This is a genomic window from Bacteroidales bacterium (assembly GCA_022647615.1).
GTDB lineage: Bacteria > Bacteroidota > Bacteroidia > Bacteroidales > UBA932 > Egerieousia.
This window is the reverse complement of sequence record JALCKZ010000001.1, coordinates 1,960,831-2,076,173: the sequence shown is the minus strand read 5'-3', so window position 1 is coordinate 2,076,173 and position 115,343 is coordinate 1,960,831. Positions and strand designations below refer to the sequence as shown.

91 protein-coding genes, 3 rRNA genes and 1 other RNA gene (2 of these 95 only partly in view) are annotated in these 115,343 nt (G+C 41.0%); 53 read left to right on the top strand and 42 right to left on the bottom strand.

Features of this window, described 5'->3' with window-relative positions; genetic code table 11:
• Window positions 1-5: a transfer-messenger RNA gene (gene ssrA, locus LKM37_09000) on the bottom strand (it extends 395 nt beyond the left edge of the window).
• Between the two features lie 180 nt (window positions 6-185).
• Here ssrA and LKM37_08995 point away from each other — a divergent pair.
• From LKM37_08995 to LKM37_08985, 3 genes are read left to right on the top strand one after another with little or no spacing between them, the layout of a single operon-like run.
• A complete protein-coding gene (locus tag LKM37_08995) occupies window positions 186-1,505 on the top strand; it encodes a UDP-glucose/GDP-mannose dehydrogenase family protein (protein MCI1721119.1) in 1,320 nt (439 codons plus the stop codon).
• A gap of 33 nt (window positions 1,506-1,538) precedes the next feature.
• On the top strand, window positions 1,539-2,480 hold the full coding sequence (locus tag LKM37_08990) for a hypothetical protein (protein ID MCI1721118.1): 942 nt from the start codon (window positions 1,539-1,541) through the stop codon (window positions 2,478-2,480).
• Between the two features lie 5 nt (window positions 2,481-2,485).
• Window positions 2,486-4,360 (top strand): M6 family metalloprotease domain-containing protein, encoded by a 1,875-nt coding sequence (locus tag LKM37_08985; protein ID MCI1721117.1) that lies wholly within the window; start codon window positions 2,486-2,488, stop codon window positions 4,358-4,360.
• Window positions 4,361-4,463: 103 nt separating this feature from the next.
• Here the strand turns inward: LKM37_08985 and LKM37_08980 are convergent, their stop codons facing one another.
• The 7 genes from LKM37_08980 to LKM37_08950 form a co-directional block, all read right to left on the bottom strand.
• Window positions 4,464-7,757 carry an FAD-dependent oxidoreductase gene (locus LKM37_08980; protein ID MCI1721116.1) on the bottom strand — a complete coding sequence of 1,098 codons (3,294 nt, stop codon included), beginning with the start codon at window positions 7,755-7,757 and terminating at the stop codon, window positions 4,464-4,466.
• A 17-nt stretch (window positions 7,758-7,774) separates the two neighbouring features.
• Complete coding sequence (locus LKM37_08975; protein ID MCI1721115.1) at window positions 7,775-10,636, bottom strand: FAD-binding oxidoreductase; 2,862 nt, start codon at window positions 10,634-10,636, stop codon at window positions 7,775-7,777.
• Window positions 10,637-10,647: 11 nt separating this feature from the next.
• Window positions 10,648-12,927 (bottom strand): TlpA family protein disulfide reductase, encoded by a 2,280-nt coding sequence (locus tag LKM37_08970; GenBank protein ID MCI1721114.1) that lies wholly within the window; start codon window positions 12,925-12,927, stop codon window positions 10,648-10,650.
• 53 nt (window positions 12,928-12,980) lie between these two features.
• Window positions 12,981-13,496 (bottom strand): pantetheine-phosphate adenylyltransferase, encoded by a 516-nt coding sequence (gene coaD, locus LKM37_08965; GenBank protein MCI1721113.1) that lies wholly within the window; start codon window positions 13,494-13,496, stop codon window positions 12,981-12,983.
• 80 nt (window positions 13,497-13,576) lie between these two features.
• Window positions 13,577-14,248 carry a uracil-DNA glycosylase gene (gene ung, locus LKM37_08960; GenBank protein MCI1721112.1) on the bottom strand — a complete coding sequence of 224 codons (672 nt, stop codon included), beginning with the start codon at window positions 14,246-14,248 and terminating at the stop codon, window positions 13,577-13,579.
• Between the two features lie 66 nt (window positions 14,249-14,314).
• Window positions 14,315-16,720: an endopeptidase La gene (lon, locus tag LKM37_08955; GenBank protein MCI1721111.1), complete on the bottom strand. Its 2,406-nt coding sequence runs from the start codon at window positions 16,718-16,720 to the stop codon at window positions 14,315-14,317.
• A 198-nt stretch (window positions 16,721-16,918) separates the two neighbouring features.
• Window positions 16,919-18,409, bottom strand: coding sequence for a BamA/TamA family outer membrane protein (locus LKM37_08950; protein MCI1721110.1), 1,491 nt, complete (start codon window positions 18,407-18,409; stop codon window positions 16,919-16,921).
• A 158-nt stretch (window positions 18,410-18,567) separates the two neighbouring features.
• On the opposite strand from LKM37_08950, the gene LKM37_08945 reads away from it, so the two are divergent.
• Together LKM37_08945 and LKM37_08940 are read left to right on the top strand one after the other, a co-directional pair.
• Window positions 18,568-18,852, top strand: coding sequence for an integration host factor subunit beta (locus tag LKM37_08945; protein MCI1721109.1), 285 nt, complete (start codon window positions 18,568-18,570; stop codon window positions 18,850-18,852).
• Window positions 18,853-19,020: 168 nt separating this feature from the next.
• Window positions 19,021-20,586 (top strand): Rne/Rng family ribonuclease, encoded by a 1,566-nt coding sequence (locus tag LKM37_08940; GenBank protein ID MCI1721108.1) that lies wholly within the window; start codon window positions 19,021-19,023, stop codon window positions 20,584-20,586.
• A gap of 53 nt (window positions 20,587-20,639) precedes the next feature.
• Here LKM37_08940 and argH read toward each other — a convergent pair whose 3' ends face one another.
• The 7 genes from argH to LKM37_08905 all read right to left on the bottom strand — a co-directional run bounded on the left by argH (window position 20,640) and on the right by LKM37_08905 (window position 27,954).
• Window positions 20,640-21,959 carry an argininosuccinate lyase gene (gene argH / locus LKM37_08935; GenBank protein MCI1721107.1) on the bottom strand — a complete coding sequence of 440 codons (1,320 nt, stop codon included), beginning with the start codon at window positions 21,957-21,959 and terminating at the stop codon, window positions 20,640-20,642.
• 46 nt (window positions 21,960-22,005) lie between these two features.
• On the bottom strand, window positions 22,006-23,145 hold the full coding sequence (locus LKM37_08930) for a M20/M25/M40 family metallo-hydrolase (GenBank protein ID MCI1721106.1): 1,140 nt from the start codon (window positions 23,143-23,145) through the stop codon (window positions 22,006-22,008).
• Window positions 23,138-23,929, bottom strand: a complete 792-nt coding sequence (gene argB / locus LKM37_08925) for an acetylglutamate kinase (GenBank protein MCI1721105.1) — start codon at window positions 23,927-23,929, stop codon at window positions 23,138-23,140. The genes LKM37_08930 and argB overlap by 8 nt, the downstream gene beginning before the upstream one ends.
• A 93-nt stretch (window positions 23,930-24,022) precedes the next feature.
• Window positions 24,023-24,997 carry an acetylornithine carbamoyltransferase gene (locus LKM37_08920; protein MCI1721104.1) on the bottom strand — a complete coding sequence of 325 codons (975 nt, stop codon included), beginning with the start codon at window positions 24,995-24,997 and terminating at the stop codon, window positions 24,023-24,025.
• Between the two features lie 62 nt (window positions 24,998-25,059).
• The gene (gene argC, locus LKM37_08915; protein ID MCI1721103.1) at window positions 25,060-26,118 is read right to left on the bottom strand and encodes an N-acetyl-gamma-glutamyl-phosphate reductase; all 1,059 of its coding nucleotides are present in this window, start codon (window positions 26,116-26,118) and stop codon (window positions 25,060-25,062) included.
• Window position 26,119: 1 nt separating this feature from the next.
• Window positions 26,120-27,307, bottom strand: coding sequence for an argininosuccinate synthase (gene argG, locus LKM37_08910; protein MCI1721102.1), 1,188 nt, complete (start codon window positions 27,305-27,307; stop codon window positions 26,120-26,122).
• A gap of 38 nt (window positions 27,308-27,345) precedes the next feature.
• Complete coding sequence (locus LKM37_08905) at window positions 27,346-27,954, bottom strand: GNAT family N-acetyltransferase (GenBank protein MCI1721101.1); 609 nt, start codon at window positions 27,952-27,954, stop codon at window positions 27,346-27,348.
• 614 nt (window positions 27,955-28,568) lie between these two features.
• Here LKM37_08905 and LKM37_08900 point away from each other — a divergent pair.
• The 3 genes from LKM37_08900 to rrf all read left to right on the top strand — a co-directional run bounded on the left by LKM37_08900 (window position 28,569) and on the right by rrf (window position 33,494).
• Window positions 28,569-30,100: ribosomal RNA gene (locus LKM37_08900) — 16S ribosomal RNA — on the top strand.
• Window positions 30,101-30,402: 302 nt separating this feature from the next.
• A 23S ribosomal RNA gene (locus LKM37_08895) occupies window positions 30,403-33,295 on the top strand.
• 86 nt (window positions 33,296-33,381) lie between these two features.
• A 5S ribosomal RNA gene (gene rrf / locus LKM37_08890) occupies window positions 33,382-33,494 on the top strand.
• The 16S, 23S and 5S rRNA genes sit together here, the layout of an rRNA operon.
• A 374-nt stretch (window positions 33,495-33,868) precedes the next feature.
• Here the strand turns inward: rrf and trmD are convergent.
• Complete coding sequence (trmD, locus tag LKM37_08885; protein MCI1721100.1) at window positions 33,869-34,585, bottom strand: tRNA (guanosine(37)-N1)-methyltransferase TrmD; 717 nt, start codon at window positions 34,583-34,585, stop codon at window positions 33,869-33,871.
• Between the two features lie 106 nt (window positions 34,586-34,691).
• Between trmD and LKM37_08880 the strand changes: the two genes are divergently transcribed.
• The 3 genes from LKM37_08880 (at window position 34,692) to LKM37_08870 (ending at window position 39,309) form a co-directional block, all read left to right on the top strand.
• Window positions 34,692-36,599 carry a DUF349 domain-containing protein gene (locus LKM37_08880; protein ID MCI1721099.1) on the top strand — a complete coding sequence of 636 codons (1,908 nt, stop codon included), beginning with the start codon at window positions 34,692-34,694 and terminating at the stop codon, window positions 36,597-36,599.
• A gap of 45 nt (window positions 36,600-36,644) precedes the next feature.
• Window positions 36,645-38,576 (top strand): membrane protein insertase YidC, encoded by a 1,932-nt coding sequence (gene yidC / locus LKM37_08875; protein MCI1721098.1) that lies wholly within the window; start codon window positions 36,645-36,647, stop codon window positions 38,574-38,576.
• Window positions 38,577-38,640: 64 nt separating this feature from the next.
• A complete protein-coding gene (locus LKM37_08870; GenBank protein MCI1721097.1) occupies window positions 38,641-39,309 on the top strand; it encodes a YggS family pyridoxal phosphate-dependent enzyme in 669 nt (222 codons plus the stop codon).
• Window positions 39,310-39,362: 53 nt separating this feature from the next.
• Here LKM37_08870 and LKM37_08865 read toward each other — a convergent pair whose 3' ends face one another.
• From LKM37_08865 to surE, 4 genes are all read right to left on the bottom strand, one after another.
• Entirely contained in the window at window positions 39,363-40,025 is a 663-nt protein-coding gene (locus LKM37_08865; GenBank protein MCI1721096.1) for a nitroreductase family protein, read from the bottom strand.
• A gap of 78 nt (window positions 40,026-40,103) precedes the next feature.
• The gene (dapF, locus tag LKM37_08860; protein ID MCI1721095.1) at window positions 40,104-41,030 is read right to left on the bottom strand and encodes a diaminopimelate epimerase; all 927 of its coding nucleotides are present in this window, start codon (window positions 41,028-41,030) and stop codon (window positions 40,104-40,106) included.
• Between the two features lies 1 nt (window position 41,031).
• The gene (locus tag LKM37_08855; protein MCI1721094.1) at window positions 41,032-42,291 is read right to left on the bottom strand and encodes a lipid-A-disaccharide synthase; all 1,260 of its coding nucleotides are present in this window, start codon (window positions 42,289-42,291) and stop codon (window positions 41,032-41,034) included.
• A gap of 63 nt (window positions 42,292-42,354) precedes the next feature.
• Window positions 42,355-43,149: a 5'/3'-nucleotidase SurE gene (gene surE / locus LKM37_08850; protein ID MCI1721093.1), complete on the bottom strand. Its 795-nt coding sequence runs from the start codon at window positions 43,147-43,149 to the stop codon at window positions 42,355-42,357.
• A gap of 155 nt (window positions 43,150-43,304) precedes the next feature.
• On the opposite strand from surE, the gene gap reads away from it, so the two are divergent.
• The 5 genes from gap (at window position 43,305) to LKM37_08825 (ending at window position 50,304) form a co-directional block, all read left to right on the top strand.
• A complete protein-coding gene (gene gap, locus LKM37_08845; protein ID MCI1721092.1) occupies window positions 43,305-44,309 on the top strand; it encodes a type I glyceraldehyde-3-phosphate dehydrogenase in 1,005 nt (334 codons plus the stop codon).
• A 75-nt stretch (window positions 44,310-44,384) separates the two neighbouring features.
• Window positions 44,385-45,188 carry a hypothetical protein gene (locus tag LKM37_08840; protein ID MCI1721091.1) on the top strand — a complete coding sequence of 268 codons (804 nt, stop codon included), beginning with the start codon at window positions 44,385-44,387 and terminating at the stop codon, window positions 45,186-45,188.
• Window positions 45,185-46,636, top strand: a complete 1,452-nt coding sequence (locus LKM37_08835; protein ID MCI1721090.1) for a TrkH family potassium uptake protein — start codon at window positions 45,185-45,187, stop codon at window positions 46,634-46,636. Before LKM37_08840 ends, LKM37_08835 begins: the two co-directional genes overlap by 4 nt.
• Window positions 46,636-48,057: an AAA family ATPase gene (locus tag LKM37_08830; protein ID MCI1721089.1), complete on the top strand. Its 1,422-nt coding sequence runs from the start codon at window positions 46,636-46,638 to the stop codon at window positions 48,055-48,057. The genes LKM37_08835 and LKM37_08830 overlap by 1 nt, the downstream gene beginning before the upstream one ends.
• Window positions 48,058-48,096: 39 nt before the next feature.
• Window positions 48,097-50,304: a S9 family peptidase gene (locus LKM37_08825; GenBank protein ID MCI1721088.1), complete on the top strand. Its 2,208-nt coding sequence runs from the start codon at window positions 48,097-48,099 to the stop codon at window positions 50,302-50,304.
• Here LKM37_08825 and LKM37_08820 read toward each other — a convergent pair whose 3' ends face one another.
• On the bottom strand, window positions 50,305-51,609 hold the full coding sequence (locus LKM37_08820; GenBank protein ID MCI1721087.1) for a ComEC/Rec2 family competence protein: 1,305 nt from the start codon (window positions 51,607-51,609) through the stop codon (window positions 50,305-50,307).
• A gap of 53 nt (window positions 51,610-51,662) precedes the next feature.
• Between LKM37_08820 and LKM37_08815 the strand changes: the two genes are divergently transcribed.
• From LKM37_08815 to LKM37_08785, 7 genes are all read left to right on the top strand, one after another.
• Window positions 51,663-52,538, top strand: coding sequence for a YegS/Rv2252/BmrU family lipid kinase (locus LKM37_08815; protein ID MCI1721086.1), 876 nt, complete (start codon window positions 51,663-51,665; stop codon window positions 52,536-52,538).
• Between the two features lie 77 nt (window positions 52,539-52,615).
• Window positions 52,616-53,845, top strand: coding sequence for an acetate kinase (locus tag LKM37_08810; GenBank protein ID MCI1721085.1), 1,230 nt, complete (start codon window positions 52,616-52,618; stop codon window positions 53,843-53,845).
• An 81-nt stretch (window positions 53,846-53,926) separates the two neighbouring features.
• Complete coding sequence (locus LKM37_08805) at window positions 53,927-54,829, top strand: phosphate butyryltransferase (GenBank protein ID MCI1721084.1); 903 nt, start codon at window positions 53,927-53,929, stop codon at window positions 54,827-54,829.
• Between the two features lie 99 nt (window positions 54,830-54,928).
• The gene (gene buk, locus LKM37_08800; protein ID MCI1721083.1) at window positions 54,929-56,008 is read left to right on the top strand and encodes a butyrate kinase; all 1,080 of its coding nucleotides are present in this window, start codon (window positions 54,929-54,931) and stop codon (window positions 56,006-56,008) included.
• 27 nt (window positions 56,009-56,035) lie between these two features.
• Entirely contained in the window at window positions 56,036-56,434 is a 399-nt protein-coding gene (locus tag LKM37_08795) for a hypothetical protein (protein ID MCI1721082.1), read from the top strand.
• On the top strand, window positions 56,431-57,240 hold the full coding sequence (locus tag LKM37_08790; protein ID MCI1721081.1) for an ABC transporter substrate-binding protein: 810 nt from the start codon (window positions 56,431-56,433) through the stop codon (window positions 57,238-57,240). The genes LKM37_08795 and LKM37_08790 overlap by 4 nt, the downstream gene beginning before the upstream one ends.
• A gap of 66 nt (window positions 57,241-57,306) precedes the next feature.
• A complete protein-coding gene (locus LKM37_08785; protein ID MCI1721080.1) occupies window positions 57,307-58,680 on the top strand; it encodes an aminoacetone oxidase family FAD-binding enzyme in 1,374 nt (457 codons plus the stop codon).
• On the opposite strand, the gene LKM37_08780 is transcribed toward LKM37_08785, so the two are convergent.
• Genes LKM37_08780 through LKM37_08760 form a run of 5 tightly spaced genes read right to left on the bottom strand, consistent with a single transcriptional unit; the run spans window position 58,677 to window position 64,448 of the window.
• Complete coding sequence (locus tag LKM37_08780; GenBank protein MCI1721079.1) at window positions 58,677-58,934, bottom strand: hypothetical protein; 258 nt, start codon at window positions 58,932-58,934, stop codon at window positions 58,677-58,679. The genes LKM37_08785 and LKM37_08780 overlap by 4 nt on opposite strands.
• Window positions 58,935-58,950: 16 nt before the next feature.
• On the bottom strand, window positions 58,951-59,214 hold the full coding sequence (locus tag LKM37_08775; GenBank protein ID MCI1721078.1) for a hypothetical protein: 264 nt from the start codon (window positions 59,212-59,214) through the stop codon (window positions 58,951-58,953).
• A gap of 21 nt (window positions 59,215-59,235) precedes the next feature.
• The gene (locus LKM37_08770) at window positions 59,236-60,009 is read right to left on the bottom strand and encodes a 3'-5' exonuclease (protein MCI1721077.1); all 774 of its coding nucleotides are present in this window, start codon (window positions 60,007-60,009) and stop codon (window positions 59,236-59,238) included.
• Between the two features lies 1 nt (window position 60,010).
• Window positions 60,011-61,141 carry a DNA polymerase III subunit beta gene (gene dnaN / locus LKM37_08765; protein ID MCI1721076.1) on the bottom strand — a complete coding sequence of 377 codons (1,131 nt, stop codon included), beginning with the start codon at window positions 61,139-61,141 and terminating at the stop codon, window positions 60,011-60,013.
• Window positions 61,142-61,187: 46 nt separating this feature from the next.
• A complete protein-coding gene (locus tag LKM37_08760; GenBank protein MCI1721075.1) occupies window positions 61,188-64,448 on the bottom strand; it encodes an ATP-binding protein in 3,261 nt (1,086 codons plus the stop codon).
• Between the two features lie 194 nt (window positions 64,449-64,642).
• On the opposite strand from LKM37_08760, the gene LKM37_08755 reads away from it, so the two are divergent.
• From LKM37_08755 to LKM37_08725, 7 genes are all read left to right on the top strand, one after another.
• Window positions 64,643-65,503: an RNA polymerase sigma factor RpoD/SigA gene (locus LKM37_08755; GenBank protein ID MCI1721074.1), complete on the top strand. Its 861-nt coding sequence runs from the start codon at window positions 64,643-64,645 to the stop codon at window positions 65,501-65,503.
• A 132-nt stretch (window positions 65,504-65,635) separates the two neighbouring features.
• The gene (locus LKM37_08750) at window positions 65,636-67,057 is read left to right on the top strand and encodes an alanine:cation symporter family protein (GenBank protein ID MCI1721073.1); all 1,422 of its coding nucleotides are present in this window, start codon (window positions 65,636-65,638) and stop codon (window positions 67,055-67,057) included.
• A gap of 100 nt (window positions 67,058-67,157) precedes the next feature.
• Window positions 67,158-68,966, top strand: coding sequence for an arginine--tRNA ligase (gene argS, locus LKM37_08745; GenBank protein ID MCI1721072.1), 1,809 nt, complete (start codon window positions 67,158-67,160; stop codon window positions 68,964-68,966).
• Window positions 68,967-68,983: 17 nt separating this feature from the next.
• On the top strand, window positions 68,984-70,777 hold the full coding sequence (locus tag LKM37_08740) for a YgiQ family radical SAM protein (GenBank protein MCI1721071.1): 1,794 nt from the start codon (window positions 68,984-68,986) through the stop codon (window positions 70,775-70,777).
• 69 nt (window positions 70,778-70,846) lie between these two features.
• Window positions 70,847-71,752, top strand: coding sequence for a hypothetical protein (locus tag LKM37_08735; protein ID MCI1721070.1), 906 nt, complete (start codon window positions 70,847-70,849; stop codon window positions 71,750-71,752).
• Between the two features lie 75 nt (window positions 71,753-71,827).
• A complete protein-coding gene (locus tag LKM37_08730; protein ID MCI1721069.1) occupies window positions 71,828-73,549 on the top strand; it encodes a chloride channel protein in 1,722 nt (573 codons plus the stop codon).
• Window positions 73,550-73,673: 124 nt separating this feature from the next.
• Window positions 73,674-75,809, top strand: a complete 2,136-nt coding sequence (locus LKM37_08725; protein MCI1721068.1) for an RNA-binding transcriptional accessory protein — start codon at window positions 73,674-73,676, stop codon at window positions 75,807-75,809.
• A 331-nt stretch (window positions 75,810-76,140) separates the two neighbouring features.
• Here LKM37_08725 and LKM37_08720 read toward each other — a convergent pair whose 3' ends face one another.
• Both LKM37_08720 and LKM37_08715 read right to left on the bottom strand, forming a co-directional pair.
• Entirely contained in the window at window positions 76,141-76,806 is a 666-nt protein-coding gene (locus LKM37_08720) for a response regulator transcription factor (GenBank protein ID MCI1721067.1), read from the bottom strand.
• Between the two features lie 4 nt (window positions 76,807-76,810).
• Window positions 76,811-78,115, bottom strand: coding sequence for a HAMP domain-containing histidine kinase (locus LKM37_08715; GenBank protein MCI1721066.1), 1,305 nt, complete (start codon window positions 78,113-78,115; stop codon window positions 76,811-76,813).
• A gap of 180 nt (window positions 78,116-78,295) precedes the next feature.
• On the opposite strand from LKM37_08715, the gene LKM37_08710 reads away from it, so the two are divergent.
• The 11 genes from LKM37_08710 (at window position 78,296) to LKM37_08660 (ending at window position 86,280) form a co-directional block, all read left to right on the top strand.
• Complete coding sequence (locus LKM37_08710) at window positions 78,296-79,453, top strand: hypothetical protein (protein MCI1721065.1); 1,158 nt, start codon at window positions 78,296-78,298, stop codon at window positions 79,451-79,453.
• A 40-nt stretch (window positions 79,454-79,493) separates the two neighbouring features.
• Window positions 79,494-81,005: a hypothetical protein gene (locus LKM37_08705; GenBank protein ID MCI1721064.1), complete on the top strand. Its 1,512-nt coding sequence runs from the start codon at window positions 79,494-79,496 to the stop codon at window positions 81,003-81,005.
• Window positions 81,006-81,070: 65 nt separating this feature from the next.
• Window positions 81,071-81,406, top strand: coding sequence for a helix-turn-helix domain-containing protein (locus LKM37_08700; protein ID MCI1721063.1), 336 nt, complete (start codon window positions 81,071-81,073; stop codon window positions 81,404-81,406).
• Window positions 81,407-81,417: 11 nt separating this feature from the next.
• A complete protein-coding gene (locus tag LKM37_08695; protein ID MCI1721062.1) occupies window positions 81,418-82,572 on the top strand; it encodes a type II toxin-antitoxin system HipA family toxin in 1,155 nt (384 codons plus the stop codon).
• Window positions 82,569-83,132, top strand: a complete 564-nt coding sequence (locus LKM37_08690) for a hypothetical protein (protein ID MCI1721061.1) — start codon at window positions 82,569-82,571, stop codon at window positions 83,130-83,132. Before LKM37_08695 ends, LKM37_08690 begins: the two co-directional genes overlap by 4 nt.
• A gap of 46 nt (window positions 83,133-83,178) precedes the next feature.
• Window positions 83,179-83,901 (top strand): polyprenol monophosphomannose synthase, encoded by a 723-nt coding sequence (locus LKM37_08685; protein MCI1721060.1) that lies wholly within the window; start codon window positions 83,179-83,181, stop codon window positions 83,899-83,901.
• A gap of 20 nt (window positions 83,902-83,921) precedes the next feature.
• A complete protein-coding gene (locus LKM37_08680) occupies window positions 83,922-84,347 on the top strand; it encodes an amidohydrolase family protein (protein MCI1721059.1) in 426 nt (141 codons plus the stop codon).
• Complete coding sequence (locus tag LKM37_08675) at window positions 84,331-84,720, top strand: hypothetical protein (GenBank protein ID MCI1721058.1); 390 nt, start codon at window positions 84,331-84,333, stop codon at window positions 84,718-84,720. Before LKM37_08680 ends, LKM37_08675 begins: the two co-directional genes overlap by 17 nt.
• A 30-nt stretch (window positions 84,721-84,750) precedes the next feature.
• Complete coding sequence (locus LKM37_08670; GenBank protein MCI1721057.1) at window positions 84,751-85,179, top strand: amidohydrolase family protein; 429 nt, start codon at window positions 84,751-84,753, stop codon at window positions 85,177-85,179.
• A 20-nt stretch (window positions 85,180-85,199) separates the two neighbouring features.
• Window positions 85,200-85,337, top strand: coding sequence for a hypothetical protein (locus LKM37_08665; protein ID MCI1721056.1), 138 nt, complete (start codon window positions 85,200-85,202; stop codon window positions 85,335-85,337).
• A gap of 31 nt (window positions 85,338-85,368) precedes the next feature.
• Window positions 85,369-86,280: a DMT family transporter gene (locus tag LKM37_08660; protein ID MCI1721055.1), complete on the top strand. Its 912-nt coding sequence runs from the start codon at window positions 85,369-85,371 to the stop codon at window positions 86,278-86,280.
• 15 nt (window positions 86,281-86,295) lie between these two features.
• Here the strand turns inward: LKM37_08660 and amrS are convergent, their stop codons facing one another.
• From amrS to LKM37_08625, 7 genes are all read right to left on the bottom strand, one after another.
• Complete coding sequence (amrS, locus tag LKM37_08655) at window positions 86,296-87,174, bottom strand: AmmeMemoRadiSam system radical SAM enzyme (GenBank protein MCI1721054.1); 879 nt, start codon at window positions 87,172-87,174, stop codon at window positions 86,296-86,298.
• Between the two features lie 26 nt (window positions 87,175-87,200).
• Window positions 87,201-88,679 (bottom strand): AmmeMemoRadiSam system protein A, encoded by a 1,479-nt coding sequence (gene amrA / locus LKM37_08650; GenBank protein ID MCI1721053.1) that lies wholly within the window; start codon window positions 88,677-88,679, stop codon window positions 87,201-87,203.
• A 186-nt stretch (window positions 88,680-88,865) separates the two neighbouring features.
• On the bottom strand, window positions 88,866-90,983 hold the full coding sequence (gene htpG / locus LKM37_08645) for a molecular chaperone HtpG (protein MCI1721052.1): 2,118 nt from the start codon (window positions 90,981-90,983) through the stop codon (window positions 88,866-88,868).
• Between the two features lie 119 nt (window positions 90,984-91,102).
• Window positions 91,103-91,522, bottom strand: coding sequence for a VanZ family protein (locus LKM37_08640; GenBank protein ID MCI1721051.1), 420 nt, complete (start codon window positions 91,520-91,522; stop codon window positions 91,103-91,105).
• 184 nt (window positions 91,523-91,706) lie between these two features.
• Entirely contained in the window at window positions 91,707-92,603 is an 897-nt protein-coding gene (locus LKM37_08635) for a DUF2807 domain-containing protein (GenBank protein MCI1721050.1), read from the bottom strand.
• Window positions 92,604-92,704: 101 nt separating this feature from the next.
• Window positions 92,705-93,355, bottom strand: coding sequence for a hypothetical protein (locus LKM37_08630; GenBank protein MCI1721049.1), 651 nt, complete (start codon window positions 93,353-93,355; stop codon window positions 92,705-92,707).
• Window positions 93,356-93,368: 13 nt separating this feature from the next.
• Complete coding sequence (locus LKM37_08625; protein ID MCI1721048.1) at window positions 93,369-93,929, bottom strand: RNA polymerase sigma factor; 561 nt, start codon at window positions 93,927-93,929, stop codon at window positions 93,369-93,371.
• A 140-nt stretch (window positions 93,930-94,069) separates the two neighbouring features.
• Between LKM37_08625 and pruA the strand changes: the two genes are divergently transcribed.
• Window positions 94,070-95,686, top strand: coding sequence for an L-glutamate gamma-semialdehyde dehydrogenase (gene pruA, locus LKM37_08620; GenBank protein ID MCI1721047.1), 1,617 nt, complete (start codon window positions 94,070-94,072; stop codon window positions 95,684-95,686).
• Between the two features lie 49 nt (window positions 95,687-95,735).
• Window positions 95,736-96,860 (top strand): dipeptidase, encoded by a 1,125-nt coding sequence (locus LKM37_08615; GenBank protein ID MCI1721046.1) that lies wholly within the window; start codon window positions 95,736-95,738, stop codon window positions 96,858-96,860.
• Between the two features lie 79 nt (window positions 96,861-96,939).
• Here LKM37_08615 and LKM37_08610 read toward each other — a convergent pair whose 3' ends face one another.
• From LKM37_08610 to LKM37_08595, 4 genes are read right to left on the bottom strand one after another with little or no spacing between them, the layout of a single operon-like run.
• A complete protein-coding gene (locus LKM37_08610) occupies window positions 96,940-98,256 on the bottom strand; it encodes a beta-lactamase family protein (protein ID MCI1721045.1) in 1,317 nt (438 codons plus the stop codon).
• Window positions 98,232-99,545 carry a CinA family nicotinamide mononucleotide deamidase-related protein gene (locus LKM37_08605; protein MCI1721044.1) on the bottom strand — a complete coding sequence of 438 codons (1,314 nt, stop codon included), beginning with the start codon at window positions 99,543-99,545 and terminating at the stop codon, window positions 98,232-98,234. The genes LKM37_08610 and LKM37_08605 overlap by 25 nt, the downstream gene beginning before the upstream one ends.
• Window positions 99,546-100,580: a quinone-dependent dihydroorotate dehydrogenase gene (locus LKM37_08600; protein MCI1721043.1), complete on the bottom strand. Its 1,035-nt coding sequence runs from the start codon at window positions 100,578-100,580 to the stop codon at window positions 99,546-99,548.
• A 33-nt stretch (window positions 100,581-100,613) separates the two neighbouring features.
• Window positions 100,614-101,372 (bottom strand): helix-turn-helix domain-containing protein, encoded by a 759-nt coding sequence (locus tag LKM37_08595; GenBank protein ID MCI1721042.1) that lies wholly within the window; start codon window positions 101,370-101,372, stop codon window positions 100,614-100,616.
• Between the two features lie 535 nt (window positions 101,373-101,907).
• Here LKM37_08595 and LKM37_08590 point away from each other — a divergent pair.
• Both LKM37_08590 and LKM37_08585 read left to right on the top strand, forming a co-directional pair.
• Window positions 101,908-103,158, top strand: coding sequence for an S-adenosylmethionine:tRNA ribosyltransferase-isomerase (locus LKM37_08590; protein MCI1721041.1), 1,251 nt, complete (start codon window positions 101,908-101,910; stop codon window positions 103,156-103,158).
• Window positions 103,159-103,264: 106 nt separating this feature from the next.
• A complete protein-coding gene (locus LKM37_08585; protein MCI1721040.1) occupies window positions 103,265-104,422 on the top strand; it encodes a 1-acyl-sn-glycerol-3-phosphate acyltransferase in 1,158 nt (385 codons plus the stop codon).
• A gap of 96 nt (window positions 104,423-104,518) precedes the next feature.
• Here the strand turns inward: LKM37_08585 and LKM37_08580 are convergent, their stop codons facing one another.
• From LKM37_08580 to LKM37_08570, 3 genes are all read right to left on the bottom strand, one after another.
• Window positions 104,519-105,364, bottom strand: coding sequence for a 3-hydroxybutyryl-CoA dehydrogenase (locus LKM37_08580; GenBank protein MCI1721039.1), 846 nt, complete (start codon window positions 105,362-105,364; stop codon window positions 104,519-104,521).
• A gap of 98 nt (window positions 105,365-105,462) precedes the next feature.
• Window positions 105,463-106,242 (bottom strand): short-chain-enoyl-CoA hydratase, encoded by a 780-nt coding sequence (locus tag LKM37_08575; protein ID MCI1721038.1) that lies wholly within the window; start codon window positions 106,240-106,242, stop codon window positions 105,463-105,465.
• 11 nt (window positions 106,243-106,253) lie between these two features.
• The gene (locus tag LKM37_08570) at window positions 106,254-107,273 is read right to left on the bottom strand and encodes a mechanosensitive ion channel (GenBank protein ID MCI1721037.1); all 1,020 of its coding nucleotides are present in this window, start codon (window positions 107,271-107,273) and stop codon (window positions 106,254-106,256) included.
• Between the two features lie 294 nt (window positions 107,274-107,567).
• On the opposite strand from LKM37_08570, the gene LKM37_08565 reads away from it, so the two are divergent.
• The 8 genes from LKM37_08565 to LKM37_08530 all read left to right on the top strand — a co-directional run.
• Window positions 107,568-108,260, top strand: a complete 693-nt coding sequence (locus LKM37_08565; GenBank protein MCI1721036.1) for a CoA transferase subunit A — start codon at window positions 107,568-107,570, stop codon at window positions 108,258-108,260.
• A gap of 35 nt (window positions 108,261-108,295) precedes the next feature.
• The gene (locus LKM37_08560) at window positions 108,296-108,691 is read left to right on the top strand and encodes a 3-aminobutyryl-CoA ammonia lyase (protein MCI1721035.1); all 396 of its coding nucleotides are present in this window, start codon (window positions 108,296-108,298) and stop codon (window positions 108,689-108,691) included.
• A gap of 42 nt (window positions 108,692-108,733) precedes the next feature.
• Entirely contained in the window at window positions 108,734-109,564 is an 831-nt protein-coding gene (locus LKM37_08555) for a 3-keto-5-aminohexanoate cleavage protein (protein ID MCI1721034.1), read from the top strand.
• 72 nt (window positions 109,565-109,636) lie between these two features.
• The gene (locus LKM37_08550; protein ID MCI1721033.1) at window positions 109,637-110,680 is read left to right on the top strand and encodes a zinc-binding dehydrogenase; all 1,044 of its coding nucleotides are present in this window, start codon (window positions 109,637-109,639) and stop codon (window positions 110,678-110,680) included.
• Between the two features lie 13 nt (window positions 110,681-110,693).
• Window positions 110,694-111,974: a lysine 2,3-aminomutase gene (ablA, locus tag LKM37_08545; GenBank protein MCI1721032.1), complete on the top strand. Its 1,281-nt coding sequence runs from the start codon at window positions 110,694-110,696 to the stop codon at window positions 111,972-111,974.
• Between the two features lie 12 nt (window positions 111,975-111,986).
• Window positions 111,987-113,003 carry a hypothetical protein gene (locus tag LKM37_08540; protein ID MCI1721031.1) on the top strand — a complete coding sequence of 339 codons (1,017 nt, stop codon included), beginning with the start codon at window positions 111,987-111,989 and terminating at the stop codon, window positions 113,001-113,003.
• 41 nt (window positions 113,004-113,044) lie between these two features.
• Complete coding sequence (locus LKM37_08535; GenBank protein ID MCI1721030.1) at window positions 113,045-114,463, top strand: hypothetical protein; 1,419 nt, start codon at window positions 113,045-113,047, stop codon at window positions 114,461-114,463.
• Window positions 114,464-114,549: 86 nt separating this feature from the next.
• Window positions 114,550-115,343: the 5' portion of a lysine 5,6-aminomutase subunit alpha gene (locus tag LKM37_08530; GenBank protein MCI1721029.1), read on the top strand. Its footprint extends 766 nt past the window's final position; only the first 794 of its 1,560 coding nucleotides appear in the window; the start codon lies at window positions 114,550-114,552; the stop codon falls past the right edge of the window.

The window sequence follows — 115,343 nt, the reverse complement described above, 5'->3', positions numbered from 1 at the left end:
CCCCCAATTGGTTGTACAAATATAGAAAGAAGATGCCAACTCCAAAGATTTGTTGCGTAGTCTGCATTTTTTCGTAGTTTATAATAATTCTTATCTGAAATTCTTAAAATTGAGCTTTATTTATTAAATTTGTCAAATAATGAAGGCGGTATTTGCCGCAAAATGAACAATTTTACCCATTTGATATGAATATTGGAATAGTTGGAACCGGATATGTTGGACTTGTTTCTGGAACTTGTTTCTCAGAGATGGGCATTAACGTAACGTGCATTGATATTGATAAAAAGAAGATTGACGGGCTAAATAATGGCATAGTCCCAATTTATGAGCCCGGTTTGGAAGCTCTTGTTAAGAAGAACGTTGCAGACGGCCGTTTGCATTTTACAACGTCATTGCCTGACTGTATTGCAGACCAGGATGCCGTTTTTATTGCAGTAGGGACGCCTCCTGGAGAGGATGGAAGCGCTGATTTACATTATGTTCTGGATGTTGCTTCTACATTTGGCAAGTATATTAAAAAATACACGCTCCTTATTACAAAGAGTACAGTGCCTGTCGGGACCTCTATAAAGGTCAGGGCGGCAGTTGAAAAAGAGCTTAAGAAAAGAAAAGCAAATATACCTTTTGACGTTGCTTCTAACCCTGAATTTTTGAAGGAAGGGGCTGCAATTAAGGATTTTATGTCTCCCGATAGAGTAGTTGTAGGGGTCGAGTCTCTTAAGGCGCGCAAGATTATGGAGAAGATTTACAGGCCTTTCCAGCTCTCCAATTATAGAATTATATGGATGGATATTATGTCCGCGGAAATGACCAAATACGCCGCAAACTCCATGCTTGCAACAAGAATCAGTTTTATGAACGAGATTGCAAGGCTATGCGAGATTACAGGAGCTGACGTAGAGAATGTTAGAGCGGGAATGGCTTCTGATACCAGGATAGGGAACAAGTTTTTATTCCCGGGCTGCGGTTACGGTGGTTCATGTTTTCCAAAAGATGTTAAGGCTTTGATAAGAACAGGAGCGGAGAATGGCTATAAAATGCAAGTAATTCAGGCAGTTGAAGATGTTAATGCAGAGCAGAAGAAGATTGTTTTCCAAAAATTGCAGAAGGCATTTAAGAACAAATTGAAGGGGAAAACCATAGCAATGTGGGGATTGGCATTTAAGCCGGAGACCGATGATATGAGAGAGGCTCCTTCTATAGTGACTGCTAATCTGCTGGTTAAGGCCGGCGCTAAGGTTAAGGTCTATGACCCTATAGCAATGCCTGAGAGCAAAAGAGTTTATCTGAAAGATATTGTAACGTATTGCGACAATATGTTTGATGCGGTAAAAGGTGCTGATGCATTGGCTCTTGTGACAGAATGGAAAGAGTTCAGACTGCCTAATTTGGACAAAGTTAAGAAGCTGATGAAAGGTAAAATTGTAGTTGACGGAAGGGATATCTTTGTTCCTGAAGAGATGCGTGCCGCAGGTTTTGATTATTATGCAATTGGTAGAAAATAAATAAATTAATTAATAAATAACGGGGAAAAGATTATGAAAAAAATTTTAACTCTTTGCACATGTATTGCCGGGGTAATTCTCTTGGCATCATGCGGCAAATCGGGCGAAAAGAAATACTTGACGGTGTCCCCTGCTACTGTCACGGTATCTTCCGCAGCAACAGATATCTCTATAAATGTGAGTGCGAATGTAAGTTATGTGTCATCAGTTGTAGAGGGCGGGTCATGGATTACTAAGACTACGTCAACATCTTCTACATCAACTACGGAGGTGTTCCATATCGCAGCAGGTCTTACGGAAGGCAGCAGAACTGGTAAAATTGTTTATGTCGGCGCAGGAATCAACGATACTGTTAAGATAACTCAATCTCAAAAGGATTTGATACAGCTTTCCGGCTCCACTGCATTGGATTATATTGGAGGCACTTACACAGTTACGCTAATGTCCAATGTGGATTATGATTTAAGCATCCTTAACACTCCTAGCTGGTTGAGATTTTCTGATTCAAAGGCTGTTACAACAACCAAGAAGTCTTTGGTAATTGATAAAAATCTGTCGGGAGCTGACAGAACAGCTTATATAATTTGCAAGGATAAAAATTCTACGCTTGCTGATACCCTTGACATTATGCAGGAGACAGTTCCTTTCTTAAAGCAGTCTCTTGCAGGTGTTTACAGTAGTAATACAGCAGTTGCAAGCATACAGTATACTCAATTCTCTGATCAGTACGCAGAAACAATTTCCGGGTCTGTTTACTCTTTCAGATTGCAGAACGTTTTTAATGACACATTCTGCTGCTTTGACGGCATTCCTTTGGATTTATCTAACGCTGCAACTTTTGATTTGACTGTTACTCAAAATTATTTGACTACTGGAAATACAAGTACATATTCAGTTCAAGTTTTAAAGAATGAGAATGGAAATGTTTGGTTGTATAATGATGCCAATAATATAGGGTTTATTATTAAAAAGTAATTGCGATGAAAAAGATTTTAATTTCAATATTTGCATTTGCACTTATAATGTGCTGCATGCCTGGTGTTTCACGTGCAATACCGGCTTATCCTTTCCCTATAACTGTGAGACAACCAGATGGTTCTACAATAACAATACAAGTGCACGGAGATGAATTTCTGCACTGGACAACATGCGGAGGAAAGCTTGTTGCTAAAGGCGGAGACGGGTTTTATCATAATGCGACTTTCACTGCCGACGGCAAAATCTCAATAGGTTCTACAAAGGCCGGCGCCGCTTCATTTACCGGAAGCTCATCCGTCACTCCTCCTGCTGCGGCTGTTCAAAGAGCGCTGAGAATGAGGCAAGAAAATTATGCATCAAACAGCAATATGAAGATGGCGGCTGAGAATCTTCAAAGGGTGGCTAGCGGCCAGCCTGCAAAGTCAATATCTCAGGGGAGCAAAAAGTTTTTGGTAATATTGGTGCAGTACAGCGATGTATCATTTACTGTTTCAAATCCTCAGTCTACATTCTCTAATTTGCTTAATCAGAGCGGCTATTCTTATAATGGCGCAACTGGCTCAGTGAAAGATTATTATAAGGACAACTCCAATTCGCAATTTGTTCCAACGTTTGATGTTGCCGGACCTGTCACATTAACAAATACACAAGCTTATTATGGAGGCAACGATTCTGATGGAAATGATTTGCGTGCAAGACAGATGGTAGCTGAGGCTTGTAATTTATTGGACAGTTCAGTTGATTTTTCTCAATATGATAATGATGGTGATGGCTATGTAGATAATGTATACTGTTACTATGCAGGATATAATGAGGCAGAGGGCGGCGGAGATAATACTATTTGGCCTCACTCTTGGAGTTTGGGTACATATGCCGTAACTCTTGATGGCGTTACAGTTAGCCACTATGCTTGCGGTTCTGAGTTTAAAGGTGCTTCAGGTGCTACAATCGCCGGAATAGGGACTTTCTCCCACGAATTCGGACACGTACTTGGATTGCCTGATTTTTACGATGTTGACTATGCAAATTCAGGCGGCCAGGCATTTGGCTTGCAGTATTTTTCACTGATGTCTTCCGGAAATTATCTGAATAACGGCAATACGCCTCCTTGCCTTACGGCAATTGAGCGCAATATGCTTGGCTGGATGAGTTTTACACAGCTAACGACGTCAGGAGATTACACCCTTGAGCCTGTTCAAAATAATAAAGCTTATACTTCTGCCACAAAAACAAACGGAGAATATTATGTATATGAGAACAGACAAAAGACAGGGTGGGATACGTATCTTTATGGTCATGGCATGCTAATCTATCATGTTGACCAATCAAGCAATATTGTAGGAACGGTTACTGCGGCTAGCCGCTGGAACTCAAATACTATCAATGCTTACCCTTCTCACCAATGCTGTGACCTTGTAGAAGCTATTCCGGAATCACAGCTGACAATTAGCAGTATAAGCAGCATGGGCAAAATGCCTTTCCCTGGTACGGAAGGTATCACTTCATTTACATCTGCTACTTCTCCTGCTGCAAAGGATTGGGCAGGTAATGCAACCGGATATAATTTAACATCAATTGCAGAGACGGGTTCCAATATTACTTTCACTTTAAGCGTGGGAGCTGTAACTAATCTTGCTTTGAAAGGTTACAATGCAATTGCAGATCCAAAGAAATCATACAGCGCAGGGGAAGCGTTTACATTGGCATTAATGCCTTGCAGCAATACTCCTTCTTCTGTTGCGTGGTATTTTGACGGAGCATCAAAGAATGCGGGAGATGCAATTACTTTAACTTCCGGAAATCATGTGGTTAAAGCTGAATTGACTTTTGCCAATGGCAGCAAGGAGACTCTTATTCAGGAAATTACGGCAAAATAATTTTTGTCGCGACAGATAATTAATATTAAAAAAGTCCGGTCAATTTTGATCGGACTTTTTTAATTTTATGTGTGGTATCTACATTTTCATCTGTCGGCGACTACTATGCAAATGCATTCTCTGCAAGCCCGTCTCCGTTGATTCCCAGGCGTTTGAAATAGTCAGGCACCTTCTTGCCCTGAAGCGCATCAACATAAAGTTTGCCAATGTACTGAGATAACATAAAGCCGTGTCCTCTCATTCCAACAAACAAACCAAGCTGAGGATCAATGATATAGCGTGGCTCTGTGTAATAACCGCACCATGTTGCCTGGACGCTCATTCCCTTAAGCTTCGGAATCCAATCTGTAAATACTTCAGAGACAATCTCAATGAATTCCTGAGTATTAACCTTAAGATTCTTTCCTCCTTCAGTGGCATTGTTCTCAGGTGATGCGCAGCCGATTATCTGGCCGGTATGTGCAAATTGCTGTCCGTAAACAGCGGAGAAACCTTTGTAATTTCTTCTGTCAATAAGCATATCCAAAGAGTCTCCGTCTTTTCCGATAAGAGGCAGTCTCTTTGTGATAAATGCCTGGTGTCTAACAGGGTATAGGTGCGTCTCAATTCCAAGCTGTCTTGCGAATTTTTCTGCGCCAGGCCCTAATGAGTTTACAAAAATTTCACTCTCATACTTCTGATATTTTCCGTCAGGCATCTTAACCAAAATATGGTACATGCCTCCGACTTTTCTAACTTCCACAAGCTCAGTATCTTCATATACAACGCCGCCTTTCTTGATACCAATTTGTCTCACAAGGTCTATTGTGCGTCCCGGGGTTGCCTGCCAGCAATCCTCTGATATTAAGGCATGTGTGTAGATGTTCAGATTTGGATTGAAGTATTCTGAAATCTCTTTCTGGAAATCTTTTTTCTCAACCATGTACGCCTTTGACCATGCGCGCGATGCATCAAGGTCTTTATAAGTTTTCTCATCATGGGCAAAACTTATATATCTGGTCATCTTTAAATCTATATTGCCTTTTTTCTGCAACTCTCTGAAAATTTGAAGATTGCCATTTGCAATATCTGCAAGCGCAGGAACTGAGAATGCAGGACGTCCTCCGCCGATGCATCTCCATGAGCTGCCGGTTTCCTTGTTAATCAGCACCGGCTTAAATCCTGCCTCTGCAAGGTATCTGAATGTTGCCGTTCCGGCCATTCCTCCGCCAGCTACAAAAGCTCCAACTTTGATAGGTTTTGCTGCGGTAAATTTATCTGTCGTGATGACAATATCATCCTTCTTTACATTGCATAGATTTCCAATTTCCACAAGATTTGCCATAGGTCCTCTTGGAGTAAACTCTCCGGTAACCTCTATGCCATAGCCTTTTAGAACTTGCTTTGCTCTAGGCAGGCATCTGCTTCCGCGGCAAACTCCCATTCCAATTCTGGTGATGTGCTTAAGCTCTCTTGCGGTAATACTCTTGCGCCCTTTCAAAGTTTCCAGCAGGTCTTTCAATTTTACATCCTCGCAGAAGCAAACGTAAGTATCTGCATTATCGGACTTTGCAGGGGTTAACTTTAATTGTTCAGGATAATTCTCCTTAACAATAAATCCTCTTGCTCTTAGCAAATCTTCATCTTTTGCATCCCGACAGATTTTGCCATCCTTGCCATAAATAGCTGTGGCAGTGACCGTTGCCATATTGGTCTTGTTTGGCTTTTTAATGATTTTGTCCAAAGTTCCTTCACCAACTTTCTTTCCGTTGTCGTCTACAAGAAATACTTTGCTTCCCTCTTTGACATCAAATTCAACAGGCAGGAATAGTTGTTTCTTTGCAAGACGATATCCAAATATTGCAAGACCCGGACACTGAGTTACGCACTCCATGCAGCCGATGCACTTGTCATAATTAATTACGGGAACAGCTGATGTTGAGCTCTTTGTAATGGCTCCCTGTTTGCATGAGAAAGAGCAAGGGTTACAAGCAAAACCGTAAAGACAATCTGCAACAACAAATCCTTTTTCTGCCATTCTCTTTGCGGAAGGCTTGTTGGGCTCATCCAATACGCGTACAGGATGCTGCTGAGAATCAATATATTCCTTTGACACGGCAAGATATTCGTCATAGTTAAATCTTGTCCCAAGGTCTTGCATAATCTCATAAGCGCACTGCTTTCCTCTTAAAACTGCAGAAGTTCCTTCTCCAATTCTTACGGCGTCTCCTACACCTCTGCAAGCGCGACCGAATACTTCATTGCCTTTCCTAAGAAGCTGGTTGTCAGGCAGCAAACCTGTACAAATATTTATACAATCTATTCCGTCAATCCTCTTTTCTGTCCCTGCGATAGGCTTAAAGTTCTTACATTCTGCTATGATAGCTCCGGTAATTCCGGTCATGTCTTTGTTAGGTATTGCCTCCAAAATAACGCGGGATGTCATAATAGGAATTCCCAATCTGCGGACCCTGTTTGCCTGAACCGGGAAACCGCCTTCATGGTCCATTCCTTCTACTATAGCCTTGACATGCGCTCCGGCCTGAACAGCCTGATATGATGTTAGATATCCAATATTTCCTGCGCCGACCGTAAGGATGTTCTTACCTAGCAATGTGAACTCCGTATTCATCATCTTTTGAACTACCGCTGCGGTATAAACACCAGGAAGGTCATCATTTTTAAATGCCGGCATAAATGGAAGGGCTCCCGCTGCAACAACCAGCTGGTCAGCATCTACGTAAAATACCTCTTGCGTTTCTATGTTCTTTATCGCAAGTCTCTTGCCTTGCAGAATATCCCATACTACAGAGTTTAGAATTATTCCGTCTGCTGAATCTCCGGCCAGTGTTTTTGCAATGTCAAATCCTCTCATTCCTCCAAATTTCTTCTCCTTCTCAAAGAAGAAGAACTGGTGAGTCTGCATCTTAAACTGACCGCCAATCTTTGCATTATTGTCAATCACCAAATTATCAACTCCGGCTTTATTCAGCTGCTCTCTAACTGCCAGACCTGCAGGGCCCGCGCCAATTATCGCGACAGTAGTTTTGTATATTTTTTTCTGCTTTGCAGCAATCTTGTCATCACTTTGCGCAAGCTTGAACATGTTTCCGTTTTCAGGCTTTGAGTTTGCGTCTCCAAGTCTCTCAACTTTTTTAACACCGTCAACTTTTGTGATGCAAATTCTGCGTACGTGCCCATCTACAAGCATCTCGCAGGCGCCGCACTTTCCAATGCCGCACTCCAATGTTCTATTTCTCTCTTTAAGGCTGTGATTATGAACCGGATAACCGGCTTGATGAAGGGCTGCGGCAATGGTATGCCCCTTAATTCCCTTCACTTTATGCCCTTCAAATAAAAATTCGACGAGCTCCTCCTTTGGAATTTCCAAAATCGGGTGTGTTGTTATTTTGTACATGATTTAATTTTTATAGTTTAGTTCTTTGATGCTTCATCAATTAGGTACAGTATAGATTTGAAAGTCAGGTCACTGTGGCTGGATAAGCCAATCTCGCAAGTTCTGCTTGTGGCATAACCTTCTTTGCAGTCTGCTACCTGGGCTTTTAAAGTTCTAAGTCCGTTGTCATTAAGTTCAGGCAAGAAAAATCCTTTATCTCCGGCAAAACCGCAGCAATTCTCATCCACAACCACTACTTTTTTGACACAGGCTTTTGCTATGTCGTATAGCATCTGGTCAACTCCAAGTTTTTTAGCTGTGCACACCGCAAATACCGCAACGGTTTTATTTAACTTTCTAATTCTCAATCTTGGCATAAGATACTTTTTGCTAAACTCTACAGGCTCATAGATGTCAAGTTCTTTACCAAAATTTTCCTTCATGGTGTAAAGGCATGGAGACATATCGCATAGAATAGGGTATTTGCCTTTAAATGAGGCAATTGCAAGTTCTTTCTTAAGATTGTCGCTTAAGAATTTTCCCGCTTTTACATAACCTTTGCTGGAGAAAGCCATTCCGCAGCACAAATGTTTCAAATTGTATGGATACACAACTTCATAGCCGGCCTTTCTTATAAGTTTGTCAGTAAGCTGAGTAAGAGTTAAGGCATCCCGGTACTCTTTAGAATTGCCCATGGTTCTTGTAATGCAAGATGGGAAATAGACAACTTTAGGTTTGTGGTTAATTATTCCATAGCGTCTATCTACTTTATCCGCCTCATTTTTATACTCCGGCAATTTTAATCCGCTAATTCTCCCTCCTCCGGCAGGATAATATTTATTCCACGCAGGTATAAGTCCGCCTGTCATTTCCCTTGCAAACCACGCAATGGCGCCAAACATTTTCTTGCCCATCATGACTCTCATAAAGTAGGCAAAATTCCATCCTGCCCTTGTAAACCATACAAGGATTCCCATGTGCTTGGCTATTCTAACAGCCTTGTTTTCAGCTTTTTCTGAGTGAGACGCATGGCGCAGCTCCTTTGTAAGTTTTCCCGTATCAACGTGCACCGGACAAGTTATTGCGCATAAGCTGTCAGTAGCGCAGGAGCCGGTTCCCCATGACTCATATTTTTTGCGCATCTCTGCTAGTATATGAGGTTGAGTTCCATCCTTTTCCAGCCTGTGCATCTCTCTGTATCCGGCAACTCTTTGTCTCGGCGATAGTGTGTAACCCTCTGCTACACAGCTTCTTTCACAAAATCCGCATTCCATGCATTTATCAATGGTTTCAGAAGTTGCCGGACAAGGCTTAAGATTCTTTATGTGTGCCTGAGCATCTGTATTTAGAATAACGCCCGGATTAAGAATGCCCTTAGGGTCAAATAAATCCTTAACCCGTTTCATAAGAGCATACGCTTGTTCTCCCCATTCCTTCTCAACAAATGGAGCCATGTTTCTTCCGGTTCCGTGTTCCGCCTTTAGAGAACCGTCATATTTTGATACCACCATGGTTGTGATATCATCCATGAATTTTGCATACTTGTCAATCTCTTCCTGTGTGTTAAATGCCTGATTGAACATGAAATGCAAGTTCCCTGCAAGCGCATGTCCAAATATAACAGCTTCTGAATATCCGTCCTTGTCAAATATCTCCCTTAAGTCCATAACTGCATCTGCAAGCTTAGGGACAGGGAAGCAGATGTCCTCAATAATTGCAGTAGTTCCGGGGCGTCTCATTCCTGCAACTGTCGGGAGTGTCTCCTTTCTTACCTTCCACAATATCGCCTGCTCCTTTGCATCCTTTGTGAATGAGATAGGCAGGAGCGTCTTGAAATCTTTTATGCTTGCCGTTATTTTCTCTATATGTTCATCAACTCTGCTGCTGAACTCTCCTGTTGTTTCAACAAGAAGTCCGCATGCTCCATCGGGCAAAGTCTTAAGATATTCCGGAATTCCTGGGGCTTGGTCAACAGATTTTATTGCGGCGCGGTCGATTAGCTCTACTGCAGAAACAGGCTGTTCCTTAAGGACTTGTACTGCACTGCAAGCCTCTTTAATATTTGGATAAATTATTAAGGCAAGGGCTTTATCGGGATTATCAGGTACGGTCAAATAGGTGATGGTGGAGATAAATGCAAGCGTCCCCTCTGAACCTATTATCATGTGCTTAAGAATATCTATTCCATTTTTGTAATCTACAAATGCATTTAAACTGTATCCTGTTGTGTTTTTAATTTTATATTTTCTCTTAATTCTCTCCCTCAAAACTTCATTCTCATTAATCTCCTTTGCAATATTTTCCAGCCCCTCAATAAGCTGTTTATGAGTCTTTTTGAAGTAACTGCAGCTCTCCGGAATTGCAGTATTCAATTCTGTTCCGTCGCTTAAAACGACGTCAATGTCAGCAATTGTTTTATATGAATTTTGGCTTGTGCCGCAGCACATGCCGCTAGCATTATTTGCCGCAATTCCTCCAATCATTGCGGCATCAATTGATGCAGGGTCGGGACCAATTTTTTTACCGTAGCGGGCAAGAAGTCTGTTTGCAACAGCTCCTCTAATTCCAGGCTCAAGCAATATTTTCTCTCCCCTGGCAAAAACTTTGTAATGTGTAAAACCATGAGATACAAGAACTAGCACAGAATCTGAAATGGCCTGTCCGCTTAAAGAAGTGCCGGCGGCGCGGAAAGTAACCGGAATGTTCATTTGGTTTGCGACAATCAAAATGAACCTGATTTCAAAAGTTGAGTTTGCTCTGATAACGAGTTTTGGAATCAGCCTGTAGAAAGATGCGTCTGTTCCAAACGCAAGAGTGCTGAGGGCGTCATGAAACATCCTCTCGGCAGGAATTTTTTCAGATATTCTGTTGTAAAATTCCAGATATTTGCCGCTAATCATTTATTTAGTTTTTATAGTTTGTTCAGAAGCTCCTGTAGAGTGTCAGGGGTTATATCTTTGGCAATCACTATGTTATCTTTATCCAGAAGATAGATGCCGGGGACAGTTTCAGTATCATACAAATCTCTCAAATCTCCCTCTCCGTTTTTGTCCCATAAGTTTTTCCACTCAAATCCGCTCTTTGCAACATACTTCACCCATGCAGAGTAATCCGTTCCAGTGTATATCCCAAGAAACTCTACTCCAAATTTACTCTTTTTTGTCCTTACGTTATCTCTTAATTTTGAATAAATTTCTTTCATTTTCTTAGAAGTCTCCTGGCAAATACCGCAAGTTGGATTGAAAAAGTAGAGAACTTTGTAATCTTTTTTAACATCGTAAAGGCTTATGGGGGACCCTGAAATATCTCTCAGCTTTACATCTGCCGCCTTTTCTCCAAGTCTATTTTTATTAAATGACTTGATAGCTCTTTCCACTGATTCTACAAAACATGTATCCTCCCACAAATATTTTTTCCCGCAAATGTATTTTTCTCCCGCGTAAACAGCACCCTCCTGCAGGGCGTAACTGTCTGAATCTTTGAAGTCTACATAAAGTTCTCTAAACATCTCACAGTACAATTCTTTGCGCTTATCGTTCATTTTTGCGGCGGGGGCTCCAATACCGTCTGCCGTTGTATCTCTCTCTCCTGTAAGCTGTTTATACAGCTCATCTATCATATCTTTAACGTTTTTGCTATCTGCCGGCTGCATCTGTTTTATCAGCTTTTCAAAGAATGCGTCGTATTCATCTCTTTTCTTTTTTTCTCCCGACAGAATCTCTTTTATGTTATCTGTTTTAACATCCCTTCCGATGAATCTTCCCTCTCTGTTGAGCAAATACATCGTAGGTGTAGAGATAACCCCGTAAACAAGCGGAAAATTGCCTTCTCTTGCCAAATCTGCAACATGTGTCCATGTGACAAATGGATTATATGAGGAAAATTTAGGAAGGTATTTTTTCCATGCCTCTGCATTTGTCCCTGTATAGACGGCATAAATATTTAACGGCGTATCTGTATACAGATTTATAAAGTTAACCAACTTTGGAGTCTCAAGTTTGCAGTACGCACAATCATCTGAGTAGAAGTAGATTATAGTGTATTCGCCGACAGTGTTTCTAATGCTTTTTACAATTCCGGAAGTATCCTTGAGCTCCAGAGCAGGCGCCTTCATACCCAGCAACGTATTCTCATTCAGCTTGGTATAGTATTGTATCTCATAAAATAAGCTGTCGGGAACTTCAACTTTTTTGTTGAGAATATAATTATTGGCCACATAAATTGCTCCGGACTCCGCCCCCATGACATCTGCATTTTTAAAGAAATCAAAACATGAAAGGGCAATGCTGCTTTTGAGCGGATCTGATGTAAGAAATCTGTTATTCAGTAGTTTATCTATCCTTGCGCAAATTGTATCCTGCGGATTGTACTGCACTCCGTGGAGATAATTCTTTAAGATTTTCTCTCCGTAATTTGCATATATCATCCTGTCATCCGCAAACGGCAGCGGACCTGTCCCGTCAAAATTATCCGGCAGTTTGCCAATACCATATTCCAGCAGAATATTTACGAGAGAATTTGGACAATATTTTTTTGCTCTAAACTTTAGATTTGGAATTACGTGCATCATGGAATCTGCACCAATTTTTTTAAACTCATTATCTGCCGCATTTGCTATTGCGGAATAATTTGCGGAGAACATAAACATTAGATTGGAGTAGTTCTGCAGTTTAAAATAAATGTCATTTTCCGGACCTCCCTTGACCTCTGTAACATATTGCAGCCAAGCGTTTTTCCTCCTCTCAACCTTATAAGTCTCGGTGAATTTCATGTCATTCCCCGTGGAGTAAAAGAAAGAGAAAATTTTATTGCCTCCGGCTCTGATTATATTGTAGCAACCTTGTGTAAAAGAATTTTTTTTGCCTCCCGGCAGCTGATAAATTCCGCCAATAAAAGTTATAGAATTTCTCTTGGAAACAACAGCGGAATCAACTACAACGGACGTATTATCTCCCCATGTTTGTTTGTACAAATAGAACTTATCTCCGCTGTTAACTTTACCCGAAAGAAGTGTGTCAGGTAGAATCGTGATAATCTTGTATCTTCCTGAAGGTTTGAATGTTGCGTTGGCAGTGTTTTCCGCCTTGGATTTGGCGGAAGCCAAAGATTTTGTCTGGGCTTCAGATGGCTCTTTTGCCAGCAGGACTGCGGCCAGCAATAAAATTGCTGCTGTTAAAATATTTTTACGCATATATCAGCTATGCTCCAAAAATTAAGCCCTGCTTTTTTGTCTTTGCAGGTCAGTTATTTTTTGGGATGTTTAATCTTGTGTCTCTCTTTAAGATACTTATCTATATCCACACCTTTTGGCAGAAATTTGGAGGCGTCTCCGTGGTGTATTAGAATATCTCTTACAACTGTGGAAGATATGAAAGAGTACTCATGGCTTGCGGGAATATAAACTGTCGTGACCTTAGGATCCAAAACTCTGTTGGCCTGTGCTACAACTCCCTCAAATTCAAAGTCGGTAGTGGTACGCAAACCCCTGACAATATAATGTACGTCCAATCTTGTACATAGATTGATAGTCAGCTCTTTGTAAGTACACAGACTAACTCTGTCACCATAACATTTTATGGCATCTTCTATGATTTTAACTCTTGTGGCAACAGGGAAAAAACCTGCAGCTTCTTTAGTGCTATTGTACCCCACAGCAACCGTCACATGGTCAAATAGTTTTAATGCTGAATCCAAGACATCCATGTGTCCCAGAGTAAACGGGTCAAAAGAACCGGGAAAAATTGCTTTGCGCTCCTTCATAAAGAATGTAAATTTTTCACAAAGTTAGGCAAATGCCAAACCAAGTGCAAACGGGCGCTTTTGTTTCATTTGTAAAAAAATTATTTGCTCCAGTCAATAGGGGAGAGACCCTCTGAAACAAGGACGTTATTACACTTTGAAAAATGGCGGCATCCAAAGAATGCTCCGCCTGCCAAAGGTGACGGATGAGCAGCTTCAAGCACTGTGTGCTTAGTGCTGTCTATCAGCGCTTTCTTGCTGCGGGCAAAGTTTCCCCACAACATGAATACCAATCCGGTTTTTCTATCAGATAGAGTTTGAATCACTGCATCTGTAAATTTTTCCCATCCAATTCTGCTGTGGCTTGCGGCAACTCCTGCGCGTACGGTCAAAATTGCATTTAGCAAGAAGACTCCCTGTTTTGCCCATCCCTCCAAATTTCCGTTCTTTCCTTGCAATGAAATTCCAACATCATTTTCTATCTCTTTGTAAATGTTTTTTAAAGATGGAGGTGCCATAACTCCCTCAGGCACAGAGAAGCTCAAGCCATGAGCCTGGCCGGGATTGTGATACGGGTCCTGTCCCAGAATTACAACTTTGACCTGGCTGAAAGGGGTAAGATTAAAGGCATTAAAAATAAGAGAGCCGGGGGGATAAATTACCTTCCCGCTCTCTTTTTCTTTATGCAGAAATTCAACCAGATTTTTGAAATAGTCCTTGCTAAATTCCTCCTCAAGAACATCTTTCCACTCCTGTTGAATTTTTACGTCCATTTCATCTAAGATTAGTTCTGCAAAAATACATTAATTGCAGAACTATCTGAAAAAATTGACTCTATATCAGAAAATAAATTTCAGAACTTCATCCATTGTTTTAACATAATGGAACTTAAGCCCCTTTACGTAAACAGCATTTATCTCCTTTATATCTCTTTCATTTTCAGCACTTAATACGATAGTGTCAATGCCGGCCCGCTTTGCTGCAAGGATTTTTTCTTTGATTCCTCCCACCGGCAAAACTCTTCCCCTAAGTGTCATCTCACCTGTCATTGCGATGCCGCTTTTTATCTTCTTGCCCATAAGAGCGGAAGCCATTGCGCTAACCATCGTGATACCGGCAGAAGGTCCGTCTTTTGGAATCGCTCCTTCCGGAACATGAACGTGCAAATCTTTCTTTTTAATGTCTGCTATTTTCATTCCAAGCAGTTGAGGATGTGCCTTCAAATATTGATATGCAATAGTGGCGGACTCCTTCATTACATCTCCCAAATTGCCTGTGGTTGTGAGATTTCCCTTGCCTTCGCTTTTGCTGCACTCAACAAAAAGAATTTCTCCTCCCATTTCCGTCCAGGCAAGTCCGGTAACAACTCCGGGCGCCTCATTTCCCTTTTGCAAATCATGCATATTTGTAGGAAGTCCAAGAATTTCTTTCACATCCTTAACTTCAATCGGATCCGTAGGCTTCTCATCCATAGCAATTTTCATTGCATTGTGCCTTGCAACTTTTGCTATCTGCTTATCCAGCTGCCTTACACCGCTTTCCCTTGTATATTCATCAATAATCTCCTCAATAGCGCCATCTCCAAATTTAAGCTGTTCTTCTTTAAGTCCGTGAGCCTCAATTTGTTTAGGAATCAGATAATCCTTTGCGATATGGTATTTTTCCTCCGCAAGATAACCTGAAAGCTGTATCATTTCCATTCTATCTTTTAACGCAGAATGGATGGTGCTGATATTATTTGCTGTCGTGATAAAAAGTACTCTGGACAGGTCATAATCAATATCAAGATAGTTATCATGGAATGTTGCATTCTGCTCCGGGTCAAGAACTTCCAGCAGAGCGGAAGCAGGGTCTCCGTGATAATCGCTGCTTACCTTGTCAATCTCATCCAGCACAATTACGGGATTGGAAGAACCGGACCTGTTAATTGCCTGCATTATTCTTCCCGGCATTGCGCCAATATAAGTTTTGCGGTGACCTCTTATTTCAGATTCATCATGCAGACCTCCCAAAGAAATCCTCTGATATTTTCTGCCAAGCGCTTTTGCGACAGATTTTCCCAAAGAAGTTTTGCCTGTCCCCGGAGGGCCGTAAAGACAAATAATAGGGGACTTCATATTTCCTCTAAGCTTAAGAACTGCAAGGAATTCCAAGATTCTCTCTTTAACTTTCTCCAATCCGTAGTGGTCATCATCCAGAACTTTTTGGGCATGCTTCAAATCCAAATTATCCGTAGTTGTTTCATTCCACGGAAGATTAACCAAAAATTCCAGATAATTTAATTCAACATTATAATCGGGGGAACTGGGATTTACCTTCTCCAGCCTTGCCGCACTCTTATCAAATTCCTTCTTTGCATAATCAGGCCACTTCTTCTCCGCAGCCTTTTTCTTCAGCTCGGAAAGGTCCTTGTTGTTGTTATCCATTCCAAGTTCTTCCTGGATTGTTTTCAGCTGATTATTAAGGTAATACTCTCTCTGCTGCTGGTCAATTTCAGTCTTGACCTTTTGCTGAATATCGTTCTTAATCTTAAGAATTTCTATTTGTTTGTTTAGCAGCGCCAGAAGTTTATAAGCTCTCTGCTTAACATCGCCTTCCGCCAGCATTCCCATCTTGTCAATAACCGTCTGATCCTCCAGGCTGACTGAAATAAAATTAACCAGAAATTCAAATGATTCAATATTTTTGATTGCAAACTCCGCTTCCTGAGGCAGTTGCGGGCTCATCTTCAAAATATACAGCGCGGACTCTTTTATAGAGTCTGACAAAGCCTCCGCATCCTTATCGGATTTATCAGGAACAGTATCTATTAAGTTCTCGACAGTTCCCAGCAAGTACGGGTCAGTTGCAATTATCTGGTTCAGCTTGAATCTTCTTATACCTTGGAGTACCGCAGTAACTGCTCCGTCAGGCATCTCTATGATTTTCAATATTTTAGCAGAAGTGCCAATCTCATACAAATCTATTTGGGTTGGGTCTTCTTTCTTAACATCAATCTGCGTAACTGTCCCGATAATTTTTGTCGTCTTGTATAATGCGCGGACGAGTTTCATGGATTTATCTCTTCCAACGGTAATTGGCAATACTGTTCCGGGAAAAAGCACTGCATCTCTCAATGCCAAGATAGGCAACGTATTAGGAAGTTCCAGCTTATCAAGTTTGGAACTCCCGTCTATGTTCATAACGGGAAGTATATTAATGTCTCCGCTCTCCAATTGATTGAGTAGTGATTCAGAAAATTTCATTTTTATCTCCTTATTTTTTACTTACCTAAAAATATTCTGCGCAAATGCGCTTAATGTCAATTTGTCAGAAAATACCTTCTTTGTTTGCCTCCTTGTGCGTAAAGCTCTATATTTCCGACTATTGTATAGTAGAAAGTCAATCTCTGTGCCATAAAATGCGCGGCAGAATTGTATGACTAATTTTCCTGTTAATCCGGGTTAATAGATAGGGGCTTTAAACCCAAAAGTGAATCCGCCTGTCCCTTTGCGGTTGATTGCGTACCCAACATTAACAACGATATCGTAGTAAGTCAGTATATCAATCCCCACTCCCGTACCAAAAAGAAATGTATTTGATAATGAGTTATTCTCCCTGTGGTGGTCTTGCCAAACATATCCTGTGTCAAACTTAACCGTTCCATATATTGTGAAGTGCGGCTTGTTTATCTTTTTCCATCCTTTGAGAATATGCAGCTGGACAATTTTTGTTGGCAAAATGCAATATCTGATTGTATTATTGTGTGTGAAATAGTGCTGGCCGTCAATAACATAGAGGTCATATCCGGTCAGGCTTACGTTTTCATATCCTATTGCCTGGTCATTAATATATGATGCATTGCTCATCATTGAGGTGGAGAGCTTTAGCGTGGACCCCCAGAACCACCTGTCAGATATTTGTTTGTAGTACTGCAAATCCGCACTCACATTCCAATGAACAAAATCAAAATTATTGCTCTCTGTAAGTGTTGCGGAAGTCCCTATGTAATAACCAGTTGTAGGATAGAAAATATAGTTTCTCTGGTCCAGGCTATAAGAATATGTTAGTATAAATTTTCTGTTATACCTGCTGTCGACTCCCCAGTATTGAGGATTTGCAATTAAGACGGAATCTCTAATATATGAAAATCCGTATTCAAGTGATAAAGAGTGTCTTGTCCTAATTCCCGGGCGGTATATATAGGTTGCCTTCAAACCTTCTGATTTTTGCATAAGATGGTCGCTCTTAAGCCTTTGCTGCTTATCCCCCTCGGTTTTATAATCAATGTTTTTATAAAACAGGGCATATCCGTAAAAATTCAAATAAGACGTCCTGCTTTTGTTAAGCGCTAGATTACTGTAATATGCGGAGATTCCTTTTTCATATCCAATTGAGCCTTGTACGGTGACTTTGTGCCCAAGGCCCCAAAGATTGTCCATTTTGGCTCCAAAGTCATAAGTTATCCTTTTTGTGTCCATTTTTTTGACCCATGAACTCAAATTTCTATCCTCCAATTTTACGTCAAAAAGCGGCCACAGATACCATCTCTCTTCTACGGAAATCATTATAGTATAGGATGTTGCGCCATCGGATGGTGCGGCTGAAACACTAACGGAATCCTTAGTTTGCAGAGAAGATGTCTCTTTTGGAAGGTTCTTTAAGGTGGAAGTACTGTCGGGATTAGTAATAAAATTACTCCCTGCTGGCTGGTATGTTATAGTAACATAGTTAAATAGAGAGATGTTGAGCAGGTTTTGCTTTGCCTTTTCTATCTGGTCCTCCAGTTCCTGCTGGCTAAGCGTCATACCCCTCTTAAAAGGTAATTCCCTTAGGATTATCTTGTCTCTGGTTAGCTTGTTGCCGCTTATGTAAATATCTGATATGTAGATGTTTTGAGCTGCAATTGCGGCGGAAAAGGCTAGAAACAGCATCAAAAAAATAATCTTCTTCACCCGTAAAATTCTCACAATCAAAGGTAGCCATAAATATGGAATGTTCACAAATTGTTAAAAAAAAGAAAAAAATTTTGGCTTATTGTTTTGTTAATCAAGAAAATTACTCTACTTTTGTGCCACAAAAATTTTAACTAATCAATTAATTTTTATCAATTATGACAAAAGCTGATATCATTAATGAAGTTGCAAAGGAAACCGGAATGGAGAAGGTTGCCGTTCAACGTGTAATTCAAGAATTTATGGGAAGCGTTAAAGATTCCCTAGCAAAAGGAAAACCAGTTTATCTTCGCGGATTCGGTTCTTTCGTTGTTAAGAAACGCGCAAAGAAAACTGCTAGAAACATTTCAAAGAATACTACATTAATCATTCCTGCTCACAACATTCCTGCTTTCAAGCCTGCTAAAGTTTTCATGAGCAAGGTTAAAGGCGGAAGAAAGTAATATGCCAAGCGGAAAGAAAAGAAAGGGGCATAAGATGGCCACTCACAAACGCAAGAAGCGTCTGCGTAAGAACAGACATAAGAAGCGTAAGTAGCAGGTATCTTATGTGTCTGTAGATAGAAATTTAATCTAAAGCAGATTGGCTCTGCTTTAGATTATTTTTTTGGTATGGAGAAGGATTTAATCATAGATGTTAGCCCTGCGGAGATAACCATTGCTCTGCTGGAGGATCATAGGCTAATAGAACTCAATAAAGAGCAGAATAACGGCTCTTCTTATCAGGTTGGAGATGTCTATCTGGGAAGAGTTAAAAAGGTGATGCCGGCTCTTAATGCCGCCTTTGTAGATATAGGTGACAATAAGGATGCTTTTATTCACTATCTGGATCTTGGGTTGAATTTTAAAGCCTTTGATTACTTTGCTAAACAGGTTAATCCCAACAGGGATTTGAAATCCCTTTACTCTAGTGTTAGAATAGGACCCATCCTGGAGAAGGAGGGGAAGATAGAAGATGTATTAACGCCGGGGCAATCTGTTATTGTCCAGATAGTTAAAGAGCCCATTTCTACAAAAGGCTCCAGACTTACGGCGGAAATTTCAATTGCCGGGAGAAATATTGTGCTGTTCCCTTTTGGACAAAAGGTGAGCATATCCCAAAAAATTTCTTCCAAGGAGGAAAAGAACCGCTTGGAGCGTCTGGTAAAGAGCATTCTTCCAAAGAATTATGGCGTTATCATCAGAACTGCCGCAGAAGGTAAAACATCGGCAATTCTTGATCCGGAGATTCATGCTCTAGTTCAGAAATGGGAAAGCGGCTGTAAAAAACTGTCGGGAGCTAAGCCTCCCAAGCTGCTGTTTTCAGAGAACAGCAAGACCACCACAATTTTAAGAGACCTTTTAAATGACTCATTCTCAAGCGTTGAGGTTAACGATGAGACTGTTTACAATGAGGTCCGCTCTTATGTAGATACAATTGCTCCGCAACAGGATAAAATTGTAAGGCTATATACCGGAGATGAGCCAATAATGGACGCTTTTGATGTCACAAGACAAATCAAAGGTGCGTTCGGCAAAGTTGTTCCTATTAAGCAAGGTGCATATCTTGTTATAGAACATACTGAGGCTCTGAATGTTGTGGATGTTAATAGCGGTATCAGGGCTAAGAAGGGCATTGACCAGGAGGAGAATACTTTTGAGGTCAACATGCACGCGGCCGATGAGATTGCCAGGCAAATGAGGCTTAGAGATTTGGGCGGCATTGTTATTATTGACTTCATAGATATGGAGGATAATAATAATAAAATGAAGCTGTTCAAGCACATGCAAGACTTAATGCAGAGTGACAGAGCAAAGCATAACGTCCTGCCTCTGACCAAGTTTGGCCTAATGCAGATTACAAGACAGCGTGTAAGGCCGGCAACTGAAATTAGCGTTAACGAGAAGTGTCCTATGTGTCACGGAACCGGAGAAATTGCGCCAAGCATTTTGGTTGATGAAGCTCTGGAGAGACAATTGGCATATTACGTTAAAGAGAGAAAAATCAAATCTTTTATTCTTAAAGTTAACCCAATCCTGGAGGCATACCTTTCTAAGCGTAAGGGTCTGTTCCATAGCATTGTAAAAGACTGGTGCAAAAAATATTCCTGCAACATAAAGCTGCAGATTGATAATGATTTCACCCTTTTGCAATCTGAATGGTACAAAGAAAATGGCCAGATGATTTACGACGAGTAAAGATTTTTTGCAGATTTATATCTGAAAAAAGCGTAGAATTTAAAATGCAGCGGCTAAAACAAAGCTTGCTGCATTTTCTTTTTTATCTCTTTATTGCACAGATTTCCAATGCTTCCGGAGTGCGAGTGTTTTAGAGAGCTTACAGTGATGCGGCCGTCTTTATCTCTTTTGCCGTCAAATTTATAATTGCCCTTATTCACTTTTATCCCGACAGTTTTATACGCATCTCTGAATGGTATTCCGGAGGCGGCAAGGCGGTTCACTTCCTCTACGGTAAACATTACTTCATATTTTTTATCCTTCAGAATATCCTCATTTACAGAGATATTGTCAAGCATATATTTTGTCATCTTTAGGCATGAATGCATTTTTTCCAGTGACGGAAATATTACTTCTTTGAGCAGCTGGTAGTCCCTGTGGTATCCGTGAGGAAGATTTGTGGTCATCATAGAGATCTCATTTTGAGCAGCTTGTATCATGTTGCAATTGCCGCGCAAAATCTCCCATACGTCAGGATTTTTTTTGTGCGGCATTATGCTGCTGCCTGTTGTCAGCTCGTCGGGAAATTTAATGAATCCAAAATTCGGGCACATGTAGATGCAGCAATCCTCTGCAAGTTTATTTATTGTCCCTGCAATCTGACCTATCGCCGAGGCTACCGCTTTTTCTGTTTTACCTCTTCCTAGTTGTGCCGCTATAGAATTATAACTCAGCGTTTTAAAGCCAAGAAGTTTTGTGGTCATTTCTCTGTCCAGAGGAAATGAACTTCCATATCCTGCCGCACTTCCTAGAGGATTCTGATTAGCTATTGAGTATGCTGCCTTAAGCATAATCATGTCATCTGCAAGTGTTTCTGCGTATGCTCCAAACCAAAGACCGAATGACGATGGCATAGCAATCTGAAAATGAGTGTATCCGGGGAGTATAACGTTTTTATATTTTTCACTAAGATTTTGCAAAGTGTTAAAAAGTTCCAGCACTTCATCCCTGACAATTTCACACTCATCCTTAAAGAAAAGTTTAAGGTCAACAAGCACCTGGTCATTGCGTGAACGTCCGGAATGTATTTTTTTCCCGATAGTTCCAAGTCTCTTGGTAAGAAGCAGTTCCACTTGTGAGTGTATGTCCTCAACATCTGGGGCAAGTTTGAACTTTCCGGAGGATATTTCTTTTAAAATTTCATCTAGCCCTCCTTGAAGTTTTTTCTCTTCTTCTGCCTTTAGCAATCCTATTTTTTGCAACATTTTTATGTGGGCCTTTGAACCAATCACATCAAATTTTGCAAGGCGCAAGTCCAGTTCTCTATCTTTTCCTGTGGTAAAATCTTCTACAGCTTTTGTTGCGCTAATCCCTTTGTTCCAGAGTGTTGCCATGATATATCAAATTTGAAAAATCCTAAATAATTTTATTAAACGCTTTTTACAATGCTCTAATAAATTCTATATATTTTTTTACCCCTTCTTTTATCTCTCTCTTGTAAATAAATTCATCTGCCCTGTGACTTCTTGCAGAATCTCCCGGGCCCATTTTAATTGCCGGAATATCCATTCTGGTCCAATCTGATGAAGTAGGGGAAACAAATGGCTTAAGTCCCTGTTTCTTAATGCATTTAAGTAATATGTGATTTGCAGGAGTTGATGATACTTTGTGTTCCAGGCTGCGCGGAGTCAGCTTGCTTTTCACCCTTTTTTGCAACATTTTCCATATCTCCTCATTCCCATATTTTTCAGTAGGGCGGATATCAATTACAAATGAGCAACTGTCGGGAACTACATTATGAGCCGTTCCTGCATTTATCTGAGTCACAGTTAATTTTACATCTCCCATCAGCGCGGAATGTCTCTTAAATTTGTAGTTGCGCAAAGTTTGAATATCATCAGCAGCAATGTACAGAGCGTTAATGCCTTCATTTCTTGCAGCATGTCCGCTCTTGCCTGTTGCCTTTCCGTCAAGAACCAGGAGGCCTCTTTCAGCTATTGCCGGATTCATTTGGGTAGGTTCACCGACAATTGCAAAATTGGGTTTAATATTTTTATTTGCAGATTTACGTAACTCCTTGATAATAGCGGTCATGCCGCCTTTTCCGCTCCGCTCTTCTTCCGTGGAAAGGGCAAGAAGAATATTCACATTTGAATTGCGGTTGCAGAAATAGAAAAAAGTCTCCGTTAGAGAGACCAAACCGGCTCCGTCATCATTGCTCCCAAGTCCTATTATTTTATCTCCTTTTTCTGTTGCGCCGTAAGGATCAACAGTATAGCTGTCAGCCGCTTTAACTGTATCAATATGAGCCGATAACATAAGCGTCTTCTTCTCTTTGGAGAAATCATTTCTGTATGCGATTATGTTTTTGCCAATACGTTTTACGGTAACTGCATTTGCATTTTTGTTAATCGCTTTCGCCTCTTCTGATATGTACTTAAACAGGTAATCGCTCTTTTGCTTCTCATCAAAGGAGCATGCCGGAATCTTGATAATTTCCTTTAGCAGGCAAATGGCTTTGTCTGATAATTCATTTATTTCCAATGTGTTATTCGGCGTGCTATTTAGTGTGTTATTCATCAAAATTCTTAAGGATTATATCTGTTTTCTTTCCCTCAAGCAAATTATCCGCGTGTTTTATGACAACTCTCCTTACGCCATTTTCCAGAGCTTTAAATGCATTATCTAGTTTTGGAATCATGCCTCCGGAAACTTGTCCGCTCTCTTTCATCTTGGAAAAACTCTCTTTTGTTATTAGCGGAATAACACTTTCATCATCATTGGGATTGCTTAGAACTCCTTGTTTGTCAAAACAATATATAAGTTCAACATTATAGATTGATGACATTGCGGCTGCAATTTCTCTTGCCATTGTATCCGCATTAGTATTGAGAAGAGAACCACCGCAATCGTGAGTAATTGCACAAAATACAGGGACCATATTGCTCCCGATGAAAGTGTCTATTAGTCTGGTATTTATGTCAGAAGATTCAACATCTCCAACAAAGCCCCAGTCAATTTTATCGTCTTTGCGCTTATACGCAGGAACTGCGTTTCCATCTGCTCCGGAAAGGCCAATAGCATCACATCCCCGTTTTTGCAGAGATGCAACTAACTGCTTGTTAATCAAGCCAGCATAGACCATTGTTACCAGCTTGAGCATAGAACTGCCGGTGACCCTTCTGCCCTCTATCATTTTAACTTCTATGCCAAGCTTCTTTGCCAGTTCAGTTGCAACAGCGCCTCCTCCGTGAACCAAAATTTTAGGTCCGGCAACGCAGCAAAAATTATCCAGAAATTTCTCCAGCGCTTCCTGCTTATCTATTACGTTGCCGCCAATCTTTATTACTTTCAGACTTTCCATTTTTCTCCCGACAGCTTTTAACCTGCTTGTGTTTTTTTTAAGAATTCCTTAAGCTATTGATATAGTAATATATTAAGCAAAATGCCCGTTTTTTTAATAATCTAACTGTTCAAGTATTTGCTCTATAACCGTTTGTGCAGATACAACTCTGTTTGCCGCCTCCGGAATTACAAGAGAGTTTTTGCCTTCAATAACGTCATCTGTCACAATCATGTTCCTTCTTACCGGAAGACAGTGCATGAAATACGCGTTGTTGGTCAGAGCCATCTTCCGGGAATCTATAGTCCAATCTCTGTCCGTGCAAATTACTTTTCCATAATTTGGCTCTTCGTATGCAGACCAATTTTTACCGTAAATGAAATCAGCTCCTTTAAAAGCCTTCTCTTGGTCGTATTCTATTTTAGCACCTTTTGTTATTGCAGGATCTAGCTCATAACCACGTGGTTGTGTAATTACAAGCTCATAACCTGCGGCCAAAATCCACTCTGCAAAAGAATTAGGAACAGCCTGCGGCAGGGCCTTTGGATGGGGAGCCCAGCTCATTACAATTTTAGGATGTTCTGTTTTTTTGTACTCATTGATTGTTATCAAGTCAGCAAAGGCCTGCATCGGGTGGCGGGTTGCAGATTCCATGCTAATCACCGGACGTCCGCTGTATTTAATAAACTGATTAAGAATCTTCTCCGAATAGTCATCCTCTCTTTTTTGCAAACCTGCAAAAGAGCGGACTCCGATAATATCACAATATGAGCCCATTACAGGAATTGCCTCCAAAATGTGCTCGCTCTTATCTCCGTCCATTACAACGCCTCTTTCCGTCTCCAGCTTCCATGCCCCTTGATTAATATCCAAAACCATAACATTCATTCCAAGATTAAGCGCAGCCCTCTGCGTGCTCAATCTAGTCCTTAAACTTGAATTAAAAAACACCAGAAGTATAGTCTTGTCCTCTCCAAATATCTTATAATCAAATGGATGATTTTTCATTTTCTTGGCCTTTTTCAATGCCTTATTCAAATTACCAACATCACTTACTGTAACTATTTTTTCAATTTTATTTTTTGCCATCTCTTTTAGTTTTAGTTGTGTTAAAATTATTCCGCAAATTTCACAATACTTTTTTTATGAATCTAAAATGCGCTCGGCTTAAATTTCAAACCTTCGGTTTCAGGCAGCCCAAACATCAGATTCATGTTCTCAACAGCTTGTCCGGCAGCACCTTTCACAAGATTATCTATGACCGATGCAATGTGGATATATCCATTGTGAAGTTCAATGTGTAATAATGCTTTATTGGTGTTGACAACATCTTTAAGTGAAATATCTTCTTCACTTATAAATGTGAACGGCGACTCTTTGTAAAACTCTTTGTAAATTTTTACGGCCTCTGCAAGTGCTTGCTCTGCAGGAATATCTGCCGGCATTCCTTTGCCATCAGCTCCGTTCCACCTGGTATATATGCTTGCAAAAATTCCGCGGGTAAAATCTCCGCGCATCGGGACAAAATTAATTTGAGGTACGGCGCCTTCAGAATTTTGTTTAGTTCCATCTATTTTTTTCTGATGAGCATTCTCTTCAAATATTCTTTCAAGATTACTTTTTATCTCTCCAAGATGCTGATGAGTAAATAATTTGTAAATGGAAATATTATTGTCTCTCCAGCTGAAATGACTTGTAGATGAGGGCTTTTTGCCTGCTCCCGTAGAGCCGGTTATGCCAGTAGCGTGCACCTCTCCGCACAAAAGTCCCGCCTTAGCAAGTGGCACAATTGCATTCTGGATTGCAGTTGCAAAACAGCCGGGGTTTGCAATATTATTTGCTTTTTTTATCAAATTCCTGTTTTGGTCTGTTAATCCGTAGATAAAATCTCTCCCCTTATAAGATGGGTCAATTCTAAAATCATTGCCTAAATCAATGATTTTACAACTATCGGGAATATTATGAGTATCAATGAATTCTCTTGACAGTCCATGACCCAGGCAGAGAAAAAGCACATCCGGATCATTTAATTGGTCCGTGAATTTTATATCTGTTTCTCCAAGCAGGTCTCTGTGAACGGAGGTCACGGTCTCGCCGACGCTTGTCGTGCTTAAGACGGAAACAACCTTTACATCAGGATGATACAACAATATTCTCATTGTTTCTCCTGCGGTGTATCCTGTTCCTCCGGCTATTGCAGCCCTTATCATTTTATTTTTCATTATGTAGGCTGTAATAAATCTTCAGCGGGTTGGACATGACTTTTGTAAAGCCGATAACATCCTGGCCTGTATAGGATTTATTAAGTTCCCCGTATGCGCCAAAATGAGAATTCATCAAATCATATTTGCTCTTGCATCCAAGCACAAAGAAGCAATATGGTCTTAGCAAAACCTCAACAGTACCTGTAACATTCCTTTGAGCGCTCTCTAGAAAAGCTTCCATGTCTCTTGCCGTAGGATCCAGATACTGAGCCTCATGCATAAGCTGTCCATAATAAATTGAGATATGGTCTTTCCAATTCAGCTGACCTTTTACAAGTACATGTTTTTCCAAAAGATGATGTGCTTTTATAATGACAAGCGGTGCTGCGGCTTCAAATCCGACTCTTCCTTTTATTCCAATAATAGTGTCGCCGATATGAATGTCACGTCCTATGCCATAGGCATTTGCGCGTTTTGCAACTTCCCTTATCGCACTAACAGGGTTCATCTTTTTCCCGTTAACTCCTACAATTTCTCCTTTTAGAAATTCAATAGAAAGTTTCTCCGTACCTTGCTTTGTGACATGATGAAGATAGGCCTCCTCAGGCAGATAGCCATCAGAAGAAAGTGTCTCCACTCCTCCTATGCTGCTTCCCCAAATACCCTGATTAATAGAGTATTTGCTCTTTGACCATGAAAAATCAAATCCATGCTTAACAAGATAGTCAATTTCATATTTCCTTTGGAAAGAATGCTCTCTGATAGGGGCGATGATTTTTACGTTAGGGGCAAGAACATTAAAAACGACGTCAAATCTTACCTGGTCATTGCCGGCACCTGTGCTGCCGTGCGCTACATATTCAGCTTTAAGCTTTTTTACCAATTTAAGAACTTCAAGAGCCTGAAAGATTCTCTCAGAACTAACACTTAAAGGATAAGTGTCATTTTTAAGTACATTACCAAAAATCAGATACTTAATACCCTTCTTGTAGTATGTGTCAACAGCATCAACGGTTGTATGGCTTGCCGCCCCTAAATCTTTTGCTCTCTTTTCAATCTTCGCAACTTCCTTGCTGTCAAAGCCTCCGGTATTAACCATTACTGTGTGAACTTCATATCCTTGCTCTTTTAAATAGGGAACGCAGAAGGAAGTATCCAAACCTCCGCTAAATGCTAAAACTACTTTTTTGCTCATTTTTTTTCAGATATTATTTATTGTTAAATTATTTCTAGTTATTTATTGCTGCTTATTCTGAATTTTTGTGCAACCTTGGACATAAATCCTGCAGGCGCGGCATCTTTTTTCTCCTGTTTTACAGGATCATACAGGAGCGCTGTGCATAAGCACATTTTAAAGTTGTTGCGTTGCAGAATATCAAAATTTCTGCACCCCTGGCAGCCCATCCAAAACTCCTTATCATCTGTAAGTTCAGAGAACGGAACCGGGTGGTATCCCATCTCGGTGTTTATCTTCATAACAGCAAGTCCGGTTGTGATGCTGAAGATTTTTGCAAATGGGTACATCGTCCTTGAAAGTTCAAAAATCTTACTCTTGATTTTTTTTGCAAGACCGGTCTTTCTAAACTGATGAGCTACTATAAGACCGGAATTCGCCACAAACTTTGTATGGCTCCAAGTCTCTATATATGAGAAACCTGCAAAGGTTCCGTCTTCTGTAAGTGCAATAACTGCCTTGCCGTCTCTCATTTTCTCTTTTACATATTCGGGAGACCTTTTTGCTATTCCGGTTCCGCGTTCTTGTGCGGAGATGAACATCAGATTTACAATTTCCTCTGCATACTTCTGATGGCTCTCATTAGCAACATAGATGTTAATTTTCATTTTTTGAGTTTAATTACAAACTATAAGTTATGATACAATAGTTCCCCTCAATGGAACTTTTAATTGTTTGATTATTAAAGTGATAACCCTGAAATTAAATAATCAGGAATAGAAAAATGCCAGTCTGCGCCCCGCTACTTTAAAGCGGCTGCGAGGGCATTCAGGATCGGACGCGTCTGACCGGAGTGTTAGATTGTAATTGTTTTTCCGTATTTTTCATCCGCGACAAAGGTATTAATTTTTTAATACCGTGTACATGCAATGTTTAAAAACTTAACATTAATAACTTTTTTAGTGTCCGCCGTACGTATACTAGATGTATATAATGTGACTTCTAGATGTGCTTGGGATCGATTGTTGCCAGATTTTGGTCTGATCTGAAAAAAAATCAACTTTTTTTCCAAAAAAATTTGCAGGAAAAGAAAAGATGTTTACCTTTGCAGCCCGTTTCGCTGAAAGCGGATCGGAAAAGTTCGTTGAAACATAGAAACAAGCAGCAAACTTTAAACAGTTTGGTAGGTGGAGTCTTTGACGAGATCCACTTAATTTTCGAGCGTCAAATTTCTTATAATAAGAAAGGAGCTACAGATCAACTTAGAAAAATAGAAACATATACAATGAAGAGTTTGATCCTGGCTCAGGATGAACGCTAGCGGCAGGCTTAACACATGCAAGTCGAGGGGCAGCGGTCTGTAGCAATACGGATGTCGGCGACCGGCGGAAGGGTGCGTAACGCGTGAACAACATTCCCGTCACAGGGAGATAATCCATGGAAACGTGGTCTAATATCGCATAGATTGCGGGTGGGACATCCCATCTTCAAGAAAGCAGCGATGCGGTGACGGATTGGTTCGCGTAACATTAGTCAGATGGTGAGGTAACGGCCCACCATAACCACGATGTTTAGGGGTCCTGAGAGGGAGGTCCCCCACACTGGAACTGAGACACGGTCCAGACTCCTACGGGAGGCAGCAGTGAGGAATATTGGACAATGGATGGAAATCTGATCCAGCCATGCCGCGTGCGGGAAGAAGGTCCTATGGATTGTAAACCGCTTTTGTACGGGAACAATAAGGGTTACGTGTAGCCCGATGAGTGTACCGTACGAATAAGCATCGGCTAACTCCGTGCCAGCAGCCGCGGTAATACGGAGGATGCAAGCGTTATCCGGATTTATTGGGTTTAAAGGGTGCGTAGGTGGGCTGTCAAGTCCGTGGTGAAAAGTTCGCGCTCAACGCGGATCGTGCCATGGAAACTGGCGGCCTTGAATAGGGGTGCCGTTGGCGGAATGTGAAGTGTAGCGGTGAAATGCATAGATATTACACAGAACACCGATTGCGAAAGCAGCTGACGAACCCTCGATTGACACTGAGGCACGAAAGTGCGGGGATCGAACAGGATTAGATACCCTGGTAGTCCGCACAGTAAACGATGACAACTGGCTGTCGGCGATATACCGATCGGTAGCGAAGCGAAAGCGTTAAGTTGTCCACCTGGGGAGTACGACCGCAAGGTTGAAACTCAAAGGAATTGACGGGGGCCCGCACAAGCGGAGGAACATGTGGTTTAATTCGATGATACGCGAGGAACCTTACCCGGGCTCGAACGGTGCAGGAATGCAGGAGAGATTCTGCAGCATAGCAATATGTCTGTACCGAGGTGCTGCATGGTTGTCGTCAGCTCGTGCCGTGAGGTGTAGGCTTAAGTGCCATAACGAGCGCAACCCTTGTCGTCAGTTGCCATCACGCAGTGGTGGGCACTCTGGCGAGACTGCCGCCGTAAGGTGTGAGGAAGGGGGGGATGACGTCAAATCAGCACGGCCCTTACGTCCGGGGCGACACACGTGTTACAATGGCAGGTACAGAGGGGAGCGAGGCGGCGACGCCGAGCCAATCTCGAAAGCCTGTCTCAGTTCGGACTGGAGTCTGCAACCCGACTCCACGAAGCTGGATTCGCTAGTAATCGCGCATCAGCCATGGCGCGGTGAATACGTTCCCGGGCCTTGTACACACCGCCCGTCAAGCCATGGAAGCTGGGAGTGCCTGAAGTTCGAGACCGCAAGGATCGACCTAAGGCAAAACCGGTAACTGGGGCTAAGTCGTAACAAGGTAGCCGTACCGGAAGGTGTGGCTGGAACACCTCCTTTTTGGAGTTGAGAAGTAGCTGTAGGCGCTTGACTGCTTGTTTTTAGATATAATCCGGAGGGACGCTCGCCGCAAGAGGCCCGCGCTCCGCACACATCCGGACCACCGGGGGGACCCGGGAAGTTCATTGAAGTAATGAGAGAGAAACAAAGAGGTAAAGAAATTTATTAGTCTGATATTAATTAAGAGAGTATGTACGACCAAGAGTTATATGTACAGGGTCGGCGTCCAGGGATGGGCGCTGTCCGTTGATATGGGACTACGATTTCACAAGTAGAGAATCAGAGAATGATTCACTAGGTAAGAAGAAGTTACAAAGAGCGAATGGAGGATGCCTAGGCTACCATCAGCGAAGAAGGACGCGGTAAGCTGCGAAAATCTGCGGGGATCTGCAAACAGGAATTGATCCGCAGGCTTCCGAATGGGACAACCCATGATGTTGAAGACATCATACACCCGCGAGGGTGGGCGCACGCGGAGAACTGAAACATCTCAGTATCCGCAGGAAAAGAAAGAAACATCGATTTCCCGAGTAGTGGCGAGCGAAAAGGAAAGAGCCCAAACCCAGGACGTCTAGGCGTTCATGGGGGTAGAAGGACCGCGATACGACGAAGGCAGAGCGAGAGGAAGCGTCTGGAAAGGCGCGCCGCAGCGGGTGACAGCCCCGTACTCGAAGCCAGGCCGGAGTCCAGCGGAATCCTGAGTAAGGCGGGACACGAGGAATCCTGTCTGAAGCAGCGGGGACCACTCCGCAAGGCTAAACATGGATGGCAGACCGATAGGGAACCAGTACTGCGAAGGAAAGGTGAAAAGCACCGCGAACAGCGGGGTGAAAGAGAACCTGAAACCGTTCGCTTACAAGCGGTCGGAGCCACTTAGGTGGTGACGGCGTGCCTTTTGGATAATGAGCCTACGAGTTGCTTCTCGGCAGCGAGGTTAAGTACTGTGAGGTACGGAGCCGAAGCGAAAGCGAGTCAGCATATGGCGAGCGAGTTGCCGGGAGCAGACGCGAAACCTTGTGATCTACCCTTGACCAGGTTGAAGTTTCCGTAACAGGGGATGGAGGACCGGACTGATTTCCGTTGAAAAGGGATCGGATGAGTTGAGGGTAGGAGTGAAAGGCCAATCAAACTGGGAGATAGCTCGTACTCCCCGAAATGTTTTTAGGAACAGTCTTGCAGCAGTCTGCATGAGGTAGAGCCACTGATAGGATGCGAGGGCTTCAACGCCTGTCAAGTTCTGACAAACTCCGAATGCGTGGAGACGATCTGCGGGAATGAGTCGTCGGGTGCTAATGTCCGGCGGCAAAAGGGAAATAGCCCAGACCAACAGTTAAGGCCCCCAAACGTGTGTTAAGTTAATAGAACGAAGTGCGGTCGCATAGACAGCTAGGATGTTAGCTTGGAAGCAGCTAATCATTTAAAGAGTGCGTAACAGCTCACTAGTCGAGGGACTGTGCGTGGATGATGATCGGGTATCAAACACACTGCCGAAACTATGGGCTTCGCCAGCAATGGCGGAGCGGTAGGGGAGCATTCCGGTCGGCCGTGAAGGAAAGCCGCGAGACTTTCTGGAGCGTCCGGAAAAGAAGATGTAGGCATAAGTAACGATAATGCGGGCGCAAACCCCGCACACCGAAAACCCAAGGGTTCCTGATCAACGTTAATCGGATCAGGGTAAGTCGGGACCTAAGGCTAAGCCGAGAGGCGACGCCGATGGAGAAATGGTTAATAATCCATTACCTGTGACAGACACAAAGGAGGGACGGAGTAGTGACACGCTCGCCGGCTGACGGAATAGCCGGTTGAAGGCCGTAGGCACAGCAGAGGTTAAGAGCTACTGCCGCTGAAAGCCGACAGTACGGAGAGTCTTCGGACGATCCGACAGAAGCGGTAATCAGACTCCCGAGAAAATCTTCGGCGATACAATCTGTCAGAGCCCGTACCGTAAACCGACACAGGTGGGAGAGGAGAGAATCCTCAGGTGCTCGAGTGAATCATGGCTAAGGAATTCGGCAAATTAACCCCGTAACTTCGGGATAAGGGGACCCTCGTAAGAGGGCGCAGAGAAATGGTCCAGGCGACTGTTTACCAAAAACACATGGCTTTGCAAAATTTAAAGATGAAGCATAAGGCCTGACACCTGCCCGGTGCCGGAAGGTTAAGAGGGGGCGTAAGCACGGAAAGCAATGGAAGTGCGAGGCGCTGAATTGAAGCCCCGGTAAACGGCGGCCGTAACTATAACGGTCCTAAGGTAGCGAAATTCCTTGTCGGGTAAGTTCCGACCTGCACGAACGGTGTAACGATCTGGACACTGTCTCAGCCATGAGCTCGGTGAAATTGTAGTAGCGGTGAAGATGCCGCTTACCCGCAACGGGACGGAAAGACCCCGTGAACCTTTACTGCAGCTTAACGCTGATTTTGGATAACCGATGTGTAGGATAGGTGGGAGACCGTGAGACGAGTACGCCAGTATTCGTGGAGTCGCCGTTGAAATACCACCCTTTGGTTATCCGGGATCTAACCTGGCGACAGGGACACCGTTTGGTGGGTAGTTTGACTGGGGTGGTCGCCTCCAAAAGAGTAACGGAGGCTTCCCAAGGTCCGCTCAGCACGAATGGTAACCGTGCGCAGAGTGCAGTGGCAAAAGCGGGCTTGACTGTGAGACCGACAAGTCGAACAGGTACGAAAGTAGGGCAAAGTGATCCGGTGGTTCCGCGTGGGTGGGCCATCGCTCAAAGGATAAAAGGTACTCCGGGGATAACAGGCTGATCGCTCCCAAGAGCTCAAATCGACGGAGCGGTTTGGCACCTCGATGTCGGCTCGTCACATCCTGGGGCTGGAGCAGGTTCCAAGGGTTCGGCTGTTCGCCGATTAAAGTGGCACGCGAGCTGGGTTCAGAACGTCGTGAGACAGTTCGGTCCCTATCTGTTGTGGGCGTTGGAAATTTGAGGAGGCCTGTCCTTAGTACGAGAGGACCGGGATGGACGCACCTCCAGTGTACCGGTTGTGGCGCCAGCTGCATTGCCGGGTAGCTATGTGCGGTTTAGATAAGCACTGAAAGCATCTAAGTGCGAAGCTAGCTTCGAGATGAGATTTCCAAACAGGGCCGTGGGAGACTACCACGTTGATAGGCCGCAGGTGTAAAGGCAGCAATGCCAAAGCCGAGCGGTACTAATAGCCCGAGAGCTTCAAATACAAACAGTGAAACGAGACTTTACCAGGGAGTTTCTCTCTCAGCAACATACGCCCTGCCGGCGGAGACAAAGGCCGGGCGAAGATATTGTGGTGGCAATAGCAGCGGGGATCCACCTCTTCCCATTCCGAACAGAGAAGTTAAGCCCGCGCGCGCCTATGATACTGCTATACCAAGTGGGAAAGTGGGTAGCCGCCAATTTTTAAGACCGTCAGGATCATCCGATTCTGGCGGTCTTTTTTTTGTTCTCCGCAAGCGGACAAAAAGCCCCCCTCGTGTCAACGCACTATCTTGCCGCACAAGGCGCGGCAAAATCTTGGGAATTAACGCGGCTTGCGCCGCGGAGATGCACACGCTCTGCGTGGGCCTAACGGCCTTATTATCACTACATGACAGATTATTAATTCCTTGATTATTGCAAGGTCATTTGAAAAAGGTTGAGCGAGTCCGTTTCGTACGAGCAATGATTTTCTTCAGAAAATCATTAGCGAGAAGTAAGGCAGAGCGAAACTTTTCAAATGACTTGCAAAACAAGATTGTGACGCAAAATAAAGCGAGGGCTTGCAGGAAGGGTATTACTTCAACAGATCCGGACGTAGCTTCTTGGTACGCGCAAGAGCCTGTTCATCATTCCATTGCGCAATCTTGTCATGATCTCCGGACAACAGAATATCGGGAACTTTCCATCCTTTAAAATTTGCCGGTCTTGTATAGATTGGGGCTGATAAAAGATTATCCTGGAAACTATCGGAAAGGGCTGATGTCTCGTCAGATAGAGCGCCTGGCAGCAGTCTGATTATTGTATCTGCAATTGCTGCCGCCGCAATTTCTCCTCCGCTAAGGACGTAGTCTCCTATTGATATCTCTTTGGTTATCAGATGCTCACGTATGCGATGATCTATGCCTTTATAGTGTCCGCAAAGCAGGATGATATTTTTTGCAAGTGATAACTTATTGGCTATCTGCTGATTAAAGACTTCACCGTCGGGAGTAAGATAAATTATTTCATCATATTTGCGCTGCTTCTTAAGTTTTGTGATAAGCGTGTAAATAGGCTCTACCATCATTACCATGCCGGCATCTCCGCCATAACTATAGTCATCTACTTTTTTGTATTTGCCTTTGGCATAGTCTCTTATGTTATGGATAAAGATTTTTACCAATCCTTTTTTCTTTGCGCGCTCTACTATTGAAAAATTTAATGGGCTTTCAAGTAGTTCTGGCACAGCGGTTAATATGTCAATTCTAAGAGAACTTTTTTTATTCCCGACAGTTGTTTTTCTCAGTGCCATTTTTGTGAATTTTTAATCCTCTACAAAGATATTAAAAACAACTTTTTATAACTCTTTTTTAATTATATTTGTAGGATATAAATGAACTAATAAAAAAATCAATTTCATGGAAGAGAAAACTACCGCTTTAAATGCGCAGGAGAATTTGGGAGTAAAGGAGGCAGAGACTAAAACAGCTGATGTACAGCCTGTTAAAGAAGCCGATGCTGAGAAGAAACCGAGTGCTAATGCACATGAGATTCTAGATGGATCAGTTGTTGACTATTCAACAAAAAGTTTAAGTGAAATATTGCGTCTTTTTGAGGAGATGGTTGAGAGAGGAGATCAGCAGGAGCTTTATAAGAATGCCGATATAATAAAGGCTTCTTTTTACAAAGTGCTTAAGAAAGAGAAGATTGCGTCTGGCATGTTTATGCAGCCAGGGAGCGAGGATGCTGCTACTGCCGGAGAAGTTAAAAAGACTGAAGAAGGAGAAGAGACTGTTTCCAATAATCCTTTTGCAGAGGTTGAGAGAGGGTTTAAGGAACTGTATGCCAAATATAAACTAGAGAGAGCAAGTTATACTAAGGAGCAGGAGAAAGGCAAAGAAGAGAATCTTAAATTGAAGCTTGGTATTATTGATGAGATAAATAAGTTGCTTGAGAAAGCGGAGGATGTTAATCATACTTTCCCTGCTTTCAGAGATTTGCAGGCAAAGTGGAAGGCACTTGGCGCTGTTCCTCAGGAGAAAGCAAAAGACTTGTGGGAGAACTACAATCATACAATAGAAAAGTTCTATGATTATATTAAAATCAATAATGAGTTCAGGGATATAGACTTTAAGAAAAATCTTGAGGCCAAGACTGAACTTTGCAAAAAGGCTGAGTATCTGGTAAATGCAAAGAACGTAGTTAATGCTTTTAACGAACTGCAAAAATTGCATGAAGAGTGGAAAGACCTTGGGCCAGTTGCAAAAGATCAAAGGGAACCGATATGGGAAAGATTTAAGGCTGCTACATCTCAAATAAACAAAAAGCATCAGGAGTACTTTGAAAATCTAAAAGAGCAGCAGAAGAAAAATCTGGCTGGCAAGAGTGAGCTTTGCGAGAGTGCTGAGAAGATTGCGGAAGAAAAACCGGAAGAATCTAATCAGTGGAATATGCTCTCCAAGAAAATGGAGGAGCTGCAGGCAAAGTGGAAAACAATAGGTTTTGCTTCTAAGAAAGATAATCAGAAAATATACGACAGGTTTAGAGCTGCATGCGATAAATTCTACAATGCAAAGCGTGATTATTATGCTAAGTTTAAGGATGTTATGCAGGAGAATCTGAAGAAGAAAGAGGAGCTTTGCGCAGAGGCGGAGAAGCTGATGGAGAGCGAGGATTGGAAGAAGACTACAGACCAGCTTATTAATTTGCAAAAAGTTTGGAAGTCAGTAGGACCGGTTGCAAGAAAACAGTCTGATGTTGTATGGAAAAGATTTAGGGCTGCTTGCGATGAATTTTTTGATAAAAAGGCAAAACATTTTGGAGGGGAAGATGAAAAGTTTGGGGAGAATTTAACTGCTAAACGTGCTCTGATAGAGGAGATTAAAGCATACGCTCCAAAGGAGTCCAAAGATGAGAACATAGCTGCTTTGAGGGGTTTCCAGGAAAGATGGAATAGCATTGGCTTTGTACCTTTTAAAGAGAAAGAAGAGATTGTAAAAGAATATGATGATGCTCTGAATCTGCATTTTAAAGATTTGAGAGATCCTGATGAGGAGAAAAAGATGAACCGTCTGAAGAGACTTATTACGGATGCTAAATCTTCCGGCAAGGGTGATAGGGGAATTAGATTTGAGAGAGAGAAACTTCTTGCTAAATTCCGCAAGGTTGAATCTGATATTTCCACTTTGGAAAACAATATGGGATTTTTTGCCAAATCCAAAAATGCTGACTTGATAAAAGAGGACATTAAGAAGAAGATAGCTGCTGGCAAAGAGGAACTTAAGCAGCTGGAGGAGAAGATTAAAATGATTGATAAAAACTTTTAATCCCTCGCTGAAATTTTATTTATAAGCCATTCTAGAATATTCTAAATGCAAAAAAATACAGTAATCGGCTTTGTTCTTATTGGAGCTATTCTTATAGGATTTAGCTGGTATAATTCATGGACATACAAGAAGCAGGTGAAAGAGGCTGCGCAGAAGGATTCTCTTGCAAGAATTGAGGCGCGCACTAATCCCCGAATTGCTGATTCTTTGAGGGTTGCGGACTCTCTTAAAAATTCAATGTATGCGCAGACATCCAAAGATACATCTGCAATTGCTTCTGTTTCAAAAGATTCTGCAGGCGTAGCACCAAAAGTTGCAGAAGGGCCTGCATACACGGATACCTTGCTGGAGAGAGCATCAAAGGGTGTTGAGCAGGTATATACATTGGAAAACAATAAGTTAAAGATAGACTTCACAACAAAGGGTGCTCAGGTCCAAAAGGTTTTGGTAAAGAAATATGTTACCTATGACAGTTCCGCGCTCTATCTTGTAAAGGAGAAATATTCTCACATGTCTTTGGTATTCTTTGCTGATCAGAGAATTAGCACGGAGAATTTTAATTTCACAAAGATTGCCCAAACAGATACTTCAGTAACTTTCCGTCTGCCTTTTAGAGACGGAGCCTATCTGGATTATGTTTATTCTTTGCCTCACGATAGTTATCTTGTTGGTTACAAGATTGTTGCGCACGGCATGAATAAAATTGTACCGCGCAATGAAAGCCAGCTGGAGCTGGACTGGAATTTAAAAGTGTCCAGGTTTGAGCGCGGATATGATAATGAAAAGAATTATTCTACGGTCAATTACAAGTTTCCAAATGATAAATCCGTTGAGGATTTGGGAATGAGAAAAGGGGATAGCGAGAAGAAAATTCCTACAAAAGTTCAATGGATTGCATTTCATCAGCAGTTCTTCTCCGCTATTATGATGGCGGACAACAGCTTTGCTTCAGGAAACCTTGCATACAAGTTCTTCCCTAAGGAGGATCCTCAGAAAAACCTGTTTGACTGTAGCGCTCACATGCAGATGGAGTACGCAGGAGGAGAGGATGTTACAATACCTCTTCATATCTATTTTGGTCCAAACTTGTACAAAGAGCTTAAGAGCTACGGCTATGGATTTGAGAAAGTTATTTTCCTTGGCAAAAATATTATAGGATGGATTAACAGGGTGGTAATCATTAACTTCTTTGATTTCTTAAGGAGGTTCATTTCCAGCTATGGTATTATCATTTTGATAATGACCATTTTATTGAAGCTGATTTTATATCCTCTTACTTTTAAATCTTATATGTCTTCTGCAAAGATGAGGGTTCTTAAACCGGAGATAGATAAGATTAACAAGAAGTATCCAAAGAAAGAGGATGCCATGAAGAAGCAGCAGGAGACTATGGCTCTTTACCATAAGACGGGAGTGAGCATGATGGGCGGATGTCTTCCTATGTTGTTGCAGATTCCTATTTTGTTTGCAATGTTCCGTTTCTTCCCCGTATCATTTGAGTTGCGTCAGCACTCATTCCTATGGGCCTCTGACTTAAGCGGTTATGACTCAATTTGGAACTTTGGGACAACAATTCCTTTGTACGGAAACCATGTAAGTTTGTTTGCGCTTTTGATGGCCGTTTCCATGTATTTCTACTCAAAGATGAACATGGACCAAATGCCGGACAGCAGTCAGATGCCTGGAATGAAGGGAATGCAGCTTTACTTTATGCCAGTTTTCATGTTGGTTTTGTGTAATAATTTCTCTGCAGGATTGAGCTATTATTACATGTTAACTAACTTAATCACAATACTTCAAACGTGGATTATCCGCAAGTATTTTGTTGATGAGAAGAAACTTTACGAGCAGTTAAAATCAAAGGCGGCATCTTCTAGTTCTAAGCCGGAAAAGAAATCTAAGTTCCGCGAGCGTCTGGACCAGATGATTAAAGAGCAGGAAAGAGCTCAGAGAGAACAAGCTAAGAGGAGAAAATAGAGCGCATTGCCGGTTGATTTAACAGTTAGAAAATAATGTAGCGTTGGAGCGCGGAGAAGGATTTATGAGTATAGCATCAGAGATATTAGAATTAAGAAAAGAATTGCCGCAAGCAACAAGGCTTGTGGCAATTTCTAAATTCCACACTTCCGATAAAATTATGGAGGCCTATAATGCGGGCCAGAGAGTTTTTGGAGAGAGCAGGCCGCAGGAACTTGCTGAAAAAGTAAAGGAGCTCCCGACAGATATTGAATGGCATTTTATAGGGCACCTGCAGAGCAACAAAATCAAAATGGTTGTTCCGTACGTAAAGCTTATCCACTCTGTGGATACAGAGAAATTGCTTTATGAGATAGACAGTTACGCTGAGCGCAATAATCTTGCTGCTAATTGTCTCTTGGAAATATTTATTGCAAAAGAACAGACTAAGCAGGGTTTTTCCGATGAGGAAGTTTCCGCTTTGCTGGATAAAATAAAAGCTGCCCCATTGAAAAGCACGATCATTTGCGGAGTGATGGGAATGGCTACTTTTACTGATGACCAGGAGGAAATCAAACGTGAATTTACCCACCTTTCAACGTTCTTTCATCAAATGCAACAATCTCATCCTGAGCTTGCTCCAAACTTCAGGGAGATATCAATGGGCATGACGGAAGATTACAAGATTGCAATTGCCAACGGCAGCACGCTCGTCCGCATCGGTACCAAAATTTTTGGTCCCAGAGAGTATTAATCAGAGAGTATTAATCAAAGAATACTTGAGTATTAAAATCAGGGAGTATTATACTATACTATTAAATCTGAAAGCTTTACTTTGGGGATAAAGTGTACTCCATTCTCCCGGAAATAATTGTGATTTTCTTCTTCTGATATTGGCAGCAGCTGAAATTTTTCAATGCTCTTGCCAATTGCTATAACCATCAGAGGCGTAAGGTTTTCCTTGACCTTAAAATGTTCAGATATGGCCTCCTTATTAAATGCTCCGATGCAGATGCCATTAAGTCCCATATCAACTGCCTTTAGCAACATGCTCTGCGCAGAAATTCCTAAATCTACATATACCCATTTGCCCTCAGGAACAGTGGAATAAACTATAATGTAGGCATTTGGTTCAGTCCCCTTAAATGGCAGATGGAGTTCCGGAAGTGCGCCTGCAAGTTTTATGTTGTTTGTAATGAAGTCCACATCATTTGATGTCTGTGCGTTGAGCTTGGTTGCAATTTTAAATCTTAGTATCTGCTGATTACGGGCGGATGGAATTTTTGTGTTAATATCAATTATGTTTAGCAGCTCATTATCAGATACTTTGTAACTGGAATCGTATCCGCGGCAGCTGCGATTTTTTAGCAGCAAAGAATCTAACGAGATATGCGTTTTCTTTGCGGCGCTTTTTTTCTTTTTGCCGCTTTGCATCTCTTCAAATTTTTTCTCTAGATAATTGTCTGCCATTACGATAAAAAATATGCTTGTTAAAAATGATGTATAAAGATGTTTATATCAAATGATGTATAAAGATGTTTATATCAATTATATCTCAACTTCACATTCAAATACAAATGTGGCTGGACCTGTCAGATAAACTTCCGTAAATTTTCCATTCTTCTCCAGAAATTCAACGGATAATTTTCCGCCAAGAGCCTCTGCGTTAAATTTAACATTGTTGCCGGAAGGAGTCTTCTTGCAAAATACATATCTTTTGCATCCGTCTGTGTAAGCGGCTATGCAGCTGGCTGTTATGCCTGTACCGCACGCGTATGTCTCAGCCTCTACGCCTCTTTCATAAGTCCTTACAAACAATCCGCTTGCAGTTCCTGAGACAAAATTAGCATTTGTGCCACCCTTAAAATCTTTATGCCACCTCCAATATTTTCCTTTCTCGGCGACAGGGTAGTTTTTAACATCTTTTACAAACTCTACATAGTGAGCGGAACCAGTATCCAGGAAATATGCGGATGATGAGTATTTTTTGCATTCATCCACGTCTTTCATTTTAAGTTTTACAATGCACTCTTTAGAAGTCTTTTCTGTTTTTTTTGCGGAAGCGGATTTTCTCTTTTGTGCAAACGCATTCTTTAAAATCTGAGATTTGTGATATCCGTCAATAGCCTCAAACTCAAATGATTGAATATTGCGGTCATAAACATTCTTTTCTCCCATGCACGCAGTGTTTTTTACCATCTTGCCCTTCACTCCAACCTGAGCCGCAAAGGCGCTCAAGCATCTTCCGCCGTTCCCGCACATAGTTCCCTCTTTGCCGTCAGCATTAAAATAACGCATGGAAAAATCATATTTTTTGCTTTTGCCAAGCAGCATCAGACCATCTGCTCCTATTCCAAAACGTCTGTCGCACAATAGGTTAATTTGTCTGGCAGTAAGCTTATATTTTCCGGAGCGGTTATCTAAAATTACAAAATCATTGCCAGCTCCCTGGTATTTATATGCATCAATTTTCATTCTAATTTTTATTTAAAATCTGTTTTGCATTCTCTATAATAGCCTCTGCAACAGCCTTTGAGGCACCTCCTCCTCCCAGAACTCTGCGGACTTCCGCATAGTCTCTCTTCATTTGTTCTATATAATTTGCATCATTCAGCAGCTTGTCCAATTCTTTTGAAATCAGCTCAGGCGTGCATGTATGCTGAATTAGCTCTTTGAAAATTTGCTTGTCCAAAATAAGATTTGCCAAACTTATGTAATGAAGTTTAACAAGATGTTTTGCTATTTGATATGTAATCTCGCTGGACCCGTAGCATACAACTTGGGGAGTTCCAATTATTGCTGTTTCCAAACTTGCTGTACCTGAATTGATTATAGCGGCATCAGAATGTTTGAGTATGGAGTATGTTTCTCCTGATAGGATAATCATTCTCTCTTTTGTAACGGCCCTGTCGGGATGCTTAAGATTAAATTTATCTATTATTGAATTGTAAAAATCCATTGATGTTGATGGTGCCGCAGCAAGCAAAAATTTGCAGGAGGGGTATCTCCCAATCACTTCCAGCATTCTCGGAAGCAGGTATGCAATCTCAATTTTGCGGCTGCCGGCCAAAAGTGCAATGTACTTGCAAGATGCTGATAACAAAAGAGGTGCAGTTATATCTTCATTATCGTATGTTTGTGCATTTTTACGTATGGCTTCAGATTTCGCAATGGATGAATCGTTTATGCGCTTGCAGAAATCCTCTTTGCTTTCATTTATGAAGCGGTAATTATCAATGCTGTCCAGCAGAGGATTGCCGCGGTATACGGCATCAATGTTCCATCTCTTTTTAAAGTATTCTATCTCAAACGGGAAGATGATAAAAAGCTTATCTACATAGCGCTGCAGGTGTTTCCCGCGACTCTCTTTCCATGCCCATATCTTTGGAGCAATATAATAGAAGACTGTAAAACCATGATTATGAGCAAATTTTGCGATTTTAAAATTAAAGCCGGGATAGTCTATTAGTATAACAACATCCGGATTCCATTTTAGAATGTCCTCCTTGCAGAAGGCTATGTTGCGTAAAATTTTGCGCAGGTTTAACAAAACTTCCAGGAATCCCATAATTGCAGTATCCTTATAATGCCTTACCAATGAACCTCCTGCAGCTTGCATTAAGTCTCCGCCCCAGCATCTGATTTCACAATCCGGCTCCGCCTGCTTTAATCCTTTTATCAGATTTGAGCCGTGCAAATCGCCTGATGCTTCTCCTGCTATGATGTAATATTTCACAATATATGGTTTATGACTATCCTGTTTATTCTAAGCAATTCCGGTTAGATTTGCCGGAAACTTTTATAATTTCCATTTAGACATTAATCTCTTTCTCTCCTCATAATCAGTGTCATTCACCTTGTGAGGCACAATGGCAATGTATCCCTCCTCCACAATCGTATGGTCTCCAATTTTGGAAGTGTCTTTGTCAAAGAACTCCCCTGAAATCCAGAAATACTCTTTTCCCTGCGGTGTCTTGTAAGAATTCAATTCATCCAGCCACATTCCGTTTCCGCTCTCGGCAAATTTTATTCCCTTTATTTTCCCGACAGGTATGTCAGGAAAGTTGATGTTCAGATAAATACCAGGTTTGGGCGGACATGCAAAGAAATTCTTCATAATCACGCCTATGTACTTTTTCACCGGTGCAAAATTGGCATCAGCTTTATGAGTATTGATGGATAATCCTATTGATGGAATTCCGTATATCGTTCCCTCTTTTGTCGCTCCCAGTGTACCTGAATAAACAGCTGCTACGGAGGCATTAGAACCGTGATTTATGCCGGAAATCAAAATATCCGGCAGATGTTTAACATCAAAAAATCTGTTCATCGCCATCTTAATGCAATCAACCGGAGCACCTGTGAATGAGTAGATTTGTATTGTGTTTCCGTTACTAGCTTTTTTCTCTGCAATCTTTTTCAGCCAAAGAGGCACGTCCATTGTCAAAGCGGCAGATTTTCCGCTCTGAACGTCACGTGGTGCAATAGCTGTCACATTGCCATATTTTGAGAAAATTTCTATTGCGGTTTTAAATCCCTTTGAACGGTATCCGTCGTCGTTAGTTATCAGTATCTCAAGCTTTTTGCTCTTCATTTTTGTTCCCTTGTTCTTTTTAGTTCCCAAAGGTAGTGAAATTGTGTAAAAAAGTTGTAAGTTTGCACGGTTTTTGAGGGGGTAGGGGCGATGGTTCTGAAGGTTATTCTATCGGGAAATTAAAAGAAATTTATTTAATTAAAACACAAATATTTATGAGTAAAATTAAAGTAGGTATTAACGGTTTTGGACGTATTGGTCGCTTGGTGTTCAGAGCCGCACAGGAAAGAGATGACATTCAGATTGTAGGTATCAATGATTTGCTGGATGTAGATTACATGGCTTACATGCTTAAGTATGATACAATGCATGGCCATTTTAATGGAACAGTTGAGGTTAAGGATGGCAAATTAATTGTTAATGGAAATTCTATCAGAGTTACTTCAGAAATGGATCCTGCTAACCTTAAATGGAATGAGGTTGGTGCTGAATATGTTGTTGAGTCTACAGGTCTTTTCTTGACTAAAGAGAAGGCAGAGGCTCATATCAAAGCCGGTGCAAAGAGAGTTGTTATGTCAGCTCCGTCTAAGGATGATACCCCAATGTTTGTTTGCGGTGTAAACGCAGATAAATATGCAGGTCAGCCAATTGTATCCAATGCTTCTTGTACTACAAACTGTCTTGCTCCTATTACCAAGGTTCTTAATGATAAGTTTGGAGTAGTAAACGGTTTGATGACAACTGTTCACTCAAGCACTGCAACTCAGAAGACTGTTGATGGTCCTTCTAAGAAAGACTGGAGAGGCGGACGTGCTGCTGCCGGCAACATAATCCCTTCATCTACAGGTGCTGCAAAGGCTGTTGGAAAAGTTATTCCTGAGCTTAACGGCAAACTTACAGGTATGTCAATGAGAGTTCCAACCTTGGATGTTTCTGTTGTTGATCTTACAGTAAACTTGGCTAAGCCAACCACTTATGATGAGATTTGCAAGGCCATGAAGGATGCTTCAGAGGGAGAGTTGAAAGGTATTCTAGGATATACGGAAGATGCAGTTGTTTCTTCTGACTTCCTGGGTGATGCAAGAACTTCTATCTTTGATGCAAAAGCAGGCATTCAGATTGCCCCAACATTTGTGAAAGTTGTTTCTTGGTATGACAATGAGTGGGGATATTCAAACAAAGTTCTGGACCTTATCAAGGCTATGAGCAAGGTCAAGTAATTTTTCGTTAGTCGGTTATTAATAAACAAAGGGGTCATGATGAAAGTCAGCCCCTTTTTTGTACATTTGCGACGTTTGACGCATATTGAAATGCTTGTTAAGAGGAAAATATATCTTGGTTTTGTAGTGCTGGGTTTTATATTGTTGCTGTCCAGCGTAATTGCGATATTTGAGTTTGTATCCATGAGAAAGTCCGTTTCCAAACTGGTGACGGATAATATTGCCAGCATCAACACTTCCAGAATGCTGCTGGAGGTCACCGATGAATATAATTTTAAACTGCTTGAAGAAATGGGGGCTGATTCCCTAGCTGTTTTACCGGAAATGCCTGATATACAGAAAGATGAAAGATTTGTAAGTTTTTTGTCAGAAATAAGAAGTCAGTTTACAACTAAGGAAGAGAAGGCGATGACAGATTCAGTAAAATATGCATATGTTGCTTATGCTCATATAATTAGGGAGGCTCCTCAGGTTTGGCATACTGGTTATCAACAAAGAGGGAATTGGTACTTTGGCAAATTGTATCCTGTTTACATGCAACTGAGAATCTATATAGGGCATCTCAGTAAGCTTTCCCAGAGAGCTCTTGTTGAAAATTCCAAAAATCTTAGCGAGGGCTTTTACAGGAGTGTCATGCCGTGCGTGGTAGCAGTTGCCATAGGGATAATCCTTCTGTTGCTTTTCAATTATTATCTTAACTTTTATTTTATAAATCCTCTTGAGAGAATAACAAAGGGGATCATGCATTATAGGCAGACTAGAAAAAGTTATACCGTAAATTTGGAGAGTGATGATGAAATGCAGGAGTTGAATGACAACGTAAAAGATATTATCATAGAGAATAAGCAATTGAATAAGAAGAATAATTCAATTTTATGAGGCTTGGCGTTATTTCCAGAAACATTGGGGTTGCTTTGGTATTCAACTCATTGATGATGTTCGTCAGCGCGTTTGTCTCTGCGTGCTACGGATTTGACACATCATTTTCTCCGCTTTTTTTGAGCGGAGTTATTACGCTGGCTGCCGGAATGTTTCCCCTGATTTTTGTTAGGAGACAGGGTGATATAGGGATAAAAGAGGGGTTTGTGGTTGTGGTTTTTGCGTGGATTCTTTCTTGTTTGTTTGGGATGTTGCCATATGTTCTATGGGGTGGCGAATTTTCCCTTATAAATGCGTGGTTTGAGAGTGTGAGCGGGTACACTACAACTGGTTCCTCTATCCTGGTAAATGTAGAGGCCTTACCTCACGGGTTATTGTTTTGGAGAAGTGCAACACATTTTATAGGCGGATTGGGGGTAGTGGCCTTTATGTTACTAGTACTTCCTACGGCAAAGGATGCGTATAGCGTAAAACTTTCAAAAGTTGAAATGAGCGCTTTGTCGAAGGAAAACTACAAGTTTAAACTATTTAAAACAGCGCGGGTTATAACGATTGTTTATCTTGCGATAATTGTAGTTGAAACTCTGTGTCTTGTATTTTTTTCGCATATGAGTTTTTTTGATGCGATAAACAATTCGATGTCTACTGCCGCGACAGGTGGTTTTAGCGTTAGGAACGGGTCTATATCTTATTACCACTCTCCATCCGCTGAAGTGATAATAATAATTTTTATGTATATATCAGGACTGCATTTTGGTTTGATATATTCTTCTTTTGCAAATCATTCTATTAAAATTTTCCGCAATCCTGTTGTGAAGTTTTATACTCTTGGGCTGGTTGTGTGTTCTTTTATAATAGCAATAAATCTTCTTATAGGGGGAAGTGCGCATAGTTTTCCTACCGCCCTAAGAAATGCGGCTTTTCAGTTGACCTCAATCGCATCATGTACCGGGTTTGCTACAGATAATGCTTCCGCATGGCCGGCTTTGTCTATTCTTGTCCTATTTTATTTTACTTTTCAAGGGGCTTGCAGCGGTTCAACTGGAGGTGGTATAAAGGCTGATAGAATTTGTGTCTTCATAAGTTCCTTGAAGGCACAGTTTAGAAAACAATTTCATACAAATGCTGTGACTAGAACCAGATTGGGCAATAGAGTGTTGGAAGATGATTTTGTCTTAGATGTTAATGCCTTCATAATATTTTATATTGTAATTGTTTTTATCGTGGCTGTGCTTCTGGCATTCTGCGGCGTAAATATTCAAGATTCATTTGCCGCCTCTGTTACCAGTATGGGGAATTGCGGACTTACGCTTGCCACGTTTGGTTCTTTTGGTAATTATTCTGCATTTCCTGCATTCGGCAAATTCATTCTTACATTTGAAATGTTGCTGGGTCGTCTTGAGATATATCCTCTTTTGATGATATTCGGCGTTTACAAGTGGAAATAATGGCTGTTGATAATTATTTAACAGGCAAGATGATTAAGAGGTTCAAACTTGAGCCTACCGCATGTCAGAAGAATTTGTTTGATCAGATGTCGGCGTTTCTTTCAGCTGATCCTGAGAAGGAATGGATGATGGTGATAAGCGGATATGCAGGTACCGGTAAGACATCTGCCCTTGCTTCCTTTATTGGCGTTTTAAAGGAGTACGGATATAAATATGTACTTCTTGCCCCTACCGGCAGGGCTGCAAAGGTGTTATCAAATTTTACGGGAGAAGTTGCTAAAACTATTCATAAACAGATATATAGACAAAAGTCTCTGGCAGATGGACTGGGGCTTTTTTCCCTGGACTTTAATAAAAATAAAGAGACTGTATTTATAGTGGATGAAGTATCTCTTCTTTCTGCACAGAGTGAAAACGGTTCCATATTTGGTACAGGAAATGTATTGTCTGATTTAATAACTTACGTGCGAAATGATACTTCCAATAGATTGGTACTCACCGGAGATCCTGCGCAACTTCCCCCTGTGGGACTGGAGAAAAGTCCAGCCCTTGATTTAGATTATCTTTATAGATATACGCATAATATTAGGTCCGCCCATCTTACAAGCGTTGTGAGACAGGCGCATGAAAGCGGCATTTTATATAATGCAACTTTGCTCAGAAATGACATTGAGAGCGAGAATTTAGATGCTCCAAAATTTTGCCTTAAGAAATTTACAGATATTGAGAAGATTACCGGCGACCGTCTGATAGAGAAAATTTCAGATTCAATTGATAAGTACGGAATGGATGATGTTGTTGTTCTGTGCCGTTCTAATGCGCGCGCAAACAAGTATAATTTGGGTATTCGCGCACAGGTGCTTTACAGAGAAGAGCAGCTCTCCAGGGGAGATAAGCTGATGATTGTAAAGAATTGCTATCAGTTTGAGAATCAGTCTAAAGATTTGGATTTTATTGCAAATGGAGATGTTGCTGAACTTATAAAAATTTCCAATTATACTGAGCGCTACAATCTGCATTTTGCAAATGCGACTTTAATGTTCCCGGACTACAACAAGGCTGAGGTAAACGCAAAAATAATTTTGGATACGCTTACATCTACCTCCGCAGCTCTTGGTCCTGACCAGCAAAGAGAGCTGTATCACGCTGTATATGAAGATTATTCATCTATCGAGAATAAAAGAAAAAGAAATTCCGCAGTAAGAGAAGATCCTTTCTTTAACGCGCTGCAAGTAAAATATTCTACCGCAATTACAGGCCATAAGTCCCAGGGCGGACAATGGCGCTGTGTGTTCATAGATAATGTGTTGTGGAGAGATGATATTACGCTTGATGACAAAAAGTGGCTGTATACAGCAATAACGCGTGCTGTTGAGAAAGTTTATTTGGTTAACTTCGCAGATAAGTTCATAGAAAAATAGGGTCCTGAATTTTAAATACGATTTAAAGATTATTGTCTTATGAGAAATAAGAAACATATTTATTTGATTGCAGGCATATTATGCAGTGCAATTACTTTTGCCTCTTTTGGGGCATCTTTTGCCCAGAAGGGGAGTTCACCAGAAAGGGGAGATAGCTATTCATCTGCAAAAAAGAATTTTACATTGGAGCAGATTGCCTCCAACAACATTCCGGCTGGAGTTCTGAATAATTTGCCATTTCCGATGAAATGGTCTGATAATGACAATATTGTTTTTGCCAATTTCTCCACAAGCATGAACGAGTTCAGCTATTACAATATTAAAAGCAAGAAAAATGTGCCCATTAAAGACAAATTATATAATCCTACGGCACGCTCAAGAAAAGCTGAAAAATTTATTGCTGAATTGCAAAAAGAGAAGTTTGCGGAGAAGGGGCTGTTGTTCCATTATTCTCCCGACAGTTCAAAGATTGCATATGTTTCCGGCAACAATTTATATGTGTATGATGTTGCCTCAAAGAAGAATACACAGCTGACTTTTGATGGCAGTGAAGTTGTTCTAAACGGTTATGCATCATGGGTTTATTATGAAGAAATTTTAGGCCGACCTTCTAAGTACTGTGCTTATTGGTGGAGTCCGGACAGCAAGCATATTGCTTTTTATCATTCAGATGACAGTCAGGTTCCTATGTTCCCGATTTATGACCCTTCAAAGGCAAAGAATCAAATTCGCACTACGCACTATCCAATGGCCGGAGAGAAAAACCCTGAGGTTAAAATTGGAATTGTAAAGGCAGAGGGCGGTGCAATTACATGGGCCGATTTTAATGAGAAAGATGACCAGTATTTTGGAATTCCTTTCTGGAATGCAGATGGCAGCAGGTTTATAGTTCCTTGGATGCCAAGGGTTCAGCAGGATTTGATTTTCTATTCAGTCAATCCGCTGTCGGGAGCTAAAGAGCCAATTTATAAAGAGCATCAGAACACCTGGATTGAGTGGCCGGAGCAGATGGAGTTTACAAAAGAGGGCTTTTATATGGTAAGAGATTTCTCCATGTGGGAGGAAATTTATTATCAATCTTTTGACGGCAAGGTTTCTAAACAGATTACTGACGGCAAAAACTGGAGTATTAATTTTGTTCGCCTGGACCAGAAGAACGGCGAGTTTTATTTTACTGCAAAAAGAGAAATTAGCACTCGCGTTGATTTTTATAAAGTAAACATAAAGAGCGGTAAGATTACAAGACTTTCAGAGGGGGAATATGATTATGAGAACATCTCATTGTCTCCTGATTCAAAGCATTTTATCGCGTTTCGTTCAAATTGTTCAACCCCTAATCAGCTGGTACTTATGCCTTGCGACGGCTCAGGAAAAGTTACAATTATCGCAGATTCAAAAGGTGCTGAATTTGACAATTATAACATTGCGCTGCCGGAGATGGTTTATATTAAAACTCACGACGGTTACACAATACCTGCAAAGGTTACATACCCCGTTAACTTTGACAAGAGTAAAAAATATCCTCTCTTGATTTATATCTATGGAGGACCTAATACGCCGATGGTAGATGATGTTTTTGCGGGAGTTGGAAGAAGAACGCAATGGTGGGCATATCAGGATGTTATACAGGTTACTATGGATAACAGAGCTTCCGGTCACTGCGGTAAAGAGGGACTTAATTTCTTGTACAGAAATTTCTGGTCAGTAGAGCTGAGCGACTTTGAAGAGTGGATGCAATACTTTGATTCAAAGCCTTATGTAAATGCGGATAAAGTTGGAATAAACGGCTTCTCTTATGGAGGCAGCATGACAACTCTTTGCGTAACAGAAGGTTGCAAGTATTTTAAGTATGGAATAGCAGGAGGGGGAGTTTATGATTATTTGCTGTATGATTCACATTATACGGAGAGATATATGGATACTCCGCAGCGCAACCCGGAGGGTTACGCACGCACAAAAATGTCCGACAGAATTGCAAAGTCAGGCTATAAGGGAGATTCTTCTAACTATTTGATGCTCACACACGGAGCCGCAGATGATAATGTGCATATTCAAAATACCATTGGACTTGTGCAGGATTTGCAGAATATGGGCAAGCAGTTTGACCTGATGATTTATCCGGGGCAGCTTCACGGATACCGCGGAAAGCAGGCAACTTTCTCAGCTATATCAGATTATAACTTCTGGTATAAACATTTGCTGGATAAGGAAACCCCTCAGGTTTTGATTGATGCTTTATATAAGTAATTAGGTTCCAAGAAACATAACAATAGCATTTAGCAGCCCGATTGAAAAACGGGCTGCTGTTGTTATAGCTGCGCCAATCAGAGGAAACGGATATGTTATAATAGCAGCTACAAGCAGGTATAGAACTATCGTGACTAAAGGAATAACTGCAACATTGGCCAAAAGAAAATGCTCCGGCACGCTTCCAAAGTAGTAAAGAGTAAGCGGAAGAGTTGTTATCTGACAAGATAGAGAAATCCCTATAAGGCTGCAAATGAATATTATGCAGCCTTTTATCTTTTTTATGCTTCTTGCTCTTGGAGTATATTGAGCTTCACGTTCAGCTCTTTTCTTTGCCTTTATTTCAGGATCTTCATCTTCTCCCGTTTCATCCGCGCTATCTTCTTTTGGTTTTATTCCCATCCCTATAATTTGTTTAAAACTCTCATTTATAACAGGATATATTAAAGCAATACCTGCCACGGCTGCAAAGGAGAGCTGGAACCCTGCCTTGAAAAGTGCGGAAGGGTCTATTAAACAGATGATTAGCGCGGATATGCATAGAATATTCCATTTATCTGTTTGTCTGAATGTTATGTCTGATACCCTCCATACGGTCAGCATAATCCCGGCTCTTTGCACAGATGGGCTGAAGCCTGTGATAATTGAGTATAAGATGATTATGATAATTGTAATTGAAAGCCCGGCAAGTTTGCCCCTATAGTTTATTTTAAATGCAAAGAGCAGGGTAGTTATGATTGTCCAAATTATTCCCACATGTAATCCTGATAGGGCCAGAGTGTGCATCACCCCGGCATTTCTGTATGAGTCTTTTAGCGTTTTTGGAATCTCCGTTTTATCTCCGAGAGTAAATGCAGACATTACTGCATAATCCTCTTTATCAATTATATATGTCCTTAATTTTGTTTCCGCCTTTGTCCTTGCTTTAATAGAGAAATCTTTGATTTTTTCAATTGTTTTTTCTGGTGATGAAACATTTTGAGGCTGTCCGGAAATATAAGAATTGCTAAAAGGAGAAATCACTCCATTGAATACGCTGAATCTTTCTGCACCAAGCAAAAAGAATAAGGCAATGACGCAGCTGCTAAAATATAAATTGAATCGTGACGGCTTAAGATATGAACGCCATAAAAAATGGAGCAACAAAATTGCGGCGGCAAAAAGAAAAACTGTCGGGATTAAAAAATAAAACAAGTGATTTTCAAAAATGTGAATTCCCAGCCAACCGCCTGGCCTCATGAACATTTCAGAAACAAAAATGCCGCTCAGAAATGCGGCAGTGATTTTAACTCCCCCTCTTTTCATGCCCCTCAAATTTTGTATCTCAAAGATATTCAAATTAAACTATCTTTGCAACAGTGAAAAAAATAGCATTCATAGTAAATCCTGGTTCAGGAACAGGGAGCAAGGCGATTATTGCAGCCTATGCTCATGATGTTTTTGGGAATAATCCAGATTATCATATGGAGCTATTTAAAATGTCCAGACCAGGGGATGCTTGTGAGGCTGCCTCCGATTTTTCCAACAGCGGCTTTGATATTGTAGCCGCCATTGGAGGTGACGGTACGGTAAACAGCGTTGCTAAAGGTTTGGTGAATAAGAAGACAAAGCTCGCGATAGTTCCTGTTGGAAGCGGCAACGGACTTGCAAGGCATCTTAAAATTCCGTTGGATTATAAGCGTGCGATATCCTTGATTTTGAAGGAGAAAACCATCTCCGCGGATGCCGGGCAAATTAACGGGCAAGTGTTTTTCTGCACGGCAGGCCTTGGTTTTGAGGCTGTTATCGGGAATGCTTTTAACGCCGGAAAAGATAGGGGTTTAATTTCTTATGTAAATTTTTGCGCCAAAGAATATTTCACGTATCGTCCTGAAAATTACACCATTCAGATTGGCGGCAATTCATATAAAACAAGAGCTTTTCTGATTACTTTTGCCAATGCGGCGCAATGGGGAAATAATGCATTTATTGCCCCTGAAGCTAATATTTCTGATGGTTTGCTGGATATCATAGTATGGAAAAGCGCGCCTGTTGCCACAGTCCCTTTTTTAGCCGCAGAGCTTTTTTTAGGGACATTAAGGCACTCAAATTTGGTTGATATGTATAGAACTGAGAGCTTGCATATTATCCGGGAGAAGGAGGGACTTGTACAATTTGACGGCGAGAGCAGAATGATGGGTGCAGATATCACAGTATCAGTACTTAAGGGGGCTGTTAATATAATTGTCCCTTAATTCCTGCTTTTTTAGTTATAAATTACGATGTTTTTTCTTAAATTCGCGCAGAATTTTAAGAAAATAGCGTTTTTTATATGATCATTTTAGTACTAAACAGCGGAAGTTCTTCTATAAAGTACCAGGTGCTTGACATGAAGAGCAAAGAGGAGCATAAATTGCTTGCAAAAGGTCTTGTAGAGAGAATAGGGTTGGATGAGGGTATTATAACTCATTCAGTTCCTGGTACAGACAAGTTTAAAGTTAACAGAGTAATTCCGAATCATACAAAAGGAATTCAATATGTACTTGATTTGCTGACAGATCCGCAGCATGGAGTACTTAAGTCTTTGAAAGATATTAATGCCGTTGGTCACAGAATGGTTCACGGCGGAGAAATTTTTAATAAGAGCCGTCTTATTGATTCAGAGGTGATTAAGGGCGTTGAGGCCTGCAATCCGCTTGCACCGCTTCACAATCCGGCTTGCTTGCTTGGCGTAAAGGCTGTTACAGAGGCGCTTCCTGGCGTTCCGCAGGTTGGGGTTTTTGATACCTCATTCCATCAGACAATTCCTGATTATGCCTATATGTATGCAATTCCTTATCACTATTATAAAGAGGACAAAATCAGAAAGTATGGCTTCCACGGAACAAGCCACAGATATGTATCTGCCAAAGGGGCAAAATTTGCCGGCCTGGATTACAATAACTCCAGAATTATTACCTGTCATCTTGGTAACGGATGTTCCATCACAGCCATAAAAGACGGGAAATCAATTGATACCACTATGGGTCTTACCCCAATGGGCGGTGTCATGATGGGTACGCGCTGCGGAACCATTGATCCGAGTGTTCCTATTTATCTGATGCAGAAGTACAATTCCAGCGTTGCCGACATGGATGCAATGCTAAATAAAAAGAGCGGTTTTCTTGGAGTATCAGGAGTTTCTCCGGATATGAGGGATGTTGAAGCTGCCGCTGCAAAGGGTGATGAGCACGCTATCCTTGCTTTGAAAATGTTCCGTTATGGAATTATTAAATATGTTGGCGCTTATGCTGCTGCAATGCAGGGAGTTGACCTTATAATATTTACCGGCGGAATTGGAGAGAATGATGCCGTTACAAGAGAGGCTGTTGCAAAACAGTTTGAATTCATAGGCGTTGATTTTGACGCAGATGCAAATAAGAATATGAAGAGGGGGGAGCCTGCAATCATTTCCAAGAAAAATTCCAAAGTTATTGTTGCAGTAGTACCTACAGATGAGGAGCTTATGATTGCAACAGATACAATGGAAATTGTATCCTCAGTTAAGGGCGGAAAAAAGTAATATCTGTCGCGATAGATAAATTACTGTAAAATAGAAAGTTATATTAAGTTACTAAATAAAAAATTATAAAATTATATAATAATGATTAAAACTTTTGACCAGCTGTTTGACCAGCTGAGAACTAAGGCAAAAAAGAAATTGGTAGTTGCATGGGGCGTTGACGCTCACTCAATTACCGCAGTAAGCAAAGCAATTGATGCAGGCATAGTTGACGCCACCCTAGTTGGCGATTCAGATATGATTGCAAAAATATGCGCCGATGGTAAGATTGATATGAAGAAATTCACAATCATTGACAACAAAAATGAGATCAAATCTATCCAGGAAGCAGTAACAATGGTTCATGAGAAAAAGGCAGACGTTCTTATGAAGGGCCTTTGCAGTACTGATAAGTACATGCATGGAATTCTTAATAAGGATTGGGGTCTTCTTCCTCCAAAGGCGGTGCTTAGCCATCTGGTACTTATGGAGCATCCAAATTATCCTAAATTATTGGTTTACGGAGATATGGCCGTTATTCCTCTTCCTGAGTTCAAGCAGAAAGTTGCAATTGTTAAATATGCAGCCGGCGTTTGCAAAGAACTTGGAATTGCTCAGCCTAAGATTGCTATGATTGCTGCTACGGAGCAGATGCTTCCTGCAATGCTTGCATGTACGGAGGCTGCTCAGATAGCTAAGATGTCAGAGAGAGGACAGGTCCCGGGAATTGTTGACGGACCTCTTGCTCTTGATGTTGCAATATCTCCTGAGTGCGCTAAGATTAAGAAACTTAAGAGCGAGGTTGCAGGTGATGCCGATGCTCTTGTGTTCCCTAATATTGAGTCCGCAAATGTATTCTACAAAACTAATACTCAGCTTATGAAAGGCGTTAAGACTGCAGCCGTTGTTGTTGGAGCAGCCGCTCCTTGCGTTCTTTCCAGCCGCGGAGACAGCATTGACACTAAACTTAATTCAATAGCTCTTGCTTGCCTTCAGGCTAAGTAATTTGCTTGTTGATTTTATAGAAAAGTCTGCAGGGGAGTTTGTTTCTTCTGCGGACTTTTTTAATTTTACATTTATATAAACAGAAAAAAAGATTTAAATATGCTGATACTTGTTATTAATCCTGGTTCTACTTCTACAAAGATATCTGTGTATGATGGTATAGAGCAGGTGTTTACGAATACGCTAAGACATTCTGCAGAAGAGCTTGCAGGGTTTTCAAATGTCGTCTCACAATTTGATTTTAGAAAGAAAACCATTATCTCTGCATTAAAAGAGAATAAAATTGATACGAATGAACTCTCTGTTGTTATAGCAAGAGGCGGACTCGTAAAGCCGCTTACATCAGGAGTTTACAAGGTTAATGCCGCAATGCTGGAAGACCTTAGGAATGGGCTTGGCGGAGAGCATGCAAGCAATCTTGGCGGGTTGATTGCGGATGAGATTGCAAAAGATGTTTCCAAAAATACCGGCAGGGAGGTATCCGCCTTTATAGCAGATCCTGTTGTCGTAGATGAAATGGATGCTATTGCAAAAGTTTCCGGCAACGCTGAGATTACAAGAGTTTCCATTTTTCATGCGCTTAACCAAAAGGCTATTGCTAAGAGGTTTGCAAAGGAGAACGGAAAAAAATATGAAGATTTGAATTTGATAGTTGCTCATCTTGGCGGGGGAGTTTCCGTTGGCATGCATAAGCATGGAAAGGTTGTTGACGTTAACAATGCTCTAGATGGAGAGGGACCTTTTTCTCCAGAGAGAAGCGGCGGACTTCCTGCAGGTCAGCTGGCCGAAATTTGTTTTAGCGGGAAATATACAAAGGGGGAAGTGATGAAAATGATAAACGGCAAGGGTGGTATAATGTCATACCTTGGAACCAATTCATTTCTAGATGTTTCCAATGCTGCAAAGGCGGGAGATAAAAAATCTGCTTTTATTATTGATGCCTTTGCATATCAGCTTTCTAAAGAGATAGGTTCTCTTGCAACTGTTGTAAATGGAAAGGTTGATGCCATACTTGTAACCGGCGGAATAGCTTATAATAAGGCTGTTACGGATAAGGTGGCGGAGCGTGTGAAGTTCATTGCCCCTGTTTTTGTTTATCCCGGAGAGGATGAGATGGGAGCCCTTGCGCAAAATGCCTATTCTGTTTTGACAGGAGAAGAAGAGGCTAAAAATTATTAATAATCCCGACAGTTTACTTAATCTAAAATGAGTTATATTTTCTCCGCCCGCGCTCCTTATAGAACTACGGGCGGATTATTTTTTTTGGTGGCCTTGCTTTTATTTGCTTCAGGTTGTAAAAATTCTTCAAGGTCTGATAAACAAGGCGTTGCATCGGATATGCAAAATGACGGAGCATCTGTCGGGAGTACAATAAAGTACTCGGAATACCTGAAAATAGAGGGAGATACCATTGTCTCAATTAATGAATGGGAGGGAAAAAAGTCTGTCTCTGAGACTTTTGTAATGGTGCCAAGAGATTCTGAAAAAATTCTTGCGGAAAATAAGAATGCTATCCCGGTTCCAATCAGGAGCTGCGTTTGCATGTCAACTTCCTATCTGGCTTACTTAATCTTCTTGGAAAGGCAGATTGCGTCAAGGCATTGAGCGGTACTCAATTTGTTTATAATGAGAATGTTAAAAAATTGATATCTGAGGGTAAAATTGCAGATATCGGAGCAGAAACTGCTCCAAATTATGAGAAAATAATGTCTCTTAAGCCAGATGTAATTTTTGTATACGGCATAAGCGGAAATGATAACACGTACATAGAAAAACTTCGTCATCTTGGTTTAAGGGTAATTCCTATTAATGATTATTTGGAGAGGACTCCGCTTGCAAAAATGGAGTATTTAAAACTTTTTGGACTTCTTACTGGCAGCGCGCAATTTGCGGATTCTGTTTTTGAAGCCAGGGCCGGAGAGTATTTAAAGATAAAGAATGAATGCGCTAAAGCATTGAGCGATAAACATATAAAAAGGACAAGAGTTTTGCTTAACATGCCTTTTAAAGGAATATGGTATGTCCCCGGAGGAAAGAATTATACCTCTAATTTGATAAAAGATGCGGGGGGCGATATTCTTGGAACAGACCCTGAAGGGAGCAGTTCCGCTCAGCTTGGCTTTGAGAAAATTTATGCCCTTGCGGCTCATGCCGATATTTGGCTTCACCCAAATACCGTCTCTACTTTTGCTGCTCTTGCGGCAGATAACCCGCTGTATAAAAACATTCCCGCCTTTGCAAAAAAGCAAGTTTACAATAACACAAAGCGCAGCACGCCAGGCGGAGGAAGTGATTTTTGGGAGGATGGAGCTGTTGAGCCTCAGGAGATTCTGAAAGATTTAATTCAGATTATGCATCCGGAAATTGCGCAAAAGGGGAGGGACCTTAAGTATTATATACGGCTTAAATAATTGTCTTGTTGCAATCTTGTTTGGCATCCTGCATGATTTTATTCATAATGTTTAACTTTGTTCCAGATGGAAAAATATCAAATAGCAATTATCGGCGGAGGAGCTGCCGGACTTTTTGCTGCCGCTTATGCGGTGAAGTACATTAAAGAGCATCCTGAATTTTTACCCTCCGGAAGTCTCCGCAGAATTGTTCTGCTGGAAAAGGAAGAACGTTGCGGACGCAAGATAAATATCACAGGCAAAGGGCGTTGCAACATTACAAATACAAGAATGTGGGATGAATTCGCCCCTCATATACATCCTCAGTCAAACTTTTTAAGGAGCGCTTTCTATAGCATGAGCACTGCTGATACAATGAGTTTTTTTGAGGGCATCGGACTTCCTCTTGTGGTTGAACGCGGACAAAGAGTATATCCAAAAAGCATGCGTGCGGCAGATGTGACTGACGCTTTAATGAACTATATATCAGTAGATTTTGTTAAAGTATTTACAAGATGTCCTGTGGAAAAAATAGAGAAAGATGAGGGTGCTTTTGTTATTTCAGCTAAGTGCGGCAAAATAAATGCGGATAATATTATCATCACGACAGGCGGTCTCTCTTATCCTCTAACAGGCTCAACCGGAGATGGTTACAAATTTGCAGAATCTTTTGGGCATTCAGTTGAAAAATGCTTTCCTTCACTTACTGCTCTTGTTCCAAAAAATTATTTTCAAGATTTAAAAACGGAGGCAGATTACAGCGTCTCATCTGACAGAATATTTTCTCAGACAGGAAAATCTCTTAATGGTCTTGAGCTTAAAAATGTCTCCGCAAAGCTTATTGTTAACGGAGCTGTTGCCCAGGAAGAGTTTGGAGATGTGAATTTTACAGATGGAGGTATAGAGGGGCCGATTATTTTTAGGATAAGCCGCAGAGCGGTGGAGAACATAATTAACGGACAGAAAGTCCAGGTTGTTTTAGACCTCAAGCCTGCTCTCTCTTTGCAGCAGCTTAATGCAAGAATTGAGAGAGAAATGGGTTCTCTTTCATCTGTGGTTTACGGACGGTATCAGGCAAAGAACAGTATAAATAGTTCAAATCCAAACACTTTAAGGTATCTCCTTAACAGAATGCTTCCAAAGCAGCTGATAAAACCCTTCATGGACATGTCAAAAGATTTATCAGTTAAAACTCTGCCGGAGAGGCTAAAAGAGCTGAAATTTGAGATTGTCTCTTTTGTGGGGTATGACAGATGTGTTGTTACTGCAGGCGGAATTTCATTGAAAGAAGTTTCTCACAAAACAATGGAATCAAAACTTGTTAAAGGATTGTATTTTGCCGGAGAAGTGCTTGATTTAGATGGAGATACCGGAGGATATAACTTGCAGACCGCTTTCTCCACCGGTGCGTTGGCAATGCAAAATTGTCTTAACGGATTTGCGAAAAAAAGGCGATTCTAGCAAATAAAAGAAATTGCAATTTCTCCGTAGCTGATTTTTTCTCCGCTCTTATGGGTGCTTGTGTCAATATGCTTGATTTCAGGCATTTCTACTGAAATAATATCTCCTGTCCTCAGCGACAGATATTGTGATGCTCTCTCTACCATTTCATCAAAATCATTTGAGCTGAGGCCATTTGCGTATTTATTAAAATCAAATTGTCCTCTGCCTGTGCATTTTGATAAAAAAGTGCTATTGTCTAAAGAATTATACATCAGGGATTTATATTGTTCAGACAATCCGGCCTCCGTGAGAATTTAATGAGGCAGGATTTTCTCCGCAGATGTGTATTCCATATCCTAAGCAGGAGTAGTGGCGGCCTGCAAATTTTTGTCCAATGGATTTTCCGGCTCTTTCTATCTTAAGATAGGCAAGCGGCACTACGGAAAAATTCAAAATTCCGTCGGGAGCATAAAAGCTATCACCCTCAGACACAGATGTATCCGGTCTTACGTAAAACTGCTTTAATCCCAACGGGAAAGTGAAAATATTCATTGATAAATTACAATGATATTGCTAGCGATATTTGTCCGGATGTAATTTGATGTCTGTCAGCACTTTTTTAGTGTCCAGCGTAAAATCTCCCTGTTCCATCCATGCAAAATAGCTTGGCTCATGTGATAAAACATCAACTACAAGTTTTCCCTTGTGCTTTCCAAAATTGAATATGGCCTGGCCGTTTTCATTCACGATGATGCGTCCTGCATAATCCAAAAATTTTGAACGCGTAGAAAAATCTGCAAGCATTTCTACATCATTCTTTAAAGTATCAGGGTATTTATCTAGCTGAGCTTTAAGTACTTCATAAGTTGCTACAGTATCCGCCTCCGCTGAATGCGCCTTCTCCAAATCTTTGTGACAATAAAACTTGTACGCAGCGGAAAGCGTTCTCTGCTCCATTTTATGGAAGATGTTTTGCACATCAACCAAGTGTCTTTTGTGAAAATCAAAATCCACTCCGGCGCGCAGGAACTCCTCCTCCAGCAAAGGGATATCAAACTTCATGGAGTTGTATCCGGCAATATCGCAGCCGCTCATCCACTGAGCCAGAGATTTTGCAACCTCTTTAAACTTAGGACAATCCTTTACATCTTCATTTGAAATGCCGTGGATTTTTTGAGCTTCCGGAGATATAGGAATCTCAGGATTTATCCTTCTTGTTTTAATGTCTTTGCTTCCGTCAGGCATAACCTTGACGCAAGAAATTTCAACAATACGATCCTTGGCAACGTCAAGGCCTGTGCTCTCTATGTCAAAAAAAAGGAGAGGATTTTTTAAATTTAATTCCATGTTAGCTGTTGATTCTCATAGGCATAAGCAAAGCGCATATCTCTTCCTCCGGCTCTGTTTGAACGGCCGGCTGAATTAGAGCAGCCTTTGTAGGGTCAGCAAGCTTAATGCAAATTTGGTCATAAGGAAGATTGCTTAGAATCTCAATTAGGAACTGAGATTTAAATCCTATGGCCATTGTATCTCCGCTGTATTCGCAACCTATGGTCTCGTTTGCGCTCATTGAGAAATCCAAGTCTTGCGCAGTAATATTCAACTTATTCTCTGCAACATTAAAAACTATTTGTCCTGTTGCCTGGTTTGCACAAACGGCAACACGTCTTGTGGCATTCAAAATATCTGCTCTTGAGACAGTTATAATGTTGGTGTTATTCTTTGGAATGACTGTTTTGTATGCAGGGTAGGTGCCTTCTACAAGACGGCAAACAACAAGCTGCTGTTCAAATTTGAAGAACGCATTCTTTTTATCAAATGTTATAACTACTTGCTCATCAGATAGTCTGGCAAGGTTGTTCTTTAAAATATTTGCAGGTTTTTTAGGCAGGACAAATGAACAGCTCTCGCTGCATTTAACATCATTTCTCTTATAGCAAACCAGCTTGTGGGCGTTAGATGCAACTAGGGTTGTGGATTTGGAAGTGATATCAAAGAAAATTCCGTTCATTATTGGTCTAAGTTCCTCCTCTGCAGTAGCATAGATAGTGCTGTTAATGCCATCTGCAAGAACATTTGCGGAAACTTCAATCTTCTTGGCATCTGCAAGCGCCGGAAGTTCAGGATAATCGTCAGGCTGAACGTAAGGAATATTGGCCGTACCGTTTGCCCATGTTATAGTTACATTGTTCTTATCTTCATTAGTAATGAATTCAACCGGCTGTGTCGGAAGCTCTTTGAATGAGTTAGTTAACAAGACTGCAGGAACCGCAATTCTACCTCCCTCCTTAACATCCTCTATTGTCAACATGGTCTTAAGAGTAGTCTCCTGGTCAGAAGCCGTAATTGTTAGATTATTGTTTTCATCTAATTCCAAAAGGAAATCTTCTAGAATCGGAATAGGCGGCTTTGGAAGAATAACTCTTGACACTGACAATAATGCCTGTAAAAAATCTGTGCTTGTAGTTGTAAACCTCATGATATTTTCTTTTAAATTTTAGTTAACAAATATAGTAATAATTGGCCTATTTTCCCCGTTTGGCAAGCTCTTCTGCCACTGTGCGTCTGAAATCAGGAATGGAGATAGGCTTGCTAACATACGTGTTGCATCCGGCGTTTATTGCATTTATTTTGTCCTGCTCAAATGCAAACGCAGTAACGGCAACAATAGGGACTTCTTTGTTAAACTCCCTGATTTTTCTTGTAGCCTCAAGTCCGTCCATGCGAGGCATCTGCATATCCATCAAAATCAAATCTGGATTAAGAGATTTGCATTTTTCTACAGCCTCTATTCCGTCTAATGCCCTCTCAATTCTGTAGAGTTTCTTTAGCATGGAATTTTCCAAAATGAAATTGCTGTCTGTGTCTTCTGCTATGAGTACCAGTGCATTAAGACTCTCATTAGCAGCGCATCCGCTCTGATTTTTCTCTGTCTCCATAATATTGCTCTCCTGTTTTATGATATTAGTATTATTTGCTGATTTGTTTACTGCAGGCAGGATAAACCAGAAAGAAGAACCCTTTCCTTCTTCTGATTCTACGCCAATTTCTCCCCCCATCTTCTCAATAATAGTGCTGCAAATGGCCAATCCCAATCCAGTTCCCTGTACAAATCTATTAAGTTTTACAAAACGGTCAAAAATTTTCTTCAAATTCTCTTTGCTTATGCCAACTCCGGTATCAGTGATATGGAACCGTATATGCTCTTTGTCAATCCATTTATAGCCAAGTTTAATATTGCCGCTTCTGGTATATTTTATTGCATTATTAAACATGTTAGTTATCAGCTGCATAAGCCGGCTTCTGTCTGTATTTATAACGCACTCCGGCAGCTGTTCATCAAATATCGCCTCAACGTTGTTTTTAATCTTTAGCTTTTCTGATTTTATTATGCTCAGGCACAGTCCGTTAACGTCAACATCCTCATAATGTAAATCTACCATGCCGGCCTCCATCTTGGACAAATCCAGGATATCGTTAATAAGGTTCAGCAGCAAATCATTGTTTTCATGTATGATTTGCATGTATTGAGTTTTCTCCTCCGCATCGTCGCTTGTTGTGATAAGATCAGAGAACCCCACAATGGCATTCAGAGGAGTCCTGATTTCATGGCTCATGTTGGCAAGGAATGAGCTCTTAAGTTTATCCATTGCCTCCGCTTTCTCCTTTGCCGCGGTAAGTTCCTGCTGATTCTCCTTAAACGCTGTAATATCGTAATTTACGCCGGTAACCTCTAGGCGTTCGTTATCTAGATATTTACTTACTAGAAGATTCTTATATATCCAGTTCCACTTGTCTTGGTATCCAGGCCGTTTAATTCTTATTTCTCCTGAGAAACTGTTTACTTTTCCCGCTTTTGCTTTTTCAAAGAAATCCAAAATCTTCTCCCTGTCCTCCGGATGCATGTGATTATATACTCCAACTATTTGATTTAAAGGGGTATTCTCATCTTCACCCATGTTCCTGAACCACTGTTTTACAGCATATCCCTGGTGGGTGTACAAATCCATTTTGGCGTAACCTATTTTTGCATAATCGGAAATCAAAGAGAAGAAATTTTCAAAGTCATGAACTTTGTCAACTGCTACAAGATGGTCAGAATCTTCCAGACATATAAACAGATAACCGGCATGCACGGCCTTTTCATCATAAAGTTTAATCAGCCTGCAGTGCATGTTTACAATGCCGTGTCTTAATGTTTTGTAGTCATCAACTTTGTCGAAATCATAATCAACATTAAAATCTACATTTTCCGCAGCCAAAATTGCCGCCTTGTTGCTTTCGCTCAAATTCCTGTCGTTTAGGAAGCAATATCCGCTTCTTCTTACATCATTTATAGATGTAAGACCAAATGTTGCCATGAATGATTTATTCATATCTTTCATGTTGCCATCAGCGTCATATATGGCCTCTCCGATAGGTATGTTTAAAAATATATCCTTGAAAAGCTTATTCGCACGCACAGCATCCTCCATAGCCTTCTCTTTCTCTGACGTATCAACGTGAAACTCAACAAGTTCTCCGCTTTCTGTTTTGTACATTACTGAGTGGCAAAACTTTCCGGACGGTTCTATATTATCATACTCATATAGCTCCCCCGTATCATAGACATGCTGCATTATGGCAGCCCTCTGTTTAACAAATTCTTTGTCGTGATTTGCGGAACCAAGGGAACCAGGTCCCGAGCCCTCACATCCCATCAATATAAATCCAGCCCTGTTGCCCTCTTTTATCAGATAATCAACTATTTTGCCATCCGCATTAAAGATAGGGGTAAGCCTCCCGTATCCGACCGGCATGCGCCTTACCAGTTCCTCTTTATAAAGTTCTCCTCTCTTGTTGTGAGCTCTAACTCTGTTAAGTTCAATGTTTAAGCTTAGTATGCTCCCGACGGAACGCATCCACAAATAATCCTCATTGTTCCAATAATGAGAGTGGGCAATGCAGTCCACTCCAAAATACCCCCAAACTCTTTTTGAATTTACAAGTGGGATGAACATTATGGATTTAATTCCTATTTTGTCAAATATATGTTTCTCATTTTTAGCATTTTCCGGAAGATCGGAGGCCATGTTAAGGATAACAGGCTTTTTAGAAAGAATCATAGAGGATAACCAGGAAAATTGAGAAAAATCAATATTGTTAAATTGCGATTTTAAATCCGGAGCTCCCTCTATTTTTACCTCGCTTATGCAAGTTTGTGTCTTGCCGTTATCGCCAAATTCAAACATCCACGCATTGCATGCGCCATGAAAATCCAGAAGACTTTCAAGAATCTTTGTAATAATGACATCCTCTTTTTCATCTGTTAAAAACTCTGAGAGATAATTAGATATCTTATCCAGATGCTCAATGAATCTATAATTGTTCTCTTGTAAAGAGGCTTTTTCTATGTATTCATCCGGCGGCACTACCTGCACAACTCCAAAACTTCCTCCGCCATCCTCTTCCTTCATATCGTAGCACAAATGCGTTCTTATCCATGCTTCTCCCGTTGGAGTTATCACGGGGAATTTTCTATCATAGAAATCCCTTCTAATAGTTGAGAATTCCTTGAACTCTTTAATTACAACATCTCTGTAATCCTCTCTGAAACACTTGATAAACTCTTCAAATGGCAGCACATTGCTCTTTGCCCCAATTAAATTCTTAAGATTATCTGAGATTAAATATTGTTTGGTTTTCAGATTTGACTCCCACCAGCCAGTCTGCCAATATGCAGACATGTCTCTATACCTGTCTATATCCGACCTTTCGGAGTTGCGAGGCTCTTTTTTATCTTCCATGTTGAGATATTATTAATCTTGGCATCCCATTTGAGCGATAAAGCATCAAAATCAGGCAAATATAATAATTATTTGACGTATATAGGATTGAAGTCCCAATAAAAAATTGTCCATTTTATTGTAACAATTATGGCGGGTTCTTCGTATAAAAGTCGCAAGTCTAAATAGACGGCAATTCACAGGAGTTATATTTTATGAGACAGTTAAAGATTACAAAGTCTATCACCAACAGGGAAAGTGCCTCTTTGGATAAGTACCTTCAGGAGATAGGAAGAGAGGAGCGCATCACAATAGAGGATGAGGTAGAACTGGCGCAACGCATTAAGAAAGGTGACCAGGCTGCGCTGGAAAAATTGACAAGAGCAAATCTTAGATTTGTGGTATCTGTTGCAAAACAGTATCAGAATCAAGGACTTAGCTTGCCGGACTTGATAAACGAGGGCAACCTTGGACTTATTAAAGCGGCTGAAAAATTTGATGAAACAAGAGGTTTTAAATTTATCTCTTATGCAGTGTGGTGGATTAGGCAATCAATCCTTCAGGCTCTTGCGGAGCAATCAAGAATTGTAAGACTTCCGCTTAACCAGGTTGGTTCTCTTAATAAAATCAATAAGGCGCTAAATAAATTTGAGCAGGACCACCAAAGGATGCCATCTGCTGAGGAGTTATCTGACATACTAAATATTCCAAAAGAGAAGATAGCAGATACCCTTAGAGTTTCCGGCCGTCATGTTTCTGTTGATGCTCCGTTTGTTGATGGAGAGGATAACAGCTTGCTGGATGTTCTTCCTAATAATGATTCTCCATCAGCTGATAAAGGCCTTGTAAATGAATCTCTTAACAAAGAGATTGAAAGGGCGCTTTCCACTCTTACGGAGAGAGAGAGAAATATTGTAAAGTATTTCTTTGGAATAGGATGCCAGGAAAAAACACTGGAGGAAATTGGAGAAACTTTCAATCTTACAAGAGAGAGAGTAAGGCAGATAAAAGAGAAGGCTATCAGAAGATTGCGCAATAGTGCAAGGAGCAAGCTTCTTAAAAACTATCTGGGATAAAATATTTTCTATTGATATCTGTCGCGACAGATATTAATACGGATTCTGCTATTAAAAATTATTACCTTTGCCCCGTTTGGACAAGGGTAATTTTTTTACGACCGTCCTTCTACATTTGAACATTGATTTAAAATGAACGCAATTCTTTTTTTGGCAGGTATTTCTGATTGGATTATTAAAATCAGCGATGCCGTTTGCAATTATCCCGAGTTTTTACTGCTTATTGGCGGCGGGCTTTTCTTTCTTGTTTATTCCGGTTTTGTCCCGTTCCGCTATTACGGCAAGGCTATAAAATCTCTATCAAAAAAAGAGAATGCTCCGGGCCAAATATCTTCTTTTGAGGCACTTATGAGTGCAATTGCTGCAACCGTGGGGATGGGAAATATTGCCGGAGTTGCAATTGCGCTGACCATGGGAGGACCCGGCGCCATATTTTGGATGTGGGTGAGCGCGGTTGTAGGTATGGCAACAAAATTCTTTGAAGGGACTTTGACAATAATGTATAAAGGGAAGGATTCTAACGGGGAAGTTCAGGGAGGCCCTATGTATATGATAACTCAGGGAATAGGGAAGAAGTGGAAACCGCTTGCTATATTTTTCTGTGTATTCGGTTTGATTGGTACTTTGTGCATTATGCAGTCTAATCAGCTGACTGAGGCTGTTATAACTACTTTTACAGCACCTGCCGGAATAGAGACTACGCCAATGCTGAGATTTGTTATGGGTGTAATAATCTGCGGCATAGTTTCCGTAGTTGTGCTTGGAGGTATCCAGAGGATTGCCAAAATTTCTTCCAAGATTGTTCCATTGATGGTTGCAATGTATTTTCTTATAGTACTTTACATAATTTGTGCTAACATATCCGTTGTACCCGCAGTATTTGGGGAGATATTCCGCGGAGCATTTACGGTGCGCGCCGGAGTTGGCGGAGCGGCAGGGTCTCTGATTATGGTTGCGGTTATTGGTGCAAGAAGGGCGGCGCTTGTTAATGAGGCCGGAGTTGGAACGGCCAGCATGATGCACGGTGCTTCCAAAAATACGGAACCCGTAAGAGAGGGTCTTGTTGCAATGATTGGTCCGTCAATAGATTCCGGGCTTGTATGCACTTTGACAGCACTTGCAATTTTGATTGCAACTGCAAGCGGAAATTACGTTCTTCCTGCGGCAGGCAGCCAGGTTAAAGGATTGGAAATTGCAATCAACTCTTTTAATGCATCCATTCCGATGCCTGTATTTAACGGACACTTAGGAGGTTACCTGCTTATGCTTATGGTGCTGTTCTTTGCATTCTCCACAATGTTCTCTTATTCATATTATGGATGCAAATGCACAAGTTTCTTATTTGGAGCTAAATACGGCAAATATTATAATTACTTTTTCCTTGCAATGCTAATTGTTGCAGCAGTCATTCCTTTGAAGCTTGCAGTATCTATCGTTGACCTTTGCTATGCTCTAATGGCCTTTGCTACAATGTTTACGCTGTTCTATCTATCTCCAAAAGTGAAGGCGGCAATGAAGGTCTATTTTGCAAAGGAGAAGGCGGAGCAAAAATGATATTTTGCATGAGCAGGCATAACAGAAGAATATTCCTGCAACGCGAATATTTGAATAAATACATTGATTGATAGAAAATTACATAAATATAGAAGTGCGCATGAATCCAGATATTTTTATTTCACAGAAGGCGGCCGGGGCGGTGAAGGCTTTGTACAATGCAGTTCCCGACAGTAAATTATTACAGCCTCAGGCGACAAAAAAAGAGTTTGAAGGTGACCTTACGCTTGTAACTTTTCCTCTATTAAGGGTGAGCAAAAAATCTCCCGAGGCAACTGCTGAGGAAATTGGCAATTGGCTGAAAACCAATTGTCCTGAGATAAAATCTTACAACGTTGTAAAAGGATTTTTAAACCTAAAATTCTCAGATGAATTCTGGCTGAAAGAGTTTGCGGAAATTTATGGCGCAAAAGATTTTGGGCAGCTGCCTCCAACAGGAAAGACAGTTATGGTTGAGTTCTCCTCTCCAAATACGAACAAGCCTTTGCATCTTGGACATATCAGAAACAATCTTCTTGGCTGGTCAGTTTCTAAATTGATGGAAGCTAATGGGAATAAAGTTGTTAAGACAAATATTGTAAATGACAGAGGCATTCATATTTGCAAATCCATGATTGCATGGAAGAGAGAGGCGAATGGCGCAACTCCTTCCTCTACAGGGATTAAGGGAGACCATTTTGTGGGGAATTATTATGTCGCATTTAACAATATTCTTAAGAAACAGGCGGAGGAGATTTTAGCAAAAGGGACTCCGTGCAGTGATCCGGACAAAGAGAAAGAGCGTCAGAAAGAGGCTGAGAGAGAGGCTCCTATACAGCATGAGGCTCAGGCAATGCTGCGCAAATGGGAGGCCGGAGATAAAGAAGTTGTGGATTTGTGGAGGACAATGAACGGCTGGGTTTACAAAGGATTTGATGAAACCTACAAGAGGATGGGGATTAGTTTTGATATCATTTATTATGAATCAGATACTTACAAACTTGGTAAAAAGCTTGTGATGGGAGGTTTGGAGAAAGGAATTTTTGAGAAACATCCCGATGGTTCCGTTTGGTGCAACTTGGAAAAGGACGGACTGGACCAGAAACTTTTGCTAAGGGGAGATGGAACTTCCGTCTATATGACACAGGATTTAGGTACTGCGGAAGAGAGATTTGACAAGTATCATTTTGACCAGATGATATATGTTGTCGGCGATGAGCAAAACTATCATTTCCAGGTTCTTAAGCTTATTCTTAAAAAGCTTGGATTTGGCTGGGCGGACTCTATTTATCACATGTCTTATGGAATGGTTGAGCTGCCTGAGGGGAAGATGAAATCCAGGGAGGGGACGGTTGTGGATGCAGATGATTTGATAGATGAGATGTTTAATACTGCAAAGGAAAATTCACAGGAACTGGGCAAGCTGGAGGGACTGTCAAAAGAGGAGCAGAATAAATTATTTGAGATGCTTGGCCTGGGCGCTCTTAAGTACTTTATAATAAAAGTGGATCCGCGAAAGACAATGCTGTTCAATCCTAAGGAATCCATTGATTTTAATGGTAATACAGGCCCTTTCATTCAGTATACTCATGCAAGAATAAAATCAATTTTGCGCAAGGCTGAGGAGATGCAATACGCTCCTGATATAAAAGCCGAATCTTTGCTTCCAAAAGAGATAGAGCTGATAAAACTTTTAAACTCTTTCCCTGAGAAAATCAAAGAGGCCGGAGACCAGAAATCTCCTGCGGTTGTTGCAAATTACTGCTATGATTTAGCCAAAGAGTTCAATCAATACTATCATGATTACTCTATTTTAAAGGAAGAGAATCAGAGCGTTAGAGCGGAAAGACTGGCAATTGCATCTGTGATTGCAAAAGTGCTTGTAAAGGGGATGGGCATTTTAGGAATTGAACTTCCGGAGAGGATGTAACTTGAATCTCTTTTTTAATGGACAATAATCAACAATACATTAAAAGAAATCATGTTTCACCATTTCTTCCAACTACAAAGGATGAAATGCTCAAACTTGGGTGGCAGAATGTAGATATTGTTCTGTTTTCAGGTGATGCCTATGTAGATCATCCTGCTTTTGGAGCAGCTGTAATCGCAAGAGTGTTAGAGCATAACGGCTACAGAGTTGCCGTAGTTCCGCAACCAAACTGGAGAGATGATTTGCGGGATTTTAAAAAGATGGGGGTTCCGCGCCTCTTTTTTGCAATTACTTCCGGGGCGATGGATTCTATGGTGAATCACTATACTGCGGCAAAAAGATTGCGCAGCAATGATGCTTATACTCCCAACGGAGCTGCTTCATTCAGACCAGATTACGCAGTTAAGACATATTCCCTTATTCTTAAAAAATTGTATCCGGATGTCCCCGTAGTTATAGGCGGAATTGAGGCCTCTTTAAGGCGTCTTGCGCACTATGATTACTGGCAGGATAAACTCATGCCTTCTATCTTGCTGGACAGCAAAGCTGATTTTCTGATTTATGGAATGGGGGAGAAGGCGATTGTGGAAATTGCTGATTACCTGAGAAATAAAAATCACAAGAAAAAGGAAGATAGTCTGTCGGGAGAAAAAGAGAATTTTTCTGATGACAGAGAGAGCCTTAAGCAGATTGCATATTTTAGCAAGGAGGCGCCCAAAAAATCTGATGACGTAGTTTTGCTGCACTCTTTTGATGAGTGTGTTAAGAGCAAAAGGGCTTTTATAGAAAACTTCAATGAGATTGAGCTTCAGGCTAATATAAAGAATCCAAGGAGAATTGCCGAACCATGCGGCGGAGGATATGTTTATGTAAATGTTCCTTTTGATATGCCGGCGGAGGAGGAGCTGGATTCTTATCACGATTTGCCATATACGCGGCTTCCGCATCCGCGCTATAAGGGGAAAATGATTCCGGCGTATGAGATGATTAAGTTCTCAATTAACATACATAGAGGATGTTTTGGCGGTTGCAGCTTTTGCACTATTGCTGCGCACCAGGGGAAATTTATACAGAGCAGAAGTTGTGATTCTATCTTGAGAGAGATTGAAAAAGTTAAAGCGTTGCCAGGTTTTGCTGGGAATATTTCAGATGTAGGGGGGCCAACTGCAAATATGTACAGGATGGGCGGCAAGGATAAAACATTATGTGAAAAGTGCCGCAGAAAATCTTGCCTTTTCCCTGTAATATGCTCAAATCTAAATAATTCCCATAAGAGTCTTTTGGAACTTTATCATAAGATTGATGCTTTGCCGGGAATTAAACATTCATACATCGGGAGCGGAATACGATATGATTTATTCCTTTCAGAAAAAGGATTCTATGATAATACCTGTCGTGATTATTTCTATGAGCTGATGGAAAAACATACCAGCGGCAGATTAAAGGTTGCTCCTGAACATACGGAAGATGAGGTGCTTAAGCAAATGGGGAAACCTTCATTTAAATTATTTGAGAGATTAAGGGAGGAGTTTGACCTCCATAACCGCAAGAGAGATATGCATTTGCAGCTTGTACCTTATTTTATTTCATCTCATCCGGGTTGTACAATGGCTGATATGCAGGCACTTGCACATAATAAATGTTTGCGCGGAGTCTATATGGACCAGGTGCAGGACTTCACTCCTACCCCCATGACGCGCAGTTCTGTTTCATATTATACAGGTCTGGATACAAGGACTTTCAGACCAATACCCGTGGAGAAAAATCCACAGCGGAAAAAGGAACAGAAATCCTATTTTTTTAAGAAATAACTTAATTTTTTTTGTTATTAGAAAATTTGCTGTATAATTGCATGAGAAATAGAAAACACGTTTTTAGCAATGACTAAATCAGTTAATAAGAAGAAGGTTACACCAAAGACAAAAGTGGTTGTTAAGAAAAAGGTTGCAAAAGTTCAGCCAAAAAAGGCGGTCAAAAAACAGCCTAAGAAAGTGGTAAAGGCTCAGCCAAAAAAAGCGGCAAAAGTTCAGCCCAAAAAGACGGCTAAGACTCAACCCAAGAAGGCGGTGAAAGTTCAGCCTAAGAAAGTTGTAAAAGCACAACCCAAAAAGGTGGCCAAAGTTCAGCCTAAAAAAGCAAAAAAAGTCCAGTCTAAAAAAGCTGTTAAGTCTCAGCCACAGAAAGTTGTAAAGGTTCAACCTAAAAAAGCGGAGAAAGCGCAGCCTAAAAAAATTGAGAATAAGGTTGCCGCACCCAAACCTGTCGGGATTAAAAAGGAGATAAAGAAAGAGGTTAAGAATGTGGCACAATCTTCTGCAAAACAAGATATTGCAAAGAGAACAACAATAAAAATCAGACCTGTTTCCGTTGATAAGCAGCAGGCGAGCCCTGTTATGATGACTACGGAAAGACCTAAGAATGTGGGAGTTCCTGCATCCATTAGTAAAAAGAAGAGGCTGGTTGTTAGTTATTCCAATATGAATGCGGATCTTCAGGAGGCATTCAGGGAGAAATATCCAAAAGGCTATGCAGATTATATGGCCGATTTATTTAAGGTTGACAAACCTGACGGCTCATCATTCTACGCAATTTCAATGGAGACTCAAGATGCTGTGTATCTGATTAAAATGGTGGTGAAGATTGATGATTATGATGATGCTCAGAATGGTTTGTTTCCTGATGCCGCAGGCGCAGAGTCTGACGGACCGGCTGAGGGAGAGACTTTCCCTGATAATGATACTGAGAATATGGGCGATGCGGATGATGACGCAGATGCCGATGAATAAAAACTTTTGAGAGATGTAATGCTCAACCGTTTAACCCATAAAATTTCTAGCCGGATAATCCTGTGGCTCAACAGGATGCCGGAGCAAAGGGAGATTCTTTTGCTGGCTTTTGTAGTTGGATTGGGAAGCGGACTTGCGGCAGTTATTCTTAAGGAGTTAATAAAGTTAGTACAACATTTGCTGGTTGGATGGTTTAAGAACCCTTCTTCCGGCATTTTGTTTTTCTTGTACCCCGGAATTGGAATGTTGCTTGCGTATCTGATTGTGCACTACGTAATTAAGGACAATATCAGCCACGGAGTTACAAAGGTGTTGCTTGCAATTTCCAGAAATGAATCTAAAATTAAACCTCACAATACATGGTCTTCTATCGTAACCAGCGCACTGACAATTGGTTTTGGAGGTTCTGTAGGAGCTGAGGCTCCAATTGTTTATACCGGTGCCGCCATTGGTTCTAATGTTGGAAGAAAAATAGGACTTTCATATAAAAACATAACGCTCCTTTTAGGGTGCGGTGCTGCCGGTGCAATTGCCGGAATTTTTAAGGCGCCTATGGCGGGTGTGCTGTTTACATTGGAAATATTGCTTTTCAATATGTCCATGACATCCATCCTGCCATTGGTAATGTCCTCAATTACAGCTACTACGGTTGCTTATGTCTTGAACGGCAGCGATGTTACTTTTGCGACAACGCTCTCAGCTTTCCGCATGGCAAATATTCCATTTTATGTTTTATTTGGAATTCTTTGTGGATTTGCATCTTTGTATTTTACGAGAATTACTCTGTTCATGGAGGATAAAATTCATAAAATTGTCCATCCTTTTGGAAGATGGTTTGTATGTTCCCTGGGTCTTGGAGTATTAATCTTTTTCTTGCCTCCGCTTTACGGAGAGGGTTACGGCTGTCTTTCTGCGCTTCTGAATGATAAGGATTTAGCAGCTATCGGGACTACCTACTTCAGCGGCTTTTTTGTAAAGCCGTGGATTGTTCCGGCATTTTTTATGGCAGTATTTTTCCTTAAAGTTTTCTCCATGACTTTCACAAATGCAGGTGGCGGAGTGGGAGGAACTTTTGGACCAACCCTGTTTATGGGCGGTATTCTTGGATTTGCAGTTGCAAGGTTTTGCAATCTTAGCGGGCTCTCTATTCCTGAGACAAATTTTGTGCTGGTGGGAATGGCGGGGCTTATGGCTGGAGTTATGCAGGCGCCAATGACGGCGATTGTTCTAATTGCCGAAATTACAGGTGGTTATACATTGCTGATGCCGCTGATTATTACAGCTGCAATGTCTTATGCAACAATTAGACTATTTGAGCCTTATTCAATATATACAAAGCGTATTGCAAAGCAGGGATATCTTTTGACTCACGATAGTGATCAGGCAGTACTAACTCTTCTTAAGACGAGCGAGCTGATTGAGAAAGATTTTTCAGTAGTGAATATGAATGAGAGTCTTGGAGAATTTGTGGAGGTCATAGCAGATTCCAAGAGAAATCTTTTCCCAGTGGTTGACCGTCTTGGTGTGTTGCAAGGCATTGTCTCTCTGGATGATGTAAAGGCTGATATGTTTGATAAAAACAAATATCCAACAGAGCATGTCTATACTTACATGAAACCGGCTCAGGATTATGTCTATGAAGATGACCGCATGGACTCCGTCATGAAAAAGTTTGAAATCACCGGAGCATGGAATCTTCCTGTGTTGGACAAAGAGGACCGCTATCTTGGATTTGTCTCAAAATCAAATATTTTCTCGGCTTACAGAAATCAGCTGCAGCAAGTATCGCACGATTAAGGAATCATTATCGTAATGATGTTTTTTGTCATTTATGCTCTCTTTTTAAGGGGGCGTTTTTTTTATTATCTTGCTACAACTTTTAAGTAATAAAGTTTAAAGATTCTTATCAAATTTTTTTCAAATGAATAAACTGTACGTAGAAAGTATCGCAGGCAAGCTTGCTGTAAAACCTTGGCAAATAGAGAATTGTGTAGAACTTTTGGAGGAGGGCGCAACGGTTCCTTTTATCAGCAGATATAGGAAAGAGAAGACAGGTTCTTTGGATGATGTGCAGGTTGCGGAGGTGAAGTTTGACTGGGAAAAATTTAATGATCTGGACAAGCGCAAAGAGGCGGTAATCAAGAGCATTACGGAGCAGGAGAAGATGACTCCGGAGCTGCAGAAGCAGATAGAAAATTGCATAGACCCTCAGGAATTGGAGGACATTTATTTGCCCTTCAGACCAAAGAGGAAGACCCGCGCTAGTGTTGCAAAAGAGAATGGGCTGGAGCCTCTTGCTGTAAAAATGATGTCTTTTGATTTGTCTGAACCTCAGAAATTTGCAGAAGGTTTTGTGAATGATAAGGTGCCTGATGCGGAGGCTGCTTTGCAGGGTGCAAGAGACATTATAGCTGAGAATATTTCAGAGTCAAAGGATATCCGTCAGGAGCTAAGAAAATATTATTGCAAGAGCGGAATTATAAAAGCTAAAGTTGTAAAGGGCAAAGAGGAAGAGGGGGCTAATTATGAGAATTATTTTGACTTTAGCGGGGATATTGCCCGCATGCCTTCTCACAGGGTGCTTGCAATTTTGCGTGCCGCAGATGAGGGCGTGCTCTCTGCAAAAGTGCTTGTGGATGAGAACCTTTCCAAGAAAATAATTTCACATCATTTGTTTAACGGAAAGCGTTGTACTTCCCATCAGCTGTATGAACAATTTGAGATTGCGGAGGATGACGCCTATAAAAGATTGCTCCATCCGTCAATTGAAAATGAGGCGCTGCATATTGCAAAAGAGAAGGCAGATTTGGATTCTGTAAAAGTTTTTGGGGAGAATTTGCGTCAGCTGCTGCTTGCTCCTCCTGTTGGCCAGAAGGCAACATTGGCTCTTGACCCGGGTTTTAGAACCGGTTGCAAAGTTGTATGTCTGGATGCTCAGGGCAGGTTGCTTGCCCATGATGTAATTTTCCCGCATCCTCCTGTGAATCAGAAGATAGATGCAATGAAGAAAGTGACGGAACTTGTAGATAAATATAAAATTGAAGTTATTGCAATTGGCAATGGAACTGCGGCGCGTGAGACGGAAGCTTTCATTAAGCGGCTGAGTTTTTCTCATCCCGTTAAAGTCTTCTCTGTCAGCGAAGACGGCGCTTCAATTTATTCAGCATCAGCTACCGCCCGTGAGGAATTTCCTGAGTATGATGTTACGGTACGTGGTGCAGTATCTATCGGGAGGCGGCTTATGGACCCTCTTGCGGAACTTGTAAAGATAGATCCAAAATCTTTGGGAATAGGTCAGTATCAGCATGATGTGGACCAGACTCTTTTGAAGGAAAAGCTGGATGATGTAGTAGAGAGCTGCGTGAACAGCGTCGGGGTAAATCTTAATACCGCCAGCAAACATCTGCTCTCTTATGTTTCCGGCGTAGGCCCTGCAATTGCCCAGAATATAGTGGATTACAGAAATGAGAATGGTCCTTTTAGCTCCCGACGGCAGCTTCTTAAAGTTAAGCGTCTTGGCGCTAAAGTGTTTGAGCAGGCGGCCGGATTCCTGCGTATTCCGGGAGCTTCTAATGAGCTGGATAATACGGCGGTACACCCGGAGAGATATGCTCTTGTTGCGCAGATGGCCGGCGATATGAACGTTCCTTTGCAAGAACTGATTTCTAATCCTGCAAAGGTAAATGCCATTGACATAAATAAATACGTTAGCGATGCGGTTGGTCTTCCAACTCTTAAGGATATTATTCAGGAACTTTTGAAGCCGGGACGTGACCCGCGCGAGAGTGCAAAAGAATTTGAGTTCTCTCAGGAAATATCTACAATTGAGGATGTTAAAGAGGGAATGGAGCTGCCGGGAATTGTTACCAATATCACAAACTTTGGAGCATTTGTGGACATAGGCATCAAACAAAACGGTCTTATCCATATCTCCAATATGGCGGATCATTTTATCAAATCTCCAACGGAAGTCCTTAAGCTACACCAGAATGTAAAAGTCCGCGTCATTGGCGTAGATTTGCAGCGCGGCCGCATCCAGCTGAAACTGCTGCAGTAATCCGCTCGCAAACTCAAGCCACACCATCCCCAGTCCGCAGGCCCGCGACTAGATGGTGAAAGGTGGTATATAGTTAAATACCAGTAATCCAATTAATTACACAGGTAGGGGTCTCGAATTTCGGACCCCTTATCTTGCAATATGTTGAATATGAGAGCTATATAATACCACCACCCAGAAAGTCGTGCTAGATTGTACCTTAGGCCGCAGGCCCGCGACCGGAGGGAGCGTGCATCTCCGCGGCGATAGCCGCGTGAACCACAAGGCATTACGCCGCTTTGTGGCGGAATGCTCTGCATGCGAGCAGAGCGAGCATGCAATCTTTGCAGCTTCATTTGATTTTAAGCATTATCCCAACGCCCTTTTTTGTGATGAATTGAATTCTATCCTCTTTGGAAAACAGTTCCTTTATTTTACCCATCTGAACATCAAGGTTATGCGCTGCATTTTCTTTTTCACAGCATGGCCACAATGTACCCAGAATCTCATTTTTTAAAACATAATTTCCTGCCTCTTTGCATAGCATTTCCAGAAGCCTGCTCTCCATTTGCTGTAAATCAATATCTCCGTCAGTGCTGCTAATCAGATATTTGCCGCTGTTGAACGTGTATTTGCCCAGTTTGTAAATGTGTTCTGCTACTCCGAATCCTTTGCTTTGTAAAAGATTTTTAATATTGATATCAAGTTTTTCCCTTGTGAAAGGCTTCTCTAAATAAACGTCCGCGCCGCAAAGTTCTGTCTCATCCATCCTGCCTGTCAGGACAATAATAGGGATTGTGCTGCCATTCTCCCTGATTTTTCTTACCATAGAAATTCCATCCATCTTCTCCATCTCCACATCTGTAACTACTATGTCTGGACGATAATTGCGTAATGCGTTAATGCCCTCTGCTCCGTTGAAAGCGCACTCAATTTCGTACTCTCCGCTTTTCCCCATGACTCTTTTAATAAGTGCGCAAAGGTCCTTGTCATCATCAATAAATAATAGTTTAATCATCTTATTATCTGTTATTTGGAAAACCTAGTGTAACTTCAGTCCAGTCTCCCGGTTTGCTTTTTATTTCTGTATAACCGTTCATGGCCTTCATCAGCTGGTATACATAATTTAGCCCAATCCCGTAACCGTCTGCACTGCTTGCGTTTTTGCCCCGCTCAAACTTATCAAACAAACCCTTTTTGTTTTTCTCGTCAATTCCATTTCCATTGTCTAATACTGTGATTTCTGTAATATCCCCCTTTAAAACAGATGAGAGTTTTATGTTAACGGTATTGCCGGAATATTTAATGGAATTATCTACAAGATTGCATAGCATTTCATTCACAAAAGATTCATCCGCAAGCAATGATTTGCATTGAGCATCTATCTCAAAATCAACTTTTTTCAGTGACATGGCCATGTATTTGTCTGTAATGGCCCCAAACAATTTTTCCAAGTCAATATTGGCCATTTTGAATTGCAATTTCCTTCTCTCCAATTTTGAAATTACTAAAATCTTTTTGCACATCTCGGAAAGAATGGAACTCTCTTTATTTATAATCCGCACATCATCTTGAGCATCCGGATTGTTCTTGATTTCCTGAATGTTATTAAGGTCTTCTCCTGCAAAACCAATAGAGGAGAGTGGATTCCTCATATCATGAATCATCCCATGTGTGTAGTCCTGCCTCATATCAGATATCGCTTTCATTCTGTTAAGCAGGTATGACAACCTCGCAAGACAATAAATTACAAAAACAATTATTACAAATGATGCTATCAGCAGCATCCACATTTTTTCAAGTACGGCTTTGTAAGGGTTTGATATAATGGCTTGTATTCCTTGAGTAAAATTTGATTTAGTTGGAATAATATGTGTCTTTAGCTCACGATAGCTAATCTTTTGGAAGCTTTCATCCTCTTTAAATGCAAGTACTGATTTATAGTATATGGTATCTGTGTTTACAGCTATTATCTTAAAAGACAAATTGCGAATCTCTCTGTTTTTCAATTGTGTACTAAAGAAATATTTTAATGAATCCAAATTAATTTGACTGTTGTTTTTATCCGCAAAATCGTTATATCCCAGGTAGACTTCATCCTGCATCATAGTGTTTTCCGGGGATACAGCCAATATAGTCCCGGATGGAATATGAATAGTTTCCACTCTGTGAACCAACTCATCTTTTACAGCCGCGCTAAAACTCTCATCTACGCTGGTATATAGTTGGCTTTCTATAGACCTGCAAATATTCAGCAATAGAATCACTTGAAGAAATATGATTAGGAGAGCAGCGAGTATGAACGTTATTTTAAAGTAACCTTTCATTTTTTTTAGAGTTATTCTGTAACAAATGTATTTAAAAAAAATCTTATGAAAGCATTTAATTTTCAATAAGATGAATTGAGGATTAATTGATGATACTTTACTATACCTTAAAATAATTTTGTGAAAAATTCTAATGAAAAAGCATTAGTGTCCAATCCGTTAAACGTAAATATATTTTGTATGAAAAAAATATTATTAGTGATTTGTGTCATTTTGTTTTCCCCATCATTTATGGCTGGAAAATATAATCTGGATTCATTAAGTCACAAAGGAACTAAATCTGTCGTGATTAACTCTATTAATTTTAAGAAATTAGTTTTGGATGGCAGCGGAACGTCATTTGATGGAAGCTGGCAAATGGATGGCTCTTCTATTTTATTGTTTGACAAGTATTTGACGCCTGTAAGAGCATACAATTGCGACGGCAGGTATGTGGGTGTAGTAATAAAAGATGGCAATAGCCCTGATAATATTCCTGAACCGGCGATTATTTCAGCGGTCAATAAAAATGGTGATATCGCGGTGATGACGCAAAGCGCATTCTTTTTCTTGTACGATTCTAATTTTCACATTAAATACCAATATCAATACCCATGGTTTTTATTGTTAGAGACAGAATCTTCGGATGTCGTTGAATCTATTAACAAATTGCTGATAACTCCCAATCCGGAGGCACCGGAAATGTACGAGTATAATTTCGCGGTTAAAGACATGAAGTGTGTAAATGATACTTTGTTCATACCTGCAATAACTGAACATTTTGCTTACAATGGATATAACATTGATGATGATGCCAAGAAATTTTGGAAAGATTCCTATATCTTTATTTCATTTAAAATGAGCAATATAGGTGAAACAAGACGCATATTTGGGCACTATCCTCCCGTGTATCAAAATTCTAATATTCCAATTTTTTCAACTTACGACTTTGCTGTTGTAGGGAATAAAGTTTATGTTTCTTTTGCCGCAGATCCTCTCATATATGTTATGAACAAGAGTGGCAGATTATTATACAATATTGGATACGGTGACGATAATATTAAATGTCTTTATCCGGAAACAAAAACATTTGAAGAATATGAAGTTGGTTTTGATGCCCAGAGAGAAAAATATGGTTATTACGATAGATTATATGCAGACGGAAGTATGATATTTAGAACTTGCCATTTAGATAACGGCAAATGGAAGTTGCAGATCTATGAAAATGAAAACATGATAGGAGATGTACTCATGGATAAACCATTGGAAATCATTGGCAAATATAATAATTGCTACTATGGTTATGTGGAGACGGATGTTGCCACAAAGCAATATGTATTTGTGAAATTTAGTTTATAGAAATAAATGATTCTAATAAATATTTTTTAAATTTATAATTATGAAAAGGATAATTGTCTTATCGCTTATTGTTTTATTATGTCAATGCACAATAGCTCAGACCGTTGCCGTGCGAGTGACTACTGGTGAAAATTTGCCCTATATTGCATTTGTAAACGGGTCTGCAACCAAATATCTATCTAGCGATTCCGATGGCAACATTGACATTAATAGTGTAACAATGCCAGACAGTACTCTTCTGACTTTAAATTCTTATTTTTTTGAACCACTGCGTATTACATTTGGGGAGTTAAAGAGGTCTAAAATATTAACTGTAACTCCTAAAACAATAGATCTCCAGGGGATTGTAGTGATGCCGCAAGCCAGTATTAAAGAGTTAGTTAAGAAGTGTGAATATTATTTTGCCGCAAATTATGCAGAGAATTATGTGGCCTTTGCAAAAATATTCAGATTTGTTCTGAGTGGAAATACATATAGGCAAATGTACTGTAGTGCTGGTATATGGGAATTTTTACATTTCACTGATAGGGCTCCAAAACTGGTTTGGGATGATGAGAACGGAATGGGCGGATTTTACGCCATGGATTCTTATGTTAGCTATAGCTATGATCCTAATACAAATCGCATTCAAAGTGAGAATATTAGACCAAAGCATCTTAAGTCAGGCCATGTACTAAAAAATTTAGAAAATTCTTACGCAAATCTGTTTGATATTTCCCTTCTTAACAGAAAACGTTCAATTGAATTATATTCACCACTCAATAAATCTCAGTTGGATAATTTTAATTATAGTATTAAACAGATAGAGGAAAAAAACGGGAGAAAAATTTATGTTATTGGGTTTATCAATAAGTTTGGAACCTTTCCTAAAAAGACTAAATTAAATGGCGCCGGAGAAATTTACATGAGTGATGAGGGAATGCCTTTGAAAGTGGTCTTGAGAAATGTAGAAGACCGTTTTTCAACATATGTTCATGACACAGGAAAACCATGGGTATTAGTGACACCATATACTTTGGAAGTTAACTATGATAAAGTAGGTGATAAGATTTATACTCAATCTGTCTCACAAAAGTTGTCTTGGATTAAACCGGATAACACTTCTGATAGTTCATCATGTTATTGCCTTGAGCCTAATTCATATGCCAAACCATTTGCAAATAAATTGAGAACAGAAACGTATGTATATTTTGAAAATCCTGTTTTAGCGAATGCCGGTAAACGTAGATTTACTATGGCTGACGATGTTAATTATTATGTAGATGAGAAAGCTGTTAATTCAGCATTTTGGGAGGATGAACTAAGAAAACTGCAAGATTATAAGGATATTTATAGAGACTTAGGTGCTTCAAAAGTCCCCTTCTCCGTACAGACCGTAGAACGCAGTAATGATTATATCAAACTTTTGAAATCAGCTCCGGCCAGTGATTTATCTGGTAATCCTCACTTTGATTTACAGCAGATTATTGATAGGTATAAATCCGCATATATTTATGGTAGGGAATTGTATAAATATTTCTACAAGAAAGATTATATGCCTGGAAATTTTTAGACGTCAACTGTTATCCGTAATGCAGAAAAATGTTATCTTTGTAGAGCTAATATAATAGTATTTACATGCCAAAAATCAATAAAAACGCTAATATATTATCTCTTATAGATAATACTCCAAGCTCGCTGATGAAAGCTGTTGCAGCTAATGTGCGCAGCAGAAGGCTTGGCCGCAATTGGACACAGAAACTGTTGGCCGCAAAGGCCGGAATGCCGCTCTCTACTTACAGACTTTTTGAATCAAAAGGAGAAATATCCTTGCGCAGTCTTGCAATGTTGTCTATTATTTTAGATGAAACTGAGAACTTGTCAAATCTTTTCTCAAAGCCTGAGTATCAAAGCATTGATGAGCTTATGGATTCTAATGCGTCTTATGAAAGGCAGCGTGGCCGTAAGAAATAAAATGACTTGCTATGAAAAAATCTGTCGGTAATAAGATAATAAATGTTGTCATTAATAAAAGGAGAATAGGCCGTATTGCTCTGGATACAAATGGTTTATGTGCTTTTGAATATGATGCGGAATGGCTAGAGAACGGATATTCCATTTCTCCTTTTTTTATGCCGTTAAGGAGCGGGCTGATTGTTGCGGGCAGCACTCCGTTTGAGGGTAATTTTGGAGTCTTTGATGATTCTCTACCTGATGGATGGGGTAGCCTTTTGTTGGATAGGTATTTGCGCAACAATGGTATTAATCCCGACAGTCTTTCAATTATAGACAGACTCTCCATTGTTGGTTCATCAGGCCGCGGAGCGCTTGAATATCAATGCGATAAATTTTATAATAGAGATGCTCATATTAATCCTGGCAATATAACCATTGAGAAAAAAACAGATTTGGAAAAGTTATATGCAGATTCCCGGAAAATATTAAACAGCACTTGCAGTGCAGATGAACTTGATAAGATGTATCAGGCCGGAGGTTCATCTGGCGGTGCCCGTCCAAAGGTTTTTGTGCAAGACGGAAACAGAGAGTGGATAGTTAAATTTCAAGCTACAGGTGACCCAAAAAATGTTGGTGAAGTAGAGTATAAATATTCTCTCCTTGCAAAGAAATGCGGTATTCAAATGCCTGAAACTAAATTGTTTAATAAAAAGTTTTTTGGAGCTGAACGTTTTGACAGGAATTTGGAAGGCAAGATTCACACTGTAAGTGCCGCAGGTTTGCTTCATGCGGATTATCGTATTCCCAGTCTTGATTACATTACTCTTTTGAGATTAACAATGAGTTTGACAAAAGATAAAAGGGAAGTTGTTCAAATGTTTAAGAGAATGGTTTTTAACGTGCTGATTTCAAATAGGGATGACCATGCGAAAAATTTCTCATTTCAACGTAAAGAAGATGGCTGGCACCTTTCTCCCGCGTATGATATGCTGCCAGAGAAAGGGTTTAACGGATTTCATACAACTACTGTTAATGGGAACGGTAATCCTAAATTATCTGATATTCTCACAGTTGCAGAATCAGCCGATATCAGTTCCAAAGAAGCTCGCAAGATAATTGAAACCATGATTGATACTTTATCATCCGCTTCTCCGGGCATTAAAATCTTATCTTTGCACAAATGAGGAAATACAAAGTCATTGTGGATGAGGGGGCGGAAACGCTGACGGTCTGCGCAAATTATTATACAAATGCGCAGAGTGCTGATTCTTTGAGCCGTGCGCTGATGTTCTGGAATGGCTGTTCCGATAAGATTTACTCTTTCAGGGATGGGTTTTTGCATTTTGGTAAGCGCAGAGAATTTAGAGTGATGTTTGATTTGAGGTATTATGTCATTGATAACGTGGATAATACGCATGGCGGCTCGGCAACGCCGGATGGGCTGCTGGACTCTGCATCAAAAGACCCAATAGGATGCACGTATATTCTGGGCAATCCCGGCGAGACCAAACACAAAAATGAGATGCGCAACGGGGTGACTAACAAGAATTTTGAAATCATTATCCGTCCGCAGCGCGGAGGCGCAGACACAGGATGGCATGAGGTTGGGCACACGCTGGGCATCAAGCAGCATAAATTCTTTGGGATAATGACTCGTCTTGCAACCAGCAAAGCCAGAACGGATTACATCACTCAAGATGATGTTGATGAAATCATTTGCCGCGCACACCGCACCATTTTGTAACTGAGGCAAAATATATTACCTTTGGCCTCCGTTAAACATGGTTGCTATGCCGGAGAAATTAGTCATAATTCCAACCTACAACGAGAAGGAAAACATAGAAAAAATTACAAGGGTGATATTTGCGTTACCCGGTGAATTCCATATCCTTGCAGTGGATGACAATTCGCCTGACGGAACTGCGGATATTATAAAAAGACTTCAGCAGGAGTTTCCCGACAGATTATTTTTAATTGAGAGGAAAGGAAAGCTGGGACTTGGAACAGCTTATATCACGGCATTTAAGTGGGGAATAGAGCATAACTATCAGTATATGATTGAGATGGATGCCGATTTTTCTCACAATCCGGACGATCTTCCAAAACTTTACGACGCGTGCAAAAACGGAGCTGACATGTCTATCGGTTCCCGCTATTGTAACGGAGTGAGTGTAATCAACTGGCCAATCGGGAGAGTGGTAATGTCCTATTTTGCATCTACTTATGTAAGAAGAATGTTGCACATCCATATCTTTGATTGTACTGCAGGTTTTGTTTGCTATAGCAAGAAAGTGCTGGAGACCATTGATTTTGATAGGGTTAAGATGCACGGCTACGGGTTCCAGATAGAGATGAAATATACCGCCAGCAAACTTGGATTTAAGATTGCGGAGGTTCCAATTATATTTGTAGATAGAAAAGAGGGAACATCCAAGATGAGTTCTGGCATTTTCGGAGAAGCGTTTTGGGGCGTTATTAAGCTTAAATTCAGAAAGATAAGAGCAAAAGCATAAATTTAATACCGGAGGTTTTTTTGAAGATTCTTATTAAAAACGGAACAGTAATAAACGAAGGGCTATCTTTTAAGGGTAGCCTTTTGATTCAGAATTCCCTGATATCAAGGGTATTCAAAGAATCTGCTTTTGCATCTGCCACAGAATATGAGAAGGAGATAGAAACTGTCGCGAGTACATGTGATAAAGTTATTAATGCGGAGGGACTCCATATTTTGCCCGGAGTTATTGATGACCAGGTGCACTTTAGAGAGCCAGGAGACGGCAAGAGGGGAACTATAGAGAGCGAGAGCAAAGCGGCTGTTCTTGGGGGAGTTACAAGTTTTATGGATATGCCCAACAACAATCCTCCGGCAATTACAATTGAGCAGCTGGAGAAGAAATATGAGATAGGGAAAGGAGCGCGCATTTGCCAATTACTCTTTCTACATGGGCACTACGAATGATAACATAGAAGAGGTTAAGAAAGTTGAGCCGCGCAAGGTTTGCGGAGTAAAGGTTTTCATGGGCTCTTCTACGGGAAATATGCTGGTTGACAGTCCTTTGGCGCTGCAGGAAATTTTTGAATTTTCTCCCGTCCTGATTGCAACTCACTGTGAGAAACAAGAAATCATAGATGAAAATTTAAAATTTTACAAGGCAAAATACGGAGACGATATTCCCGTAAGATTTCATTCTGCAATAAGAAACAGAGAGGCTTGCATTGCCAGCAGCAAGATTGCAATTGCACTTGCAAAAAAGAATGACGCGCGTTTACATATTTTGCATATTTCTACAGCACAGGAGATTGCAATGCTTAGGCAAGAGCAGGGAGAATGAAAAAATAAGCGGGAAGTTTGCGTTCATTATTTGTGGTTCTGCAACAAGGACTATGCAAAATACGGCAGCTTAATCAGATGCAATCCTGCCCTTAAGGATGAAGAGGATATGGAGGCGATAAGGGATGGAGTCAGAGATGGCGTGGTGAATGTTGTGGCAACTGATCATGCGCCTCATTTATTGGAAGATAAGAAGAAATCATATATGCATGCGCCGGGGGGAATTCCTCTTGTGCAGTACAGTTTGCAAATGATGCTGGAACTTTATAAGCGTGGCGTATTCACTCTTGCTCAGGTAGTTGAGAAGATGAGCCACGGGCCTGCAAAATGTTTTAATGTGTCAAAAAGAGGTTTTTTGAGAGAGGGTTACTATGCAGACATTGTACTTGTAAACCTTTCCAAAGAAGATAGTTATAGTCCCATCGCATCCCGTTTCTATGTGTGGCTGGAGTCCGTATAGCGTAAAAGACTTTACGGAATTTGGCGGTCACAAAAGAAGAATCAACATTAGCATTCAGTTCCTCCATAGAAGAGGTGTTTGTCAATGGCGTCCAGATGGTTAGCAATGGCAAGCTCACCGGAGAACGTGATGTTATGAGGCTAGAATTTGACAGGTAGCTTCTTATCTGTTTAATTACATTTAGGTAGTATGGGTACAGGAAATAATAAAGGGGCGGTTTACGCCGCCGCAATGATTGCGGTAATTGTATGGGGATTCTCCTACATAGGGGAGAATTTTCTGATTACCAGGGATATACCAATCTTTACTTTTATTTTTGAAAGGATGGTTATTGCGGCCATTATGATGTTTGCTTTTGCAAAGCTCACAAAGAAGTTTCAGAAAATAGAGAAGGGAGATTTTAAATGGTTTTTGTTGCTGGCTTTTTCTGAACCGTTTATCTATTTTATTGGTGAAAATTTTGGTATTAAATATACCGGCTCACCTGTTGTGCCTCCCGTTGTAATTTCCACAATACCTGTCTTTTGCATTATTGTTGAGACTGCATTTATGGGTGTGCCATTCTCTGTTTTTAAAGTTGTTGGCACTATCCTTTCCATTGGAGGTATCTTTATGGTTGTATTAAAACCAGGTGGATTGAGCGTGCAGAACTCTTATGGTATCTTGCTGCTGTTTATGTCTGTTGTGGGGTCAGTATGCTACTCGTTTTTTGTGAGTAAAATGGCTGTAAAGTATAATGCAATAACAATCACAACATGGCAGTTTATTATTGGAGCGGTCCTATTTCTTCCAACATTCTTACTGTTTGGCCTAAAGGGACTTACACCTGATTATTTTTCATGGCCCGTACAAGGTACCTTGGTTGCGCTTGCAGCATTTTGCTCCTGCATTTGCTTTGCGCTGTGGGTATTCATTATCTCCCGCATTGGCATAACCCGTGCAAATATTTTTGCCGCGCTGATTCCGGCAGTTGCAGCTATAGCGGCGCATCTTATTGGACAAGAAGAATTTACAATTATGAAAGTTATCGGCATATTGCTGGCCATTGTGGGCGTAATTATAGCCCAAAGGCAGAGCAATGTGGACGTGGTAAGGAAGTAACTTTAAATTAGCTGTTTAGCAGTTTCCTGTATAAACAAATCTTAGATATTTGCGCGCCCGTTCTGCGAGCGCGTAAATTTTTTTAACAGGAGTTGCCTGGGTATCAGTCATTTTGAAGCGCGGGAAGAAGCGGCTCAAGTGATAAGGTATAAGATGGTCTAATCCAGATAGCCAGCGTGCAATGGAATCAATCTCTTCTTCTGAATCATTCATTCCGGGAACAACCAGCGTAGTAACTTCTACATGAGAGACTTTTGCCGCCTCTTTTATGGTGTTTTTTACGCATTCCAGGTCTCCGCCAAGTAAATCATACGTTTTTTGATTAAACCCCTTTAAATCTATGTTAAATGCATCTATATAGGGCAGAAGCTTTTGCAGCGGCTCATTGCATATCATCCCGTTTGTCACAAGAACATTTTTAAGCCCATTTGCCTTTGCAAGTTTTGAGCAATCCAAGACAAATTCATAGCTGATAAGCGGCTCATTGTACGTATATGCAATCCCTATATTATCCTGTTTCTCAAGCTCTTTAGCCTTTGCAACAAGAACTTCCGGCGTAAACTTATAGCACGGCAGCTCCTCATTGCAACTCTCCAAACTCTTCCCTGCATTAGGTCCATCGCTGAAGCTCATCATAGAAATTTCACTGTTCTGGCAGAAAGGGCAATGCAAATTGCACCCATAGCTCCCGACAGATAATATTTTGCTTCTGGGGAAAAAGTGTTTTAGCGGTTTTTTCTCAATAGGGTCCAGCGCAATGGACGTAAGCATGCCGTAATTTGAGCAAACTATTTTACCTTCTTTGCAGGAGCGTCCCTTGCAAATACCTGTCATTCCCTCTGTTAGAGCGCAATGATGAGGGCAAATTTCACATATGATTTTGTTTTCGGCCATCTGCTTTTACTTTTTCCAGCACTCTGTTATTTGTGTCTCACAACCTCAAATCTTTGCAATGTGTACTTTTCGTTCTTGCCTATTCCGCCTTTCTGTCTTGCAATATCAATCTGGTAATCAACGGTATCAACGCCCTCAAGATTTGGAAGCAGAAGCCCTCTGCGTCCGCCGCATGAAACAATCACGCCGTACCGTTTAACGTCCAGCTGACTTTTATCCTTAATATCTTCAACAGGACCAAGCACATCCACGCTGTACACCAGCTTATCTAACTCATTGACTCTTACCGCATCAAAACGCGGGTCTTCTGTTCCTGCAGAGACAGCGTTGCGGATAATTTCACGCGCAATAGATTCCGTTACGGGACCAATTGTCCCAATGCAACCTCTTAGCTGGCCATCCTTGTGTATGGAAACAAACACTCCAGCCCGTTCATGCAGCATCTCTGCAGGCAATTCATTAGCAGAGAAATATCCGTTTACGCTGTCAGATTTTGAAGCGCCAGGATCTGTTGAGAGTTTTGCGGTCTTGCCGCTCCTTACATAAGTCTCCAGAGAGAATCTTGCAAGCCGCACATAAATATCCTCATTGCTCTTAATATCAGCCATTTTCTTCTTCTCATATTCTTGCAGCTGCACGTCAAAATTGCGTGCCGGGTTATCCCCTCCAACCTCAAAAGCGGCAACTCCGTAGCCAACTCCAAAAGGCCCTTCATGAGAGAGCAGCTCAGCTTTAACATCCTTGCAGTCAAGCGCTCCCGCCATTATCATAAATGAACGCAAACCGCACTCTGCCGCAGAATCACAGAACTCCGGCTCAAATGTCAGGAACTTTAAAAAGTCCGCATTTGCCATTGCCTCAGTTACTTGCTTATCAAAGATTGGCCCGTCGGGAGAAAAACCATAGGGGCCGTCATCTGTCAGCTTGTGTGATAAATCCCCGCTGGCCAGAAATACAACCCTGCGGTTCAGCTTATTAGAGACCTCAGTTATCATCTTGCCAAGCTTGTAATGTTCTAGCGGCGATAATCCCGATAGTCCAATCCTTACCAGTTTGTAGTCTGTATATTGCTCATTTACAAATGATAGGGGAACCATTACTCCGTGGTCCAGTGCTTTATATTCCGCGCGCTCTCCCAGAGTTCCCGCAGGAAAAGAGGAATATCTATCGTGATTATCAGCAGAATTTTCAGAAACAGACCTCTCTGCAAGATTGCAGAGATGCTTTACAAACTCCTCATCATAAGAAACTTCCATCTTCACTTGCGGCGCACTAAACTGGGAGAAACTTCCCTTTGCTCCGCTGCCGGAGGAGATATGAAAGTAATCTGCGTACAAAACTGAGTGCGGAGACGTAAGCACAATCGTCTGGGGCTTAAGGGCTGCAATACGCTTTGCAACCTCTTTGCAAGCATCAATTGTCTTCTGAATCTTCCGCTCCTCTCCCTTCCCAATCTGAGGGATTATGATAGGGGGATGCGGCATTATGTATGCGCCGAGTATCATGATGATTTGATTTTTACCGTTGTTCGTAAATATACAAAAAGTATATTCATATTAAATCCCTATAAAATAAGCAATGCGGCACGAGTGCGCCGCATTGCCTTGTGGTTTAGCGCACTCCGTGCGCATGGAGGCACCGGCACTCCGTGCCGGGACTCGCGGCTTTGCCGCTCTTCATATAGATTTTCTCTATTTTTTCAGCAGTTCCAAGCTCCTGGCTACAAAGGCGTTAAGGTCTTTGCCTTTTAACAGTCCGTTTGCAAGAAGCGCAAGGTCAGTCAGCTGTCTCATTAGGGTATTGCCTTGCGCAAATTTTATCATTACGTTGCGGCGCTCCTCCTGAACGGCTGTAAGTTCCTTATTCAGTTTCTCTTTCTTATCCTTGTCCTCAGTAGAAATCTCCTCATCTTTCTTCCCTTTTGTCTTATCCTCAAGTACATGGATTGCATCATGAATGTTAGCGCCCTTCTGAGCAAGGTCTGCAACCTGCGTTCCAGTCTCTTTATCCTTTGCCTCCATAATGCTCTTAACCAGCGGATTCTGGGCATTCAGCTTAATGGTATATGAGTCCGGCATATCTCCGTAGAAATTAATTCCGCCACCCACGGAAGCCATCTCTTTGTAACGTCTCATGAACTCGCTTTGAGTGATAAGAATAGGGGCTGCGTTCTCTCCAAGGTTCTCAACATTAAGGTTATAGCGCGGTCCTGCAGGAAGCACCGCGGAGAATGCGTTCTCCAAATCCATCTCTTCTCCCTCTTTCAATTTAGGTTTCTCCACATCTTTCTTAGGAATCAATTCATCAACGCTGTCTGCATCCACGCGTGCAAAGCGACAATCTTTTAGTTTGGATTCCAGCAGATTAACAAAGTGCGCATCCAGCTGCGTATCAAAAATTGCAACCTGATATCCTTTGTTTTCCGCCGCCTGAATGTATGTGTATTGCGCAACAGGGTCAGTAGCATACAGATAGACAACTTTCTTATCCTTATCCGTTTGCGCCGGCTCAATCAATTTCCTGTAATCCTCATAATTCATGTATTTGCAATTTGAAGCTCCCGACAGTTTTTCTCCCTCTTTTTTCTCCTCTGCTTTGCCCTCCGCAGCCTTCTCATCATAAACCTTAAACATTGCAAACTTAAGTGCGCGCTCGCAGAACTTTTCATCTGTAAGCATTCCGTACTCAATGAATATCTTTAAGTTATCCCATTTCTCCTCAAACTCTTTCTTGTTGTTCTTTGCAATGTCTTCCAATCTGTCGGCGACCTTTCTTGTTATATAGGTAGAAATCTTCTTTACATTTTCATCTGCCTGAAGATAACTTCTGGAAACATTCAAAGGAATATCCGGAGAGTCAATTACGCCATAAAGCAAAGTCAGAAAATCCGGCACTATGTTCTCTACCTGGTCCGTTACAAACATCTGATTGCAAAATAGTTGTATGCGGTTCTTTGTAATGTCCATTCTGTCTTTAATCTTAGGAAAATACAGAATTCCGGTCAGATGGAAAGGAAAGTCTACGTTAAGGTGAATCCAGAAAAGAGGATCCTCTTTCATGGGATAAAGTTTCCTGTAGAAATTCAGATAATCTTCATCTTTAATTTCAGTAGGAGTCTTTGACCAAAGCGGAGTTACATCATTGATTATATGGTCTTTATCTGTTTCAACATTTTTGCCGTCTTTCCACTCTGTCTCCTTCCCAAAAGCAATTGAGACGGGCATGAACTTGCAATATTTTGTAAGCAGCTCTTCAACTTTTTCCTTCTTTGCAAAACCTTTGGAATCATCATCAAGATAAAGAGTTATGGTTGTACCTCTCTCTGTTCTGCTGCTCTCTTCCATGGTGTACTCCGGGGAACCGTCACAACTCCACTTAACGCCTTTTGCCCCTTCAGTCCATGACAATGAGTCAATTTCCACTTTTTTAGAGACCATGAATGCGGAATAAAATCCCAGACCAAAGTGTCCTATGATGCTGTCCAGTTGGTCTTTATATTTCTCCAAAAATTCACCGGCGCTGGAAAATGCTATTTGATTAATGTATTTATCAACTTCTTCTGAAGTCATTCCTATTCCACGATCCGTGATAGTCAGTATGTTAGCTTTATCGTCATTGGCAATTTTTATTGTCAAATCTCCAAGCTCTCCTTTAAAATCTCCTTTGCCTGCAATTGCCTTCATTTTCTGAGATGCATCTACTGCATTGGCTACCAGCTCTCTAAGAAAAATTTCATGGTCAGAATACAAGAACTTTTTAATGACAGGGAATATGTTCTCTGTAGTTACTCCAATTTTACCTTTTGCCATAATATCTTAATTTTTGATTATTTTCTTTCCGGAATTTAATCAAACTATGTACCAGCGGAAAATGCTGACAAAATGACAAAAGTACAGGTGTTTTGCTGGTGATTTAGCTCAAAATTCTCCTATGAGTTAAGCAGCTTCATCACCCTGCGCAGCAACCATTTGCGGGTGGCAAATAGCAGCAGGCATCCTGCAATTATCCCGATAGTATCTGCAAGGGCATCGGTTGGGTCTTCACTTCTGTATGTGGTAAGGCCCTGCAAAAATTCCGTGATGATTGCCGTGCAAATACCGGCGACAATGATAATCAGATACATCCAGCCGTCGGGAATATGAAATTTATAATTGAATTTAATAAAAAGCCAGGCTACAAAAGGGAAGGGGAAGAACATGCAAAAATGTACGCACTTGTCTGTAGGGATACCCAGAAAATAGTTGCTGATGCCGGTATCCTTAAAGTGATAAAGACACAAGAACAGCAACACTGCATAATACAGCAGCAATACGCAAAGTGCTAAATATGAGACTGTTTTCCTTGTCATAAATTCATTCTGCTGTTAACTGTGTTGGTTCAGTTTTTAAGTTTAACTTTTTCAGGTTCAACTATGCAAAATCTTTGGAGCGGCAAAGGTAACAAAAGATGCGGGTAAAAAAATGGCGGCCGCAAAAGCGGCCGCCTAGACAGTAAAAAAATCTTATGAAAATTAAACTTTAGATATCTTATATCTATTTAATTGTTACATTTTTGCTGTCAATCTTCACTTCTGCATTGCCGTAGCATGTCAGGTGCGCCATAGTATTAACTTCTCCGGTTACAGTACTCATGGCCTTTACTGAGGCTTTGCTTACTCCGCTCAAATCTACTGCAGCATTTCTGGCGTTCAGACCGCTTGCATCACATTTGCTTGCCCCTGAGCATTCAACTTTAATTAGTTGTGCGCTTCCGTTAAGATCTGCATCTGATGCTCCGGAAAGTTCTACATTCAGGGAGTTTGATGTTACATCTGTGCGAAGTCTGGAAGCTCCTGACAGTGAACCTGTCATGTCAACCATTGTACCATTCAGATTTGTCATAGAGGCTCCTGAAAGCTCTAGGTTTACCATTTTAAAACTTCCGTTTACAAGCATTTTACCTGCTCCGCTTATATCAGCGTTCAATGATTCAACTGCAAGAGTTGTGTTATCCATAAATGCAGCACCGCTAATCTTGCATGTAACCTTTCCGCCTTTAAACGTTCCCTTTGTTCTTAATTTTGAAGCACCGGAAAGAATCACGGCATCAAGCTTTTTCATTTTGGCATTAACCATCAGCTTAACGCTTTTATCTTTCCACTGTCCAAATCTGTTGATTAGTCCCGCTTTTCTGGCACCTCTCTCATCTATGTCCAGCGTCAGGATACCGCCGTCATCTCTGACAGTAACATAATTTAACCACTCCTTTGAATCTTTTTCTGTGATGACCTGAACAAGGTCAGTGTTACCTTCTTCAACTGTGACTTCAAAAATAGAGCATGCTCTAACTCCGTGTAAATCAGAAACTTTATAACGTTTCATGTAATTTTGTCCAAATACTGAGGACACTGTTAATAGCACGGCGCACGCTGCCAATAAAATCTTTTTCATGCTGTAATGATTTAAATATTTATTATTCTCTTATTTTTTCTTTTGTATGTAATCTTCTAGTTACCACTTAGTTATACTCCAATTACCCAATTGTTTTCTTGTTATTTCCATGTAATTAATTTTGAGTCATCAGGCGAGTTCTGCGCAATGAAAACTTTTACATTTTGCAGCCCCTCCATCTTCTGATTGTAATAGTCTTTAAGTATTTTAAGCTGCTCATCCTTTGATAGTTCAGATGGAATTTGTTCTGACATCGGAATTGCATCCTCCGTAAGGGCAGATACAACACTTTTTACTTGAGCTTGCGTTTCATTGCCAGCATTGCTGCTGGAATTAATGAGGGTGTTACCATAATTCTTTACCTGCTGCATGTAATTATTCTCCATTGCCGTAACATCTGTAATTCCCTGAGGTGAAACCAGTTTTACACTGCCAATTTTATCCTCTTTTAGGATGAATACCAGGCAAATTGCTGTAATTGCAACAGCCGGCGTGGCAAAATACAAAAGAGCTTTTTTTGTAGTGAATCTTCTGGCGGTCTCTGCAAACCATTCTCCTGTAGAGACTAATGCAGCATGCAACCAATTTCTGTTCTTGACAGCTCCTGTAACTTGCTCGCTAGCTGCTTTTTCCGCACGCGCAGCTTCCAGCTTTTTAAGGAATCTCTCCTGGTGTCCTGCAGGGAGTTCTCCATTGTTGAATTGTTCCCTGTTTTTTTCTACAAAATTCTCTAATTCATTATTCTCTTTCATATTCTTGCCCTCCTTATAATTGTTTAATATTAATATCCTTATTTAACTCTTCTGCAATCTTATTTCTGCCCCTCATAAACTGGCTCCTGATTCCGCTCTCCGTTAATCCTGTTATTTGTGCAATCTCTTCATAATCATATCCTTCAAATAGGTGAAGCGATACAACCATTCTGGAACTGCCGGGCAAAGAGAGCAATATCTTTTTTATTTTTCCAACAAGTTTTGAGACTTTTCCATCTCCATCCTCTTCTCCTTCCGGCAGATGCAGGCTTACATCTTTTTCACTCTCCTGCAGCCTTTCATCAGTTTTTATATCTTCCTTTACACTATCGCGATACTTATTCTCCTTCTCCTTTTTTCTGAGCAAATCCACTGATTTTCTCACACATACGCTCTGCAGCCAGCCGCCAATATTGCTGATTTCTTCTTTGCGCGGATGCTTATAGTATTCAATCACAGTGTCCTGCATAACGTCCTCTGCGTCAAATGAGTTTCCAAGTATTCTTAAGCTTGTAAAATACAGGCGTCTGGAATGACTGTTGTAAATCTTCTCTATGTCGGCGGTGTTGCTCATCTCATCGTGCTTCACATGTATGTCGCAGAAGCAGACGTTTTGTTGCAGATTGTGTGCAAAAAATTGCTAAATTTGTAGAGTAAGCAATAGAAACGTCTGAAAATCACCATAAAAATAATAAAAAATTAAAAGATAAAACTATGAATAATTCAATTGCAACTTTTCCTGTTCCCCAGAATGAACCGGTAAAGAATTACGCACCAGGAACTCAAGCTCTTAAAGAACTTGACGCTGAACTAAAGAGACAAAGCAAACAAATTGTAGAAATACCCCTGATTATTGATGGCAAAGAAGTTAAGACCGGAGATATGGGTAAAGTGGTTGAACCTAATGATCACAAGCATGTGATAGCTAAGTATCATAAAGCCGGTGAAAAAGAGGTTAAAATGGCCATTAAAGCAGCAATGAAGGCGCATGAGGCTTGGGGTGAGACAGATTGGAGAGTTAGAGCCTCTATTCTGCTGAAGGCAGGGGAATTAATTGCAGGCAAATACAGAGAGAAAATCAATGCATCAATTATGCTTGGGCAGAGCAAGGATATATTCCAGTCAGAGATAGATCTTTGCGAGCTTGTAGATTTTCTAAGATACAATGCCGCTTTTGCAGGACAGATTTACGCCATGCAGCCAAAACCAGATGCAGGCATGATAAATACTTTGGAATACAGACCATTGGAAGGATTTGTACTTGCAGTTACTCCTTTTAACTTTAGCTCAATTGATTCAAATTTGAATATGTCCCCGGTTATGATGGGCAACACAACTCTTTGGAAACCATCTTCTACCGCATATTTGTCCAACTATTATATTATGCAGGTATTTATGGAGGCCGGTCTTCCTGCGGGAGTTGTAAACTTCCTGCCTGGCAAGGGTTCCGTCATTGGCGGCGTTGCAGTTGCATCTGAGGACCTTGGAGGTATTCACTTTACAGGTTCAAGCTCAACGTTTAACGGACTTTGGAAGAGCGTAGGAATGAACATAGATCATTATAAGACTTTCCCTAGACTTGTTGGAGAGACAGGCGGAAAAGATTTCATCTTTGTTCATAAGAGTGCTGATGCTGACGCAGTTGCAAATGCTGCGTTCTGCGCTTCATTTGGATATGCCGGACAAAAATGCTCTGCATGCAGCAGAATGTATTGCCCTAAATCATTGTGGGATACCGTTTTGAAAGGAATTAAGAAACGCATCGGAGAAGCAAAAGTCGGAGGCATCATGGATCACAACAATGCAGTAAATGCAGTTATTGATGAGGCTTCATTTGATAAAATTGCAGCCGCAATTGAATTTGTAAAGAAGGCAAAAGATGCAAAGATTGTTGCAGGAGGAAAGCATGACAAGAGCGTTGGATACTTTATTTATCCTACTGTAATTGAGACTTCTAACCCTCATTTCAAGACTATGGAAGAGGAGCTGTTCGGTCCTGTTCTTACAGTTTATGTTTATGATGATAACAAGCTTGACCAGACACTTGCACTTTGCGAGAGCACTTCTCCTTACGGTCTTACAGGTTCAGTATTTGGAAATGACCGTCTTGCTTGTGATGAGATTTGCCGCAAGCTTAGATATTGCGCCGGCAACTTCTACATCAATGATAAGACAACTGGTGCAGTTGTTGGCTATCAGCCATTTGGAGGTTCAAGAGCATCCGGTACAAATGATAAGGCCGGCAGCATGCTTAACCTTCTAAGATGGGTTACCGTTCGTTCAATTAAGGAGGTTTTAGTTCCTCCTACAAATTGGAAGGGAACAATTTAATATCTGTCGCGACAGATATTTTAAAGAGGATTCTAATTCTAAAAATATTATGACAAAATCAGTACATCAACTTCACAAAGAGGCAATGGTTGTTGACACTCATTGTGACACTCCGCTCCGTCTTGCTGACGAGCACGCAGACCTTGGCGTTAGAGGAACAGAGGGACATAATGACTTTGTGAGGATGAAAGAAGGCGGCGTAGACGTCTCATTCTATGCTATTTACACTTCCGGAAAATTAACTCCGGATGAATCTACACGCAGAGCTTTGCAGCTGATTGCTCTTACAAGAGATGCAATTGATGCCAATCCGGATAAAGTCGGATTTGCAACTACCGTTCGCAGGGCCAGAGAGTTAAAGGCTCAGGGCAGGGGAGCTATCATGTTTGGAATGGAGAATGGTTCTCCAATTCAAAACGACATGTCTTTGCTGCATGAATTTTATCGCCTGGGTATCAGGTATATAACTTTGAGCCACGCATACAATAATCAGATTTGTGATTCATGTGCTCCAAAAGAGAAGACATGGCACGGTCTGAGTCCATTTGGAAAAAAGGTTGTTGCAGAGATGAACCAGCTTGGTATTATGGTTGACTGCTCACATATTTCTGATGAGTCATTCTATGATTGCCTGAAGTATTCCAAAGCTCCGTTTGTTGCTACACACTCCTGCTGCAGAGCACTTTCCAATCATCCAAGAAACATGACAGATAAGATGATTAAAGACCTTGCTCATGCCGGAGGCGTTATACAAATTAATTTTTATCCTGCATTTATCAGCAAAGAGTATGCAGACCAGTTCTGGGATTTAGCTGATATTTACGAGGATGCGCAGAAGGCATATTGGAAGAGCGGCAAAAAAGGAAAGAAAGAAGTTGCAGCTTTCCGTCTTGCAGAGAAGAACATTTTAAAAATAAAGAGACCTACAGTTAAAGATTTGGTAGACCATATAGATCACGTTGTAGATTTAGTTGGAACAGACCATGTGGGACTTGGTTCAGACTTTGACGGAATAGAGACAACACCTGTTGGACTGGAGGATATCTCTAAGATGGAGAATATCACCAAAGAGCTGGTTGCCAGAGGCTACACAGAAACTGATGTTAAGAATATCCTTGGTGAAAACTTGCTAAGAGTTTTAACTCAGGTAGAAGATTTGGCATATACGTTTTAGTCTGCGGGCCAAATGTTATTAAATAAAAAAGAGCCGGATTTTTCCGGCTCTTTTTATTTGCTTAAACTTCCTTGAAGTCCTATTTTTTTAGCTTATTTTCTGGCTCCATCAAACCGGCCTTTTTCAAAATTTTATCCAACGCGGTAACCATATCCCAGCGGTCATGGTCATTGCGGTTTTCAAACACAAGGACCGTAAGATTTGCACTAGGGAAGAATGCTTCATAAATTTGGAAGCCTCCGTTATCTCCTGTATGATAGACTTTTAAGGGAAATCCAGGTTGCTGCTCTATGAACCATCCGTAACCATAATATGTGTTTGGCCTGTTTTGATAATCGCAGTATTTGCTCCCGGAAATTTTGGTTACAGGAGATTGTGCCTCTGCTTTAATTTTTGGAGAAATAATCTTGTTATCTCTTAGGGCTTTTATCCAATTTACAAACTGATGCGTAGAGGTGTAAATTCCGCCGTCGGCTTTGGTTGCAAAGAAAGATTCTTCTCCGTAATCATATTCATGGAACTTCTTAGCTGCCTCTTTAGCCTCCGGAGTATCAGTTACATAGCCGTGAGCCATGTGAGGAATTTTTCTGTCCGGTTCAAAATAAACAGTGCTGTCCATCCCGGCCGGGACAAAGATATTATCATGCATATATTGCTCAAACGGTTCTCCGCTTATCTTCTCTATAAAAAGGTAAAGCAGCTGGAAGGTTGGGTTAATATACTCATACTGAGTGCCCGGCGTAAAATGCAGACTATCCAGGTTCTTCATGTATTCAATGGACTGCATATCGGTTGCCTTAAGCACAAACTCTCTATCATCACGCGGACGCGCATCAGGAATTCCGGAAGAGTGAGACATTAAATTTGCAATTGTAATTGCAGTAAATGGAGCTCTTTTCGGAGGAAGATATGGCAGCGCCTTTGGTGTAACATCATAGATACTCTTGTGAATATCAAGTAGTTTCTGGTCATCCATTTTTAGTATTGCTACTGCTGAAAATTGTTTTGAGCAAGATGCTATATTAAAAAATGTATTACCGTCAATTTTAGATGAATCCTCATAATTTGCGATTCCGTATCCTTTATCAAATATGATGGAATCACCCTTCATAATAAGTACGGCTCCTCCCGGATTTGTAAACTTCGGATTTTCATTTCCGTCAACTGAATAGTGCGCAGTAAACAGAGAATCAACTTCATCCATTGCTACGGCAACTTTGTCTTTATTTGCTTTCTTTCCGCAGGAGACCATAACTAATAATGTTAATAGAGTTAATGAACTAAAATACAAGCATTTATACAGTGCGTAAAAAGGTTTCTTGTTGTTCATAATATATGTTTTGTTTATTTTCTTTTTAGGTCCCGACAGTTTTAGATCAATTCTCTCTGCATACATAATCTGAAAAAGTCCAGAGCGCCGGATGCAAATCTTTTAATATTTACAGCACGAGTATTTCTGAAAGCCTTTGTCATTGTAACTGTACCTTTTGGACCTGATGCTGCAATCCACAGAGTACCAAGTGGTTTCTCTTTTGTTGCTCCGCCAGGTCCGGCAATTCCTGATGTTGCAATTGAGTACGTAGTGTTCAATCTCTTTCTTACCCCCTCCGCCATCTCTCTGACACACTGTTCGCTAACCGCTCCGTATGTATCAAGAATTTTTTTGCTCACGCCAAGAACTCCCATCTTTATGCTGTTATCATAAGAAATAACGCTGCCGTAAAAATATCTGCTGGCTCCTGGAACTGAGGTAATTAAGTGCGCAAGGAAACCTCCTGTACAAGATTCTGCAGTTGAGATAGTTGCCTTCTTCTTCAACAACATTTTTCCTATTACTTCATAAGGGGCTTCTCCATCAAAACTGTAAATAGCATCACCAAGAATTTTAGACAGAGAGGCGGAGTATTTTTTCAACTCTTTCTCTCCCTCTTTCTGGGTTGTTCCATAAATTGAGAGCCTTAGTCTAACTCCAAGAATAGGGTCAGGCAAGTATGCAAGATGAAGATTTTTTGGAAGCGCATCCTCCCATTTTTCTATTTTCATAGCCAGGGAAGACTCCGGAATTCCCATTGTGCTGATTGTCTTGTGAAATATATCATCAAGCTTGTAATGCTCTTTTATAGAGGCAATTATATTTGGCAACGCATGCTCCGTTTCAAATGGTACGCCAGGCATGGAGAACAGAAGATTTTTTCTTCCGTACTTGCTTTTAGGGAAAGCAAATTGCATAATCGGAGCGGTGCCCACTCTGTTTGGAATTACCGTACAGGTCTCAGGAACAGAAGCCTGGAGCTTGTTGATTTCCAGCATCTGCACTCCGCGCGCAGTAAGAATTCTTTCAATAATATCAAATTGCTCCTTATTGCGGACATCTTTCTTGCTTCCGCTTAACTCACCTAAAATTTTTTTTGTGATGTCATCCTTGGTCGGTCCAAGTCCTCCTGTAACTATCACAACTTCAGTAGTTTTAAGGCATTTTTCTATGAATGTGAGGATGTCTTTGCGGTTATCTCCGCAGGTGACCATGGAGTTTACTTTTACTCCTATTTTATTTAATTGCACTGCAATCATTGATGAGTTTGTGTCCACAACCTGGCCAATTAAAAGCTCATCTCCAATTGTACATATAGATGCTGTAACCATTTTATATATTATTTGTCCTGCAAGATTTTTCCTGCAGCTCATTTACTTCATATTCTTAACAAGGTACTTGTTAATTTTTTTTACAAAGCTTGGTCCGTTGTAAATAAAGCCGCTATATACTTGAACCAGAGAGGCTCCGGCATCCAGCATCTGCTTTGCCTGCTTAGGCGTCATGACACCTCCGCTTGCAATAATAGGGAGCGTTCCTTGTGTTTTGCGCGCAATGTATTCAACAAATGCCAGGCTCTTTTTAAATAGGGGAGCTCCGCTTAGTCCGCCATTTCCTATGTCATCCAATGTTTTATTTTCCGTCTTAAGCCCGTCTCTGCTAATTGTTGTGTTTGTGGCAATTACACCGTCGAGACCTGAAACAAGAATTGTATCAATTATCTCATCCAGCTGAGTATAAGGAATATCGGGAGAAACTTTAAGAAGGATAGGGCGGTACTCATCGTACATTCTGCGCAGCTCCAGAAGTCTGTCTATAATCTCCGACAAATTTGTTGCATCCTGCAACTTGTAAAGGTCCTTAACATTTGGACATGAGACGTTTAGCGCAATGTAGTCCACTATATCGTAAAGGTATTCAAAGCAAATTTCATAATCTTTGGACGCTTCCTCTACCGGAGTATCTTTCCCTTTTGTGATGCTTCCTCCTATTATGCAATTTGGATGATGCTTTTTGATGAATGAAACCGCATGTTTGACCCCCTTGTTGTTTATACCCATCCTGTTTATAATGGCCTCATCCTTAGGGATTCTAAAGCATCTTGGCTGTGGATTTCCGGGCTGTGCTTTTGGCGTTAAGGACCCAATTTCTATAAACCCAAATCCAAAATCCGCCATATCATTATAGACATCGCCGTTTTTGTCAAAGCCGGCGGCAAGTCCTATTGGGTTCTTAAAAGTGACTCCAAATACCTCTTTTTCCAGCTTGGGGTTTTTATAATTAAACAGCATCCGCACGCATGCTCTGGCCAGTGGTATGTCCCTTAGCATTTTAAGACCGTCAACGACAAGGTCATGTATCCTCTCCGGCTGCATTGTAAACAGCAGCGGCCTTATAAGTTTATACATTTCAATTTAAAATTTGTGCGGTGACAAATTTACTCAATTCTTCTCGTACTCATCAAATGAATTATCGGAGTAGAGCAAAATTACTTTTTTTAGCTCTTTTGTTTCCCCTGCGGGAGTCAAGGTGGCCCCGTTTACGCGATTCTCAGAGGGTTGTGATGCATGCTTTTCAGCTGCAGCTTTCTCATTTACAATTTGTTGCAGCATTTTCATCTTTGCCTGCATTTCTTGCTTTTCTCTCTCCTTTTTTTGAGCTTCCTGCCTGGCTATTATGTTATCATTTGTAGCTCCCGACAGCTTATTTGATTGATTTGCAGCAGGTTGAGCTGAAACAGGAGCTGTCCTTGCAGGTTGGGCTGCTTGCTGCGGCTGTGCTTGTTGAGAATGGGGAGCCGGCTGCTGTTGGTTTTGCGGCTGAGTAAAATCTGAGTCAACAGGGAAATCGTCATCTGCTTTTTCAAATCCAAAAAGGTCTGATTTGTTGCCGTCAAAATTTTCCGGCTCTCCGCTTTCTGAATTTTCCGATGAATTTTGCTCCCCGTCTTTATCCTTTGAAATCACGTCGCCTCTGAAATTTTTTTGCAGATTCCGGTAGGGTTGACCCTCTCCGGTAAGCAACCAATCTATATTCAAATTCGGCAATTTTGTCAGTAGTCCGTGGATTACTTCATAGCTTGGATTGTTGCGTCCGCCAAGAATATTAGATAGGGTGGAACGTTGAATTCCCAGTATAGCGGCAAGCTGAGCCGCTGATAATTTTTCCAGGTTGAGAATGGTTTGAAAACGCTCTTTCATCTTTGTAAACTTTAATTACTACAAATTTAAACAATATTTTGTGAATTGTAAAATATTATTGCTGTTCATTCTTGTGTACACATTTGTGAACACCTTGCGTACCTCTTTCCAAATCCCTTTTGCAGATATCTGTAAAGCTTATTACGCAAATGCATCCAAATTTAAAGATGTAATTTAAGTTAAATTATTTATATTATTATTAATCAGCATTTTATGTAATTATTTTTGAGCTAAAATCATTTAATTACGCATTTTTTCAAAAAAATAAGACAAAATTATTTTAAATTAAACTTTAGGTAAATTACATTAAATTACATAATATCAGTATGTTATAAATTTATAAAATTTAAAATAAAAAAAAGTTATACTCCGCAATTGTTTACGTGATGAGAACTGCGCAAAAGTTCATTTTTGTGTACATTTTTGTGAACTTAGGCTGTTCAAACTTGCAAAATATTTAAATACGAAAATTGCGTATTTTCAACGATTTCATCTTAACCTAACATTTCATTACCTTTGCAAGAAAATTTGAGAATTGAGGCCAAAAATTAAAATAGCAGATTTCACCTACTCTCTCCCTGAGGAGAGAATTGCCAAGTATCCGCTGGCAGAACGTGACAGTTCCAAGCTGTTGGTATTTAGAAAAGATAAAATCAAAGATGATAACTTTTTTAATCTAGATAGATACCTTCCGGATAACTCTTTTATGGTTTTTAATAACACAAAAGTTGTCCCGGCCAGGCTCCATTTTCGCAAACCTACGGGCGCCGTCATTGAGATCTTATGCCTGAATCCAACCTCTCCGAAAGACTATGTGATGTCTTTTGCAAGCGTTGGAAGCTGTGAATGGAATGTTGTTCTTGGTAATGCAAAGCGTTGGAAAGATGGAGATATCCAGTTTATTGCTGATGTCGGGGGAGTCAATTTGAGGGCTGAACTTGTTAAGAAAGGGGATGAAAAAGGCTCTGTTGTTAAGTTTAAATGGGATACAAATGACACATTTTCAGAGGTTTTGGATATGTGCGGGCAGGTGCCTATCCCTCCTTATTTAAATAGGAAGACAGAATCTATAGACAAAACCCGCTATCAAACTATCTATGCTAAGATTGAGGGTTCTGTAGCGGCTCCTACCGCCGGACTCCATTTTACGGACAGAGTGCTTAAATCTCTTGATAATAAGGGAATTAAGAGGGATAATGTATGTCTTCATGTTGGCGCCGGCACATTTATTCCCGTAAAGAGCGAGTTTATAGCTGACCACAATATGCATACTGAGCCATTTTCTGTATCCCGACAGTTCCTTGCTGACCTTGCCGCTCTGCGGCCGGAAGAGAAGGTGATATCTGTCGGGACTACAACAACCAGAACACTTGAATCATTGTATTTTATTGGTGTTCAGTGTATTGAAGCTGAAATAGCTGTTTCAGGCCTAAACGGAGGGTTAAAACCCTTAAAAGGCTTTTCTCCGGAAGTTGTGGGGCAATGGACACCTTATGATAGAGAGTATGGATATACGTTAAAAGAGTCTATAGGGGCTATTATCAGATACTTAGATGCAAACAACCTGCAGCGTCTGGTTGCGGGTACTTCTATTATTATAGTACCGGGGTACAAATTTCATGTAATTGATATTCAAATTACAAATTTTCACCAGCCTCAAAGTACTCTTCTTCTGCTGATTGCAGCAATAATAGGAGACGGATGGAAAGATGCATACAAACATGCGCTGGAGAATGGTTATCGTTTTTTGAGCTATGGTGATAGCTGCCTGCTCTTTAGAAACTGATGGTTTTTCTGAATTTGTAAATTAAAGAGCGATTGAGGTTTAAATTATTACCTTTGCTCTGCAAAACAAAACAGCGTCCCGCCAGCAGGCGGACACTCCTAATGAAATGGATTTAAGCAAGTTTGACGGCATAAGGCCATATAATGATTCTGAGGTCCACCCGGCGGTGGAGAGAATTGCGGCCAACCCTTTTATAAAAGATATTGCGGAGTTTCTTAAAATTGCTAATAAAGAGGAACTTAGAAAGGTTCTCCTGTCATGTTATTCTGTAGATGATTTTCAGGACAGAATAATGGCCATGGTTGTTTCTCTTATCTTGAAAGGGACAGCGGATAAGCTGACTTTCAACGGATTGCATTATTTTGACGCAAACCGTACGCATGTAATCATAACAAACCATCGCGATATTGTACTGGATTCCGCTATAATTCAGCTGATTCTGCACAATCATAAGATTAAGACTACGGAAATGGCCGTGGGTGATAATCTTATTTCATCCCAGTTCATTGAGGATATCGCCCGTTCCAACAAGATGATAAAAGTCATCAGAACTACTTCTCCCAGAGAGGTTTACAATACATCCAAGATTCTTTCTGAATACATTAGGTATAAGGTGGCAGGCCAAAGGAGTTCTATTTGGATTGCACAGCGCAACGGCCGCACAAAAGACGGAATTGACTTAACGGAGCAGGGGCTGCTTAAGATGCTGGATATGAGCGGAAGCGGAGATTTTGTAAAAGATATGGAAGCTCTTGACATTTTGCCCGTTGCAATTTCCTATGAGTATGAGCCTTGTGATGCATTCAAAACGCATGAGCTTTATGTCTCACGCAGGCAGAAATATGTGAAAGGAGAAGATGAAGATTATAATAGCATCCTAACCGGGCTTACTCAGTGGAAGGGGAATATTCATTTTGAATTTACAGAGCCGGTTCTTCCAAAAGAAGTTGAGTATTGTGCTCAATTTACTAAAAATGAGCGCTTCCAAGAGCTTGCAAAAATTATTGACAAACAGATTCATCGCACATACAGGCTGTGGCCCAACAACTACATTGCCGCAGATTTGCTGGCTGCAGAAGCAGGCAGTTCGCAGGCTGGCAATTCAGCCGCAGGCAAATATTCCTCTCATTACACTCCTGAACAAAAGGCTCATTTTGAAGAATATGCAGCCAAACAGCTAAGTACGCTGGAGGGAGATGCAGCAGAGCTGAGGGAAATCTTCCTGGGCATTTACGCCAATCCTGTCAAATCACAGGAGAAGTAACCTTGCTCAGAGTTATTTTATTCCATGAATGACTTGCAAAAAAGACATAAAAAAAAGCCGCTTGAAAAAGCGGCTTTTATATTGACAATTAGGCTGTTACTTACTATAATCATAAAAGCCCTTTCCAGTCTTTCTACCAAGAAGACCTGCACGTACCATCTTCTTAAGAAGTGGATGTGGACGATACTTGCTGTCTCCGTATTCATTGTAAAGAACCTCCATGATTGCAAGGCAAACATCCAAGCCAATCAAGTCACCTAACTCTAGAGGTCCCATTGGATGGTTAGCTCCAAGCTTCATAGCCGCATCAATCTCATCGCGTGATGCAACTCCGTCTGCAAGGATTCCAACTCCCTCATTTACAAGAGGAATAAGGATTCTGTTTACAACAAATCCCGGAGCCTCGTTAACGCTTACAGGAGTCTTTCCAACAGCCTTTGCAATCTCAATTGCCTTATCATGAACTTCTTTGGAAGTTAGCTGGCCGCTGATAACTTCAACTAGTTTCATAAGCGGAACCGGATTGAAGAAGTGCATTCCAACTACATTTTGAGGACGAGTTGTGAATGATGCAATTTCTGTGATTGACAAAGAGGAAGTATTTGTAGCAAGAATAGCTTCTGGTTTGCAAACCTTATCAAGTGTCTGCCAAATCTCTTTCTTTGTTGCCATATCCTCTGCAACTACCTCAATTACAAGATCTGCGTCTTTAAGATCCTCATACTTCATAGTATCGGTAATCTTAGCAAGGATGCTGTCTTTTACGGCAGCTTCCATCTTTCCTTTTTCTACGCTTCTTGTAAGGAATTTTTCAATGGCTTTATGAGCCCTGCCCAGTGAAGCTTCACTGCGCCCTTTTAGTAAAACGTCATGGCCGGCGGTGGCAAATGCCTGAGCAATGCCATGTCCCATTGTACCGTTACCAACTACTGCAACTTTCATATTTATAAGTATTTAAAGTTAAACTATATGTAAATTTTCTTGCTTGTTCTACGCAAAGTTAGGCATAAAACAAACATGTTATATTTTTATCCCGACAGTTATTTCTTTTTCCACTCTGCAGGCCTCTTCTCAAAAAATGCCTTCATTCCCTCTTTCTGGTCCTCAGTGGAGAAGCAAAGAGCAAACAAATCATTCTCCAAAGCAATAGCTGAATCTATATCTGTCTGCATTCCTTTGTTTATAGCTTCTTTGCTGTATTTCAATGCAATAGGGGCGTTCTTTGCAATTTGGGCTGCCATGGCATATGCCTCGTTCATAAGAGCTTCCGGCTCTACTACTTTGTTAACCAAGCCAATGCGGTATGCTTCATCTGCGGTAATAGGTTTTGCGGTATAGATAATTTCTTTTGCCTTGCCAAGACCTACTATTCTTGGAAGTCTCTGAGTTCCAGAGAATCCTGGAGTTATTCCAAGTCCGGTTTCAGGCTGCCCAATCTTAGCTTTGTTAGATGCAATCCTAATGTCGCAGGCCATTGCAAGTTCGCAGCCTCCGCCAAGTGCGAAACCGTTAATTGCGGCAATAACAGGCTTATCCAGATTTTCTATTTTTCTGAATACTGCAGAACCTTGAACTCCAAAGGCTTTGCCCTCAGTAGCGTTCATGGTGCTCATTTGTGAAATGTCCGCTCCGGCCACAAAAGCTCGTCCCTCACCGGTAATGACAACAACTGAAACTCCGTCATTTGCAGCAATTTCCGTGAATGCTGCGTCCAGCTCTGATAGAATGGTTGAATTTAGGGCATTCATGGCCTCCGGATTATTAATCTTTACCGTGCAGATTTTATCCTTTACTTCTACTATTAGTTTTGTGTAGTTCATGATAGTATAATTTAATTCTTTTTATCTTCTTGATTTTTAGTGGCATTGTTCATTGTAACATCCATGTGCGGATAAGGAAAGCTTAATCCTGCTTTTGGAAATTCTGCGTAAACTTTTTCCGTGACGTAAGCCATGGCTGTATAATAATCATCTGTCTTTACCCAGCCTCTTCCGGCAATATCCACTGAACTCGCGCTAAGGTTGTTTATGAATGCGGAAGGAGCTTCCGGCGCATCCTCCTTCATGATTTGAGGACAGCTCTTTATAATGTTGATTAACAACTCTTTAGCTTTATCAGCATCATCTCCGTAGGTTATTCCAATTATCCAGTCGCATCTTCTTGTGCCCATCTCAGAATAGTTATTTATTATTCCGTTGAAAAGCGCGCCGTTAGGAAGAATTATTTTCTTATTGTCAGGCGTAGTCATGTGCGTTGATATAATTTCAATAGCAGAAACTGTTCCTATAAATCCTTCCGCCTCAATCATGTCGCCAACCTTGAATGGCTTGAATATCAAAATCATGACGCCTCCTGCAAAGTTCTGTAAAGTTCCAGACAGGGCCATGCCTATTGCAAGTCCGGCACCTCCCAGCAAGGCAACAAAAGATGTTGTGTCAACGCCAAGAGTATCTATCGTGACTATTATTAAAATCAGTGTAAGCAAGATACTTACGGTGCTTAGCACAAAAGAGGACAGCGACGGGTCAACGTTTTTCTTTGTGAAGATTCTGCGGGTGATATTTTTGATTTTCTTAATCAGCCATGCTCCTATCAAATATATTGCAATGGCTGCAAGTATCTTAGTGCCAAGGTTTAGTCCTTTGTCAGTAATGAAGGAAAAAATCTGGCTGGTATTCATGTGGGAGACGCTGTCGACGGTGGATTTTATGCCCATCGCGTTAGGCAGAAGGGAATCTGCCTTTGCTGCGGCTGCCTGTGTTGTTTGTTGTGCTTGAGCAGCAAGCTTTTGCGCGTCTTCCGCAACATCGGTCCCAAGAAAAGCTATCAGATAATTGAAAAGTGTAATCATATACTCAAATTAGTTATACTTTCTCCCAAAATGGCAGTTTGGACTCTCTCTAACAACTGCGTTTGCAAATTTACCAAAAAAAAGCCCTTTTTGCCCCCTTTAAAGCGCAAAATATTATTCACATTCAAATGTTTATAAAATATAACAAGGTTGTTATATTTTGTATCACATTTTTTGTTATATTTGCAAGCCGCCTAAGGTATGGGCAGACGATTCTGCAGATACTGTGCGGCGGAAAAAAAGATTGAATAATAGAGTCTAAAAGAAATAATTAATAATTTAAACTTTTTGTATATGAACAAAAGAATTTCATTACAGGATGCCGTTTCTAAGATTAAGGACGGTATGACAGTTATGGTTGGCGGATTCCTATCTGCCGGTTCTCCTCTAGATATCCTTGAGGCTCTCTCAAAGACAGGAGTTAAAGATCTTACAATCATTTCCAATGATACTGCATATCAGGGAATTGGAAATGGTAATCTAATTGGTAATCACAAGGTTTCTCATCTTCTTGCTACTCACATCGGAACAAATCCTGATACTGCAGCTCAGATGAATGCAGGTGAACTTAAAGTTGAATTCTGCCCTCAAGGCACTCTTGCAGAGAGAATTCGCTGCGGCGGCTGCGGACTTGGCGGTGTTCTTACAACAACAGGTCTTGGAACTGTTATGGAGTTTGAGCAGGATGGCAAGACTCCTAAGCAGAAAGTTACTGTTGACGGAAAGACTTATATTTTGGAGAGACCACTTCACGCAGATGTAGCTCTTATTGGAGCAACAGTTGCTGATGAACTTGGAAACTGCTCATACGTAGGTACTTCCCAAAACTTCAACCCTCTAATGGCAACTGCAGCTGATGTAGTTATCGTTGAGGCTGAGAAGATTGTTCCTGCCGGAACTTTCAAACCAGAAGAGATTATAACTCCTTCTCTTTATGTAACTTATCTATATCAATCTAGCAACAAGCTTCAGAAAGTAAGAGAGTAATTCTTACATAAGAGGCTATAAATAAAAGAAATACAATGGTAAAGAAATCACTTATAAGATTGAGAATGGGCGGAGAGGATGCTCATTACGGCGGCGGACTTGTAGACGGAGCACACATGCTTAAGCTATTTGGAGACGTTGCTACAGAACTGTTAATTATTAATGACGGTGATGAGGGACTTTTCAAAGCTTATGATAATGTGGAGTTTATAGCTCCGGTTCATGCAGGCGATTATATTGAGGCTACAGGTGAAATTACACATGTCGGCAACACATCACGTAAAATGGTGTTTGAGGCAAAGAAGGTAATTGCTCCTCGTCCCGATGTATCTGACTCAGCAGCAGATGTTTTGGCAGAGCCAATTTTAGTTTGCAAGGCTAGCGGAACTTGCGTTGTTCCTGCAAAGTGCCAGAGAAAAAACAATAAATAATCTGTCGGGACCTTTATTATCACGACGGTAATTTTTAAGAAAATGGAAAAATTAATTATAACAAATTGTGTGAGCGGTGCAGAAGTTACAAAAGAGAATAACCCTGCAGTGCCTTATACAGTAGATGAATACGTAAGAGAAGCCAAGAGCGCTTACGAGGCCGGAGCCAGCATCATTCACCTTCATGTAAGGTATGATGACGGAAAGCCGACTCAGGATAAGGCCAGGTTTAAGGTAATTATGGATGCTATCAGAAAGGCTTGCCCTGATGTTATCATTCAACCTTCTACGGGCGGTGCCGTCGGCATGACAAACGACGAGCGTCTTCAGCCAACTGAACTTAATCCGGAAATGGCTACACTTGACTGTGGCACAATGAATTTTGGAGGCGATGATGTTTTTGAAAATACAGAAAACACCATTAAATATTTTGGTCAGAAGATGATTGAAAGAGGCATCAAACCTGAGTGCGAAGTTTTTGACAAGAGCATGATTGAGATGTGCATCCGCCTTGCAAAGAAGGGATATGTAAAATCTCCTATTCATTGGGATTTTGTTATGGGAGTTAACGGAGGAATTGGAGGAGATATTAGAGACTTCACATTCCTTGCAGGCTCAATACCAGCAGGTTCCACTTATACCGTAGCCGGAGTAGGACGTTATGAATTTCCTCTTGCAGCAATGGCAATTATTCACGGAGGCCATGTAAGAGTTGGCTTTGAGGATAATGTTTATCTATCCAAAGGAGTACTTGCAAAGAGCAACGGAGAGCTTGTGGCTAAAGTTGTACGTCTTGCAAAAGAGTTTGGAAGAGAGATTGCAACACCTGCAGAAGCACGTCAGATACTGGGACTTGCACCGCTAAAGAAATAACGGAGAAGCCCCATATTTTTTTGAAATCAAATAACAATTAAACAAATAATAACATTTAAAACATTAAGTTTTATGCAAAAGAAAGGTAACAAGTACGGAACACACAGAGTTATCTCACCAAAGGGTGTGCTTCCACAGCCAGCTGATAAGATTGACAACAACATGGATGAAATCTATGATAATGAAATCCTTATCAACGTTCAAACATTAAATATTGATTCTGCTTCATTTACAGATATTTCCACAAGAGCAGGCGGCGACAAGAAGAAGATTGCCGAGATTATGATGGACATCGTAGCTAAACAAGGCAAACACCGCAATCCTTGGACTGGTTCAGGTGGAATGCTTCTTGGCAAAGTTGAGAAGATTGGTGATGCTCTTAAAGGCAAAATTGATCTTAAGGTTGGAGATAAGATTGCGACATTGGTTTCTCTTTCTCTTACCCCTCTTAGAATTGACAAGATTAAAGAGATTCGCGCTGACGTTGACCAAGTAGATATTGAAGGAAAAGCAATTCTATTTGAGAGCGGAATTTATGCTAAAATCCCGACAGATCTTCCTGAGAAACTGGCTCTTTCTGCTCTTGACGTTGCAGGTGCTCCTGCACAGACAGCTAAGCTGGTTAAACCGGGCGATACAGTTCTTATCATTGGCGCTGGCGGAAAGAGCGGAATGCTTTGCTGCTATGAGGCTAAGAAGAGAGCAGGCGTTACAGGTAAAGTTATTGGACTATGCCACAGCGAGAAGAGTGCTAAGAGACTAGAGGATCTTGGCTTCTGCGACGTTGTATTCACAGCTAATGCAACTCAGCCTGTTCCGGTATTGGAGAAGATTGAAAAACTTACCAACGGTAAGCTTTGCGATGTTACTATCAATAACGTAAACATCAATGACACAGAGATGACCAGCGTTCTTTGCACAAAGGATGACGGCGTTGTATATTTCTTCTCTATGGCTACAAGCTTTACAAAAGCAGCTCTTGGCGCAGAGGGCGTTGGCAAAGATGTTACTATGATTATCGGCAACGGTTACACTAAGGGCCATGCGGAGATTACTTTGCAGGAACTTAGAGAGTGCCCTAAGTTGAGAAAAGTTTTCACTGAACTATATGCTTAATTTTTAACTGGTTATGGCAGCTAAATATTCAAACGTTTCCAGAAGAAAAGAGTTGTTCCCAAAGGTTACAGATGCCGAGTGGAATGACTGGCACTGGCAGGTCAAAAACAGAATAGAAACTTTAGAAGATCTTAAGAAATACATTAAGCTTTCTAAAGAGGAGCAAGAGGGTATCAAAGAGTCTTTGAAGACTTTGAGAATGGCCATCACTCCTTACTATTTAAGTTTGATTGACCCTAACAATCCAGAAGATCCTGTTAGAAAGCAGTGCATACCAACAATTTATGAGACTCATAAATCTGTCGGCGACCTGCTTGATCCGCTGCATGAAGATATAGATTCTCCTGTTCCTGGATTAACACACCGTTATCCGGATAGAGTTCTTCTTCTTATAACTGACATGTGCTCAATGTATTGCCGTCACTGCACCCGCAGAAGATTTACGGGTCAGACAGATAAGGCAAACTCTATGGACAATGTGCAGAAGGCTATTGAATATATCAGAAATACTCCTCAGGTTAGAGACGTTCTTCTTTCCGGCGGAGATGCTTTGATGGTTTCTGATGAGAGACTTGAGTCTATCATCAAAGAGCTTCGTACAATTGACCACGTTGAGATTATCAGAATCGGAACCAGAACTCCGGTTGTTTGCCCTCAGAGAATTACTCCTGAGCTTTGCAACATGCTTAAGAAATATCATCCAATTTGGTTGAATACGCACTTTAATCATCCTCAGGAAGTTACAGCTGAGTCAGCTGCTGCTTGCGCAAGACTTGCAGATGCCGGTGTTCCATTAGGAAACCAGTCTGTTCTCCTAAGGGGCATCAATGATTGCGTAAACATCATGATGAAACTTGTGCATGAGCTTGTAAAGATGAGAGTTAGACCATATTACATTTATCAGTGCGATTTGTCCATGGGTCTTGAACACTTCAGAACTCCTGTAAGCAAGGGCATTGAGATAATGGAAGGTCTAAGAGGACACACCAGCGGATTTGCAGTTCCTACTTTTGTAATTGATGCGCCGGGCGGCGGAGGAAAAACTCCAATCATGCCTAACTATATAATTTCCATGGCTCCCGGAAAGGTTGTCCTTAGAAATTATGAGGGCGTTATTACAACCTATACAGAACCGACAGACTACAAAGACGAGAAGTGCAATTGCAAGTATTGCAAGGAGAAGCACGAGTGCGAGGGCGTCGTAGGTCTTCTGGAAGGCAAAGGTATGTCTATTGAACCAGCTCATCTAGAGAGAGTTGAGAGGGCAAAGAGACGCGGAGCCGTAAAAAAGTAATTGTACCGCATTATGTCTTTCATAGGTGAAATAACAAAATACAAAAGCCTCTCTATTGTGGGGCTGGAGAAGAATACCGGGAAGACAGAATGTTTGAATTTTATCCTGAAAAGGTTGCCGCCGCAATGTAAGGTGGCGGTAACCTCAATTGGGATAGATGGGGAGAGCAAGGATCAGGTGACCGGAACGGCCAAGCCTGAGATAGCATTGAGAGAGGGGATGTATTTCTCTACTGCTGAGGTATTTTACAGGTCACGACAGCTATTAAGTGAACTAGTGGAGATTACAAATGAGAGAAGTTCTTTGGGAAGAATTGTTACCGCAAAAGTTTTGATAGGGGGGAAGATTTTGCTTAGCGGACCTTCATCAGCTGCGTCATTAAGACGCTGGGTTGCAGGGGTTAATAAGTTTAACGTAAATCTTACAATAATAGATGGAGCGTTATCCAGGCTAAGCAGCGCATCTCCGGCTGTGAGCGAGAGTCTGGTTTTAACAACGGGAGCTGCTTATTCCGTTAATATGGATAGGCTTGTGCGGAAAACAAAATTCATTGTAGAACTTGTAGGGATTAAAAAAGCGGAAGAGTCTCTGAGAGAGACTTTTCTGGAGATTGAAAAAGGTGTGTGGGGATTGAGCCGCCAGGGGAAGCTGATAGATTTTAAAGTTGCATCTTCCCTTACCATAGACAAAATACAGGGTAGTCTTACAAAAGATTGCAAAGCTGTTTTTGTTGCGGGCGCGCTGACTGACAGGTTTCTGAACATGATATCAGATTCCAGGGAAGTCAAAGAAATTGTACTGCTGGTCAGGGACTTTACAAAGATTTTTGTAACAGAAGAGGCCTACAGATTGTTCATGAAAAGGGGGGGGAGGATAGAGGTCCTTCAAAAGAGCAGGCTGATTGCCGTTTGTGTTAATCCAACGTCTCCGCGCGGAATTGTACTTGATTCCGATTTGCTGTGCGCTAAATTGCATGAGGCAATACAAGTTCCTGTATATGACATTGTTAAGAATAAAGATAAAGTATAGATATATTTTGTTGCAAGAGGGGATAGAGTAAAATTTTAAGTATGCTTTTTAAGAGTTTTTTAGATAGTCCTTGCGGATTCAGGTTTATGTTTGATTCTCTGCAGTTGCAAAGCAGCTGCGGCAGAAGCAAATTGCTTGATACGGAATTGATGACCAATCCCGCAGAAATTAAGGATTGTTATGAGAAACTTAAGAATGCGTATGAAGCTTTATACGGGGAGGGGAAGAATTCTCTTTCCAAGCTGGAGACCCTGGACCACAGGCTGATGTGCCTGCGTGATATTACCGGAACTTTGGCTCGCCTGAATAAAGATGTAGTGCTGGATGATATTGATTTATTTGAAATCAAATATTTGGGGCTGCTTTGCTCATCTGTAACTGACATGGTTAATGACCTGGGCCTTAAGGATGTGCAGCTTCCTAACCTGGAGACTGTGATTTCCATTTTGGATCCCGACGGAATGAAGATAGAGAGTTTTTATGTATATGACTCTTATTCTAAGGACCTTGGAAGAATCAGAAGCGAGCTTAAAAAATTGCAGGCGGCGGAGTCTGCTGGAAAGAAGGATGAGGCTACTGATGGCAGAATAGTGGATTTGATTGATAAAGAGCAGCTTTTGGAGAGCAAGATAAGAGAGGAACTGTCGGGAAAATTAAAGAGGCATATAAAGGATTTGTATGCCGCAATTGATAAGATGGCGGCTCTTGACGTGCTGCTTGCTAAAGTGCAGCAGATTAAAAAGATGAAAATGTGCTTCCCGCAGATTTCAGCTGACGGGCGCACGGTATATAAGGGAATGTTCCATCCGCAGATTGTGGATGTATATGATAAAGAGAATGTTGCAGCTTTATCTCAGGTTGAGAAGAAAAAGTTTGTTCCGGTAGATATAGACTTTGCGCTTGAGCCTGTGACGATTATCGGAGCCAACATGGGTGGCAAGACTGTAGTGCTTAAGATGAGCGCGCTTAATCAGCTGCTGTTCCAGTTTGGGTTTGGAGTTGCTGCAAAGAGTGCGGTTGTTGACATTAAGAAAAATGTGATGGTTTGCATTGGAGATGAGCAGAATGAATTGAGCGGACTGTCATCCTTTGCAGGTGAGATAAAGGCTGTGAATCAGGTGCTTCAGAGTGCCGATGCGGGCGATAGAATTCTGGCCCTGATTGATGAGCCGGCCAGGACGACAAATCCTATTGAGGGAACCGCGCTTGTAACGGCATTGCTTAATGTGTTGAGAGGAAAGAAGTTATCAGTGCTTCTTACAACCCATTACAATATTGCGGGAGATTTTTTCCGCAGGTTAAGAGTTAATGGACTTAAGGATGGGAAGATGGATTACAGATTGCAGGAGACGCACAGCGGGGATATTCCGCATGAGGCAATTAGTATTGCTGAGAGCTTAAAGATTAATCCGCAGTGGATTGCAGAGGCCAAGAAAGAACTTGCAAAACAGAAAAAATAACTGTCGGGATAAAAAAATGACAGGACAAAAGAGATTAAAAAATTAATTAATAATAAATAATACTTCACAACTAAAAGTAATTTAAAATGCAGAGTAAATTAGGTTTAGATTTTAACAAGGTTGCAAAGGCTAAGGGGCTTGCCAAAGACATAGCCACTGACGTGCAGTCTTTTGTGGAGCACTATACAACTGTAGCTACAGAGAGAACTATCTGCCGCGCGCTTGGAATTGACGGCGTAGATGAGAATATGGTTCCAATTCCAAATAGAGTTGTAGATGAGCTCAAAGACAAGGGAGTGCTTGGTCAAGGCGCTTTGTTCTTCATTGCTAATGCAATGATTAGTACAGGATTGCAACCACAGCAAATAGCGGAAAAAGTTGCAAAGGGAACTCTTGATATTACAAAAGAGGCAAAGGTTACGGACTGGAAAGTTTTGATGAAAACAATTCAGCCTGTGATAGATGCAACTATCAAGAAAATAAGAGACCGCAGACTTAGAAGAGAGGAATATATTAAGGAGTACGGAGAGGATACCAACAGACCTTACATATATATCATTGTCGCGACAGGTAATATCTACGAGGATTGCATTCAGGCTCAGGCCGGTGCAAGACAGGGCGCAGATGTTATTGCAGTTATCAGAACTACCGGACAAAGTCTTCTGGATTATGTTCCTTACGGAGCAACAACAGAGGGATTTGGCGGAACGTTTGCAACGCAGGAGAATTTCCGCATCATGAGAAAAGCTCTTGATGAAGTTGGAGAGGAAATTCATCACTATGTACGTTTATGCAATTACTGTTCAGGTCTTTGCATGCCGGAGATTGCAATTATGGGAGCCATTGAGGGACTGGATGTTATGTTGAACGATGCTCTTTA

Coding starts and splice junctions, on each gene's coding strand:
- LKM37_08995 (MCI1721119.1), top strand. CDS start 186: ATGAATATTGGAATAGTTGGAACCGGATATGTTGGACTTGTTTCTGGA.
- LKM37_08990 (MCI1721118.1), top strand. CDS start 1,539: ATGAAAAAAATTTTAACTCTTTGCACATGTATTGCCGGGGTAATTCTC.
- LKM37_08985 (MCI1721117.1), top strand. CDS start 2,486: ATGAAAAAGATTTTAATTTCAATATTTGCATTTGCACTTATAATGTGC.
- LKM37_08980 (MCI1721116.1), bottom strand. CDS start 7,757: ATGTACAAAATAACAACACACCCGATTTTGGAAATTCCAAAGGAGGAG.
- LKM37_08975 (MCI1721115.1), bottom strand. CDS start 10,636: ATGATTAGCGGCAAATATCTGGAATTTTACAACAGAATATCTGAAAAA.
- LKM37_08970 (MCI1721114.1), bottom strand. CDS start 12,927: ATGCGTAAAAATATTTTAACAGCAGCAATTTTATTGCTGGCCGCAGTC.
- coaD (MCI1721113.1), bottom strand. CDS start 13,496: ATGAAGGAGCGCAAAGCAATTTTTCCCGGTTCTTTTGACCCGTTTACT.
- ung (MCI1721112.1), bottom strand. CDS start 14,248: ATGGACGTAAAAATTCAACAGGAGTGGAAAGATGTTCTTGAGGAGGAA.
- lon (MCI1721111.1), bottom strand. CDS start 16,720: ATGAAATTTTCTGAATCACTACTCAATCAATTGGAGAGCGGAGACATT.
- LKM37_08945 (MCI1721109.1), top strand. CDS start 18,568: ATGACAAAAGCTGATATCATTAATGAAGTTGCAAAGGAAACCGGAATG.
- LKM37_08940 (MCI1721108.1), top strand. CDS start 19,021: ATGGAGAAGGATTTAATCATAGATGTTAGCCCTGCGGAGATAACCATT.
- argH (MCI1721107.1), bottom strand. CDS start 21,959: ATGGCAACACTCTGGAACAAAGGGATTAGCGCAACAAAAGCTGTAGAA.
- LKM37_08930 (MCI1721106.1), bottom strand. CDS start 23,145: ATGAATAACACACTAAATAGCACGCCGAATAACACATTGGAAATAAAT.
- argB (MCI1721105.1), bottom strand. CDS start 23,929: ATGGAAAGTCTGAAAGTAATAAAGATTGGCGGCAACGTAATAGATAAG.
- LKM37_08920 (MCI1721104.1), bottom strand. CDS start 24,997: ATGGCAAAAAATAAAATTGAAAAAATAGTTACAGTAAGTGATGTTGGT.
- argC (MCI1721103.1), bottom strand. CDS start 26,118: ATGATAAGGGCTGCAATAGCCGGAGGAACAGGATACACCGCAGGAGAA.
- argG (MCI1721102.1), bottom strand. CDS start 27,307: ATGAGCAAAAAAGTAGTTTTAGCATTTAGCGGAGGTTTGGATACTTCC.
- LKM37_08905 (MCI1721101.1), bottom strand. CDS start 27,954: ATGAAAATTAACATCTATGTTGCTAATGAGAGCCATCAGAAGTATGCA.
- trmD (MCI1721100.1), bottom strand. CDS start 34,585: ATGGCACTGAGAAAAACAACTGTCGGGAATAAAAAAAGTTCTCTTAGA.
- LKM37_08880 (MCI1721099.1), top strand. CDS start 34,692: ATGGAAGAGAAAACTACCGCTTTAAATGCGCAGGAGAATTTGGGAGTA.
- yidC (MCI1721098.1), top strand. CDS start 36,645: ATGCAAAAAAATACAGTAATCGGCTTTGTTCTTATTGGAGCTATTCTT.
- LKM37_08870 (MCI1721097.1), top strand. CDS start 38,641: ATGAGTATAGCATCAGAGATATTAGAATTAAGAAAAGAATTGCCGCAA.
- LKM37_08865 (MCI1721096.1), bottom strand. CDS start 40,025: ATGGCAGACAATTATCTAGAGAAAAAATTTGAAGAGATGCAAAGCGGC.
- dapF (MCI1721095.1), bottom strand. CDS start 41,030: ATGAAAATTGATGCATATAAATACCAGGGAGCTGGCAATGATTTTGTA.
- surE (MCI1721093.1), bottom strand. CDS start 43,149: ATGAAGAGCAAAAAGCTTGAGATACTGATAACTAACGACGACGGATAC.
- gap (MCI1721092.1), top strand. CDS start 43,305: ATGAGTAAAATTAAAGTAGGTATTAACGGTTTTGGACGTATTGGTCGC.
- LKM37_08835 (MCI1721090.1), top strand. CDS start 45,185: ATGAGGCTTGGCGTTATTTCCAGAAACATTGGGGTTGCTTTGGTATTC.
- LKM37_08830 (MCI1721089.1), top strand. CDS start 46,636: ATGGCTGTTGATAATTATTTAACAGGCAAGATGATTAAGAGGTTCAAA.
- LKM37_08825 (MCI1721088.1), top strand. CDS start 48,097: ATGAGAAATAAGAAACATATTTATTTGATTGCAGGCATATTATGCAGT.
- LKM37_08820 (MCI1721087.1), bottom strand. CDS start 51,609: ATGAAAAGAGGGGGAGTTAAAATCACTGCCGCATTTCTGAGCGGCATT.
- LKM37_08810 (MCI1721085.1), top strand. CDS start 52,616: ATGATCATTTTAGTACTAAACAGCGGAAGTTCTTCTATAAAGTACCAG.
- LKM37_08805 (MCI1721084.1), top strand. CDS start 53,927: ATGATTAAAACTTTTGACCAGCTGTTTGACCAGCTGAGAACTAAGGCA.
- buk (MCI1721083.1), top strand. CDS start 54,929: ATGCTGATACTTGTTATTAATCCTGGTTCTACTTCTACAAAGATATCT.
- LKM37_08795 (MCI1721082.1), top strand. CDS start 56,036: ATGAGTTATATTTTCTCCGCCCGCGCTCCTTATAGAACTACGGGCGGA.
- LKM37_08785 (MCI1721080.1), top strand. CDS start 57,307: ATGGAAAAATATCAAATAGCAATTATCGGCGGAGGAGCTGCCGGACTT.
- LKM37_08780 (MCI1721079.1), bottom strand. CDS start 58,934: ATGTATAATTCTTTAGACAATAGCACTTTTTTATCAAAATGCACAGGC.
- LKM37_08775 (MCI1721078.1), bottom strand. CDS start 59,214: ATGAATATTTTCACTTTCCCGTTGGGATTAAAGCAGTTTTACGTAAGA.
- LKM37_08770 (MCI1721077.1), bottom strand. CDS start 60,009: ATGGAATTAAATTTAAAAAATCCTCTCCTTTTTTTTGACATAGAGAGC.
- dnaN (MCI1721076.1), bottom strand. CDS start 61,141: ATGAGGTTTACAACTACAAGCACAGATTTTTTACAGGCATTATTGTCA.
- LKM37_08760 (MCI1721075.1), bottom strand. CDS start 64,448: ATGGAAGATAAAAAAGAGCCTCGCAACTCCGAAAGGTCGGATATAGAC.
- LKM37_08755 (MCI1721074.1), top strand. CDS start 64,643: ATGAGACAGTTAAAGATTACAAAGTCTATCACCAACAGGGAAAGTGCC.
- LKM37_08750 (MCI1721073.1), top strand. CDS start 65,636: ATGAACGCAATTCTTTTTTTGGCAGGTATTTCTGATTGGATTATTAAA.
- argS (MCI1721072.1), top strand. CDS start 67,158: ATGAATCCAGATATTTTTATTTCACAGAAGGCGGCCGGGGCGGTGAAG.
- LKM37_08740 (MCI1721071.1), top strand. CDS start 68,984: ATGGACAATAATCAACAATACATTAAAAGAAATCATGTTTCACCATTT.
- LKM37_08735 (MCI1721070.1), top strand. CDS start 70,847: ATGACTAAATCAGTTAATAAGAAGAAGGTTACACCAAAGACAAAAGTG.
- LKM37_08730 (MCI1721069.1), top strand. CDS start 71,828: ATGCCGGAGCAAAGGGAGATTCTTTTGCTGGCTTTTGTAGTTGGATTG.
- LKM37_08725 (MCI1721068.1), top strand. CDS start 73,674: ATGAATAAACTGTACGTAGAAAGTATCGCAGGCAAGCTTGCTGTAAAA.
- LKM37_08720 (MCI1721067.1), bottom strand. CDS start 76,806: ATGATTAAACTATTATTTATTGATGATGACAAGGACCTTTGCGCACTT.
- LKM37_08715 (MCI1721066.1), bottom strand. CDS start 78,115: ATGAAAGGTTACTTTAAAATAACGTTCATACTCGCTGCTCTCCTAATC.
- LKM37_08710 (MCI1721065.1), top strand. CDS start 78,296: ATGAAAAAAATATTATTAGTGATTTGTGTCATTTTGTTTTCCCCATCA.
- LKM37_08705 (MCI1721064.1), top strand. CDS start 79,494: ATGAAAAGGATAATTGTCTTATCGCTTATTGTTTTATTATGTCAATGC.
- LKM37_08700 (MCI1721063.1), top strand. CDS start 81,071: ATGCCAAAAATCAATAAAAACGCTAATATATTATCTCTTATAGATAAT.
- LKM37_08695 (MCI1721062.1), top strand. CDS start 81,418: ATGAAAAAATCTGTCGGTAATAAGATAATAAATGTTGTCATTAATAAA.
- LKM37_08690 (MCI1721061.1), top strand. CDS start 82,569: ATGAGGAAATACAAAGTCATTGTGGATGAGGGGGCGGAAACGCTGACG.
- LKM37_08685 (MCI1721060.1), top strand. CDS start 83,179: ATGCCGGAGAAATTAGTCATAATTCCAACCTACAACGAGAAGGAAAAC.
- LKM37_08675 (MCI1721058.1), top strand. CDS start 84,331: ATGGGCACTACGAATGATAACATAGAAGAGGTTAAGAAAGTTGAGCCG.
- LKM37_08660 (MCI1721055.1), top strand. CDS start 85,369: ATGGGTACAGGAAATAATAAAGGGGCGGTTTACGCCGCCGCAATGATT.
- amrS (MCI1721054.1), bottom strand. CDS start 87,174: ATGGCCGAAAACAAAATCATATGTGAAATTTGCCCTCATCATTGCGCT.
- amrA (MCI1721053.1), bottom strand. CDS start 88,679: ATGATACTCGGCGCATACATAATGCCGCATCCCCCTATCATAATCCCT.
- htpG (MCI1721052.1), bottom strand. CDS start 90,983: ATGGCAAAAGGTAAAATTGGAGTAACTACAGAGAACATATTCCCTGTC.
- LKM37_08640 (MCI1721051.1), bottom strand. CDS start 91,522: ATGACAAGGAAAACAGTCTCATATTTAGCACTTTGCGTATTGCTGCTG.
- LKM37_08635 (MCI1721050.1), bottom strand. CDS start 92,603: ATGAAAAAGATTTTATTGGCAGCGTGCGCCGTGCTATTAACAGTGTCC.
- LKM37_08630 (MCI1721049.1), bottom strand. CDS start 93,355: ATGAAAGAGAATAATGAATTAGAGAATTTTGTAGAAAAAAACAGGGAA.
- LKM37_08625 (MCI1721048.1), bottom strand. CDS start 93,929: ATGAGCAACACCGCCGACATAGAGAAGATTTACAACAGTCATTCCAGA.
- pruA (MCI1721047.1), top strand. CDS start 94,070: ATGAATAATTCAATTGCAACTTTTCCTGTTCCCCAGAATGAACCGGTA.
- LKM37_08615 (MCI1721046.1), top strand. CDS start 95,736: ATGACAAAATCAGTACATCAACTTCACAAAGAGGCAATGGTTGTTGAC.
- LKM37_08610 (MCI1721045.1), bottom strand. CDS start 98,256: ATGTATGCAGAGAGAATTGATCTAAAACTGTCGGGACCTAAAAAGAAA.
- LKM37_08605 (MCI1721044.1), bottom strand. CDS start 99,545: ATGAGCTGCAGGAAAAATCTTGCAGGACAAATAATATATAAAATGGTT.
- LKM37_08600 (MCI1721043.1), bottom strand. CDS start 100,580: ATGTATAAACTTATAAGGCCGCTGCTGTTTACAATGCAGCCGGAGAGG.
- LKM37_08595 (MCI1721042.1), bottom strand. CDS start 101,372: ATGAAAGAGCGTTTTCAAACCATTCTCAACCTGGAAAAATTATCAGCG.
- LKM37_08585 (MCI1721040.1), top strand. CDS start 103,265: ATGGATTTAAGCAAGTTTGACGGCATAAGGCCATATAATGATTCTGAG.
- LKM37_08580 (MCI1721039.1), bottom strand. CDS start 105,364: ATGAAAGTTGCAGTAGTTGGTAACGGTACAATGGGACATGGCATTGCT.
- LKM37_08575 (MCI1721038.1), bottom strand. CDS start 106,242: ATGAACTACACAAAACTAATAGTAGAAGTAAAGGATAAAATCTGCACG.
- LKM37_08570 (MCI1721037.1), bottom strand. CDS start 107,273: ATGATTACACTTTTCAATTATCTGATAGCTTTTCTTGGGACCGATGTT.
- LKM37_08565 (MCI1721036.1), top strand. CDS start 107,568: ATGAACAAAAGAATTTCATTACAGGATGCCGTTTCTAAGATTAAGGAC.
- LKM37_08560 (MCI1721035.1), top strand. CDS start 108,296: ATGGTAAAGAAATCACTTATAAGATTGAGAATGGGCGGAGAGGATGCT.
- LKM37_08555 (MCI1721034.1), top strand. CDS start 108,734: ATGGAAAAATTAATTATAACAAATTGTGTGAGCGGTGCAGAAGTTACA.
- LKM37_08550 (MCI1721033.1), top strand. CDS start 109,637: ATGCAAAAGAAAGGTAACAAGTACGGAACACACAGAGTTATCTCACCA.
- ablA (MCI1721032.1), top strand. CDS start 110,694: ATGGCAGCTAAATATTCAAACGTTTCCAGAAGAAAAGAGTTGTTCCCA.
- LKM37_08540 (MCI1721031.1), top strand. CDS start 111,987: ATGTCTTTCATAGGTGAAATAACAAAATACAAAAGCCTCTCTATTGTG.
- LKM37_08535 (MCI1721030.1), top strand. CDS start 113,045: ATGCTTTTTAAGAGTTTTTTAGATAGTCCTTGCGGATTCAGGTTTATG.